This is a genomic window from Streptococcus sp. HMSC076H09, assembly GCF_001811765.1.
Taxonomy (GTDB): Bacteria; Bacillota; Bacilli; order Lactobacillales; family Streptococcaceae; genus Streptococcus; species Streptococcus agalactiae.
Genome location: NZ_KV806614.1, coordinates 443569 through 538808 on the forward strand (window position 1 = coordinate 443569; position 95240 = coordinate 538808).

The window sequence follows — 95240 nt, forward strand, 5'->3', positions numbered from 1 at the left end:
GGCACTAGAGTAGGCGGCATATTATCTATTGTAAAATATCCTAAATCTTCAAATGACTGAATAGCCACTGTCTTTCCTGCCCCACTCATACCTGTTACAATCACAAGTTTGATTTGTTCGTCTGACATTACGATTACCTCTTTCTCTTATGTTTTATGCCATTATACCACAAATGGCTAGCAATTAGGATTTTACTTCAGAGGAAAAGAAACTCATTCTAAATAGTAAAATCTTGTCGGAATGCTCCCAAATTTGGTAAACTAGACCCAAAGGAGTTTATTATGCTTTATGAAGTAACCTCATCAAACACTCAAGGCGTTGATGGAAAAGTTTATCTCTCCAATGGAAAAATTGTGGAGACCAATCACCCTTTAAATCATTTACCAGGATTTAATCCTGAGGAATTAATTGCTTTAGCATGGTCAACATGTTTAAATGCAACTATAAAAGCTATTTTAGAACAAAAAGGATTCAAAGACCTAAAATCTCGCGTTGATGTTACTTGCCAGCTCATGAAGGAAAAGCAAGTAGGTAAGGGATTTTATTTCCAAGTTAACGCTGTTGCTAGTATTGAAAAACTGTCATTATCTGATAGTAAGCTAATCGTTAACAAAGCACACAGCAGATGTCCGATTTCAAAATTAATTTCAAATGCTAAAACAATCAATCTAGACACTGTTAAATGGTCAGTTTGAATCTTTACAAGTTAGTGCTTTCATATTATAATAAAACACGTGCATAATCGAGTATTTCTCGGACTGGTTCGAAAACTTCCCAGAATAAAAAACTAAGTGACTGAAAATATGATTGAATTTAGAAAACTAAATTCATTTTTTCGTGTGATCTTGGTAACTGCCAAGATCTTTTTTATTGCCATGACTATTGTTAATAGTTTCATAAAAGCATAGAACATTCACTAATATTAAAAGAAAGGAGACAAATGAATAAAGAAAAAATTATTATCGATTGCGATCCCGGTATTGATGATACCTTAGCACTGATGTATGCTATTCAGCATCCTAAGTTAGAAGTTGTTGCTATTACTATAACAGCAGGCAATTCGCCTGTTGAGCTAGGACTAAAGAATACCTTTGTAACGCTTGAATTACTAAACCGTCACGACATTCCAGTTTATGTTGGTGATAACTTGCCTTTACAACGTGAATTTGTATCTGCTCAGGATACTCATGGAATGGATGGCCTTGGAGAGAATAACTTTACATTGGCGCAACCAATTATCTTTCAAGAAGAATCAGCAGATTGTTTTTTAGCAAACTATTTTGAACACAAAAATGATACTTCTATTATAGCTCTCGGACCTCTGACCAATATCGCTCGAGCCTTACAAACTAATCCCAAATTAGGCAAACATTGCAAGCGATTTATTAGCATGGGAGGAAGTTTTAAATCACATGGCAATTGTTCTCCAGTTGCTGAATACAACTATTGGTGTGATCCTCATGCTGCACAATATGTATTTGAAAACCTTGACAAAAAAATAGAGATGGTTGGACTAGACATCACACGTCATATTGTATTAACCCCCAATCATTTATCTTATATGGAGCGTATTAATCCAGACGTATCAAGTTTTATCCAAAAAATCACAAAGTTCTACTTCGATTTTCACTGGCAATATGAGCATATTATTGGATGTGTGATAAATGATCCTTTAGCTATTGCTTACTTTGTTAATGAAAATATCGCTACTGGTTTTGATAGCTATACCGATGTTGCTTGTCACGGAATCGCCATGGGACAAACAATTGTAGATCAGTATCATTTTTATAAAAAAGATGCTAACAGTAAGATTTTAACCTCAGTCAATACTAATTTATTTTGGAATGATTTTATGACCGTCCTATTACATGCACAAAATTCAGTCATCATTGAAGACTTAGAAATGTTAGGACTTAACAAATGACAAAATCACCTGCTCGTTTAATTTCATTTATCTCAATCGCTATCGCCATCAACCTTGTTGGGGCTAATTTAGCTCTATTTTTACGCCTACCTATCTATCTAGATACTATAGGTACATTGTTAATAGCAGTTATCCTGGGACCATGGTACGCTGCCAGCACTGCTTTTCTCAGTGCACTCATCAATTGGATGACTACTGATATTTTTTCACTTTATTATTCACCAGTCGCCATCGTGGTTGCTATCATTACGGGTATCTTGATTAAAAGGAATTGTAAACCCTCTAGCCTATTGTGGAAATCACTGATTATTTCTTTACCAGGAACTATTATTGCTTCAGTTATAACAGTTATCCTTTTTAAAGGAATTACCTCTAGTGGCTCAAGTATTATAGCACAATTCTTACATGGAATTGGATTAGACATGACAAGTAGTTTGATACTTGTTCAAGTTGGAACAGATTATATGGATCGACTAATCAGTCTTATCCTTGTCTTTTCGACAATCACATTGTTAAAAAAACATAGTCCCAATTTAATTAACCAACGATTCTAAAGACCATAATAAAAAAGCGCACTAGCTAGCGCTTTTTTATTATGGTTTGATACGATGTAACATACGTGGGAATGGAATAGCTTCGCGAATATGTTTGGTACCAGCAACAAAAGTTACCATACGTTCAATACCTATACCAAAACCGCCATGAGGAACAGAGCCGTATTTACGAAGGTCAAGGTAAAAGTCGTATTCTGATTTATCCATACCTAGTTCATCCATTTTAGCCACAAGAGCATCGTAGTCGTCTTCACGCATTGAGCCGCCAATGATCTCTCCATAACCTTCTGGAGCTAGAAGATCAGCACAAAGAACGCGTTCTGGATTTCCAGGAACTGGTTTCATATAAAATGCTTTAAAGCTTGCTGGGTAATTCACTACAAATGTCGGCACTCCAAAGTAATTAGAAATCCAAGTTTCATGTGGTGAACCAAAGTCATCACCATGCTCTAAATGTTCATAATCTGTATCTTCATCTGCTTCATGCTCTTGAAGAAGTGTAATAGCATCATCATAAGAAACACGCTTGAATGGCTCTGCGATATAACGTTTGAGAGCCTCAACATCACGTTCTAAAATATCAAGTGCTTGAGGCGCACGATCTAGAACGCCTTGGATCAATGCTTTAACATAAGCTTCTTGGAGGTCAAGTGATTCCTCATGTGACAAGAAAGAATACTCAGCATCCATCATCCAAAATTCTGTTAAATGGCGACGTGTTTTAGATTTTTCAGCACGAAAGACTGGACCAAAGTCGAAAACTCGGCCTAGAGCCATTGCTCCAGCTTCAAGGTATAATTGACCAGATTGGCTAAGAAATGCTGGTTTCCCAAAATAGTCTGTTTCAAATAACTCTGTTGAATCTTCTGCTGCATTTTCTGATAAAATTGGGCTATCAAATTTGATAAAACCATTTTGGTCAAAGAATTCATAAGTTGAATAAATAATAGCGTTACGAATTTGCATAACAGCCATTTGTTTACGAGAACGCAACCAAAGATGACGGTTGTCCATCAAGAAGTCTGTCCCATGCTCTTTAGGAGTTATAGGATATTCATGTGACTCTCCAATGACTTCAAGGTCAGTAATATCAAGCTCATAGCCAAATTTTGAACGTTCATCCTCTTTAACAATCCCTGTTACATAAACAGATGTTTCTTGGTTGAGACGTTTAATAACGTCAAATTTTTCAAGACCTGATTCTTCACCATATTTTTCAATGAAGTTTGGTTTAAAAGCGACACCTTGGAAAAAGGCAGAACCATCGCGCAACTGTACAAACGCAATCTTACCTTTACCTGATTTGTTAGCAACCCAAGCACCAATAGTAACTTCTTGACCAACATAATCTTTAACATCAACAATTGAAATAAGTTTTTTTGACATAAGTTTCTCTCTATTTTTATTTAATTAATTTCATTACTTCCCATAAAGACATGCAGTCTACGAACAGCTTCTTTAAGGGTTTCAAGATCTGTAGCATAACTCAGACGAACATTTTCCGGCGCTCCAAAACCAGCACCCGTTACTAAAGCAAGTCCAACTTCTTCAAGAATGGCATCCGTGAATGCTGTAACATCCGTATATCCTTTCATTTCCATTGCTTTTGTAACATTTGGGAAAAGATAAAAAGCACCTTGTGGTTTAACAACCTCAAACCCAGGGACCTGACACAACAATGGATAAATGATATTAAGGCGTTCTTCAAATGCTAGCCTCATTTTTTCAAATGACTCTTGAGAACCATTTAAAGCCTCAATAGTAGCATACTGTGAGACAGCCGTAAGGTTAGAAGTTGTTTGACTGACTACTTTAGACATTGCCGCTATAATATCATGATTACCCACTGCAAAACCAACACGCCAACCTGTCATCGCATAAGTCTTAGAAACTCCATTTATGACTATCGTTTGGTTTCGAATAGACTCTGAAAGGCTTGAAATAGGGGTAAAAATATTGCCATTGTAAACCAATCGACCGTAAATATCATCTGCTAAAATTAGGATATCATGTTCGACTGCCCAATTTCCAATAGCCTCCAACTCCTCAGCTTTATAAATCATACCTGTAGGATTTGATGGACTATTAAGAAGTATGACTTTTGTCTTATCAGTCCTAACAGCTTCTAACTGTTCCACAGTTACTTTGAAGTGATTAACTTCTTTTGCTGTGACAAAAACTGGCTTACCTTCAGCCATCTTAATCTGATCAGCATAAGATACCCAATAAGGAGTCGGAATAATTACTTCATCACCGGGATTCAGTACTGTCATAAAGAAAGTATAAAGGATAAACTTAGCACCAGTTCCCACAACCACCTGATTAGGTTTAAGGGAGTAGCCATAAAAACGTTCAAAATACGCATTAATTGCTGACTTCAACTCCGGCAAACCACTTGATGGTGTGTAAAAACTTGCACGTCCATCTGTTATAGCCTCAATAGCCGCTTGCTGAATGTTTTTAGGAGTAGCAAAGTCAGGCTCCCCTAAAGTTAAACTAAGAATATCTCTTCCTTGTACTCTGAGTTCTCTTGCTTTAGCTCCCGCAGCTAAAGTAACACTCTCTTCCATATTGAGTACACGTTCTGACAAATAGGTCATTACTCCTCCTTTTATCAACGTACTACTATTATTTAATCTTGAGTCGCACTGTCAAAATCTTATTTTTAGACAATGATCTTTACCATTATATCAAAAATTTAGCCATTTCAGTCAAGACCTTGTTAATTTTTTCCTTAGAAATTTCAAAATCTCTACCAAGAGAATGCATGATGGTTTGTCCATAAGATTTAATAACCAATCTGCTATCCAAAATAATTACCGCTGACTTTTGTTCTTCTCTCCTTGTAGTACGTCCCAAGGCCTGTTTTAATTTTAAGACAGTCATTGGTAAAGAATAGTCATAAAAGAAGTTTTTCCCCTCTTTTGTTAAACTCTGCGATAGTTTCTGGATAAAATAGTCTTTGGGATTATCAAAAGGCAATCGCGTGATAACTTCAATAAGACGATCACGATGTACAAAGTCAACACCTTCCCAAAAAGATCCTGTACCTAAAAGAAGATTGCTTTCTCCACGATCAAAACGTTTTTTAACGTTATAAGCTAAGCCATTTTTATCTTGAGTAAGATGTTTTATCTCCCACTTATCCAAATAATCAGATACCATAAACATTGTCTGTTTAGAAGTTAATAAGACTAAGGTAGGCTGCTTTAACGTCATTATATCTTGTAAACGCTTGGCTATTTCGTAAGCATACTGTTCCGGTGATAAATCAAGTATATTAGGCATAGAGGTATCAATCCATACTTTCTGATTGGCATTTTTCTCATGCGCTATCTTTTCTGTACTTATACTTGAAAATCCTCCTAAAAGATCTGACAAGTAGACTTTGGGACTGATTTGTAAAGTCGCTGATATCATATAGGTCTTTTTTGTGGGGGGGAGGAACTTTGAAAATTTAAGAAAATCTTCTCTCGCCCCACGTAAAATGGTTAAACGCTTCTCATTGACTTTGTCAGTTTCAAACCAATAGTTAGTATAAGTAGCTGTGAAAAAAGTTTGTAACTCATCTAATCCTACTACTTCTAAAGCGTTTATACTATTTTTTAGACGTTTCAACCAGGTCTCTGAAAATTCAAAAGAATTATGACGATAAAAAAGTTCTACTGCATGACTTAGCTCATAAGAGATACTTTCCAGAAGGCGCTTTTGTAATAATGGAATAGAACTATCAATTATTTTTTGAATAACCTGCAATTGGTGACTAATATCAAGTTGCCCACGAGAAAAATTTTCCAGTCCCAAAACAAGTTTCTGAGCTTCATCAAAAACTAAAACCTTCCCCTTTGCAAAATCTTTGTCATCCTGAACACGCTCAAGAAAATAAGCATGATTGATAATAACAAGTTGACTTTGTGCAACTTTATCATAACTGCGTTTCCAAAAATCCAGATCATAAAAAAGTGATGATTGAGTCACTTCTCCATCGTGTTTTAGCTGGTCAAAGTAAGATTCTAATCGTTGTTTTTGTTTAATTTCATCCAAATCACCTGTAGTCGTTTCCGTCAACCACACTAGCAGTTGCATTTTAAAACGATTTATCAATCGATTTCGATCCTGCACTTGGAGGCTCTTATAAAACGCATCTAACTTCAAGTAATTTCTCGGTCCTTTGATACTGTGACAGGGAATATGAAAAAGTTCTTGAATGTGCTTTATTTCTTTAGCCATTATTTGATCTTGCAAAATCTTTGTTGGAACAGATACTATTATTTGTTGTTTTTGAGACTGATCCAATAAAGGCAAGAGATAACCATATGTTTTACCAAGTCCTGATTGAGCTTCTAAAAACGTTGTTGTTTGATCATTAAAATGCGCTTTAACCAAGTCAGCAAAAACAACTTGCTTAGGGCGAGCATCCATACCTAACAAAGCCATGTTAACTTGAAAATCACTAGATAATTTCTTAGGCTTTCCAACAGCTTTTTCTTTTTTTAAGACCAATCCTTGCCAGAAATAATATTCTTTAGGATTAACGAAATCAGCTTCTTGATAAGCTTCTTCAATCAATAAATAGGATTCGAACAAAAGATTATCAGCAAATGTTAAAATGGTCTCCAACACTTCTTTAGGTAAACTACTAATTTTAGCTTTTAACTTAATGAATAACTGTGCTGTAGCTCTTGCATCTGCAATAGCAGTGTGCGCATCTGTTAATTCAATATTTAAGCTTTCTGCTAATGCCCCTAAAGAATATTTTTCTAAACAGGGATAAAATACTTGTGATAATTCTACTGTATCTATCCTTGGTGTACGTAACTCGCAGCCTTCTAAAAATAGTTGCTCAGCCAATAAATTTGCATCGAACTTTACATTGTGGGCAACAAAAATACAATCTTCAATCAATTGATAAATGTGATGCGCCACTTGACCAAAATCCGGAGCTTTAGCCAACTGCTTATCCGTAATACCTGTCAAATGAACAATATGCTCATCCAAAGATTCATGAGGATTAACATCTGTTTCATAACTATCAATAATTTTATTTCCTTGGATAATAACAATCCCAACCTGAATAATAGAAGCATTGGGACCTGCTCCAGTAGCCTCCAAGTCAACTACTGCATATTTTCTAAGTTTTTTCTGGGTCATAGTAAGTCTATTATAGCACGCTATATCTATAAAACAAAACATGACTATACCTCAAAGATGCCATCACTCCAATAACCAAGATAAGATAATTTTTTAAGAAATATAAAAAACACTGTGAGTGAAACTCACAGTGTTAGCATTAATCATTTTTAATGGAATACCATACCCCCATCGACAACTATTGTTTGTCCAGTGATATAATTTGAATCATCTCCCGCTAAGAAGCCTACTGCATTAGCAACATCTTCTGGTTCAGACAAGCGTTTCAAAGTGATATCTTTGGCAAACTGCTCCATACCCCATTCATCATCTTTGCCTGCATTCTTACCAACTTCATGGGCAATATCAAACATCATAGGTGTTTTAACAATACCTGGTGCGTAAGCATTGACTGTGATTCCTTCTGATGCTAAATCTTTTGCCAAAGTCTGTGTAATACCACGAACTGCAAATTTTGTACCACCATAAACAGTCAAATTAGGATTCCCTTCACATCCTGCTTGTGAAGTTGCATTTATAATTTTTCCGCCATGACCTAATTCTCTAAAATGTTTCTGAGCTGCTTGGCTTCCCCAAATAGTTCCTCCGACATTGATTGCAAAAGCCTTTTCAAACTGCTCTTCAGTAATAGTGTCAAGAGGAGTTGTTGGGGCAACACCTGCATTGTTAACAACAACATTCAAATCACCAAAAGTATCTACAACTTTTTGGAAAGCATCAAAAACTTGATCACGTTTTGAAACATCTGCTACAACTGCAACAGCATCCTCAGGTGATAGTTTATCAACCGCAGCCTGAGCAGTCTCTTCATTATAGTCTAAAACGCCTATTTTAAAGCCGTCTGCATGAAGACGTTTCGCAATAGCAAATCCAATTCCTTGACCAGCACCAGTAACAATAGCAACTTTTGACATATCTTCCACCTCATATTCTTTAGTCAACCAATTAGGTTGCTCTCAAAAAGTCAGTGTTCTTAAACTAAGTTCAGCTTTAGGCTTGGCTTATTGATTACTTTTATGATACACCTTTATGAAAACGGTGTCAAGAAATTGCTGTGAGATCCCATATTTTCTGAAACTAGTTGCCATTTATTTTCCGCCACTCTTTTTTTAACAAAGTCTTGATTTTTTGGTACACTATCATTATGAAAATCTATAAAACAATAAACCACATTGCTGGTGAAAATACTTATTACCTCGTTAATGATCAAGCTGTTATCCTCATTGATCCAGGGAGCAATGGCCAAGAAATTATTGCTAAAATTAAATCCTTTGAAAAACCTTTAGTGGCTATCCTCTTAACTCATACTCACTATGATCATATTTTTAGTTTAGATTTGGTCAGAGATACTTTTGATAATCCACCTGTTTATGTTTCAGAAAAAGAAGCCGCTTGGCTATCTTCCCCAGATGATAATTTATCTGGGTTAGGCCGTCATGATGATATCATTAATGTTATAGCAAGACCGGCAGAGAACTTTTTTAAATTAAAGCAACCCTATCAACTAAATGGTTTTGAATTCACAGTTTTACCAACACCTGGTCATTCTTGGGGAGGAGTCTCGTTTGTTTTCCACTCAGATGAATTAGTCGTTACTGGCGATGCTCTATTTCGTGAAACTATCGGTCGTACTGACTTACCTACCAGTAACTTTGAGGACCTCATTACTGGTATTCGTCAAGAACTATTCACCTTACCTAGTCATTATAGTGTTCACCCAGGCCATGGCATGAATACAACTATTGGCCACGAAAAAAACTTTAATCCTTTCTTCCAATGAACATAAAACGTCACTCTATTTTTCTTTGGTTAACAACAAGTATCCTTGCTATTTTAATGGCCGTCGGGATGACCATTTACTTCAATACTTACCAAGCCTCCCCATTAGCTAGGAGAATTGCTAAAACCGCTACAAACCATAAGAACTACCTTCTTTTTAGAAGCAAGGGTAAGGTAAAAGCAAATATTATTTTCTATCAAGGGGCTCTTGTGGAAGAAGAAGCTTATTCTCAACTTGCTAGAGATTTAGCTGACAAAGGGTATAATACCTATATTTTGAAGACACCTTTAAATTTGCCAGTTTTATCGCCTCATAAAGCTAAAACAATTATTAATCAGAACCACTTAACTAATGTTTACCTTGCTGGACATTCTTTAGGAGGAGTTGTTGCTAGCCAAAATGCCAAAGTAGCCCCTGTTAGAGGGCTCATATTATTAGCTTCCTACCCTTCACGTAAATCCGACCTATCTCATAAAAAGTTAAGAGTACTCTCCATTACAGCAAGTAATGATCATATTTTAAACTGGGAAAAATATGAGGAAGCTAAAAAACGCCTCCCAAATTCAAGTACTTTTCGAACTATTGTCGGAGGAAACCATAGCCGATTTGGTAACTACGGACATCAAAAAGGGGATGGTAAAGCTACCCTTTCTCACAAATCATCTGAAAAACAATTGGCTACGTTTATTTCGAATTTTATCCACTAACATGATATCTACAATTAATAAAAAGAGATGAAATAGATTTCATCTCTTTTTATTAAATCTTAAGGTAACGTCTCATTGATAGGACAGACCCAAGTGAGCCAATAATAATACCAATAATCACCATACCACCAATAATTGCTGGAACCATAATATCCATAGGATACAATGAAACATGGCTTGTCTCAAATTTTGGATTAAACTTGTTAAACACAAATTGATAACCAAAATAGAAAATCAGCGATGGAACGATAGCCCCTAAAATCCCTACCCAAGCACCTTCAAAAAAGAACGGTCCTCGAATATAAGAATTTTTAGCGCCAACTAATCTCATGATTTCAATATCTGTACGGCGTGACATAATCGACATACGAATAGTATTTGAAATCAAAAAGATAGCAAGGACAATTAATAAGGCAACACCACCAAATCCCCATATACGGATGTTATCTGTGAGATTAGATAGTTTTGTTGAATCAATAGGTTCTTTAGTATAATCAACACCTTCAATGCGTCCAATTGCTTCACTGACACTCTTAGAAACTTTTGCAGAACTTGTCCCAACTACGTAAACATCTAACAAAGCATCTTTATAGGTATCATCAATAACATCTGAACCATACTCTTTTTGAACTTCTTTTAATTGTTCAGCTTTACTTGAATAAGTGACTTTCTCTACACCAGAAATACGTTTAATTTTGTCGTAAACTTTATGATAATCAGGATTATCTTTTAGCTTTCCGTCCTTATCTTTGACTTGTTTTTGAGCATCCGTTGAGTCAACATTTAAAAAGGCACTGATAGTAAAATTACCTGAAACATCAGTTGTTAACTTTTCAACATTCAGTAAAACTGATGAAAACAAGCCTACAAGAAGTAAGGTTATGGTAACTGATGTTACAGAAGCAAAAGTCATCCAAAAGTTACGTTTCAAGTTTTTAAGCGATTCCCAGAAATGTCTAAAGAAATTAATCATGATAACCATATTCTCCCTTCTCTTCATCTCGGATAACGCTACCTGCTTCAATCTCAATGACACGATGACGAAGTGTGTTAACAATTTGACTATTGTGTGTTGCCATCAAAACAGTCGTTCCTTGAAGGTTAATACGTTCCAATAGATGCATGATTTCCCAAGCAATTTCTGGATCCAAATTACCAGTAGGTTCATCTGCAATTAATAATTTTGGATTATTAACAATCGCACGTGCAATTGCCACACGTTGTTGTTCTCCACCAGATAACTGTGTTGGAAAAGAACGCATCTTGTGTTTTAAACCTACTAATTCTAGAACTTCTGGCACGCGTTTTTTAATATGACGGCGCTTAGCTCCAATAACTTGCATCGCAAACGCAACATTCTCATAAACTGTTTTTGTTGGTAGTAATTTATAATCTTGGAAGACAACTCCAATACTACGACGTAAAATAGGAATTTGACGACGTTTGAGTTTATTGAGATTGAATTCCCCTACCTTTAATCTACCTGAACTTAATTTTTCTTCACGGTATAGGAGGCGAATCAAGCTAGATTTACCAGCACCTGACGGACCAACTAAATACACAAACTCACCTTGCTGAATTGATAAATTTAAGTTTCTCAAGGCAGTTATTGAACGGCGATACTTTTTAGTAACACCAGACATTTCTATTAGTGCCATGTTTCTCCTTCATTATTTTTAGTCTTCAATGCGCCACTTAAGGTAGGCATCAATAAAGCCATTGATTTCTCCATCCATAACCTTATCTACCTGAGCAAGCTCAAAGTTAGTACGATGATCCTTCACCATCGTATAAGGGGTGAAAACATAAGAACGAATCTGACTTCCCCAAGTGATTTCTTTTTTATCACCCTTAAGAGCATCTACTTCTTGTGCTTTCTTTTCTTGTTCTAACTGATATAGCTTAGCCTGCAACATCTTCATAGCGCGATCGCGGTTCCCATATTGAGTACGGTCAACGGTAGACGATACCACAATTCCAGTTGGAATATGCGTCAAACGAACACCTGTTGATACTTTATTGACGTTCTGACCACCAGCTCCTCCGGAACGGAAAGTATCCATTTTAATGTCATCATCACGTACTTCTACTTCAATCGTATCATCTAACTCTGGCATCACTTCAACTGAAGCAAATGAGGTATGACGACGTTTAGCCGAATCAAAAGGTGATATACGAACGAGGCGATGAACTCCCATTTCTGATTTCAACAAACCATAAGCATTGGGACCTTCAAAAGAGAGGGTAACCGATTTAATACCAGCTTCATCCCCTGCTTGATAATCCAATACTTCTACTTTAAAACCATTAGCATTGCCAAAACGGGTATACATTCGTAAGAGTAAATCTCCCCAATCTTGCGCTTCAGTTCCTCCTGAACCAGGATGGATTTCTAAGATAGCATTATTGTGGTCATAAGGCTCAGATAAGAGAAGCGTCATTTCATAAGCACCCATTATCTTATCTAGCTGCATTAGATTTTCTTCTAATTCTTCTTTCAAAGAATCATCTTCGTCAAGCATCTCAAGTAAGAGTTCTGTTTCGTCAGATAATTCTTGCATATTATGGAAAGTATCATACTTACCTTTTAACTCATTCAGTTCTTGAGATGTCTTTTGCGCTGCAATATTGTCATTCCAAAAGTCTGGCTCAGTCATTTGATTTTCAAGAAGAGCAATCTCCTCTTCCAAACGATCTAAGTCAAAGAGACCTCCTGAAGCTAGTCAACTTCTCTTTATTTTCTACTATTTTTTGGCGAATTTCAGCCACTTCCATGAGATTTCTCCAATCTTTGTTAATCTGTTTTATTTTATCATAAGGTTCTTAAAAATACCATAAAAGGCTTAAAATTGCCATTTATGACGGATTAATTCCAACTCTTTTCGGCTATCTTCATCTTTTAAGGTTAAATTACTCATAAACTCCAGTATCTCATCGTTTGGTTTTTTGACAATTTCTCCCAATGCCCATATAGCTGTTGCAGTATGAATAGGGTTATTATTTTTATCAATAATCTCTATTAATTTGACCACTGCGGTTTTATCATGAGCATTTGCTAGCGCAATAATAGCATTACGCTGTAAAATATTTTTACCTCGCCAACTTCCAGCAATCATACCAAATTTTTCTTTAAATTGTCCATTTGATAAACTCAAAAATGGTATTAATTCTGGTTGAGCCAACTCAGGATCAATCTCTGTCGCCAATGGATTATTTATACCTTTGTTATAAGGACAGCAAATTTGGCAAATATCACAACCATAGATAACTGTTTTAATCTTTTTTCGAAACTCTATGTCCATCATTCCCTTATCTTGGGTTTGAAATGATAGACAACGCTTGGCATTCATTGAGCCATCACCAATTAAACAAGAAGTTGGACAGGCATCTAGACAACGACGACAGTCACCACAATCATAATCGACAGGCTTGTCTGGCTCGATCTCTAAATTGGTAATTAATTCTCCCAAAAACATATAAGAGCCATATTCTTTAGAAATAACTAGACCATTTTTTCCTATAAAACCAATACCTGCTCTTTGGGCAACTGCAGTATCAACTAAAGCTCCAGTATCGACCATTGCTTTTTGTTGCAAAGGAAAATCTCGACAGAGCTCTTCAATGCCTTTTGATAGTCTGTCTAACTTTTCGCCGACCACATAATGATAATCAAGCCCCCACGAATTAGGTGTAATTTTTCCTCGTTTATAAGGTGTTTTTTGAGGTTGCTGAGGAAGTTTGTGAGGATAAGCAACGCCAATTGAAATAATCGTTTTAGCTGATTCTAAAAGCCTTTCAGGGTAGATACGATCCTCTATGACTTTATGTTCAAATCCTGAATTGCGCCCCTCTTCCACAGAAGCACGCAATGACTTTTCCAAATAATCAAAGTTATCTGCCGTCGTAAAACCAATTTTAGAAATACCAATTTCTTTTGCTAATTTTTGAATTTCTGCCTTTATATCCATAATATTATTTTAAGTCAATTTAATAAAAGAGACAAGGTAAGAAACTGAAAAATTAAATCCTACATATCAATTAGTAAATTACTTAAACACTAGTCATCATATTCCTGAAAATGACGATAAAGGTGATCTAAGTCTTTAATCTCTTTGGTTAACTTTTGTCCAATAGTTGTATCTTTTACAAGAATCCTATCCTTGGCTTCTTCTACTAATCGCTTCGTATCAATGATATAGTTGGTTCCACTTAAAACTTCCTCAATGGATGTAAAAGGAAGGTGTGAAATTAATTGTATCCCATAGCTATTATAAATCAAAGTGTAGCCAGCTAAACCTGTATTTTTCTGATAACCTTTGGCAAAGCCACCATCAATTACTAACATCTTACCATTTGCTTTTATCGGTTGCTCACCATTTTTTTCTTTGACTGGCGTATGACCATTGACAATATGTCCAAACTTAGGCAAATCAAACTCTTGTAAAAGAGTAGTGCAAATATCATCTTTATCTCTCAGTTTAAAGTAGGGATTTTTTCTTTCTTGATGAGTTACTTTGTCGGAAACATAATAGCGCTCAAAAGTAGTCATGGCATTCTTACCAAAAAGAGAAGAATTTTCACCACACCAAAGATACCAAATGATATCTGTCGCCAAATCATCATGTTTCTCTGGTCTAGCATATGCTAGACGTATTTGACTTTCAAATAAATCCAGTAAATCCCTACCACCATAAGTTTTTCCTGCAATTTTAAAGCTTTTAAAATCACCATTACTATGCATTGGTATGCAACCATGGAATAAAAGATTATCATTATAGGTTAAATACATACTTCCTTTCGCAAATAAGAAATCAATATGTTTCTTTAAACTTTCAGAAGTCTGGAAGGCTATCATCAATTGTTGTAAAAGCTCTTCTTCCTCACTTGTTAATCGACTGGGATTTTTCGAATCAATGCATCTACTATTAAAATCTTTAAGTTGATGCACAACTCCCTTAATAGATATACTTAAATCTTTATAATTTACCTGGTTAATAAGTTGCCGATTATGCATTTGAAATTCTGGACGCCTGTCAATCAATTGGGCTTCCAATTTAAACTGTAAAATTGCTGTTGCTTGTTGTATCATATTTAACAAGTCTAGTTCATCTGGATGAGTCATTTCCTCTCCATCTAATATAGGAACGAAAGAAGGTAGAGGTTCATAGTAACGGCGTGAGTAATCAACCAAGCGACGCAAATTGATACCATATCGGTCTTCAATTAAAGTAATATTATTATAACGTGCAGCAATACGGATAACATTTACCATACAAAGGTAGGAACCAGATACTGCTCCCATCCAAGTAACATCATGGTTCCCCCATTGGATATCCAAATTTGGAAAAGCCATTAACCTATTCAAGATACGATCAGGATACCTACCACGATCGTAAATATCCCCTACAACATGTAAATGGTCAATGATTAAAACTTGAATTGTTTGGGATAATACTATAATTAAATCTTCTACTTGGTCTAATTCAAATAATTTTTCAATAATAGTATCAAAATAGCTTTTCTTCTCTGGGTTACGGTCAATCTCAGCTAAAAGTTCTTCGATAATGTAAGCAAACTTACCTGGCAATTGCTTACGTACTTTAGATTTTGTATATTTACTAGAAAAATATTTTAAAACTTGTATTTGTAACGGAATCATTTCCCATAACTTCGTTTTATAAGCACTTGCTGACAAGTTCATTTTATCGAAGGCTAATTTTTCCTTTGGGTAATAAAGCAGTATACAAAAATCATCTAAATCAACAGCAACTATTTTCTGCCAATCAAAGCAGTCTAATAATTTAGCTCTAATAGACCCTGCGCCTGTCCGTAAGAGATAATCAACAGCATCGTATTCCCCGTGTAAATCACTAATAAAATATTCTGTCCCTTTGGGTAATTGACAAATAGCTTCTAAATTGATCATTTCTGTTACGATATCTTCTTTTCGAGGAAATTTTTCTTTCAAGAGCTTATAAAAATTAGACATAAGACCTCCTTAAGGCACCTTAAATATAAAGCTTCTAAACACACTTGTGAAAGCGCATTCTACAATGACATATCTATTATAGAATGACTTTAAAACTATTTCAAAAATTTACTGTTTATCTCTTTGAACTACAATATGGTACAATATCCTTATGACCAAACTTGCTATCATGAGTGATTTACATATTGACCTCAATCATTTTTCTACCTTTGAGACGAAAACGTTAATTAATTTGCTTAAGAAAGAAAAAATTGATCACCTCCATATCGCTGGAGATATATCTAATCATTTTACTAAAGATACACTTCCCTTTATCAATAACTTAAAAAAGCATATTAAACTTAGCTATAATTTAGGAAACCATGATATGCTTGATTTAACAGAAACAGAAATCCAACGCCTTGACTTTCAAACCTATCGATTTGACAAAAAAATGCTACTAGCTTTTCATGGCTGGTATGATTACAGCTTTTCAAATAATAGAGACATCAAGAATGTTGAAAAATTAAAAAAGACTTTTTGGTTTGATAGACGTTTAAAACGTCCAAATAATGATGTAACTATCCAAGCATCAATTTTAAAACGCTTAGACGAAATATTATCAAAAGTCGATTCTTCAAATATCATTATTGCTATGCACTTTGTTCCCCATAAACAGTTCACGATGACTCATCCTAGATTCTCTCCTTTTAATGCTTTTTTGGGGAGTCAGGCTTATCATGATTTATTCCAAAAATATCATATCAAAGATGTTGTTTTTGGTCATGCACACCGCTCATTTGACGACGTTAAAATTGGAGAAACTACTTATCATTCTAGACCACTTGGATATATTAGAGAATGGAATTTAACTATTGACTTTGTCAATCAGAATCCCAATCATAACCCTAATTTAACCTGGAATCTTAGCAAAAGGTATAATGCCGTTAAGCATTTGGATAGTTTTGAAAACTATCGAAAAAAATATTTTGAAGACGAATTACGCAACTCTATGACAATATTTGATTGCTAAAAAACTCACTTAGATATTCTAAGTGAGTTTTTTTATCAGCTAAACTAAATAGCTTTTTCGTCTTGTCCTAATTTACGTTGGATAAATTTAACAATTTCCGTTAACACTACCATCAATAAACTTCCGATAACTACAGTTAACCATTGTGTTGAACTTAAATGAGTTACATGGAAAAGTTTATTAAATCCAGGAACAACAATAGTCACCATCAAAAGAATGAAAGCTACTGGAATAGACCAGTTAAAGGTTCTATTTTTAAAAGCTCCAACTGTAAAGATTGATTGGTAAACTGACTTAACGTTAAATGCATGTACCAATTGGATTAAACCAAGCGTTGCAAAGGCCATCGTAAGGGCATCTGCGTGAATCATGCGATAACCAGCATGTTCTGGATACATCAATGCCCAACCATAGACACCAAGTACTAAGATAGTTTGTAAAATACCTTGATAGATAATAGCTCCCATAACACCACCATCAAAGAAGTTTGACTGGCGACCACGAGGTTTATGTGTCATAACTCCTGGTTCAGCTGGCTCAACTCCAAGAGCGATAGCTGGAAGAGTATCTGTTACCAAGTTAATCCAAAGAAGGTGAACCGGTGCAAGTACATCCCATCCTAATAACGTTGCAAAGAAAATTGTAAATACCTCTGCCATGTTGGCTGAAAGAAGATATTGAATAGATTTTTGGATATTTGAGAAGACTTTACGTCCTTCCTCAACAGCCACAATAATAGTTGCAAAATTATCATCAGCAAGGACCATATCAGAAGCACCTTTGGAAACTTCCGTACCAGTTATTCCCATACCAATACCAATATCTGCTGTTTTTAGCGATGGAGCATCATTAACACCATCACCAGTCATGGCAACGACTTTACCATCGTTTTGCCAAGCTTTCACGATACGCACTTTATGTTCAGGAGAAACACGTGCATAGACAGAATATTGTTTAAATACTTTTTGAAACTCTTCATCACTTAATTCATTAAGTTCAGCACCCGTAAAGACATGATCTTCTGTGTCATTTGCATCAATAATACCTAGACGCTTTGCAATAGCTTCTGCAGTATCTTGATGGTCCCCGGTAATCATAATCGGACGAATTCCTGCTTCTTTAGCAACTCGAACAGCTTCTGCCGCTTCTGGACGCTCAGGGTCAATCATTCCCACTAAACCTGAGAATACTAAATCTGACTCAACAATATCAGTCTCTAAAGTTGGAATTTGTGTTTCATATTTATAAGCCATCATCAAGACACGAAGAGCTTGTTTTGCGAGTTCTTTATTGGTATTTAGGATAGCCTCTTTATCTTCAGCCGTGATATCACGAACCAAGCCATTATCTTCAATTTTAGTAACTCGTTTTAATAATTGATCAGGAGCACCTTTGACTGCGATAAAGTAGCGACCATCTGATTCTTTATGAATCGTAGACATTAACTTACGATCTGAATCAAATGGTAACTCAGCTACACGTGGTTCATTTTTCAAAACTTCACGGACATCAAAATTCTTATCTAAACCAAATTGTACCAGTGCAGTCTCTGTTGGGTCACCAATTAATTTTCCTGAAGGATCAATCTTAGTATCGTTGGAGAAATTCATAATACGTAAAGTGTTATTATCAACTGAAATTTCTTCCGAAGATGATTGGAGAACACCATTAGTATACACTTTTTCGACAGTCATTTGATTCATTGTCAGAGTACCAGTCTTATCTGATGCAATGATTTCTGTAGAACCTAAAGTTTCAACTGCAGGGAGTTTACGAACGATAGAATTACGTTTAGCAAGAGTTTTTGTTCCCATTGATAAGACAATCGTAACAATTGCAGGAAGCCCTTCTGGAATAGCTGCAACTGCTAAAGCAACTGAAGTCATCAATCCTTCAATCCAACCTTCTTTACGGACAAATATCCCCACTAAGAAAGTAATAACCGCAATAATCACGATTAAGTAAGTCAATAATTTAGAAAGTTGAACTAAACTTTGTTTCAATGGTGTTTCAGATTCATCAGCATTTGCCAACATGTCCGCAATTTTACCAACTTCAGTATACATCCCTGTGTTAGTAACAACACCATATCCTCGACCATACGTGACATTTGAATTTTGATACGCCATATTCACACGGTCACCAATACCTGCATCCTCTGCTACTACTTGAGATATGTCTTTCTCAACAGGTACTGACTCACCAGTTAGAGCTGCTTCTTCAATTTTTAGAGACGCGGCTTCTAAAAGTCGTAAATCTGCGGGAACAACATCTCCTGCTTCTAACATAACGAGGTCACCAGGAACTAGTTCTTTAGAATCCACCTCAATAGTATGACCATCACGACGAACACGCGCAATTGGGCTTGACATATCTTTGAGGGCTTCAATAGCTGCTTCGGCTTGCCCCTCTTGATAAACACCAAAAGCTGCATTTAAGATAACAACCGCCAAGATAATCAATGCATCCGTTAAGCCATGCATACCTTCCGTAATAACAGAGAGAGCTGCAGCAACCAGTAAGATAATAATCATTAAATCTTTGAATTGGTCAAAAAACTTAGCTATTAGACTACGTTTTTTCCCTTCTTCAAGCTCATTGCGACCATACATCTCTAAGCGATTTTTCGCTTCTGTCGTTGATAATCCTTCACGAGAAGATTCTAAAGACGTTAGAACCTCTTCTTGACCTTGTGTGTAAAACAAGGATTTTTTCTGTTCTTTTAACAAAACCTTTCCTCCTTTGGTCTCTCCACAAACAAAAAGAGACCTGTTTTTATGAAAACAAGTCTCGCTGTTTAAGACAACGCCGGAAATTTCTTTCGTAATGACGACATTGCCACGGTAAACCGTCTGCTACTCCCTTGATATGTTAATCATTGTAACAGAAAAAAATCCATTTTTCAATTAATTATCCTTGCTATCACTAATAATCTCAAGGGAAAAAACGAAGTTCATCTAGTCGAAATAAACCACACTGCAGTTTATCAAATAAATGGCTCTCATAAAGAGATCCCAGCGTCTTCAGTAAACGAAATTCATAACGACTACTCTTTTGTTAATGGTAGTTATCTTAATACCATTGAATCCTTAATTCATAATTTGCAAAACAGTCTCCTGTCTCCGTTTGCTTAAGGACATAATTGATATGCAACCTTTGCTGTGACAAATCAAACTGATAGTGACTTGTCTCTGTAATCAAATGTTGAACACCAAGTGGAGTGGGGATATTAACCAAAGCAGGCGTTTCACGATGAAAACGCATTACAGACTTAGGATTTGAAAACTTCGTCATAAGCAATTCCTCATGATTTGCCTTAATAACTACCCTCTCGCCCTCAGCATTAATATAATTCAAATAAACGTAACTTCCTTTTTCAATAAATTGACAATCGTGAATCTCATGAATCATTTCGGTTTCGTTGTCAATTTGAATGTTATTGTTAATTTCTAGTTTCATGACTTCTCTCACTTCTTTTATCCTTCTATTCTACCAATTTCTGACTCAAGTTTCAATTTTTGCTATAATATATATATGAATGAAAAAGTATTTCGTGACCCCGTTCACACTTATATCCATGTAAATAATCAAGTCATATATGACTTGATTAACACTAAAGAATTTCAACGTTTACGACGCATTAAACAAACCTCAACGACTTCTTTTACCTTCCATGGTGCAGAGCATAGTCGTTTTTCACATTGTCTCGGAGTTTATGAACTGGCTCGTAAAGTTACAGAAATCTTTGATGAACATTATTCTGATCTTTGGAATAAAAATGAGTCCCTGCTAACGATGGCTGCCGCCCTACTACATGATATCGGACATGGCGCATATTCTCATACATTTGAGCGTCTCTTCAATACTGATCATGAAGCTTACACTCAGGAAATCATCACCAATCCTACCACAGAGATTAATGCTATTTTACGAAAGGTGGCTCCTGATTTTCCTGATAAAGTAGCTAGTGTTATTAATCATAGCTACCCCAATAAACAAGTTGTTCAATTAATTTCTAGTCAAATTGATTGTGATCGAATGGACTATCTTCTCAGAGATTCTTACTACACTGCTGCTAGCTATGGACAATTTGATTTAACACGAATTTTACGCGTTATTAGACCAACCGATTCTGGAATTGCTTTTGCTCGTAACGGGATGCACGCTGTGGAAGATTATATTGTTAGTCGCTTCCAAATGTATATGCAAGTTTATTTCCATCCAGCCAGTCGTGCTATGGAATTACTCTTACAAAATTTACTAAAACGTGCTCGCTTCTTATTTGATACCCATCGCGATTTTTTTGAACAAACTTCTCCAAATCTTATTCCTTTCTTCACGGATCAATATGATTTACAAGATTATTTAGCCCTAGATGATGGGGTAATGAATACTTACTTCCAATCTTGGATGCAAGCTGATGATAACATTTTGGCAGATTTAGCTAATCGTTTTATCAATCGAAAAGTCTTTAAATCAATTACCTTTGAAGAGTCTGATAAAGAAAATCTAGTTAAAATGAAAGAACTAGTCTCACAGGTTGGTTTTGATCCCGATTATTACACTGGTGTCCATGCTAATTTTGACTTACCTTACGATGTTTATCGGCCTGAACATTCAAATCCACGAACAGAAATTCAAATTATCCAAAAGAATGGACAACTTGCTGAATTATCAAGCTTATCACCGATTGTAAAAGCATTAACTGGATCTAATTATGGTGATCAACGTTTTTATTTTCCAAAAGAAATGTTGACATTAGATAGCCTATTTTCAAGTACAAAAGAAGAATTTCAATCTTATATCACAAATGAGCATTTGACACTCACGAAAGATAATAGCCATTCATGACAAACCCTTTATTTTTTAGTAAGATATAAGGTGAGTATTTTAGGATATTGAATAAAGAGTGGGAGATAAAATGACTTCAATTAAACTTGTTGCCGTAGATATTGACGGCACCCTATTAAATAGTAAGCGTGAAATTACACCTGAAGTGGCTAAAGCTGTTCAAGAAGCAAAATCAAAAGGCGTTAAAATTGTTATTGCTACAGGACGTCCAATCATCGGAGTCCAAGATCTTTTAGAAGAATTGAAACTCAATGAAGAGGGAGATTATGTTATCACCTTTAACGGCGGTCTAGTTCAAGACACAGCCACAGGAGATGACATCATCAAAGAAACCTTAACCTATGAAGACTATCTGGATTTCGAACTGTTAGCGCGTAAATTAGGCGTCCACATGCACGCCATTACAAAAGAAGGAATTTACACAGCAAATCGTGATATTGGTAAATATACAATACACGAAGCAACTTTAGTTAATATGCCGCTCTTCTATCGTACTCCTGAAGAAATGGGAGACAAAGAAATCATTAAACTAATGATGATTGATCAACCTGACATCTTAGATGCAGCAATTGCTAAAATTCCAAAAAAAGTTCTCGATAACTACACTATTGTAAAATCAACTCCTTTTTATTTAGAAATTTTACCCAAAAACGTTAATAAAGGCACTGCACTTCTCCATCTTGCAGAGAAAATGGGATTAACTGTAGATCAAACAATGGCTATTGGTGATGAAGAAAATGACCGTGCTATGCTTGAAGTTGTTGGAAATCCTGTTGTTATGCAAAACGGCAATCCTGAACTAAAAAAAATAGCAAAATATATCACCAAATCAAACGAGGAAAGTGGCGTAGCCTACGCACTACGTGAATGGGTAATAAACTGATGTATCATGTTACCGTTGGAATATCCGAAAAAGAATATGATGCCTTTGCTATTGCATCGTCTCAAACCAATCTCCTCCACTCTTCAAAGTGGGCACAAGTAAAATCAAATTGGCAAAATGAACGTTTAGGCTTTTATAAAGATGACCAATTAGTTGCTGTAGCTAGCATCTTAATTAAATCATTACCACTTGGTTTTACAATGCTTTATATTCCACGTGGACCTATTATGGACTACAGCAATAAAGAATTAGTTAACTTTGTGTTAAAAACACTAAAAAACTTTGGACGAAAGAAACGTGCTGTTTTTGCAAAATTCGATCCAGCACTTCTTCTACGTCAATATCACCTTAAAGAAGAGAATGTCGCCGAAGAGATAGATGAAAGTAGACAGGCAATTGATAATCTTAAGTCAGCAGGTGCCCAATGGATAGGTCCAACGAAAGCCATTTCCGAAACCATCCAACCTCGTTTTCAAGCGAATATCTATACCAAAGCAAATATAGAAGAAAACTTTCCAAAACACACTAAACGTCTGATAAAAGATGCAAAGCATCGCGGTGTTCAAATTTATCGTGCCAACATTGATGATTTACCTAAATTCGCCACGGTTGTAGCATTAACCGAGAATCGTAAAGGTGTAGCTTTACGTAATGAAAACTATTTCCATCAACTAATGACAATTTATGGAGAAGATGCCTATCTCTATTTAGCTAAAGTCAATCTTCCTAAAAGATTAGCGCAATTTAAAGAACAACTTCTTCAAATCCAAAAAGATTTATCAGAAACTCCATCCCATCAAAAAAGTCGCCTGACAAGGCTAAATCAACAAGAAGCTTCTGTTAAACAATATATCCTTGAATTTCAGGAGTTTAGCAAGAAATATCCAGATGAGCCTGTCATTGCAGGAATTTTGTCCATTCGTTTTGGCAATGTCCTGGAGATGTTGTATGCTGGTATGGATGATAGCTTCCGTAAATTTTATCCACAGTATCTCTTGAATGCTAGGGTGTTCGAAGATGCTTTCAAAAACGATATTGTATCTGCTAATCTAGGCGGTGTCGAGGGAAGTCTTAACGATGGTTTAACAAAATTTAAAAGTAACTTCAATCCAATGTTTGAAGAATATATTGGCGAGTTTAATCTAGCAATCAATCCATTATTATATAAATTGGCCAACCTAGCCTATACTATTCGAAAAAAACAAAGACACTCTCACTAAGAAAGGAAACTCATGTATAGAGAAATTACCGCTGTCGAACACGATCGCTTTGTGAGCGAATCCAACCAAACAAACCTACTTCAATCTTCTAATTGGCCCAAAGTAAAAGACAACTGGGGTAGTCAATTACTTGGCTTTTTTGACGGTGAAACCCAAATTGCCAGCGCTAGTATTCTCATCAAATCACTTCCTCTTGGCTTCTCCATGCTATATATTCCGCGTGGACCAATCATGGATTACTCCAATCTAGATATTGTAACTAAGGTCCTTAAGGACCTTAAAGCTTTTGGCAAAAAACAAAGAGCTCTCTTTATCAAGTGTGATCCTCTCATCTATTTAAAAATGGTCAATGCCAAAGATTTTGAAAATTCGCCCGATGAAAAAGAAGGGTTAATCGCCATTGATCATTTACAGCGTGCAGGTGCTGATTGGACTGGTCGGACAACAGATTTAGCTCATACTATCCAACCACGTTTTCAGGCAAACCTATATGCTAATCAATTTGGACTTGATAAAATGTCTAAAAAAACTCGTCAAGCTATTCGAACTTCCAAAAATAAGGGAGTAGATATACAATTTGGTAGCCATGAACTACTTGAAGATTTTGCAGAGTTGATGAAAAAAACGGAAGACCGTAAAGGGATAAATCTTAGAGGAATTGACTACTACCAAAAACTCCTTGATACGTATCCTAATAACTCATACATCACAATGGCTTCGCTAGATGTTGCAAAACGATTAGAAAAAATAGAAAAAGAATGTCAGATAGCCCAATCTGAAAGAATAAAATCACTTGAACTTAATCGTGAGAAAAAAGTTAAACAACACCAAGGTACGATTGATCGATTAAATAAAGAAATTGATTTTCTCAAAGAAGCTCAAAAAGCCTATGACCGAGACATTATTCCATTGGCTGCAACCCTCACTCTAGAATTTGGTAATACATCAGAAAATATTTATGCTGGTATGGACGATTACTTTAAATCTTATTCTGCTCCTATTTACACTTGGTTTGAAACAGCTCAAAGGGCTTTTGAACGTGGAAATATTTGGCAAAATATGGGGGGGATTGAGAATGACTTATCTGGTGGTTTATATCATTTTAAGTCTAAGTTCGAACCAATCATTGAGGAATTTATTGGAGAATTTAACATTCCAGTGAACAGATTGCTTTATAAAGCCTCTAATTATGTCTATGCCTTACGCAAAAAACGTAATAGCTAGTTAGGAAAGGATACTTTTATGGCGCTTAAAGAATTAACAGCTAAAGAGTTCGAAAGTTATTCAGGAAATTACGATTTACAATCGTTTATGCAAACCCCTGAGATGGCAAAGCTTCTAAAAAAACGTGGGTATGACATTACCTACATGGGCTACCAAATCGACGGGAAAATGGAAATCATCAGTATTGTTTATACCATCCCAATGACTGGTGGACTTCATATGGAAGTCAATTCTGGTCCAGCCCATTCCAATTCTAAATATCTGAAACATTTTTATAAAGAACTACAGAACTATGCCAAATCTCAGGGCGCTTTAGAATTATTAATTAAACCTTATGATACCTACCAAGAGTTTACTGGTGAAGGTGAGCCTAAAGGTGCACCGAACACCTATCTTATTGATGACCTGACTAGTATAGGTTATCACCACGATGGGCTTCATATTGGTTATCCTGGCGGTGAACCTGATTGGCATTATGTTAAAAATCTAGAAGGTATCACTCCTCAAAATCTTCTTAAATCTTTCTCTAAAAAAGGACGCCCCTTGGTTAAGAAAGCCATGTCTTTTGGTATAAAAATACGTGTCCTCAAGCGGGAAGAACTACATATCTTTAAGGATATTACTTCTTCTACTTCTGATCGCCGGGACTATATGGATAAATCTCTAGATTATTATCAAGATTTTTATGATAGTTTCGGAGATAAGGCGGAATTTGTCATTGCAACTCTAAACTTTAGGGAATATGATCATAACCTACAATTAAATGCAAAGAAATTGGAAGAACAGATTACAGTCCTTGATAATCGCCATCAAAATAATACAGATTCTGCCAAATACCATCGTCAACGTACTGAGCTTGTCAATCAACTAGCTAGTTTAGATAAACGTCGCAAAGAAGTCGAACCTTTTATTCAAAAATTTGGAAATCAAGATGTTGTTTTAGCTGGTAGCCTCTTTATTTATAGCCCTAAAGAAACTGTCTATCTTTTCTCTGGCTCATACACAGAATTTAATAAATTTTATGCGCCTGCAGTTCTTCAAGAATATGTTATGCAAGAGGCTTTAAAGCGTCAATCAACTTTCTATAATTTTTTAGGTATTCAAGGAAATTTTGATGGTTCAGATGGCGTACTTCGCTTTAAACAGAATTTTAATGGTTACATTGTTCGTAAAATGGGTACTTTCCGCTACTACCCAAATCCATTAAAATATAAGAGTATTCAATTACTAAAGAAAATCTTACGCCGAACATAAAAAATAAGCTTACATAAGCTTATTTTTTATGCATTATAGAAAGCATCTTTTATTTCTTTACTATTATTGTTTACACAAACAATAATGTTCGTTATTTATCGAAATTTTATTACCATTATCATTATTTTCTTGCAGCTCTATTAATCAAGTGATAAAATAGTAAAAATTTATCTTCAGGAGGATATTATGGTATCGCTAAAAACGGAAATTGCTGGTTTTAGTTTTGACAATTGTTTGATGAATGCAGCGGGTATTTATTGTATGACTAAGGAAGAGTTATTAGCTATTGAAAATTCTGAAGCTGGTTCCTTTGTTACAAAAACAGGTACCCTTGAAGCTAGAGAGGGAAACCCTCAACCACGTTATGCAGATACTGACTGGGGATCAATTAATTCTATGGGACTCCCTAATAAAGGTATTGACTATTATCTTGATTTCGTGACTGAATTACAAGATCAAGACAATAGCAAAAATCACGTTTTATCATTAGTAGGTTTATCACCAGAAGAGACACATATTATTCTTAAAAAGGTTGAAAACAGTAGTTACAATGGCCTAATAGAGTTAAATTTATCGTGCCCAAATGTTCCTGGAAAACCTCAAATTGCTTATGATTTTGAAATGACTGACCTCATCCTTTCAGAAATCTTTAGCTATTATCAAAAGCCATTGGGCATCAAATTACCACCTTACTTTGATATCGTTCACTTTGATCAAGCAGCTACAATTTTTAACAAATATCCTTTAGCTTTTATTAACTGTGTTAATTCTATCGGAAATGGACTTGTTATTGATGATGAAACTGTCGTTATAAAGCCTAAAAATGGCTTTGGAGGTATCGGTGGGGATTTTATCAAGCCTACCGCCTTAGCTAACGTCCATGCTTTCTACAAACGTTTAAATCCTTCAATTAAAATTATCGGAACAGGTGGTGTTAAAAACGGCCGTGATGCCTTTGAACACATTCTATGTGGAGCTAGTATGGTCCAAATCGGAACCGCTTTACAAAAAGAAGGACCAGAAATTTTTCAGCGTGTAAGCAGAGAATTAAAAGAAATAATGGCTGATAAAGGCTATCAATCATTGGAGGATTTTCGAGGACAACTTAATTACCTTTAAAAATAATAAAAGAGCAAACCTTGTTTGCTCTTTTATATTGATTTTACCAATCTTTATCAAATTCACGTTCTTCACGTTCCTCGGGTGTTAAATCATCCTTTACAGGCTTTGTTATGATGTTTCCTTCATTATCTACTTTAGGTTTTATCGTATTCATATATAACTTTAACAGAGCTATCTTTATAATAGCGATAATAACAAAAGCAATAAGGATAATTAATAGTATAGCTTTTTCTGACATTCTCTTTCGCAACCTCTCTTTTAACTTATCTTTTAGGAATTATAACATCACAGTTAAGATAATTCAAGGGTATGCTCTAACACATTTGAAACTCTAAATTCCTTTAATCTCTCTAGTCATTTATTGAGTATTGGATATAAAAAAGAACCTTGTCGCTATCAATAAACATTGATATGACAAGGTTTTTCTAGACGAATTATTTAACAGCGTCTTTAAGAGCTTTACCAGCTTTAAATGCTGGAACTTTTGATGCTGCAATTTCGATTTCTGCACCAGTTTGTGGGTTACGACCTTTACGAGCTGCACGTTCACGAACTTCAAAGTTACCAAAACCGATTAATTGTACTTTTTCACCTTCAGCAAGGTAATCTGCTACAGCTGCGAAAACTGCATCTACTGCTGCTGCTGAATCTTTTTTAGTTAATTCTGTAGCTTCTGCTACTTTTGCAATTAAATCTTGTTTGTTAGCCATGTTAACAAATCCTCCAAATAAATTCTAAACTTATACAACATAAGTTTTAACAGATTATATGATATCTAAAAAAAGGCTTAAGGTCAAGTATTTAACGTCATTTTAGGGCTTTTTCTTAAAAATATCGAAACTAAAATTATCGTTTACTAAATCAATTGCAGTCGCTTTCAAATAAATACCTTCTTTATTTTTTAAATCTTGCAAATTAATATTAATAACCGATTTTTTAGGTTTTATATCTACAAAGTTTGGCAATTTATAAGATGATTTTATATATTGTAACACATCTTTTTCTGGAAGCGGAAGAGTTCCTACTGAAAATGAGGTCACTTTAAGTTGAACAGCGCCATTTGTTAAACGATAAGGTTCAAAATAGATGTATAAAGGCACTTCATAACCTAATAATTGATAAGAGCCTTCAAATAGTATAGAAGATGAAGCAGCATAAATCTTATAATTCATCTTCTTAGTTTGATATTGTTTTAAATAAAGTGCAATTGTCTTATTCAGTTGCGACTTATTGGTCGTAAAAGTACCTACTTTTACTTTATCTTGTACCCCAGTCGAAATTTTTCCTGTATTAGGCTCACGTACTTGAATTAAGCGACTTGCAATCACTGCTGTGAAGGAAAGGTTAATTGCCAACAATAAGAGAAATGCCCATTTCCAGAAATTTAAATTACGGCCAGTTTTTTTTTGTTTCATTTATTTTCTCCATAACGGCGTTAGACATGATTTGATAGCCAATATTATTGGGATGAAAATGGTCTCCAGTAAAGAGAGCATCATTAGTGATACTTGCCTGACTATTTGATGACTCTGTAATACCCTCTTTACCATTTATTCCCTTATAAAGGCGGTCATTAATTGGGACAAAATAAACATTTTCTGAAGCATCAACTACTTCTTTTGTAGCTTTATTCCAATTATCAATAACGGTTTGCATTTTAGTTAATTGTGGAAAGTTTAGGTAAAAAGGATTATAAATGCCTAAAACATAAATAGGCAATTTAGGATTATCTTGTCTTGCTTTTGCAAGGATTTCTTTCAAACGTTCCTTATATGCTTCTGCTGGTTTCTCAAAGGAATTTAGTGATAAATGACTGAGCTCTTTACGAATAACAGCCAAGACATCATTACCACCAACAGTTAGCGTCAATAAATCAGCTTTCTCTAAATCTTTTTCGATTTGAGGATCCGTCGTCATACGTTTTAAAATTTGTTGACTAGTATTCCCAGACACACCATAATTAACAGAAGTCACTTGGTAAGAGTATCGATTATGGAGTGATTCTGATAGCAGTGGGACAAAACCACCTTGAGAGGTTGTATCGCCCACACCTTCGGTCAGAGAATCTCCAAGAGCAACATAGTTAAGTGGGATAACTTTCTTTGTTAGGAAGTCTTTTTTTGTTAATTTAGGATTTGATTTTGGAATGATCAAGGAAAAAATCCCAAAAGATAAAAGAAGACTTACCAGAAAAAAAGAAAGTCCGGTAAGTATTTTTTTCTTATTCATAACGAACCATAACAGCAAATGCATCCTCACCAGTATGAGTTTGGATGATTGAGCCAGTTTCTAAAACGGATATAGGAGCACCTAGAACAGCTAGTTTTTCTTTAAAGTTATTAGCCATATCAGCTTTACCACAGTAGGAGATGCCAATTTCAGCAATTTTTCGTGTTTGGGCACTTTCAACAAAATTATCTAACCATTTGCTGAAGGTCTTTAGACCGCGACCTTTAACAATCGGTACTAATTCATGGTTTGTTAGCTCCATAATTACTTTTATATTAAGCAATGAACTTAGGAGACCTGTTACACGTCCAATACGACCACCTTTTACTAAATTTTCAAGGGTCGATACGCCAATAAATAATTCTGACTTCTGGCGTACTTCTTCCACACGAGCCAAGATGGTATCTAAATCAGCTCCCTCTTTAGCTAATTTCGCAGCTTCTACAACCTGGAATTTTTGACACTGGTCTGTAAAAGTAGAATCAATAACTGTAACATCTGCACCAGCAATATTAGCTCCCTGGCGTGATGCTTCAATAGTTCCTGATAGTGTATGCGTTAAATGAATTGCAATGATATGTTCCGCACCTTCATTCATTAATTTTTCATAAATTTCTGCAAAAACACCTACAGGTGGTTGACTTGTTTTTGGCAATTCCTTACTTCCACGCATTAGGTTCAAGAATTCCCCTTGTGCTTTTAAGTCATTGTCTGAATACAAGGTACCATCTATCATAACTGACAAGGGAACAACTGTAATGTCAAGCTCTTTAATAAGTTCTGGTTCAATGGTAATGGAAGAATCCGTTACAATTTTGATTTTACTCATATCCTATCCTATTCTATACTTTAATATTTCAATACCCTTATTATAACAAAATTTAAGTGTATCAACATTAATTTCTCCTAACAATGTTAGCTTTTTAAAGACGTTACCAAAGTTAACTACCAAGTAATTCTTTAGCTTGAGTACGTGCAGTGTCTGTTACATTGTTTCCTGCCAACATTTTAGCGATTTCTTCTACACGTTCTTCATAGCTTAAAAGCCTTACCGTTGAAACTGTTGAAGAGTCACTGGAAATTTTTTCAATAAAATATTGGTAATCCGCTATTGCAATAACCTGAGCTAAATGAGAAATTGCTAAAACTTGTCCATGACTACCAATCTTGTGAATTTTTTGAGCGATAGCCTGGGCCACGCGACCAGAAACTCCTGTATCCACCTCATCAAATACAATGGAAGTTTTATCTTCCTTACGTGAAAAAGCAGATTTAATAGCTAACATCAATCGAGATAACTCTCCTCCTGAAGCCACTTTTACCAATGGCTTAAAGCCCTCTCCGGGATTCGTTGAAATATAAAATTCAACGATTTCGTTCCCTTCTTTATTAAATTTTCCTTTTGTAAATTGAACTTGGAAACCAGCTTTCTCCATATAAAGCTCTGTTAATTCTTGTTTGATTTCATTTTCCAATTGTTTAGCTAGCTTATGGCGCTCTAAACTTAATTGATTTGCTGATTCAATCAAATCGTGTTCTAAAATCTTTAATTCTTTTTCTAAAGCATCTGAGGACTCTTCACTACCTGTCAATAGACTATATTCTTTAGTAATGTTATCAAAATAGTCTAAAACATCATTCACATCACCGCCATATTTTCGCGTTATTGTGTTAATAACATCTAGTCTATTTTCAATTTCTTGTAGTAAACCAGCGTCAAAATCTAAATCATCGATAACGTCACCTAAACGTTTAGTAACTTCTTCAATAACGTAGTAAGCTTCTGAAAGATTGGTGGAAAGATCTTTATATTCTCGATCAAATTCTTCTAAAGCCATAAGGTCATTCATTGCAGAACGAACATTCGATAAACTTGAAAACTCTTCGTTATCTAACATAAGATATGCATTTGTCAAAGTATCTGCAATATTCTTATGATTCATTAATTTATCACGTTGCTTGAGTAGCGTTTGGTCTTCATCTGATTTAAGGGCTACAGACTCAATTTCTGCTATTTGAAATTCTAGCATTTCAATACGTGATTTATTCTCTTGTTCATTTTTTTGCTTATCCAATACGCGTTTACGAAGCTGACGATAAGCATCAAAAAGACTTTGATAACGTTCTTTTATGACATTAAATTCTGTATTACCAAATTCATCTAACATCAGAATGTGCATGTTAGGTTTCATTAGTTCCTCTTGGTCATGCTGACCATGAATGTCTACCAAATAATGCCCCACAGCTTTTAGTGTTGACAAATTCACCATTTGCCCATTAATTCGACTAACGCTGCGCCCATTTTGAAAGATTTCTCGGCGAATAATTAATTCATCTGCTAATTCAATGCCATTTTCTTCCAATAATTGGACTAATGATTGATTTTTTTCAACAGAGAAAAATCCTTCAATTTCTGCTTTGTTAGCACCATGGCGAATCACTTCAACGCTAGCACGGGATCCTAACATCATATTCATAGCATCAATAATGATAGATTTCCCTGCACCAGTCTCACCAGTTAAAACAGTCATTCCTGTTTCAAAATTAAGTGAAATTTCTTCGATAATAGCGAAATTCTTAATAGAAATTTCTAAAAGCATAAGGTCCTCTACTAATCTTTTTTCTCCAACATTGCAATCATTGATTGACGAATGTGATCAGCATCTGCTTCTGATTTTGCAATCAAAAGGAGACTATTATCGTCAGCTGTCAAACTAAAAATATGTTCTTGACAATGTGACATTATGAAGGTTTTAATTAATTGACTGTTACCTGGTATGACATTAATATTGATAAATTGCTCTAAACCTAGTAGCTTATCTGATATTGATAAAATACTTGTTTTAATAGGCTTTGCCACAGCAGTTGTAAAGATAGGATCGTTTTCATTTGACAAACCGTAAATATAGCGACCTTTTGCTGATGGCACTTTTATAATGCCAATTTCATTCATATCACGTGAAATAGTTGCTTGAGTTAGAGTTACCCCATAAGCTTCCAATCTGCGTAACAACTCATGTTGTGTTTCAACAGCATGGTTAAGAACAATTTGCTTAATTAAATTTAAACGTTCACTCTTCTTCATTTTTCTTAAATTCCTTATGTGCTTTTTCTATAACATCTTGTATTTGGTCAAGCACAAGATTTTGTGGATCTTGACACTTTTGCAAATGCATTAAAAACTCAATATTTCCATGTCCACCTTGAATGGGCGAAAAATCAAGATGTTTAACCGTATATCCATAATCTTTCGTGAAATTGGTCACTGTTGTCAAAACCTTTTCATGAACCAACTTGTCTTTGACAATACCATTTTTACCAATTTGCTCACGACCTGCTTCAAATTGTGGTTTAATTAATGCCACTACTTGTCCACCATCCACTAAAATTTCTTTTAGAGCTGGTAAAATCAAATTAAGAGAGATAAATGAGACATCTATCGATGCAAATTCAGGCAGTCCCTCCTTGAAATCTTCTTTTTGGGCATACCTAAAATTATATTGTTCCATAGAACGAACACGATGATCCTGACGTAACTTCCAAACTAATTGATTTGTTCCTACATCTACTGCGTAAACTAAACGCGCTCCTGATTGTAGCATAACATCAGTAAAACCACCCGTAGAGGCGCCAATATCTATAGTTAGCTTATCTGCAACTGAAATTTCAAAAACTTGTAAAGCTTTTTCTAATTTCAATCCACCTCTACTAACATATTTTAGTTTTTCACCTTTTAGTTTTAATTCAGTATCGTCTGCAACCTTTTCACCTGGTTTATCATAACGTTCTCCATTGATAACGTTAATCACCATTCCTGCCATAACACCACGTTTCGCTTGCTCTCGTGTATCAAAAAGTCCCTGTTTATAGGCAAGAACATCTACCCTCTCTTTAGCCATTCAACCGTAATCCCTCTATTATATCTATTATTTTTCTAGCATTAAAGTTAGCTTTTTTCTCTAGATTTTGAAAAATTGCCTGAGCTTTTTTCAAAGTATCATCAAGTATTTCCTGTGACTTATCCAAACCCAATAAATTTGGATAAGTTGTCTTTTCTGCTACAATGTCTTTATTTGGTGTCTTCCCCAATTCTTCAAAACTAGCAGTCACATCTAAAATATCATCACGTACTTGAAAAGCATGACCGATTAAAAGGCCAGCTTGATGCAGTTTTCCTTTTACTTCTTCCGACTTCTCAGCTAAAATACCTGCTGCAACAAAGGGATAAGCTAACAGGCGTCCCGTTTTATTAATATGAATCAAGCTTAAATCGTCAATAGATAAAACTTTGTTTTCTCCCTTCATATCTAACATTTGTCCACCAACCATGCCAAAACTACCCGCAGACATAGACAATAACTCTATTAACCTAACAGTAACATCAGCTTTAAAACCAGCTTTTACAACTAAATCAAATGGGTCTAAAAAAAGGGAATCTCCAGCTAAAACCGCTGTAGCTTCATCAAACTTTTTATGGTTTGTTAAGCGGCCACGACGAAAATCATCATTATCCATCGCCGGTAAATCATCATGGATTAAAGAGCCGGTGTGAATCATCTCCAAAGCAGCAGCCACATCATAATGACCATCTATTAGTTCAACTCCAAATCCCTCTAAAATTTCTAAAAGGATGCGTGGACGAATACGTTTCCCACCTCCATCAACTGAGTAGAGGATAGCCTTAATCAAATCAGGAGAAACGACACTATGTGTCTGTTTGTAATAACGATGAATAGCTTCATCAATTTTTTCAATAGTAACCATCAAGTATCCATTTCTACTTCCGTTCCGTCAGCTTGCATCACTTTTACAAGCGTCTCTTCAGCTTCTTTTAAAGTTCTTTGTAACTCTTTTGAAATAAGCATTCCTTTTTGAAATTCAGCAATGGCATCTTCTAAGGCAACATCACCTGTTTCTAAACGTGAGACAATTGTCTCTAATTCCTGTAAATTTTCTTCAAATGTTTTCTTGTCTGACATCCTTCACCTCAACTTCTAAAAGACCATCTTGCATCTTAACTTGCAAATGATCTCCTTCATTTATTCCATTAGTAGTAGATACTAAAGTATGGTTTTTTTCGATAATAGCGTAACCACGCGCTACAATTCTAGAACTATCCAATGATATAAGCGCATCTTGAGCCTTTTCAAAACGTGCTAGCTTGCTGTCATACTGACTAGTCATTGTACTTGATAATAGTCGTCTACTTTGCACAACACGCTCTTGGTAAATATGAATACGCTGTTTTAAATCTATGCCTTGCAGTTTTTGATGAAGCAAACCTTGCTTTTGTCTTACTGTTTGTAGTTTATCACGCATAGAATATGTTAACTGCTGATTTAGGTTATCTAATTTTTGAAGGAAACCATCATATAGACGCTCTGGTTGCCTAAAAATAACTGATTGCTTTGATTTTTGCAACCTCTCCTCTTTTGTCCTGATAAGACGAAGGCTAGACTGATACATTCTATTTTCACGTTCAGTAATCCAAGACAAGATATCAATTTTAGTAACCGGTGTAGCAAGCTCAGCTGCTGCAGTTGGAGTTGCTGCTCTGCGATCGGCTACAAAATCTGCTAAAGTTGTATCAGTTTCATGTCCGACACTAGAAATAACGGGAAGACGAGATTCAAAAATAGCTTCTACAACACATTCTTCATTAAATGCCCATAAGTCCTCAATAGAACCTCCCCCACGGCCAACAATTAATAGATCCAAATCCTTTTTCTCGTTAGCTAAAGCAATAGTTTGTGCTATCTCCTGAGCTGCGCCCTCTCCTTGAACTTTTGTGGGGAAAAGTAATATTTCCACTCCTGGGAATCGACGAGATACTGTTGTAATAATATCCCGAATAACAGCTCCACTTGGACTAGTCACAACTCCTATTTTTCTAACAAATTGAGGAATTAATTGCTTATGACGATCATCAAAGTAACCTGATTGAGAGAGTTTCTTCTTTAGTTGTTCAAATTGGATAGCAAGAGCTCCTATACCATCCGGTTCTGCTTTTTCAACAATAATAGAGTAGGAGCCGCTTGGTTCATAAAGTTGAACACGGCCAACTACATTAACCTTCATCCCTTCCTCTAATTCAAAACCCAGTTTTTTGAATTGACCTGACCACATTGTCGCCTGAATGACTGATTTATCATCTTTTAAAGAGAAGTATTGATGGTTTGGGCGACGACGAAAATTAGACACTTGCCCAGTTAAATAAACCCTCTCTAAATAAGGGTCTTTGTCAAATTTTAATTTTAAATACTTAGTCAGTGTCGACACGGATAAATAGTCTGACATAGCACCTCCTCATGAGAGTTTTATTAACTTCATTATACCAAAAAAACTTAAAAAATACCTATTTGCTCTACAAATAGCTCGATAAAGCAAAAGAAGTGTCATGCTAACACCTCTCTACTTATTTTTTATTTAGATAGTCTAGCCATTTCTTTTGGAATCTCATCACTAATCGTTGTCGGTAGAACAACGTAGGCTTCTTTAGATAATTCTTGAGCAATTGCCGAATGTAGATAAACTCCCACTGATACCTTATCTAGAGGAGAGGCTTCTTTAAATTGCGCTAACATACCTGCAATCATACCACACAAAGTATCCCCCATCCCTCCAGTCGCCTGGTAAGGACCTCCTACTATAATTTCTTTTTCGTCTAAATCTTGAAAAATACGCGTATGCGAACTCTTAGCGACTAAGATCGTTCCTTTGGGAAAAGACTTAAGAGCGGTTTGGGTATTTTCTTTTGTCTGTTGCGATACAGCAATACCTGACAATCGCTCCCATTCTTTTTGATGAGGTGTCAACACTAAATTTTTAGCCTTTGTTTGCGGAAACGCACCTTCTGATAACAGAGTCAAGGCTGATCCATCAATGATGACACTTTGATGTGATTGAATCTTCTCCATGGTCTGGTTCAAGATTTTTCGAGATGATTCTGATACTCCTAATCCAGGACCAATTACAATAACATCACTTTGAACAATTGATTTTTCCAACCATTTGTAATCATCACTATCAAACGCCATTACCTCTGGCAGTTGACTATGCAAAGAGGGGATATTGCAACTTTGGGTTGCTACAGTAACTAATCCTGCACCAGTTTTGACACAGGCCAAAGCTGCCATTATAATAGCACCTCCATAGGGATAAAAACCTCCTATCAGAAGAACACTACCATAATCACCTTTATGGCTTGATTTAGGGCGTGGCTTAATTAACGCCCTCGCTTCTTGTTCACCAACAATCATAGACTCACACTTCTAAGAGCTGCTTGATAAGTTTGTTCCAAAAGCATTGTAATCGTCATAGGTCCTACGCCCCCAGGAACAGGTGTTATCATACTAGCAACTTCTGCCACTTGTTCAAATACAACGTCTCCAATCAATTTACCATTTTCATCGCGATTCATACCAACATCAATCACCACAGCACCTTCTTTAACGAAGTCTTTTGTAACAAAGTGCCCCTGACCAATCGCAACAATAAGGATATCAGCCTCCTTTGTTACCTCAGAAAGGTTTCGAGTTCTTGAATGTGTCAAAGTAACTGTTGCGTTTTTATCAAGGAGAAGTTGTGCCATTGGCTTACCAACAATATTGGACCTTCCGATGATAACAGCATGTTTTCCCTCTAAATCCACATGGTACTCTCTAAACATCTCCATAATACCAGCTGGCGTACAAGGTACCATCATCGGTCGTCCTGACCAAAGATGACCCGTATTCATTGGGTGGAAACCATCAACATCTTTCTTAGGATCTATTGCTAAAATAATTTTTTTATCGTTAATATGTTGTGGTAACGGAAGTTGAACTAAAATACCATGGATACTTTTATCTTCATTGTATTGATGGATAATATCAATTAGTTCTTCTTGAGAAATGGATTCAGATAATCGTAAAGTCTCACTTTTAAAACCAGCTTCTAATGCAGAGCGTTCTTTATTTCGAACGTACACTTGGCTAGCTGGATTATCCCCAACAAGGATTACAGCTAAACCAGGTATGATACCATGCTGTTCCTTTAACCTTTCAACTTTTCGCCCTAACTCAGCCTGCATTTTTTGTGATAAGGCTTTACCATCTATTAATTCAGTCATTGATACTCCTTCTTCATCCGTTTTTTCTATATTATATCAAAAAATAGCGATTATGCTATTTTATATCGCTATTCATTTTGTATCAATTTTAATCAATAGAAAAGGCAATGAATCCCTCATCGCCTTTTTACATATGACTTATTTAGTACTATTCATTTTAGCACGACAAGCCGACTCAATTGCATTAAGTTTCGATAAACTATCTGCTTCTGTACAACCAATCGTATAAAGGTAACATTTTATCTTAGGTTCCGTCCCTGACGGCCTTAAAGCATACCATGAACCCTCATTAAAATAATATTTTAAACAATTTTGCTTTGGAAAATCCTTATAACCATCCTTGAAATCAATAGAATTCTCCAATCTCATCTCACCTACTTGTAATATTGGGTCCTGTCTAAAATCCTCCATAATACGACTAATACGTTCTTGCCCCTCAGCACCCTCTAACTCAAGAGAAAATTGGCGCTCGTTGTAATAGCCAAATTCATCGTAAATGGTTTGCAAAACGTCTAAAAGTGTTTGCCCTCGTTCTTTATAATAGGCAGTCATTTCTACTACCATCATTGAAGCACTCACAGCATCTTTATCACGTACAAAAGTGCCATAGCAAAAACCAATACTTTCTTCATAGCCAAAGAGATAAGTTTTATCCTTTGAGATATCATATTCATTAGCTTTTCCACAAATATTTTTAAATCCGGTTAAAGTTTCAACAGTTTCAATATTATATTTATCTGCAATAACTTTTGATAGATCACCAGTTACAATGGATTTTACCAATACAGGATGATGTGGCAAATTCCCTAAGGCACATCGTTGTGAAAAAATATAATAGGAAAGAAGTGCCCCTATCTTATTACCATTTAAGAAAATATATTCTCCCTTACTATCTTTGACTTCCAATGCTACTCGGTCACAATCTGGATCTGTGGCAAGTAAGATATCTGCATCAACTGACTTTCCTAGAGATTCTGAATAGGCAAATGCTTTAGGAACTTCAGGGTTTGGATAGCCAACCGTTGTAAAATCAGGATCGGGCATTTCCTGCTCAGGTACCACATAAACATTTTCAAAACCACGGCGTCTTAAAACTTCGCGCACAGGTAAATTTCCTACGCCATTTAAAGGAGTATAAACTACTCGGACTGACTTATCAATGTTAGTATCATTAATGGTTAAACCAAGCACTTCTTTTTTATATGCTTCTTCAATACTCTCATCAATATAACTTGCCAAACCACTTGCCAGAGCCTCTTCAAAGGGTATTTGCCTAATTTGCTGATAATCGGTTATAGCATCCATATGATTGGCAATTTGATCAGCAATATCATCTAAAATCTGAGATCCTTCTTTCCAATATGCCTTATAACCATTATAAGCTTGAGGATTATGACTAGCAGTAACCATCACACCCGAAACACATCCTAGAGCACGAATAGCATATGAGCACATTGGTGTTGGGCGAATCCCTTTATAAATATAAGACTTAATACCATTTGCTGCCATAATGGAACAAGTTAATTCTGCAAATTCCTTAGATTGATAACGGACATCATAACTAACTGCAATTCCACGTGCAATAGCTTCAGGGCCATGATCAATAATCGTATTAGCTAATGCTTGTGCTGCTTTCCCCACCATATAAGTATTCATACGATTGGTTCCTGCTCCAAGTTTACCTCTCAATCCCGCCGTTCCAAATTCTAATGTTTTGTAAAAACGATCCTGAATTTCAGATTCATCGCCTTTAATAGCTTCTAAATCTGACTTAATATCTTTACCGAGTGAGTCGTTTTCTAACCACTCTTGATAAATCTCTTTATAATTCATATGAGACATCCTATTCTAAGACCAAAATGGTAAAAATCAGCTCCATGATAAGAGATTTTAGTTCTTCAGGAGCTAACTGAATAGTATCAAATTAACCTTATAAAGTCAACTTATTTTATAAATTAACCAAACTTAATATATTTAAAACATCTAAATTTTTTTCATCATCTTATCACTCTTAATCTACATTATATATAGACTTACCAACTTCCAAACAATACAGTAACAATTTACTCATAACAATGGAATAATAAAAGTCTAAAACAAGTTGTTTTAGACAATGAAATTATAATACTTTACTTAAGAAATCTCTTGTGCGGATTTCTTTTGTCTGCTCAAATACTTCCTTAGGGGTCCCTTGCTCAACAATAATGCCTGCATCCATAAAAATGACACGATCCGCTACTTCACGTGCAAAACCCATTTCATGAGTGACAATAACCATCGTCATACCAGATTTAGCTAAATCTTGCATAACAGTCAAGACTTCACCTACCATTTCAGGATCAAGAGCTGAAGTAGGTTCATCAAAAAGAAGGACATCAGGATTCATTGCAAGACCTCTTGCAATAGCAATTCGTTGTTGTTGCCCTCCAGATAAGCTAGCTGGATAAGCATTAGCCTTCTCTTTGAGTCCAACTTTTTCAAGTAGCTCGTATGCTTTTGTCTGAGCATCAAGCTTAGAAAGTCCCTTTGTCTTAATAGGTGATAAAGTAATATTTTCTAGTACAGTCATATTGGGAAATAGATTGAACTGTTGAAAAACCATGCCCATTTTTTCGCGCATTTTAAAAATATCATTCTTTTTGTCTGTTATATCAATCCCTTCAAAAGTCACTGTTCCCTTTGTTGGTACTTCCAAGAGATTCATTGTTCTTAAAAATGTTGACTTACCAGAGCCAGAAGGGCCAATAATAACCACCACTTCTCCTTGATGAATATCCAAGTCAATGCCTTTTAAAACCTCATTTTTCCCAAAACTTTTATGAAGTCCTTGTATTGAAATAATTGGCTCAACCATCTATTTTTACCCCTTTCCCAAGATATTTCTCCATTTGTTTTAACAAAGCTGAGAGAATCGTTGTCAACATTAAATAGTAAAATGCTGCAAATAATAACGGTGCAACTGGTGAGTAAGTAGCCGTTACAACTGATTGTGCTCCGTTCCATAATTCCATGACACCAATAGTTTGAAGGAGAGCACTATCTTTAATAATTGTAATAAATTCATTCCCTAGAGCAGGTAAAATATTTTTAAAAGCTTGGGGTAAGATAACATAGCGAAGTGTATTTTTAGGTCGAATCCCCAACGAGTAAGCTGCTTCTATTTGTCCAGATGGTACAGCCTCAATCCCTGCACGTACAATTTCCGAAATATAGGCACCACTATTTAAGGAAATGATAATGATACCAGGTAAAAGTCGTGTAAAATCTAAATCTAAAACACCAAAGCTAATCGTTGGTAAATTGTTAAAATGCATCCATGCGAAAGCAATCATAATTTGAACTACCATCGGTGTCCCACGAAATACCCATACATAGAAATTAGCTAATATTGTGAGAAAATGTAAATTAGTACGCTTTACTAAAGCAATTAACACACCTATAATAGTTCCAAAAAAAACAACACATGTTGAAATCATAATGGTTACCATCACACCATAATTAAAATAGGACCAATATTGTGGTAAAAATGAAAAATTCATTGACATCTCCTAAAAAAGTAATTGCCAATAGTCTATCACACAAAGAATAAAAATACAAGTTTAAATAAATATTTTTGTTTTTATTCTATTTTACTGTATATTTAGATATAAAAAAAGACCTTCAAGGTCTTTTATAATTATCAGTATAATAAATCGTAAATTTCCATTGCGATAAGGTCAATGCTGTCAAATGAATATGATTCACGCGCTTCTACATCACGTAATGTGAAAACAGGACCGTTTTCAGGGTCATTACTAAAAGATACTTCTGCTACAACAACACCTTCACGTTCAAAATTACGTTTTAAATTACCACCATCAGTCGCCATTAATTCGAGGCGATTGATGATTCTCACTAAATGTGATTCCATCTTACTTACTCCTATATATTTTCTAGTCTTTTCTATTTTAACACAAAAGTGACCAAAGCAACATGAAAAGCAACATTTTTACTAACTTTTTAACGATTTTATTGTCTAAAATCCGCAAATAACGATTTTTCTCAGTAGTCATCTATTTTTCAATTTAGCACTCTAATATATTCAGTGCTAAAAACAGAACTTTTTTCTTGATTTCTAGGCTTTAGGTGCTATAATAAAAGCATAAAGTTTGACTATATTTGACTATATACACATCAATAGTTAAATGTCATAAGAAAGGGGTAGCCTATGCTCTGTCAAAACTGCAAACTTAACGAATCAACTATTCATTTGTATACAAATGTTAATGGAAAACAAAAGCAAGTTGATCTTTGTCAAAATTGCTACCAAATTATTAAAACTGACCCTAATAATCCACTTTTTTCAGGTTTAAATCATGTTTCACATGCGCCTGGTGGCATCAATCCTTTCTTTGATGATTTCTTTGGAGATTTAAATAATTTCAGAGCCTTTAATGGCCAAGATTTACCAAACACTCCTCCTACACAATCAGGAGGAAACCGAGGTGGAGGAAACGGTAATGGACGAAATAATAATCGCAACCAAACTGCAACTCCTCCTCAAGCCAAAGGGATTCTAGAAGAATTTGGTATCAATGTCACTGAAATAGCCCGCCATGGTGATATTGACCCTGTTATTGGACGTGACTCAGAAATTATTCGTGTTATCGAAATCCTTAATCGTCGTACAAAAAATAATCCTGTACTTATTGGTGAACCCGGCGTAGGGAAAACTGCTGTTGTTGAAGGACTTGCTCAGAAAATTGTTGATGGTAATGTGCCTCATAAACTTCAAGGCAAACAAGTTATTCGTTTGGATGTTGTGAGTCTAGTACAAGGAACGGGCATTCGTGGTCAATTTGAAGAACGCATGCAAAAGTTGATGGAAGAAATTCGTCAACGTCAAGATGTTATTCTATTCATAGATGAAATTCACGAAATAGTTGGAGCTGGTACAGCTGGCGAAGGTAGTATGGATGCAGGTAATATTTTAAAACCTGCCCTTGCACGTGGAGAATTACAACTAGTAGGTGCTACTACTCTCAATGAATATCGTATTATCGAAAAGGACGCTGCCTTAGAACGCCGCATGCAACCTGTAAAAGTCGATGAGCCTTCTGTTGAAGAAACCATTACTATTTTGAAAGGTATCCAAAAAAAATACGAAGATTATCATCACGTAAAATATAATAATGATGCCATAGAAGCAGCTGCAGTACTATCTAATCGTTATATCCAAGACCGCTTTTTACCTGATAAAGCAATAGACTTATTAGATGAAGCTGGTTCTAAAATGAACCTAACACTAAATTTTGTTGATCCAAAAGAAATTGATCAACGTCTCATTGAAGCAGAAAATTTAAAAGCGCAAGCGACTCGTGAAGAAGATTACGAACGTGCAGCTTACTTCCGTGACCAGATTGCAAAATATAAAGAAATGCAACAACAAAAGGTCGACGATCAAGATACACCTATTATTACCGAAAAAACAATTGAGCACATCATTGAAGAAAAAACGAATATCCCTGTTGGTGATTTAAAAGAAAAAGAACAATCTCAATTAATTAATCTCGCAGATGACTTGAAACAACATGTGATCGGCCAGGATGACGCTGTCGTTAAGATTGCAAAAGCTATTCGTCGTAATCGAGTTGGTCTTGGTATCCCAAACCGTCCTATTGGTTCCTTTTTATTTGTAGGACCAACCGGTGTTGGTAAAACTGAACTTTCTAAACAACTAGCAATTGAGCTCTTTGGTTCAGCTGATAGTATGATTCGTTTTGACATGTCAGAGTACATGGAAAAGCATGCCGTTGCTAAATTAGTCGGAGCGCCTCCAGGATACGTGGGATACGAGGAAGCTGGACAATTAACTGAAAAGGTTCGTCGAAATCCTTACTCGCTCATCCTTCTAGATGAAATTGAAAAAGCTCATCCTGATGTCATGCATATGTTCTTGCAGGTCCTTGATGACGGTCGATTAACAGATGGACAAGGAAGAACTGTTAGTTTTAAAGATACCATTATCATCATGACCTCAAATGCTGGTTCTGGTAAAACTGAAGCAAGCGTTGGCTTTGGTGCCTCACGAGAAGGTAGGACGAATTCCGTACTAGGTCAACTAGGTAACTTCTTCAGCCCTGAATTTATGAACCGCTTTGACGGTATTATTGAATTCAAGGCTTTAGACAAAGAGAATCTCCTCAATATCGTTGATATTATGTTATCTGACGTTAATGCACGTCTCGCCATCAATGGTATTCATCTAGATGTCACTGATAAAGTGAAAGAAAAATTGGTTGATTTAGGTTACGATCCAAAAATGGGAGCACGTCCATTACGTCGTACCATTCAAGAACATATTGAAGATGCTATCACAGATTACTATCTTGAGAATCCAAGCGAAAAAGAACTTCGTGCTATTATGACTAGCAATGGAAATATCATAATAAAATCTTCTAAAAAAACTGAAGAAAGTACAAAAGGTTGAGTAAGAAACTCAACCTTTTTTCACACTCTTCTCAAAAAATAATAGCCTCTATAAAGCTGTTTCTCTCCTACCTCGTCTTTAAATTTTAATACAATTATTAAGGAAATATTCCAAAAATTTTAGTATAATAAATAAAAAATAATTAAAGCTTTTAAAATCATAAAACACAATCAGGAGAGAGAACTATGACTAATCCTACTTTCGGTGAAAAAATAGATAATGTAGACTATAGGTCACGATTTGGTGTCTATGCTATTATTCCAAATCCAACTCATGATAAAATTATTTTAGTACAGGCACCTAATGGTGCTTGGTTTCTTCCAGGTGGGGAAATTGAAGAAAATGAAAATCACCTAGAAGCTTTAACTCGTGAGTTAATTGAAGAATTAGGTTATTCTGCAACAATTGGCCATTACTATGGTCAAGCTGATGAATATTTTTACTCTAGACACCGTGATACTTACTACTATAATCCCGCCTATATTTATGAAGTTACTGCCTATCATAAGGAGCAAGCGCCACTAGAAGATTTCAACCATCTAGCCTGGTTTCCTATCCAAGAAGCTAAAGAAAAGCTAAAACGAGGAAGCCATAGATGGGGTGTCCAAGCTTGGGAAAAAAATCACCATTCTAGGAAATAATTCATACCTTTCTTCCTAAATAGTGTTATAATAAACCTAATAAGAATCAGGGGGAAAATAGTTATGAGACTAATTAATACAACCAGTAGTCATCCTGAACTAGTTCGAAATCAACTCCAAAATACAGATGCAAAATTAGTGGAAGTCTATTCAGCTGGCAACACCGATGTCGTTTTTACAAAAGCACCTAAACATTATGAATTATTAATTTCAAACAAATATCGTGCTATCAAAGATGAAGAATTAGAAGCTATTCGTGAGTTCTTCTTAAAGCGTAAAATAGATCAATCTATTATTATTCAAGAGCAGATGAAATCACTCCATACTGCCAAGTTAATTGAAATTTCATATCCAACAACAGCATAATTAAAAGAAGCCTAATCAAGGCTTCTTTTTTGATGACTACTAAACAAATGTCTTACCAATCTCTTCCATTAAAACTGGCAAGATATTTGTCAAAATATAGCGTTAAATAATTTTTATTAAGCTTCAAAACCTTGAGCTACTGCTTCAGGATAATATTGCTCAATAATTGCTGCACTAGCATCACAAACAGCTACACCATACGAACGCATCCTTGTGGTTGGATCAATACGGCGTGAGCGTTCGCAGACTTCACCTTCAGCGTGTTCAACAGTAAATGCAACACCTTCAAATGATACTGAGTCAGCTGGTTTATCTGCTTCATCAGCAATTGTTAATTGTGAGACAATCATCAAGAGTGCAATATCGCTATTTAACGCTGTTAATAACGTTTTCACTTCTTGACTAGCATAAATTGTTAAATGTGCTTCTAGAGATTTACCAATGACTTTAGCGTTACGTGCTTCTTCGAGAGCTTTTTGAGCTTGTGTTCGTAACGTCATGAATGCTGACCACTCTTCAAGAATTTCTTCTTGACCAGAGAATGTCTGTGCAACAGGCATTTCTGCTAATTGAACAAATTCCTCCTCCTCATGTTCAAGGTATGACCAAATTTCTTCAGCAGTATGTGGTAGAATCGGAGTCAAAAGTTTTGTAAGTTTAACTAAAATATCGTAGAAAACAGTTTGCATACGACGTCGTTCTGGACTGTTAGCCGCTTCAATGTAAACCACATCTTTTGCAAAATCAAGGTAAAATGCTGATAGATCAACTGTTACGAAGTTAACGACAGCTTTATAAATTGCCATAAAATCATAAGCAGCATAAGCTTTGTTGATTGTATCCACAACTTGATTAAATTTAATAGTCATATAACGATCAACGGCACCTAAATTTTCATAGGCTACTGCATCTTGTTTAGGATTAAAATCGGAAGTATTTGCAATCAAGAAACGCAATGTATTTCTGATCTTACGATAAGTTTCTGATGTTTGTTTTAAGATATCCATTGAAATACGAACATCATTACTTGAATCAACAGAAGTTACCCACAGACGCAAGATTTCCGCACCAAATTGTTTTTCAACATCACTCGGAAGAATTGTATTTCCTAGAGATTTAGACATTTTCTCACCTTTACCATCAAGTACAAAACCTTGAGATAAGACTGCTTTGTATGGAGCGTGACCATTAACAGCAACTGATGTAATTAGTGATGAGTTGAACCAACCACGGTATTGATCAGAACCTTCAAGATAAAGATCTGCTGGATAGGAAAGGTTTTCACGAGCATTCATTACTCCATTCCATGATGAACCAGAATCAAACCAAACATCCATGATGTCTGTTTCTTTCTCAAAGAGACCATTAGGTGAACCTGGATGAGTATAACCTGCTGGTAGAAGGTCCTTAGCATCACGTTGCCACCAAACGATTGAGCCGTATTCAGCAAATAAATCTGCAACGTGATCAGTCACTTCTTTTGTCATGATAGCTGTACCATCTTCTGCATAAAAAATTGGAAGTGGAACACCCCAAGCACGTTGACGTGAGATTACCCAGTCGCCACGGTCACGGATCATGTTATAAAGACGTTTTTTACCCCACTCAGGTTGGAAATTTGTCTTTTCAATTTCATCGAGGATTTCTTGACGGAATTTCGAAACAGAGGCAAACCATTGTGGAACCGCACGCCAAATGATTGGCTTTTTCGTACGCCAGTCAAATGGATATGAGTGGTTGATAACTTCGCTGGCTAAAAGAAGATCTCCCAATTTTTCTTTTACAAGTGGTGTCACTTTGTCATAGAATTGACCTTCAAAATCAGGACCAGCATTTTCCATCATCAAACCACGACTATCTACGGTAACTACAACATCAAGTCCATTAGCAATACCAACGTTATAGTCATCTTCACCAAAACCAGGAGCCGTGTGGACAATACCTGTACCAGAATCTGTTGTAACATGGTCTCCAAGGATAACCAACTCTTCTACTTCTGTATCCCATGGATGTTCTGTAACAATGTGATTAAGTTCTTTACCAGTGTGATGAGTCACAATTTCAAAGTTTTCCCAGCCAAACTTAGCAGCGAGACTATCTACAAGAACCTCTGCAAGAAGGTATTTACGCTCACTACCTACTGGTGCAACTACAACATACTCCATATCTGGTCCTACTGTTAAACCGCGTGAAGCTGTTACAGTAAATGGTGTTGTCGTCCAAACGACGATATAGGTATCTGTATCAAGAATTCCCTTACCATCTTTAACTTTATTGGCATAGTAGAGTGATGTCGAATCAATATCATGATATTCGATTTCAGCCTCAGCAAGGGCAGACTCTGATGACCATGACCAATACACTGGTTTAGCACCACGATAGATATATCCTTTATCTGCCATAGCACCGAAAACACGTACTTGATCTGCTTCATAATCTGGTGTCAGTGTAATATAAGGATTTTCCCAATCAGCAGAAACGCCCAGACGTTTAAAATCATCACGTTGTTTGTCAACTTGGCTGAGAGCATAATCACGACACATTTCAAGGTATTCAGCCAGGTCCATTTCTTTACGTTTAACCCCTTTTTTAGCTAATACTTGCTCAATTGGGAGTCCATGAGTATCCCAACCAGGCACATAAGGAGCTCGAAAACCTGACATTGATTTTGAACGTACAATAATGTCTTTAGAAATTTTATTTAGTGCATGTCCTACATGAATATTCCCATTAGCATAGGGAGGTCCGTCATGAAGGTGAAAGGCTGGTTTTCCTTCATTCAATGCTTGACGTTTTTTATAAATATCAGCTTGATCCCATGCTTCTTGCCATTGAGGTTCCTTATTTGGAAGCCCTGCACGCATTGGAAAAGCTGTTTGTCCTAAATTCAAGGTTTCTTTTAATTTCATACTAACTCCTTATCTCATAGTAATAGTTATCACAATTTTTTAAATTGCTAAATAAAAAAGCTTTCATCACATAAAGGACGAAAGCTCGTGGTACCACCTTAATTCAGAGCAGAAAATAGCTATTTCTTACTCCCTCAACAACCCGTAAGGTGGGTTAAGCCTTCTACCTTACTTAAATAATAGTTCAGGTAGAATGATTGAAAATGATAATTTCAATATTAGGGATTGTAGGGCTCTCACCATCTCCTACTCGCTGATAATATAATATTAAAACCTTGTTTTTCTTAATCTTCAATATTTAATTTAAAAGTTTGAGTTTCACCTAAATTGATCGGTTCTTCCATTTGGAAATTATTAGTATCTAATAAACCTGACTCTTCAAGTTGTTTGTTACTTTCTTCAACACGACGCTGTAATTCTTCCATTTCATCTGGTGAGAATTGACGAGTAGCATCAAATGACTCAGTGTCATCCACCACTGGTAAAGCATCATCTTCATCAAGAACTTTTTCAACAACTTCTTTGAAAGAAGCATCAGAATTTTGAAGATAAATAGCTGTTGGTTTCAACAATTCTTCCCAAGCAGATGAGTTAGCTAATTTTAACTGACCTTCTAATTCAGAAAGTAAGCGTTGGTGGAAAACACGTGATTGACGTTTCAAATCTTCTGTTTCTATAGCGACACGCTTAGCATCATCTGTCGCATCACGAAGGATTTGATTTGCTTTTAATTTAGCCTCATCAATTAAATGTTGAGCATCAAATGTAGCTTTCCCCATTAGGTTAGATGCTTCATCCTGTGCTGAAATTTTCACACGTTCAGCAGTTTCTTGAGCTAAAATAACTGATTGACTTAACGATTCCTTCATTTCGTTGAAGTAAGCGATTTTCTCTTCTAAATCTTTAATGTATTGCTCTTGCTCACGATTACGTCTAATCAAGTCTTCGTAATCGTCAACAACAATCTCTAAAAATTCATTAACTTCTTCTTCGCTATAACCGCGAAATTTTGATGAAAATGTTTTATCTTTAATTTCAAGTGCTGTAAGTGGCATGTTTTCTCCTTAGTTATGTATCATTTTGTCTACTTCTAACTTATATTTTTGATTTTTAGTTAACCCTAGGTTATGGTTCAACGTAAATCGACCATATCCTCTAACACTAATCAAATCCCCCTCTACTAATTGTTCAGAAACTCGATTGACGATTGCATAATTGACCTTGACTTTATCTGCCTCAATCAATTTCGTCGACTGTGTTCGTGAAATCTTTAAAATCGTTGCTAAAATTTTATCAAGACGTAAACTGGAAGCAATAACAGTTAGTTTTTGAATATCTTGTTTGGGAGTTAGAAGTTTGGACAAGGGAACTTCAGCTAATTGTACACTAGCAGTTCCAATTTTTGTAACTGAATGAACAAGGTGATTTGTCATTTGACTATCGACCAAAACCTGAGCACAGCCTTCTTCAACTAGGATATCCCCTAAAATTGATCGTTTTACACCTAAGTAATTCAGTAAAGTTCCCATAATTTTAGCATGGGTAAGGTGATTAAATTTAGCATTATACTTTATTTCAATTAGGCTAAGGTTAAAATCAACCATATCTAACTGATAGTATTCCGGTGCTATTATTACTTTAACATATTCTGTTTGAAAATACTGACCAGAAGTGTAATAATGACTACCTCGCCTCTCTAGAACACTTTCGAGTATTTTAAATTCCCTAGGATTTAGAAATTCAGTGGTAATAAACGAATAGGTGTTTTCGACATATTGAGCTAAATGGTCTATTTTATTGATAAACGCATACTCTTCTGGTCGAAAATGCTGATAAATATCATCTAACGTCATCTTATGTAAAAAGCAAGATTAAAAATCTACTCAACATATTTAGTAAAAAGAATGCTACTATTACTGTAAAATCTAGACCTAAAAATTGTAGATTAAATCTTCTGAGTGGGCGAATAATCGGATCAACAATCTGTACCACTAGTCTACCAATCCATGAATCGTATGCTCCCGGAAACCAAGATAACAAGGCATAGACTAGTAAGATATAAGAATAGACCCTAATTGTTTTTAATAATATTAATAGTACTAATATCATATTTATCGTCTCTTCATATCAAAATCAAAACTCGTCTCTTGACCAGTCTTTGGAATATTCATCTCCTCAATATCGACCATAACATTGGCTGGTGTTAATAGAAACATTGAACTCCCAACCTTTTGTAATGAACCATATAATACTCTACTTGCACCATCAATATAATCCAAGCAACGTCGTGCTTGCGCATCAAGCATATATTGAAAATCAATCAAGACACATTCATTAACGATAAGTAAATCAACAATTTCTTGTGCATCCTCATACTTACGGGGATACTTCAGAGCAATTGTTACTTGTTCTCTCTGTTGTCGAACTGAGTCTTTATTTTGAATCCTAGGAGTAGCTTGCTGATAAGCATTGTCTCTCTGTACCCTTTGTCTCTCCTGACGATTAGGATTATAGGTAGAAGTTCTCGGACGACTACCAATCATCTCTTCCTCTGCGGAGTTAGTCATATGACTACGCTGAGAAGCTTCCTGTGCTGTAGCTGCTCTGGAATCTCTTTGCACTGAAGTTCTCTCTTGTACTTCGTGTACTTCATTTTCACTTACATCGTCAGTGTCAAAATAAGAAATAATTTTGTCAAATCTATCTTTTAATGCCATATTCCCCTCCATTATTTAAAGAATGAAGTTCCTATCCTTACAAATGTTGATCCATTTTGAATAGCAATATCATAATCTCTACTCATGCCCATGCTTAATTCTGTAAACGGCATTCGTTCTATGTTCCTAGCTTGAAGCCTTTTCCTAAGACTCTCAGTCTCTTCAAAAATTGATGATATTTCCTCTTTAGTTGCTTTTAAGGGAGCCATAGTCATGATGCCGATAAGTTCAATTTTATCGTACCGAGAAATTAAGTTCAGTGCATCATCTATTTGCTCAATAGTAAAACCATGCTTACTGTCTTCTCGTGATATATTAACTTGTAGAAAACATTTAACTGGTTTTTGAGCACGTTTTTGAATCTCAGCTGCTAACTTAACAGAATCTAAAGCATGAAAATAATCAACATAATTAATGACATCTTTAACTTTTCGACGTTGTAAACTACCAATGAGATGCCATGTAAGCTTTTCATCTTTTAATGCTTGATATTTTTCAAGAAATTTATCAACACGATTTTCACCGATATGATTAACACCTGTTCTAATAAGCGCTTCTGTTGTTTGACAGTTAACATATTTTGTTACAGCTACGATATGAACTGATTCAGGAGCGCGACCTGCTTTTAGTGCTAATTTACTAACATTGTCAAAAATCGCTGTTTTATTTTCTTGTAAATTCATCATTTTAATTAACGGTTTTTAAAGAATGGAGGTGTTTCAAGTTCATCATCCATATCATCATTTTCTGAAAACGTTGACATAGACAACTTGCTATCAAGTTCACCTTCTGTCGGACGTGAAATATTATCACGACGAAGGTCCCAATTACCAAAAGCAGAACTTTGTTGCTGATTTTGTGCATGAGGCTGATTTTGTTGAGTTGGCATTTCGCGAGACTCTGTCATATCAAAGTTGCCACGACGATCAAAGTTTGAATTTGAAGTACTTTGACGTTCTGAAGGTGCTTGATTAGTTGGAGCTGATGTTGTAAAACCAGATACTTGATTAGTTTTATCTTTACGCACACCTGTTGCAACAACTGTTACGCGGATTTCGTCTTTCATATCCATGTCAATTGAAGTGCCTAACCAAATATTGACACCTTTACCTGCTGCTTGGCTAACAATCTCTGATGCTTCCTCTGCTTCAGTAAGTGTCATATCCATACCGCCGGTAACATTGACAATAACGTCTTCTGCTCCATCAATCGTTGTTTCAAGAAGTGGTGAATAAATTGCTTTTCGAGCAGCTTCAGTAATACGTTCCTCACCAGAACCGATACCAATTCCCATCAGTGCATTACCTTTATTTGCCATAACTGTTTTAACATCTGCAAAGTCAAGGTTAATTAAACCTGGGTTAGTAATCAAATCTGTAATACCTTGAACACCTTGACGTAAAACATTATCTGCTTCACTAAGAGCTTCAAGCAATGGTGTCTTCTTATCTACAATTTCAAGAAGATTATTATTTGAAATGATAAGCAGTGTATCAACTTGTTCTCTTAATTCTTGAATACCTTCGATAGCGAAGTTAGAACGTTTATTACCCTCAAAGCCAAAAGGACGTGTGATAACCGCTACTGTAAGTGCTCCTAAACTCTTTGCAATACGTGCAATAACTGGAGCCGCACCTGTACCAGATCCGCCCCCCATACCTGCTGTGATAAATACCATATCAGCGCCAGTAAGTGCTTCTGTTAAAACTTCTTCACTTTCTTCAGCTGCTTTACGACCAACTTCAGGTTGTCCTCCTGCACCAAGTCCGCGAGTTAATTTTGGACCAAGTTGAATGACAGTTTCAGCTTTTGAGCTACTTAAGGCTTGAATATCAGTATTTGCTGCAATAAACTCAACGCCAGCGACACCTTCGTCAATCATGCGGTTAATAGCGTTACCGCCACCGCCTCCAACACCAATAACTTTAATAACTGCACCTTGTACTGATGCTGTATCAAATGAAAATACCATTTTTATTCCTCACTTATTGTTTTAGTCAAACATACTTCCAAAAATTCCTCTGATGCGCTCACCAATATTAGCTTTAGGCTCAGTAGGCTCTTGAGCGTTTTCTCTTGCTCGGATTGGTTCTAAATTAGAATCTTCCATAGAAGAGGCTAACGGCTCAGAATAAGGCATTGTCGACATTGTATTTGTTTTTTCTTTATAATCAAAGTCGACTGGTTTATGTCTTAGCATTTCGTCGCCAGTTACAGCATGTTGTGCGATAATGTCAACTTCTGACATCATTCCTACATAATCAACGATACTAATAACATTAGCGAACATTGGATTGCGAATACCTACTTGGTTTGGAACGTGCAATTTAACTCTAGTTCCAAAAATTTGTTGAGCAACCTCGACAACTCCTGGCATAATTGCACCACCTCCAACAAGAATAATACCACCAGGTAAATCAAGTAAACGACCTCTACCCAAGTCTTGTTTGACATGTTCTAAAATTTGACGAATACGTCCTGAAATAATTTGCGAAAGATAGCTTTCTGTAATTTCAACAGGTTCCTCGTTACCAACAACATTAACTTGAACTGTATCAGAAGTACTTGCTTCTTCAACATTAGCTTGTCCAAAGTTGAATTTCAATGCTTCGGCGATTTCTACTGTTGTACGTAACACTTTAGAAATATCTTTGGTGACATAATCGCTACCTTCAGAATAAATATTAGTATATTGCAATTCTTGATTACGCATAGAAGCGACTGTTGTTTGTCCGCCTCCCATATCAATCACAGTTGCACCAAACTCACGTTCACCTTCGTTTAGAACTGATTTTGCTAAGGCTAGAGGGGCAATCACAACATGCTCTACTTTTATACCTGCTCGTTCAACAGTTTTACGAAGATTATGAAGGATAGTTGTTGGTCCAGTATAGATAAGACCACGCATCTCAAGGCGAATCCCCATCATCCCTCTAGGGTCTCTAATCCCTTGGAAACCATCTACAATGAATTCAAGCGGAATCAATGAAATAACTTCTCTTTCAGGAGTAATGCTTTTAGTCAATGCTGATTTAACAACACTTTCGACATCTTCATCCTTAATTTCTTTTGATTCATTGGGAACAGGAATCATTCCTTGAGTTGGTTCAATTTGGAGAAGATTTGCTGGTAATCCAACATTGATTTTGTCAATGGTGATGCCTGCTTTCTCCTCAGCTTGTTTTACCGCCTCTTTGATTGCAGTTGCTGCTGCCTCAATATCAATAATTATACCATCTTTTACACCGGAACTAGGGACGTTGCTAACCCCAATTACATTCATTTCATTTGCAATAAATTCTGCAACTAAAACTTTAATCGAGCTTGTTCCTATATCCAAACCAGTAAAAAAGCCATTTCTAGCCATTCACTCGACCTCGCTATCTTTCCATTCTTTTCTATTCTACATCTGCCAAAAACAGAATTATTCAGAAAATATTATACCATAAAAAAAGCAGAATTGTTACCAAATTACGTTTTTTTATTAAGCAACATCAAATTGAAATATTTCTAACTTATTTAAACCATTCGCAACTTATAACAAACTTAAATTTTTTTCAAGAAATCAATTTTTACTAGCAATCTATGACTGACTTGATATGTATAAAAAAGACTGATAAATCCAGTCTTTTTTTATCGCTAATTAACATTTTGAGGGTTGGGTGCCTGCTCTGTTGCTATCTGTTGTCCTTGTTGATTAGTATTTGAGTTATTTGTTTGTCCTTGACTATTTTCCGCAACCTGACCATTTTGTGTTTGTGTTTTATCAGTTGATTTATTTTTTGTATCTTCCGCTTTCACAGGGGTTGATTCAATAGTACTTGTTGTTGTGTAAACTCCCACTTCCATATCAACAATAGAAGGTTCCTTAAGGTTCTTCTTAATTTGTTTGTAAAAAGGAAGTCTTTCTTTAAATTTAGATAATGGTATTCTAATACTATTTCCATCATGCATATCTAACAGCAGGAGGTCAGGTGTCGTTTTAGAATCAGCTAAACTTATCACCTGAATCTCACTTATTAAATCAGGGTCTAAAGCCTTTAAATCTTTAATTAATAGCTTAATACTATCTTCCTTATCAAGGTTAATTGTTAAGAAGTGCTTTGGTAGCTCTGAACTATTTACAGGATCAGCCTTTTTTCCAGTTTCCAAGACAGGCTGATATCCTTGCTTTGTATGTGCATATGCAATAATCTTATTTTCTTGAACTTGAATATGAAACTTATTGGGAAATTGATAAGTCATCTGAGCTGTTTTTACCCATACATCTTCTGCAGCTAAACGTTGTTCAATAGCTTTATGTTTAAAAATTAAAGAAAAGAAATAATCGTTTTTTTGAATATTCGTTTTTTCTATCAAAATATCATCAGGTGTATGCTGATTTCCACTAACTGTTATTGTTTTTTGCTTACTAAAAGGAGTTAGTAGGAAAACGGAAACTAAAATGACTAGGAATGCTACTACAAATATAGGTGCAGTTCTAATGCGATTAGTTTTGGCTAAGCTGTTGACTATTTTTTCTTTTTTCTGTTTCTTTTCAATCTTAGGTTTTGAAATCTTTGGAAAATGAAGCTTCTTAATTTTAGTAGTATTTTGAGGTTCTTCAGGAGAAGAAATATTTAATTTACTTCTTTTATCTAAGCGTAATTTTTCGTTAATACGTTTTTGTTCTTCTTCATCTTCTTTGCGTTTTTTTAAAAATTCAAGGTTACGCTTTTGCCATTCCGTTAAGACAACTTCTTCTTTTTCTGGGGTATCTGATTTCTTCTTAGGCATGTTTTATCCTTTTGTTACTTTTGCCATATCATCAATTAATAATTGATAAAATTCATCTTGAGATTTTATTTCAGATGATTGTGACATGTTTTTTTCGTAACTCTCACTGTTAGAAATTAATAAATTTATCTGTTTCTCAAGTGTATTTATGTTTAATTCAGATTCTGGTAACTGCAATGCGTAGCCCTTTTCTTCAAAATAAGCAGCATTCTCTAATTGGTCACCTCGGCTCGCTTCACGTCCAAGAGGGATAATAAGATGAAGTTTTTTCATAGCTACTAATTCAAAAATAGTATTAGAGCCACCTCGTGTAACAACCACATCTGCTAAATTCATTAAAGGCTGATAAAGGTCTGTAACATAATCCACGCGATAAAGGTTCTTCTTCAATCGATTGAGAGAAGAATCGCCTGAAATATTGATAACATTATATTTTTCTTCCAGCTCAGGTGTTTGAGTAATAAAATCATTGAATACTTTTGCACCTGCTGATCCTCCAATAAATAGTAAGGTCTTTAGGTTTGGATCGAAGGCTTCTTTTATACTAGTTAAGTCAGTATTTTCAAACGACTTTTTACAATCCATGACTTTTGTTACAGCACCAATATGCTTAGTTTTGATTAAATCTTTAGATTGTTCAAAAGTCGTATACATAATAGTCGCAAATTTATAAGCAATCTTATTTGCTAACCCCATTGATAAATCTGATTCATGAACAAAAACAGGAACTTTTAATAGGCGTGCAGCTACTACAGGAGGTACTGAAACAAATCCCCCTTTTGAAAATAAGGCTTGGGGTCTAAGTTTAGCAATAATAGCAATCGATTGAAGAACGCCAACCCCTACTTTAAAGACATCTAACATATTTTGCCATGAAAAATAGCGACGTAGTTTCCCAGTAGCTATAGAGTGAAATGTGATATCAAGTCCAGACTGATTAATTTGTTCATGTTCTATGCCATTTTTATCACCAATATAATGTACTTCCCAACCATCTTTGATAAATTTGGGGATTAATATTAGGTTTAGTGTTACATGACCTACCGTACCACCACCTGTAAAAACAATTTTTTTCCCCATAGTTACTCTCCTCTAAGACTTTCGAAAGTATCAATGAATTCATCACCACGGACTTCGAAATTCTTATACATGTCCCATGATGCATTTGCAGGACTTAGCAAGATAACATCGCCCTGTTGTGCCACCTCATAAGCTTTATGTACCGCATCTCTAACATCTAAAGCATCGCTATAAGTTACTCCTGCTTTTTGTGCAGCACGTTTTACTCGAGATGCCGATTCCCCTAAAACAACCATATGTTTAAGTCCAGTGATATCTGGTATCAATTCATCAAACTCATTACCGCGATCAAGACCTCCTGCAATTAGGATAACTTTAGTATTATCAAAGCCAGATAATGCTTTTTGAGTTGCCAATATATTAGTTGACTTGCTGTCGTTATAGAAACTAATACCATGAACCTTACCGAGTGATTGCAAGCGGTGTTTAACACCTCCAAAATTGCTTAAAGTTTCTCTAATAACTTGATTACTGATACCAGCTAGTTTAGCAACCGCAATAGTTGCTAGAGCATTCTCTACGTTATGGCTTCCTGGGACACCAATGTCATCTACTAACATAATATTCTCCCCTTTATAGAAAAGTTGCTTGTCTTGTACGTAAGCACCATCAACTTTTTCCGTAGTAGAGAAAGGAACGATTGTTGCTTTAGTAGTTTTAGCTAACTCTTTAGAAATACCTTGATTAAAATTAAGTACCAAAAAATCAGATGAAGACATTTGATTTTGGATATTCCATTTTGCAGCAACATAATCTTCAAAAGACCCATGATAATCTAAATGAGTTGGCATTAAATTAGTAATTACTGCAATATGAGGACGAAATTCCTTAACTCCCATTAGCTGAAAACTTGATAATTCCATAACTAGAATATCTTTATCATCCGCAGCCTGAACAACTTCACTAGCAGGAAAGCCGATATTCCCAGCTAACAAACCTCTCTGACCTCCAGCATTTAAGACTTCTGCAATCATCGTTGTCGTTGTCGTTTTCCCGTTAGAGCCTGTAATACCTATTAGCTGAGATTCTGAAACTAAGTATGCTAATTCCACTTCAGTCAAAACAGGGATTTGTTTTTCTAATGCTTTTTTGACCATAGGATTGTTATAAGGTATTCCTGGATTTTTAATCATGTAACAAAAATCCTCATCTAACAATTCTAAAGGATGACTACCACAAACCACTTTAATACCCTCTTCCAACAAAGACTGTGCTGTTGGATTTTCATCAAATGGTTTGCCATCATTAACTGTCACTATTGCTCCTAACTTAGCTAACAAACGTGCAGCGGCTTCTCCAGATCGTGCTAAACCAAGGACTAAAACTTTTTTATTTTCAAATGTTGTTATTGTTTTCATTACTCGTCCCATTCTATCATTATTATCCCTATTATTTTACCTTTAATCAGTGGCTTTTTCAAGGTAAAGGATATGTCTCTAATTTCTCAAAACAAAAGAACTTAGGAGACAAAATCCTAAGTTCATAAGCTATTTCTTCTTTTCTGACAAATTCAATGTTTCTTTAAATGCTGTATATCCTAGAGGAATCATTATAAGCCCAATATACAATTCACCTGGCAATTGAAGGATTTTAATAAAACTCATAACTGCCAAGACAAGTAATAAGGCTACCAAACCTACTAAACCAATAGCGTTCAAAGTATTACGTACTGTTTTTGGTGCCATAAAAAAGTAATATAAGGCAATCAAAAGGGCAACAATTAAGTAAAACATAGAACTCCTTTCTTATTAATCATAAATAAGAAATACTTTGGATATTATTCAGCTGATTTTTTCTTTTTATTAGCTTTGTCACGTGCTGCTTTATTTAAAATTTGTTTACGAAGACGAATAGACTCAGGAGTTACTTCCATGTACTCATCATCTGCTAAAAATTCAAGTGACTCTTCTAAAGTAAGGATACGAGGCGTCTTGATGACTGCAGTTTGATCTTTAGTTGCTGAACGGACATTTGTCATTTGTTTAGCAGTTGTAATATTGACTCCGAGATCATTATCACGAGAATTCTCACCAACAATCATTCCTTCATAAACTTCTGTACCTGGATTTACAAAGATAGTCCCACGTTCTTCAATACGCATAATTGAATATGTAGTTGCTTTACCATTTTCAATAGAAACCAAGACACCACGATGACGACCACCAATTTCTCCTTGAACAACCGGTAGATACTGGTCAAAAGTATGATTCATGATACCATATCCACGTGTCATTGAAAGAAACTCTGTTGAATAACCAATCAAACCACGTGCAGGAATCAAGAAAATCAAACGCGTTTGACCATTACCAACCATCTGCATATCAAGCATATCACCTTTACGCTCTGACAAACTTTGGATAATAGCACCCTGATATTCTTCTGGAGTATCAATTTGAACACGCTCAAACGGCTCGCATTGAACACCATCAATTTCTTTGATGATAACTTCTGGACGTGATACTTGAAGTTCATATCCCTCACGACGCATTGTTTCAATGAGGATAGATAAATGTAATTCTCCACGCCCTGAAACCGTCCATTTATCTGGCGAATCTGTTGGGTCAACACGCAAAGAAACGTCTGTTTGTAATTCTGCTAAAAGACGTTCTTCAACCTTACGTGACGTAATCCATTTACCTTCGCGACCTGCAAATGGTGAATTATTCACCAAGAAAGTCATTTGAAGTGTTGGCTCGTCAATACGTAAAACTGGTAGTGGTTCAATATCATCTGTCGGAGTTACTGTCTCACCAACGAAGATATCTTCCATACCAGAAACAGCGATTAAATCACCCGCTTTAGCCTCTTGGATTTCTTTACGTTCAAGTCCAAAGAAACCAAAAAGTTTTGTTACGCGGAAGTTTTTAGTTGTACCATCAAGTTTTGAAAGAGTAACTTGATCTCCAACTTTGACAGTCCCGCGGAAAACACGTCCAATACCAATACGTCCTACAAAATCATTGTAATCAAGAAGAGAAACTTGGAATTGAAGTGGTTCTTCCGAGTTGTCAACTGGGGCTGGAATGTGATCAATGATAGTATCAAAAATCGGTGCCATTGTTTTTTCTTGAACTGAAGGATCATCTGACATTGAAGATGTTCCATTGATGGCTGAAGCATAAACAACAGGGAAATCTAGTTGGTCATCATCAGCACCGAGCTCAATGAAGAGTTCAAGAACTTCATCAACAACCTCTGATGGACGAGCTGATGGCTTATCAATTTTATTTACAACAACGATTGGAATTAAGTTTTGTTCAAGAGCTTTCTTCAAAACAAAACGTGTTTGTGGCATTGTTCCTTCGTAAGCATCAACGACTAAAACAACACCATCAACCATTTTCATAATACGCTCAACTTCACCACCAAAGTCCGCGTGACCAGGTGTGTCCATAATATTGATACGAACATCGTTGTATGCTACGGCTGTATTTTTTGCAAGAATGGTGATACCACGTTCTTTCTCGATATCATTTGAATCCATTGCACGTTCTTCAAGCTCTTTACGCTCATCAAGAGTATGTGATTGTTTTAATAATTCATCAACGAGAGTTGTTTTACCGTGGTCAACGTGGGCAATGATCGCAACGTTACGGATATCTGTTCTTAAATTTGTCATGTTTTCCTCTATTTTATAATGTAATTCTGTTAACTTATGAATTATAACACAATTTTTCTTAAAAAACAGAATTTACACAAGTGTAAATGTTTTCATATTAACTGCCTATTTGTGATAGGAAAACTTTTCATCATTTCATTATTTATGTCATTTATTTTCTACTTTTTTCAATTTAATTCATTTCTACAAAAAGAGAAGAGAGTTATTAATAGTAACTCTCTCCTTAGTATATTACTTAACTCTACCCGTCCAGTAATTGAAACCGTCCTTTAACACGTAAAGTTGATTAAAACCTTCTTTTCTGAGTAACAAAACAATCCTTGGAATAGACTGACCACGGCTTGCGTCATATAAGAGGACAGGTTTATCTTTGCGTAAAGCCGATAAGGCAACTTTAAATTGACTTGCTGGAATGTTACGTGCTCCGAGAATATGCTTTCTATGAAAAGCACCAGCTTCTCGGATATCAATTAACTGTCCTCGTGACATTTCTTTTTGAAAAGACTCGTTATCTAAAAATTTAGCTGCCCTACGAACCCTCCAATAATTCCAAGATGCCCAAGCAACAAAAGCCAGAAGAATAACGATAATTAAAATAACAGACATATCCATATCTTATCTCCTTAACTTGCTTGTTGATTGGCTAAGCTTGCTGCACCAATAATACCAGCATCATTACCTAGTTCAGCAATCTTAATTTTAGTTGACTTTTTAACTTGTGGGAAAGCAAATGTGACAAAGTATTTCTCAACGCGACTACGTAAAAATTCACCTGCTGCTGAGACACCGCCACCAATAACCACAGAATCAGGGTTTAAAATATTTGAAATATTAGCTGCTGCCAGTCCAAGGTAACGTGATACACGTTCAACAACAGAATTAGCAAATTTATCCCCATCTTCTGCTGCTATAAAAATATCTTTACTTGTAACAGTATCACCGTTGTCAATCGCTGCTTTAATGGCAGACGAACCTTCATATTGTTCTGCGAGTTGACGTGCTACTCTAACAACACCTGTCGCTGATGCAACTGTCTCAAGACAGCCTTTGTTACCACATGTGCACGTAAATCCATTTTCTGGATCAACAATCATATGCCCAATTTCTCCACCTGCTCCTGCAACACCATGGATGAGGTTACCATCTGCGATAACACCTCCACCTACTCCTGTTCCGAGGGTTACGAAAACAACATCGGGATTATTGGCACCAGCACCTACCCAGCGTTCACCAAGTGCTGCAACATTAGCATCGTTATCAATAAAAAATGGAATTCCAACTTCTTTTTCAATAACCGAACCTACTTCTTGAGTATCAGCCCAATTTAGATTAAAAGCACCTGTTACTGTTTTACTAGTTCTATCAACAGCTCCTGGAGAACCCATACCGATACCGAGAAAGTCATCTTTTGTTAATCCATAGAGGCTCAAACGATGTTTGAGAGATTCAACGATATCAGAAACGATATGTCTTCCGTTTTCTAAAGTATTGGTCTCAATTGCCCATTTTTCTTGTACTTCTCCCTCAAGCGTCAAGATACCAAATTTAATGGTCGTTCCTCCGAGGTCAATTCCCAATAATTTCTTACTCATTTTTTATTTTCCTTCTCCAATTCTAGTCTGTGCTCTCTTCTTAAAATCAGTTCTGCTTTTAAATAGTCATCTCTACTTATCAGACCATTATCGTAGAGACGTTGCAATTCAATCTTCATAACTTCGATATCATAAAGACGTTTACCAATATAAACATAAATACCAAATTTTTTCAAAAGATTCTGCACATCGAATAAAACTTTCATATATGAATTTTAACAGAAAACCATTCAATTTTCAAGAAAATCCGCAACCGCTTGCTAATTGTTATTATGACGTTAGGCTGACTATCTATAATAGAAATCATAATCTCTTTTCTACCATTTTTCGAATATAAATATAAACTATAAAAAGGATTTTATGATTATGTCTACCATCTATTTTATTTCTTTATGCATGAGTTTTATCTTAAGTTATTATGATATAAAATACCAAGAGTATCCTATTTTTCTATGGATATTATTCACCATTTCAACGATAATTCTCACACCGATTACAAAAGTTTCTATTGTTTTATGTTTATTTGGGATTTTAGCTGAAGTGGTTGATATTAATATCGGAAGTGGAGATTTCCTTTATTTAGCCACAATTGGCTTATCTTTACCTCTTCATCAAATGCTTTTTATTATTCAAATAGGTGCTTGGTTAGGAATTATTTATTGTTTAGTTATGAGAAAAATGAAAAAAACGATAGCTTTTCTACCGTTTTTAAGTATCGCTTATATAATCGTCACCAGTTACTCTCTTTTATTCTAATCACTTTAAATTATCAGGAAAGTGATAAAGTTGTGGGTACTGGTCGCATTTTGGATTTTTAGGATGACAAATTGCACGACCAAAATAAATCATGGATTGATGAGCAGCTAGCCACTCTTCTGGCGGTAAAACCTCCATGACTCGTTTCTCAATTTCTAGTGGAGAAGCCGACTGTTTGCAAATCTGGTGGTGTTTACAAATCCGAGTGACATGAGTATCTACGGCAAAAGCCGGAATACCAAATCCAACACTCATGACCACATTAGCCGTTTTCCTTCCAACGCCAGACAAACTTTCTAGCTCTTGACGAGTTTGGGGGACTTTCCCATCAAAATGCTCTATCAATTGTTTAGCGCATTGATTTAAGAATCGAGCTTTATTACGGTAAAGCCCAATTTTAGAAATATAGGGTTCAATCTCTTTGGGATCAGCTTGTGCCAAAACTAAAGGATTTGGAAAGCGTTCAAAAAGGGCGGGAGTGACTTTATTAACAGCTGCATCAGTTGTTTGAGCTGATAGCATTACAGCTACCAAAAGCTCAAAGACATTAGTAAAGTCTAAGCTAGGTTTAGCATCTGGAAATAACTTAATAATCTCACGGATAATATATCGTGATTTTACTTTTGATAACATTTTATTCCTTATCTTTCTTTTTTATCATTATATCACGATATCTTTCAAAATAAAGAATATCAGAACTGAGGTTTGCAATCCATTAACCCTATTTTATTTTTTTAGTAAAAACTCATGCTAATTGTCTTTTGAGTTGTTGATAATCAATTTTTCCAGATGGCATCAAAGGAATTTTAGATACAATATGATAATGCTTAAACCCATACTTCTTTTCAAAATGTTCCGATAACCACTTCAAACACTCTTGTTGCATCTGATTTTCAATTAAAACAATACAGCAATGTGACTCTTGTCCATGACTTTGACTCTCTTTTGTAAATGCTACTGCATCCTTGATATAAGGGCATGTTTTTATTTTTTCAATTAATCTAGGTAAATAGAGCTTAATGCCCGATTGATTGCACCAATCGTCACCACGACCAAATAGATATAATTTGCCATCTATCAGTTCACCATAATCACCAGCACAATATTCACTTGAAAGGCCACAGATACTATACGGTGTTTTTACAAAAATTCTTCCCTCTTTAATCCTAACAGCTACATTTGGAACGATTTCTCCAACATACTGTGGCTTATCTCGGATATCACGACCATCGTACCATGACACATAATTGAGTTCACTAGCACCATAGAAGATTTTCACTGACACTTTAGGATGCTTTATATATAAACCTTCCAGTAATGAGTCAGAGACATATTGCGAAGAGGTAATAATAGTTTTATTGTCTAACGCAGTCTCCTTGCTATATTGTTCCACTAACTTGAGATAACTAGGGAGCAGATATAGATGCGTTACACCAGTTTTTTCCCATAAAGTCTGCCAGTATTTTACAGAATTTTTCTGTGTGACAACAAGCGTTCCCCCCAGTAATAAAAGGGATAGCGCTAAATTTAAGTTACCAGTAAATGAAAAATCACCTTGAATAAACAGTCTGCTATTGGAAGTGACCGAAAAATAAGCATTCTGAATGCTAAAAAAATCAGACCACGAAGCGAAGCTCCTCCACAATAGTTTAGCATCAGCTGTAGTCCCAGAAGAAAGAACACCAAAATCAGCTAGTTGAGGAGCATACTGCACTTCTTTTTCTAATCGACTTATTTCATTATGAGTAAGGTTAGGTTTACAAATAATAGGAAGAGCTTTTTGACATAACTTTGAAACAAATCTTACTAATTGGTTAAGCAGAGAGTGTGTGCTAATCACATGTTTCCTATTGTCTTGTGACGCCATATCTTGTCTGACTAAGTTATAAAATTCTCCATAACTGACCTGTAAATCACCATCAAATAACTTTTTATCGCTATTGGTTTTAACTATTGTTTTCAATGATTCAAGCATTCTTAACTCCTAAGTACTCTATTGATATGGCCATTCCGACTCCTCCTGCCCCTGCAATGGCAGTTAGACCCATAGGTTTATTTTTATATTTTAATGCCTGCATAAGATGAAGGATATTAATAATTCCTGAGCAGGCATAAGGGTGTCCGTAAGCTAATGCCCCTCCAAAAATATTGAATTTTTCTCTCTCTTCAGGATAATAATGATTAAATAAAGCATCAATCGCTGCAAATGGTTCATTCCATTCAATTGCATCATAATCCGATATTTTAGTATGAGTTTCTGTTAATAGTTTTTCCGTAGCCGTGTGAACCAATTCTGGACTAAGCTTGGGATCTCCTGCTACTTCTACAATGTGAACAATCCGGAATTCTGTTTTCTGACTCTGAAGCGTTAGAAATGCAGCAGCATCGTGCATTAAACAAACATTTCCAATAGTGAGCAAAGGTGAATTTTCCATCAATCTTGGTAATTTTTGAAAAAATGCTTCTTTTAGTTTTCTAACGCCTTGATCTCGCATCCCTTCCATTGGTAAGATTACCTCTTCTAAATAGCCACCTTGTTTAGCTGTTAAGGCGCGTTTATGGCTCAAGAATGCCAATTTATCTAACATTTCTCTTCTAAAACCATATTTTTGACAGACTCTTTGTGCCCCTTCTAACATTACAGTTTCAGCATAAGAGTCAGGAGAAAACTGAGCAACGGTATATTCTCCGTTACGATTATCTTCTTTAGCGTAACGTCTCATAGGTTGAAGAGAACTACTTTCAATCCCCCCAACAAGAACTTTTTCATTAATACCGGCACTGATTTTTAGATAACCAAAAAACAAGGCAGAACTTGATGAAGCACACTGCATATCAATCGTTTGTACTGGAATATAGGATTCATAATCAGAAAAAAGAGTCATCAAACGACCAATATTGCCCCCAGTACCAACTGTGTTCCCACAAATAATACTATCAATATTAGATTCTGATTCTATTTTTTTTATTTGATTTAAGAGGTGTGCTCCTAAAAGTTCTGGACGGTAATGTTTAAATTGCTTCCCTTTTATACCGATAGGTGTTCGTAGCCCAAAACCAATATAAACATCTCTATTCTTCATATGTCCCCCTCACACATAATATTTGATGCTGAAAAATAATCACTGTGTTATCCACTACTTGCACTGAGAATTCTTGATTCACCCTTACTGGAGATAAAAAAGTCAAATGAATCTCCTTTATTTTTCCATTTCTAACTTCCATTATTTTTTCCAATAATAGAGCCGCAGGCACAATAGCTGCTTCCCCTTGGTGAAAAGGATTTTTATCTCGCACTAAGCTAGTGAATTTTTGACATTCTTCTATTGAAATAAGACTAGCCTTCTCTTCCCTTGCAGGACAGTCACTGGATGCTAGTGACATTGGCTTAAGTTTTGGTAAATTAAGCATCCTCAAATGGTAAATCCATTGCTGATCAGTTACCGTTACCTCAAGGATTCGCTTAGAAATCCATTTAATATTATCAGATGAGCCATCCTCTCTTTGATACAAACTAAGTTCAACAATTACAAAATTAAGCGGCAAATCTCGGCACATAGCTATCGCTTTTTTAAATAGTTTTTTCATCTTATCTCCCGTCAAAATATAAGACCAGTATATCATAATTTTTTATATTGTTAACTTATTATATCGACTAAGTTTACAATACAGTTTTTTTATGCTATTATTAATTTCGTTAAAGGAGGCTATCATGTCATTTCAAACAAATTATATCCATTTGGCTGACGAAATATTATCTGGAAAGACTAGCATTTCTTATGAACAAGCGCTGGAAATTCTAAATAGCGATGAGAACTGGTGGGAAATCTACGCTGCTGCCTTATACCTTAAAAATCAAGTTAGCCGAAATAATATTCGCCTTAACGTTTTATTAAGTGCTAAGCAAGGACTTTGTGCAGAAAATTGTGGTTACTGTTCTCAATCTAAAGAAAGCACTGCTGACATTGATAAATTTGGTCTGCTTCCTCAAAATGTCATTCTAAAACAGGCTATTGTCGCTCATCAAAATGGTGCTAGCGTCTTTTGTATTGCGATGAGTGGAACTAAGCCTAGCAAGAGAGAAATTGAGCAGTTATGTCAAGTCATCCCTGAAATCAAAAAAAGCCTTCCTCTAGAAATATGCCTTACCGCTGGTTTTTTGGATAGAGAACAACTTCATCAGCTAAAACAAGCAGGAATTGACCGTATCAATCATAACCTCAACACCCCCGAAGAAAACTACCCCAACATTGCAACGACGCATAGCTTCAAAGATCGTTGTGATACTTTAGAAAGAATTCACAATGAAGACATTGATGTTTGTTCTGGATTCATTTGTGGTATGGGAGAGAGCGATGAGGGGCTCATCACATTAGCTTTCAGACTAAAAGAACTGAACCCCTATTCTATCCCTGTCAATTTTTTACTTGCTGTTGAAGGAACACCTCTTGGAAAATATAACTATTTGACTCCCATTAAATGCTTAAAAATTATGGCCATGTTGCGTTTTGTTTTTCCTTTCAAGGAATTAAGATTAAGTGCTGGACGGGAGGTCCATTTTGAGAATTTTGAATCATTAGTCACCTTACTTGTTGACTCAACTTTTTTGGGAAATTACCTAACAGAGGGGGGTCGCAATCAACATACCGATATTGAATTCTTGGAAAAATTACAACTAAATCATACTAAAAAGGAATTAATTTAAATGAAAACAAGAACAACTACCTATATTGCACTCATGGTTGCACTACTCATTGTTTTAGGTTTTATCCCAGGGATCCCATTAGGTTTCATTCCAGTCCCAATTGTCTTACAAAATCTTGGTGTTATGCTGGCAGGTGCTCTGCTTGGTAGTAGGAAAGGTTTCCTAGCTGTGGCTATTTTCTTGCTCTTAGTTGCTATTGGTGCACCATTTTTACCAGGAGGGCGGTCAGGTCTCGTAACGCTGTTTGGGCCAACAGCAGGCTATCTGCTGACTTATCCATTTGCAGCTTTTTTTATCGGCCTAGGGCTTGAGAAAGTGAAAACAACAAAACTCTGGGTTCAATTCCTTATTATTTGGATATTTGGCGTACTATTGATTGATATTTGTGGTAGCATCGTTCTTTCCTTTCAAACTTCTCTCCCCTTAACTAAATCACTATTTTCTAACCTTATTTTTATTCCTGGGGATACCTTAAAAGCATCCATTTGCTTGATTATTTATCGTAAATTTGCAGACAGATTAACTCATCTATACAACTAAATAAAAGACAGTGCCCTTAGGTACTGTCTTTTATTTATAGAGAGTCATTATCCTACACTAACACATTTTAGTCATTAATTAACGTCAAAAAGTTTTCAATCATTTTCATTCCATCAATACTCCCGATTGACTCAGGATGAAACTGCATCGCATATACCTTTAAGCTGGGGCAATGGAATGCCATGATTTCATTATCCTCATTTGATCGTGCAATAATAGCAATATTCTCTGGTAAATCAGTCACTACCAATGAGTGATAACGCATAACTTGGGTTGGACTATCAATTCCCTTAAACAAACTAGTATGGTCGTTTATTGTTACCCAACTTTGTTTACCATGCATAACGTGATTTGCTAAATTTAATCGCCCACCCAAGCACTCAGCAAGCGCTTGATGCCCCAAACAGATACCTAGAATAGGTTTCTGTCCTATAAACTGATTGATTAATTCTAATATTTTCCCAGCATCCTTTGGGTGTCCTGGTCCAGGTGATAAGACGATAGCTTCTGCGCTCTCAGCTAATAAAAAAAGGTTAGGATCATCATTTTTTATGACGAATATTTCTTTATAGACACTTAAATATTGCTTTAAATTATAGGTAAAAGAATCATAATTATCTACCAATAGTAACATTTTATAGACCTTTCCTTGTACTTTGACCTCATTATACACTAATTGTAAAATATAAAAAAGGCTCAGAGGAATAACTATTCCAACCTCTAAGCCTCACAGATTATGCCTTTTGAATAGCCTAAATTTTCTAGACCTCCATCATGCCGGCTTGTAATTGGTACATACGATAATAAGTCCCTTTTTGGTCTAATAAAGACTCGTGATTCCCACTTTCAATTATCTTTCCTCTATCAAGAACATAGATACAATTAGCATCTTGAATGGTTGATAAGCGGTGAGCAATGGCAATTGTTGTTCGACCTTGACGCATTTTTGCTAACGAATCTTGTACAATCTGCTCTGTTTCCGAATCAATATTTGCTGTCGCCTCATCTAAGATTAAAATTTTAGGTTTACTAGCCACAGTTCTGGCAAACGCTAATAGTTGGCGTTGTCCAGTTGAAAAACTTGACCCACGTTCTGAAACAGCTGAATCGTACTTATCTGGCAACTTCTGAATAAATTGATCAGCATCAACAAACTCTGCTGCGTCCTGTACCTCTTGATCGGTGATGTCTTGGTACATTTTGATATTAGATTTAATAGTGCCATGATATAAAAAGGGGTCTTGTAAGACGAGTCCAATATTCTTTCGCAATTGTTCTTGTGAGTAATCCCTAATATCCTTCCCATCTAATAAAACTTGTCCAGATTGAAATTCGTAAAACCTCATAAAGACATTAATAATAGATGATTTTCCAGAACCTGTCGCTCCTACAAAAGCAATAGTTTCACCTTTTTTAACACTAAAAGAAACATTATCAAGGATTTGTTTTTTTCCATCATATGAGAATGATACATTTTTAAATTCGATATTTCCTTCTCTCACAAAAGCTTCTGTATTTTTTTGGCTTGGTTCAAAACCTGTTTCATCAATCAGATCAAACACACGCCCTGCTGATACCATTGATGTTTGTAAGGTTGAAAAATTTTGCGTTACTTCAATTAAAGGGTCAAATAGACGATTAACGTACTGAATAAAAGCATACATTAATCCTGCCGTAAGACCTCCTTTAACTCCTGTAAATCCAAAATAAGACATAAGAACAGCATATGCTAGGAGTTTTAAAAGAGACATCGCCGGTCTTAAGAAGAGACTATCAAGAGCCATAGAACGATTGGCATACACAACATGCTCTTTGTTAATTTCCTCAAATTCAGTCTTCAAGCGCTCTTCTTGACCAAAAGCCTGTACAATGCGAATTCCTTCAATACTTTCTGATAATTTACTGTTGATATCACTAAGTAAACTTCTCGTTTTAGCAATGACAGTGACTGATTTTTTCCGATAGACATTCACTAATATAAAGATAACAGGTAACAAAAGAGCGACGAGTCCTGTTAGTTTAATGTCTAGCATCAACATAGTGTACAGAGTAACTGTAAAAATAAATATCGCCGAGATAAAACTTGATAAAATACCCGAAAACATATCAGATATTGCTTCAGTATCATTAGTAATACGTGACACAATAGATCCTGCCGGTGTCCTATCAAAATAAGACATGCCTAGCCTTTCCATATTAGCAAAAGCATCTCTACGAATATCTCTAACAATACTATAAGAAACACGCGCAAAAAAGAGATTCCCAAAATATTGAATTAAGGTCTGCAAGACATACATTGAATAATATCCCACTAAAATAAGAACTGCTGTTTGATTAACATTTGTCAGATAGTGATCAATAAAATGTGAAGCAATTAAAGGAATAATATTTTTAACAACAGTCGTCAACAATAAGAGAGATAGAGCTAATACTGTAAACCATTTATAAGGGCGTAAATAGGAGATTAATCTCTTAAAGACTTGCCATTGATTAGACTTCATCAAATGCTTCCTCCATTTCTAATTGCTGTGAGGCATACGTTTCAGCATACCAACCACCTTTATTTAGCAACTCTTGATGTTGACCTCGCTCAATGACTCTGCCGTCTCGCATAACTAAGATAAGGTCTGCGTGCACAACAGCTGATAAACGATGTGCTGAAATAATAGTCGATTTCCCTTGACGATTCGTTTTAAGATTCTCAACAATAGCATGTTCCGTTTTAGCGTCCACTGCTGATAGAGAATCATCCAAAATAAGAATATCTGGATCTAAAATCATGGCACGACTCATCGCAATCCTTTGTTTTTGTCCACCAGATAATGAGACTCCTTTTTCTCCAATTAGAGTCTCAAATCCTGCTGGCATCTGTTCAATGTCATCGTAAACATGTGCCAATTTAGTTGCTTCTTTGACAGCATTGATAGATAGAGTTGGATTTCCAAAGCGAACATTTTCTAAAATACTGGTAGCAAATAAAAACTGATCTTGAGGAATATAACCGATTAGTTGACGTAACTCAGACAATCGATAATCACGTATATCATGTTTATTTAAAGTAATTTTCCCCTGAGTCACATCATGTTCACGTAGCAATAACTTAATAAGACTTGTCTTCCCTGATCCCGTTTGACCTACCAAACCTAAGGTTTGACCTTTTTCTAAGGTGAAATGAATATCGGCTAAGGTTTCCTCATTGTCGTATCTAAAGAAATCAATATCATATCTTAATGTTCCATTGACAACAGGTTTGATAGGATTTAAAGGATCAGTTATATCCGATTCTTGCTCAAGTAGACTATTAATACGGTTATAAGAAACACTACCACGCTGTACCATATTGAACAAGAAACCAATCGCCATCAAGGGCCATACCAACATATCTAAATATGTCACAAATGTTACCAAGTCACCAACAGTAACTTGACCTTTTGAAATCATAAAAGCTCCCATAGCCAATGTTAATACGTAGGAGGCACCTATAAAAAGAAGAACTAAAGGATCAAACATGACATCATAAGTCATGGTCCGCATGTTCTTCACGAAAGTCATCTGATTAATCTCTTGAAAAGAAGCAATTTCTTGTTCTTGATAACCAAATGATTTAGTCACTTTGACGCCAGAGACACTTTCTTGCACTTTATTATTTAATTCTGAAAAGGCTGCCTGAGATTCTTTGAAGGTTTCATGGGTTTTTCGCCCCAATTTACTAGTTGCTAAGGCCATTAAGGGCAAAGGGATAACCGCAATTAATGTCATTTGCCACGAAATAGTAAAGAACATGGTGATAAGCGTTACTAATGCTGTGATAGAGGCATCCACTGCTGACATAACTCCTCCTCCTGCAAGACGTGTTAGAGAATTGATGTCGTTGGTCGCGTGCGCCATTAAATCACCTGTACGATATTTCTGATAAAAAGAAGGAGACATTTTTGTAAAATGTTCAAATAAACGGTATCTGACAACTTGGCCTAATTTGTAAGAAGTCCCTAAAATATACATACGCCAAATATAACGCAGCCCATACATAGCTAAAGCTGACAAAACCAAACCTAATAAATTCCATAGTAATTGTGGTCTTGTTAATTTTCCAGTTGTAATAGCATCAATAACTGATCCCATGATTTTAGGAGGGATAAGATTTAACACTGCAACCAAACTTAATGACAAAATCCCAATAAGATAGCGCTTCTTTTCTTCCTTAAAAAACCACCACAAATTTTTTATAATAGACATATTTTTCCTTTCTCAAAGGTTGAAAAACATCATAATTAAGTCAGAAGACCAAATCAATCAGAAGACATAAAAAGTGTTTTAAAATTCTCATTTAACAACTCTCTATTATGCCTCTATAAGCTTACTTTCGTCAACTAAAGTGATCCTTTTTAAATAGTAAAAGGCTTGAACAATATCATAGCCTTTACATTATTTTCATTTTCTAATAGTTAGAAGCCAACCTTTTATGTTTCGATAACTCCATAGGGCGAAAGGACCGCCTAAGGTATTTGTCCATAGATCGTCGATTTCAAAAACCCGATTAGCATCTATTAAAATATCTAAAACAACTTGAGTACACTCTATGAAAAGAGACATCAAGAAAGCAAGTAATATAACGCTTTTATATTTCCGTAAACTTGGCTTTAGGGATAGTAACCCTATAATGAGAGGAAACAGCAGTAAAATATTCACTACATTTTGACCAATAACCCAAAAAATCTCTTTAAAGCTAGTTAGCTGATCTAAACTACGAAAAGAATTAAATGGTACTAAAAGAGCTACAATTCTTCCGAAGCGCTGAACATTCGGAGTTGATACCCCCTCAATCATAATTTGAGGCCCAAAACACATCCTGACAATAATAAGACAATAGATAACCACTAACATCCAAACGAAACGACGACTAATCTTTGTCAATTCCCCATCTTCAGTAAGTAATCTTTTAAGCATTACCGCCCTACCTTCGCTTTTTGACGATCGCGTTTCATTGTGTTTGAACGTAATTGTCCGCAAGCTGCATCAATGTCCGTACCATGTTCTTGACGAACAACACAATTAACTCCATTTTTCTTCAAAACGTCATAGAAAGCTTCCACACGCTCTTTAGGACTACGACTATACTGGTCATGTTCTGAGACAGGATTGTAAGGAATTAAATTGACATAAGATAATTTGCGAATCTTTTTCGTTAAATCTGCTAACTCTTGAGCATTTTCTGGGGTATCGTTGACACCATTTAACATAATATACTCAAATGTTACACGACGGTTAGTCGTCTCAATATAATATTCAATAGCCGCAAACAACTTTTCAAGAGGGAAAGAACGATTAATACGCATGATACTTGATCGTAATTCATTATTTGGAGCATGAAGAGATACTGCTAAGTTAACTTGTACACCTTCATTTGCAAATTCACGAATTTTATGTGCTAAACCTGAAGTAGACACTGTAATGTGACGTGCACCAATAGCTAATCCATTATCATCATTAACTGTACGCAAGAATTTTAATACATTGGTATAGTTATCAAAGGGTTCACCTATTCCCATGACCACAATGTGACTAACGCGCTCACCTTGTCCACGTTCATCAAAATATTTTTGAACAAGCATAATTTGAGCAGTGATTTCGCCATTGTTAAGATCACGTTGTTTCTTTATTAAACCACTTGCACAGAAAGTGCAACCAATGTTACAACCAACTTGAGTCGTTACACATACTGATAAACCATAATATTGACGCATCAAAACCGTCTCAATCAGCATGCCATCAGGTAATTCAAAAAGGTATTTAACAGTTCCATCAGCAGATTCTTGAACAATACGTTGTTTTAGAGGATTGACAACAAAATTCTCATTCAAAAGTGCAATAAAATCTTTGGAAATGTTAGTCATTTCATCGAAGCTTTGCACACGCTTTTTATAGAGCCAGTCCCAGATTTGTGAAGCACGGAATTTCTTTTCTCCATGTTCAATAGCCCAAGCTATTAGTTCATCGCGAGTTAAGCTATAAATAGAGGGTTTATAGTCGGGTGTATCAGTTTTTTTAGACATAATATTTTCTTTCTTCATGGTGGAATAAACGATTACAGTTTATCCTTTTCTTATTTTTTCTTACGAATAACAAAATGCTGCTTTGCAGAGGTCATTTCCTTATCTTGCTCTTCTTTAATATGACGTTCTTGACGGCGTTTTGTGTCTTTACGCTTTTTACTTGTAAAATGAGCATTGGCATTTGACTGGGAACGATTATTTCTAGTTTGTGACTTTGATGATTGTGATTTGGATCTTGACTTACGACGCTTATGAGGTCTTTCATCATCAAATTTAATATCTCTAGGATTTGGATTCTCCAACACAAAATAAGCACAACCAAAGTTACAATACTCTTTAATATAATCTTCTAAACGTGAAATCCGGCTATTTTTTCTAATCGTACTAGCATCTTTGTAAAAGCCTCTTAGCCTCAACTGCTCGTTACCCCAATCGCCAACGATAAAATCATATTTTAATAAAATCTCAGAAAAACGTTGTCCAAAGACAGTCACATCAAAAGCTGATTTTTCATTAATAACAAGTTGAAATTCAATATCATCACTTTTAACGATATTTTCAAAGTGAATAAACTGTGGGCCAGGATACTTATTATAGTTAAGCATCTCTGGTGTCACTTCTTTTCGCATAATACTCCTTTCTCTAAAATCATTGAGAGAAACGACTAGCTTCTACTCTTTATTTATCTATTTTTCATTTATAGTGTCATATTTATTAAATAATCTGCTACCACATCTCTGAGTAATTCAGGAAAAAGCAAGTCTACTTTTTTTGTTTTTAAACACTCAAAATACGATGCAAAATAATACTGATCAACGATTACAAGAATCACTTCTTCTTTGGCATCAATATCTTTCTCATTATACACTATTTTTCCATTTTTGTAATCAAATCCCGAATGTAAAACTTCTCCAAAGTACTTGCCACGAAAGCCCATACCATGAATCTTTTGTTGCGCTAAAAATTGACCTTGTTGATAAATAGTTTCATAAATCTCTAAAAGTTCTTGACTACTCACTGTCAATTTAGCGAGACGCATTTGATGAGGTAATGATTCATGCAGATTTTTCCTCGAAAAGTCTTTTTCAAATGGCTGAACAATTAAGCCAGAATTGATAATAGCAACATCTGCACCTGCGTAAAACAGCATCGCATCCATGACTAGTTGACACGATTCTTCTAATGATAATGGTGCTGGAAAGGATATTAAACTTTCTTTTCTAAGCTGTTCTTTACCTTCTGACTCAATCTCCTTAGCCCAGTCACTGTCCGAAGGATAACCAGTTAGTTGTTTTGTATCATATGTTGAGATTAAAATATCTTTTAGTGTATGATTATCAAAAGTTATATCAATACTCCCAACAAAGCGACCATATTTACCAGCTGCTGCAAGATATGTACCGGTAATTAGCTCCCCTTCCTCAAATAAATGGTGTGTATGTGCACCTATAATAAGGTCAATTTCTGAAAATTCTTGAGCAATCCTTGTATCAAAACGAATACCTAAATGACTCATCAAAATACGACAATTTGCCTCTTTTATCTCATTTATTTGTAAATGGCATTTAAGACAGTCAATTGGATCTTCTATCGTCCACCCATTAGGTTCATAGGTTTTATAATAAGGAAAAGTATAAGCTAAAAAAGCAAGCTTAGTTCCTTGCTGTGTCTCATAAATAATGTAAGGTTTTGCCCAACTCGGTTCGATTATGTTATCTTTTAGATTACCAACAATAACCGTAAAATCTGAATCTTTGTAGACTTGGTCCAAGTCTTTTTTGGATAAACCAACTCCTTCATTATTACCAATAGTAGCAAGCTCAATACCCAGTTCATTCATCAATTGGACATTAGCCTTGCCCGAGCTTGCTTCTGTCAAAGGATGGCTTTTATCAATATTATCCCCCAAGTCAAGTGAAATCGTCTCTATTGGCTGCGCTTGATTGTCATGAAAAAATCGTTTTACCTTAGGAAAATTCTCAAAATGAGAGTGCAGATCATTTAAATGTAGTATTCTTATAAGCTCTGTCATACTATCATTTTAGCACTTTGATAGTTAAATGTCGCAAAACAAAAAAGCCGAGCAGACGCCCGAACTCTTTGAGTTTATTTTGTTTTTTTCAAATAATCAATAGCTTGCTGAACATTTTGAACTGGTACAATTTTCATCTTCGTACCTAATCGCTTAGCTGCTGCTTTTGCCTCTTGATAATTCGTCTGAACCTTTGTTTTGCCTTTTTTAGCATTTTTATCGATCGGATTATTAGGAACAAAGAAAATATCCATTCCTTTTTTAGCCGCTGAAACAACTTTCAAACCTGCTCCACCAATATCGCCAACATGCCCATTTTGCTCAATAGTACCAGTACCTGCAATCTTACGTCCTTTACGTAAATCTTCTTTAACCAATTGGTCGTAAATCGCTAAAGTAAACATTAAACCTGCACTTGGTCCTCCAACACCTTCAGTATTAAAGTCCACAGGAACATCAGATGATACTTCTGTATGGTCTGTCAAACCGATACCAATACCATTTTTACCGTTTGATAGTTTAATAACTTTACCAACCGATTCTTTCTTTTTACCTTGACTTGTGTATTGTACCTTTACTTTATCACCTAGATGAAGAGCTGCAACATATTTGATAAGTTGAGAAGAATTTTTGAAACTTTTGCCATTAACTCCTGTGACTGTATCAGCTAAATGTAATCTATCTTTAAATGTCGAATTTTTAGCTAAGTTAAGCACATAAACTCCTTTATAAGTAAGAGATACTTGCTTATTAGCTAACTTTAAAGCTTGATAGACGGACTCATTTTGAGAAGTCTCCATGTAGAATTGATTAATTCTGAGATAATCGTCATTACTAAAGCCACCTGTTGTCTCCTCTTTACTAGATAATTCTGTAAAAGGAGTTAACCAAGCATAAAGAACCTGAGCTGGCGTTGCTTGACTGACAGAAACCGCTACAAAATTGTACGAACCCTTAGCTTTATCAGCCTTTTTATTCACTTTCAATACCGAACGGATATCATAAGCTCCACCTGGCATTTCCAAATAATAAGGTAGCCTCACCACAAGGCTTGCTAATACTAACAATAAAAAAGCAAAACCTATAATCCACCATTTAAGCAGACCTAGTAAACTTTTATGTTTTCTTTTTGGATCTTTATTCTTCACTCATTTTCTCCACTTCTCTAACAACACTCTTTGGAACAAAAGGCTTCACAGAAGCCTTAAAATGTATCAATTCACGGATGCGACTAGATGATATCGGACTCAAAGATGGCGACGTTGATAAATAAACTGTCTCAATATCATCTGCCAACTGTTTATTAAAAAACTCCAAATTGGCTTCATAATCAAAATCCTGGCTATTACGCAGACCTCGAACAAAATATTTTGCTCCCACTTCCCTTGCTAAGTCAACAGCTAGTCTATCTTGCGCCACTAAAACTGAAACATTCTTAAACTGACGGATAGCTTCTTCTAACATTTTTTTACGGCACTCAATCGAAAAGTAACCTTGCTTCTCAAGGTTATAAAATAACCCAATGTAAACATGATCAAATAGATAGCTGGCGCGCTCAATAATATCTAAATGTCCATTAGTAACAGGATCAAATGAACCTGTAAATAAAGCTTTCTTTGTCATTCGTCGTCATCTCCACAATAATACAACCATAAAAAGACTACCACAGGAATCAGGCGAACAATGTCTATTGCCTCAAAACCGTTAGCTATCCAATTGATAAGATTTGGCAAAAAAGTAATCATTGCCATTAATAGATACAATGGATTTTTTGTTCTTGATAATGAACAAACTCCTTCATCATTTTTGAAGTGATAATGTTTTAGCAACTCTTCTAAATAGTGAAGGCGCAACAACAAATAAATCAATATGACTAAGATGAGAATAATCATCACTAACTTGTAATCCATACCAAAGCCTCCTAACGAACGTAGACCGTTACTTTAGAAATGCCATAAATTTTCTGTTTCCATATCCCAAAAGAAGCAATTTCTTCAGGTAAATCAACTGATTTGTCCGTTTCACAAACAATCATGATATCATCGCCTAATAAACCCTTGCTATCCATGATTTGGATTTGCTTTACAATTTCTTCCTTAGCATATGGCGGGTCCAACAAGACCAAATCAAATTGTCCCGTTAATTGTTCTAAAGCACGGTTGGCTTCCATTTTTAATAATTGAAATTGCTCCGGACTCTTAGTCATTGCAATATTTTCTTGAATAACGACCTGCGCACGCCTGTCTTTTTCAACTAGGACAGCTTGGTCCATTCCCCTTGAGATCGCCTCAATAGCTAAGCTACCACTGCCAGAAAAAAGGTCTAAAACACGACCACCTTCAAAAAAAGGACCAATCATATTAAAAATAGCGCCTTTAACCTTGTCAGTTGTTGGACGAGTTGTTTTTCCATCAAGCGTTTTTAAAGGACGCCCTCCAAATGTTCCTGCTACTACTCTCATAACCACTATTATAACAAAAAATAAGGTAGAGTTATCAAAAAAATTGCTTATAACAAACAGAGAAGATAGTACCTCTTTTCCTTCTTTTTTGATATGATAAGCTAGCAGTAAGAGAAACGAGGTTCCCATAATGATTAAAAAATTATTATTAAGTTTAATAGCCATATTATGCCTTACAACGCTAAAATCAAACTTAAGTAGCGCTGACACCATGACTATTTCTCAACAACAATACCAACACATGATAACAAATAGTGACTTAATCGCCATCACAGATAAGGCGTTAGTAAGCAAAAGTCAACAATCTGAAGCGACTATTTTTATAGGACGTCAAACTTGCCAATATTGTAGAGCTTTCTTACCAAAATTATTAAAATCTAAAGCCACACTTCATTCAAAAATTTACTACCTTGATAGTCAAAAATACAAAGGGAAACGATTGAAGAGTTTTTTCAAAAAGCATCATATTACCACTGTTCCAAATTTAGCACATTATCAACGAGGAAAAATGACTAAATATCTTGTTCAAGGAAGCCAAGCTACACCTCAACAAATCCAAACTTTCTTAAGCCAAAAATAAACTTATTGTTAAAATCAGCCAAACAAAACTGCTTGGCTGATTTTTTATAATATATTTTCAAAGGTGTCTCTGACTTCTTTTGGCCAGACACTTGACTGTACTTCTCCAATATGTTTTTTACGAAGCAAGAACATAGCTAATCGTGATTGACCAATTCCCCCACCAATAGTCAAAGGGAAGAAACCACGTAATAGCATCTTATGCCACTCAAACTCTAAACGACCTTCATCACCGGTGAGAACAACTTGACGTTTAAGAGCATCTTCATCAACTCGAATTCCCATTGATGATAGTTCAAAGGCAGTTCCAAGCTGTTCGTTCCATACTAAAATATCACCATTGAGACCTTTAAAACCATTTTCTGATGGTGTTGTCCAGTCATCATAGTCCGGTGCACGACCATCATGTGGTTTACCATCTGCTAACTCTCCACCAATACCAATCAAAAAGACTGCGCCATACTCCTTAGCGATGGCATTTTCACGCTCTTTAGGGCTTAAGTCTGGATATTTTTCTACCAATTCTTCTGTATGAATAAAGGTAATACGCTTTGGTAAAATGGATTCAATATCAAAACGAGCTTCCACGGCAAGCTCTGTTAGGCGGATAGCTTTGTAGATTTTTTCCACAGTTTCTTTTAGGTAGTCCAAATTACGTCTACCATCAGGAATGACCTTCTCCCAGTCCCACTGATCTACGTAAACTGAGTGTGTTGGATCAAGAGAATCTTCATCTGGACGAAGAGCTTTCATATGAACGAAAAGACCTTCTCCCTCATTAAACCCAAATCTTGCCAAAGTATGACGTTTCCATTTAGCCAATGAGTGAACGACTTCAAATTCAGCTTCAGGTATATTAAGGACTTTCACCGATACAGGATGTTCAATACCAGATAAATTATCTTGCATACCATCCCCGACCTGACTAAGAATAGGTCCTTGCACTTCGACGATTTCTAACTTATCAATCAAATATTGTGTAAAAGTATTTTTGACAAAAGAAATCTCCTGTTGCTGATGAATAAAGCTTTTCTTCATATGTTCCTCCTTAAATTATAAAATGTTAGAGCTATTATACTCCTTCAAGTAACAAAATGGAAGAGGAATTGTAGAATTATTCTGACTTTTTTACAAGTTTTTTTCTGAAAGTCATTACTCTAGAATTGTTTTTGCCATGACTTGTCGCAATTCCTTGGTCATTCGCCGTGGTCCTCTCACAGTCTTAACGCCGTGTTCTGCTAAAAATGCCACAGGATAGGTAGAATCTTCAAATTGCCTTATCAGTTTGAGTCGCATATAAGCTTTGACATCTCTTGCTCCTAAGTAAGTACTTGTTTTAAGGTCACGTTCTATTACTTGACAGACATAGCGCAAAGCACGAATAGGTGCTGTAATATAAATAAACACATAATCTCCCACCGCAATCTTTCCTTTTTGAGTCCAATCAATCAATTGATGCTCTGCAAACTCCTTATCAATATCGTAAAATTTAGGATTAGCAGGAATAATCCAAAACTCTGGCTCAGAATTTGATTTTTTATTGGGAGAAACAAGCTTACGACTATCTGATACCAATTTAAAAATTTCTATATCAGACAAAGTATTGTCTAAAACGATAGATACCCAAGTCTTTTTAGACATATGATAAGAAGGATAAATACCTTCTTTTTGTAAGAGTATTTCCATATCTTGAGGATTGACTTTAATATTCAAAACTTCAACCTCATCTTCTGACAGTTGAGCTGGAACATTTTCTAGTTTCCCCATCTTCAATGGAAAAAGCAGAGCATACCATTTACCTGATACACGATAGGAAGCATATTGTGGGTGCTTCGCAAATGGATAATCAACTGAATCTTCAAAAGTTTTAGCTATCTTCTCCGCTAAACGATTACTTTGATCTTTGGTAAATAATAAGTCCTTACAACAAGAATCTGAAATATCACCTAATATAGCCATATAAGCCGATCGTACTTCGCCAACAAACGAACCATTATAATTTGCTGCTCGAAGCGGTAAATATTCTTCTTCAAGTGCCGAATCAATAACCTTACCAGCTATCTTTCCATCCAATGAAATCGTGATAATAGCTTTAAAGTCATTATCCATAAATGTTTGACAATAGATATACTCTTGGTCAGATTTGATAAATCCAAACTCCTCAAGCGATGAAAAAATAAAACGTTTTTTCCGGAAAAAATCTGATTCTATTGACATAGTAACCTCTCTATTCACTGTACATTATCCTCTATTATGTCGTTTTAAGAGTTAGAAAGCAAGCTCAAAGTCAAAGATGAATTCTAGTTTCTTTGTACAAAAAAAGCATGTTGCCATGCTTAAAACTAAACTAATTGATATCACCCTCTTATTAATTCTCTATTTATGTTTGGGATGATTATCCTCTTTATGGACATAAATGTACATAACAATAGAGAGCATAATAGTAATGATAGTCGTAATTAAATTAATCAATACCCAGACAGCATCAACACTGTCAAAAGGCAACTTAACATTCATTCCATAAAAGCTGGTAACCATAGCAATAATGGAAATACCAATGGAAATAATTGTTAAGGTAGTTACATTGTCGTTAAGGTTATTGCTGAGGACATTATTATAAGAAGAAGAAAGTTCTTGGAAAACCTGTGAATTTAAGGAACACATGTTAGATAATTGTCTTGCTTCAATAATAGCATCTTGAAGTTGTATCTTTTCATTTCTAGTATTCTCTTTATCTTGCTCAATGTTTTGTAAATCGGTCAGCATTTCAAAATTTTGCTTAGTTCCCATCATCAAGTGTACAGTTCCACTTTGTAAATTTGCCAGCCTTGCCAAGTTCGATTTGTTTGGTCTTTTACGCAAATCATTGATTAGTTTATCTCTTTCTTCAGAAATAGTATCTAAAACATCAAAATATTGCTTTGAGAAAACAGTCACTAATGATAATAAGAGGTGTTTCGGCGAATCTACCTTTTCAACGCGATTAAGTGCTTTTTTTACAAGGTTAATATTTTTATGATTAGCTAATACAAACAAGCCATCTTCTTTCAAAAATAGAGTCACTGGTATCACTCTCGGCACATGACGAACATCATCAACGTGACCTTGCGTATCCAAAAGCTGGTAAACAAGTGTCAAATGCTCCTCAATATCACGTACGAAAGAAGACTCATTTTCATCACGTGCATAAGCCAGCAATTCTGAAGGTAAAAATCTCTCCTCTTGCAAGGATAGTTCGTCAACATTAATTATCTCAAATCCAAAATCGCTCGAAACCATAGAAGCACCTCACTCTAAACTTGTCTACATTATGAAACAAAAATCGAGAAAAAACAAGTAGAAAACCCTTTTAAATCTAATTAACCTTATGAGAGCAAAACAAAAAAGGACTACTAAAATAACATCTAGTACTCCTTATTAATATGCTAGATAGCCAGCATCATTTCCCCCATGAACGGTATAAGTCTTCTATAATCTTAACACCTGACAGCGTCAACTGAGGCGTCATGATATGACTTACCCTTTGCCCTTCTAAAATCATTTGACTAACATGATAAGCTTCTTTCTCAAAATCACTAACCATGTCAACTTGAATCGTTTGCGCACTAGTATCATTTCTCACCAATTTTGCATGAGTAGTTTTCCAAAAATGTGGAATGATTAGACGACCTTCAGTTCCATAAATAATCATTTCATGCGGTAAATTTAAACGTGTTGTCAAGAAGATATCTACGAGGACCCCATTTGATAATTGCAAGAGTAGTTTGGATTGACTATCGCTTTGACCTTTTGGAAAAGTCGCAGTCCCACTAGCATGAGTTATAGTCGCATCAAATAGATATTGTAAATAAGACAGGGCATAGGGCGCCATAAAATGCACTGTTCCTCCACCTAACTCAAGTTCTCTAAACCATGTTACATGGTCAATGTTTGGGTAGGCTGTTGTAGATGAGATGGAGATCACTTCTCCTATTTCACCAGAGGCAAGTAATTTTTTAATCACTTGTGTCATCGGAATAAATACCGAATAGCATCATACTCCATGTATTCATCGTTAACCGATTTTATCTCCCCTGGCACTTTAAAAACATAACTAGAAAGTGTGTTAACAATATCACAATCAGACTGTGTTTTAAAGGTAATGACTCCATTTTCCATCACAGTCTTTGTAAAGTATGATTTCAATGGTGTCTTTTTGTCTTTCGGATAGGCAAAGGAATGGAACATGATTCCCAAGTCGATATTGACACCATTATAATACGACACAGCAGCCTCATACTCTTCTTGGCTAATATCATCTACAAGACCTACACTCTCTCTTGTACCCAAAAACACATCACGACGTCCACCTTTACGAATAGAACGCTCCATAATGGCTTCATGTTTAGCTGGAAGTCTGTCTGAGTTCAAATCTTTTCTATCTTCATTCCAAATAAAATGAAATTTGATTAGATAAACAACATCACTCAAATAGGATACATAACTTAAATCTGCACTATAATCATGTAACAGAGCCCTGACACCCTGTAATTCGGTTTGAATCTGGTTAATAACCTTAACCTCTGTGACAATATTAGTAAAGGTCGGCTTATAATAGATGGCATCAACTATACCATTCAGCGCCTGTCTAGTTGGAACCGAATAGGATGCACGTTCCAATCCCCTTTTGTGGCTGGATTTGTAAAAAGGGCTCGCTGACCACTTACTCTCACGTAGAAGTCTCTAGATCTGTACAAGATATTTTCCTCCTTTTGTTTTTTTATAATCTAATTTTATTAAATAGTCTAAATTGATAATAATTATTAATGATGATTGGCAGGTTAACAAGATCCTCTACCGACTTTTTGTTAATCTGCTTTCGTTTTGAGTTAGAAGTAAAAGCTAGCTGAATCGTATTTAACTCCTCTTTCCGTGTCATAATACTCCGACGTCAAAACCAGAATCTGACCATTTAGATAAGATTTTGTTGCCTCAAGGAGAGGATCGTTCTCGCGGACATTAACCGTAAAAGGTTGTAACTCTTTTAGTAATGATTTTATCGTTTGATAATCTTCTGCTGATAAAAAATGTGACGTACCTAATTCTTCTAAATAAGCCAATTTTTTCTCAGCATCGCCATAAGGTACGAGAATTCCTATCATATCATTATTGATGAGGTTCATTTTGGCTCCTGCTGTTTTAAAAGCTTGTTTTAACTTACCTTTGAACTTTTTATTTGCCGTCTGATAAGTATTAAGGCTTAAATAGTCGTAGATTGATATGTTGTCTTCCAAAGGATAATCCATCAGCCCTTGATTATTGGCATAATAATACTCAAAAAAGTCACGGTTTAAAGTTGAGATATTGATTGGAGACCCAATCTTATAAAGAATAGATTCTGTGGCTTCTTTTTTAGCTTTTATTTCTGTCAGCCTAGAAATATTTTCCTCTTCATTGGTCAGATTGACAAGAGTGACCTGACCTTTATCTCGTTTGCCTTCTCGATTACATCGTCCAGCAGCCTGAACAATAGAATCAATCCCTGAATAGGAACGAATGACACAATGAAAGTCAACATCTACACCTGCTTCTATTAATTGTGTGCTAATACAAATAATAGGGGTATTATTTTGTAACTCCGTTTTGATCTTAGCGACCAAGTCAAGCCTATGCTGCGCACACATATTCGTCGAAAGCTGATAGATCGGTCTATCAGTCATGTCTTTGAGCATAGTATAGCAGTTATGAACCGTTTTTTTCGTGTTAAAAATAGCAAGAACTGAGTTTTCCTCTCCTAAAATAAGATTAATAACATCAGTCAAGTAAACTTTCTGATCACTATCATCAAATTTTCTAAGCTCTGTCCTTGAAAAAATCTGTTTTTCTTCAATCGTTAACTCAACTATTTCAGCTAATTCTCCCAAATTCCCTCCATAACAGATACGATGGTCAATCTCTGAAGAATCATAAGCAGGTTGTGTTGCTGTACAAAGAACGATGGTTGTATCCATAACTTTATTAAAAAAATTCATCGTTAAATTAAACAAAGTGGTGACTTCAATAGGCAGTGACTGAACTTCATCTAGAATCACAACACTATTAATCAAACTTGAAAAACGTCTCAAATTAGCCGATTTTGTTTTAAAAAGCGTTTGGAAAAATTTAACCATAGAAGTCAAGACTACTTGACTGTCCCAGCTATCAATAAGATAAGCTGACAATAAACTGTCCTTGTCATCATCTTCATTAGCCTGTTTAACCATATTGGAATGGTGTTCTAAAACGCCAAGGTCACCCGTAACTTTTCTAATTTCGGAAGCATTTTGCTCAAGAACCGAAAGAAAGGGCGTTATGTAAAAAAATCTTGATTTGTCTTGATGAACTAATTGGTGAAACGCATAGCGCATACTAAGATTAGTCTTGCCAGATCCTGTCGGTAAATCTAAGCGATAGATCCCTTTGGAATCCCGTTTACCTCTTTCTTTAACACGCTCAGCAATTTCTGTCCGAATAGTATTCAACTGATTGTTTGGTCGTCCAAAGCTAGCATATTTTTGTTCAATGGCTGCTAAATAAGAATGTTTTAGAGAGGATCGCTCTGTTTTATCCATAGGACTTATTTTAAGACCATAGGCATTTACTGTGTCCAAAATATCAGCGTTTTTTAAGAGCGACAAGTAAAGTCTCACCATACAAGACTGATAATAATCCCACTCACTATTATCTTGCCAGTTTAAGGAAGACATAGCTTGTTGGTAATTATCAAAAGCTTTATCAATAAGCTCCCCTAAATCTTTGTAGCCGTAATCACACAATTTTTCTTCTAATTTTATAGCATACCCTTTAATATCTTCGTGATAGTGATAATCATCTAAGTCTCTGCTGATACGTTTTTTAAATTTATTAAAGCTATAATATTCAGCATCGTCAGAACAGTAGCAAAAATCATACATCCCATGATGAGCCGAGATAACATAACCCACCATTTCATTTAATGTCATTCTCTCATCTTTATTAACCCCTCAGCTTTTTAGATGAGGCCCAATAATAGAGCATAAGTATTTTGCCCCTGCATAAGAATGATCAACATGTCGATTTGGATTATTTAATAATTTATTTTGAAAGGCTCGATCAGCTTTGCCTAGATAGTGGTATAGATCAATTAAAAAAGCACATCTCCTTGACCAATTATAGATGCTTCCTGTCGACTAAAACAGGCCACATGCCATAAGTGCTCATCTAAAGACTGCTTTTTTTCAGATTCTTGTTCTATTTTCTTTTGATAATGTGCCAACGTTTCCTTAGTCATCATCAACCTCTCTCTCTCATCCATAACTCATATCCCTCAATGATATACTAACATTTTTGAAAGGAATTGTAAACGGATACAATTCTTTGTAGTTTCAAAAAATAAGTTTAAGTATTTACTATTTTGGGATAAGATTTTGGCAATTATCAAGAACTAAGGCGTCACGTAAATAGAGAACACTTTCATGAAATGGCTGATTATCAATAGTGAAACTAGATTCTCTTAGATACTTATTTAGAAAAAACGTTACTGTCCTGGTATTTCCTTCATGGAAGGGATGGATTTGCCAAATACTAAAAATAAAACTTTGGATGTGAGAAATCATTTCTTCTTTAGCCAAGCCTTGATAAGAGAATTGCTTCTCTGGTTGAAAATCATAGTCAAGTGTTGTTTGAATCATGGTATAGTCTGAATAGATAACGGTAGCTCCAAAAAGAACTGGCTCATCTTTGGTAATATTCGTTTTTCTAAATTTCCCAACCGGAATCAATTGGTCAAAAACACCCGTAAATAGTTCTTTGTGAGTGGACAATATGGTTGCCGGACTGAATGAAAAACCAGTACGTGATAATAGGTTGACTATTCGTAAGGCAACCAAATCAGCTTCTTTAGTTGAGGCACCTACCGTCTCATGGTAATGAGTGATTTCTTCTAAAACTTCCATATAAGAATAGTCCCCACATTTCTGTTTCTCTGCCAAAGCAACCACATAGAATGAGGGAACTAATCCATCAACTTTTTGCAGATCAAAACCAGTCTGCCAAAGGTCTCTTTTCGTTTCATATGGTAGATTGGGACTATCAATGTTGTAAGTTGTTTGCATAGAATCCCCCTAAAAGAGACATTGTTACGATAATTGTTGGGAACAATAGAGTTAGCAAGTAGAAATAACAATGATTGATTTTTACCATAAGTCAACAAAAATCGCTCTAATATTATGACTTTAAAGTTAATTCAGTCAAAATCTTTTCAATACGAGAAAGAGCCCTGTCGCTTAGACTGACGTTCTAGCGGTAGGGCCCTATGGAAGTAGTGAATGATTTTTATTATTTCACCAACTTCTTCATTTCTTCAATACGTGCTATGGTTGCGTCGTATTTAGTTTGGTAGTCGGTCTGTTTATCTTTTTCTTTTTGGACGACTTCAGGTTTGGCGTTGGCTACGAAGCGTTCGTTGCTGAGTTTTTTGCCTACCATGTCCAGTTCTTTCTGCCATTTGGCTAGTTCTTTTTCAAGTCGTGCTAACTCTTCTTCTACGTTGAGGAGGTCAGCAAGTGGGAGGAAGATTTCAGCTCCTGTGATGACTGATGACATGGCAAGTTCTGGTGTGGCAATAGCTGAGCTGATTTCAAGTGTTTCTGGGTTTGTGAAACGTTTGATGTAGTTACTATTGTCTTTGAAGAAGCTTTCGAGTTCGCTGTCACTTGTCTTAACCAAGATAGTGATTGGTTTAGATGGAGCAACATTGACCTCTGCTCGGCTATTACGCACGGAACGAATAAAGTCCTTCAAGCTTTCAACTCCCTTGTGGGCAGCAGCATTTTCAAAGGCTGGGTTAACCGTAGGGTAAGCAGCTGTTACGATTGAGCTATCTGCATACTGACCAAAGATTTCTTCTGTCACGAATGGCATGATTGGGTGGAGAAGGCGCAAAATCTTGTCCAAAGTGTAAAGAAGAACAGAACGTGTAACAACTTTCTCATCTTCATTGTCACTATAAAGAACCTCTTTTGTTAACTCAACGTACCAATTAGCAAATTCTTCCCAGATAAAGTTGTAAAGGATGTGACCAGCAACACCAAATTCAAACTTGTCAAAGCTTTCAGTAACTTTATCCACAGTCTCATTTAAATTGTGGAGAATCCAACGGTCTGTTACATTTCCAACTTGACTATTAACAACTTTTTCCACATTTTCTCTGGCTTGATCCAACGTTAAACCTTCGTTATTCATAAGGATATAGCGTGAAATGTTCCAAATCTTATTAATGAAATTCCACGAAGCATCCATTTTTTCGTATGAAAAACGTACATCTTGACCAGGGGCTGAACCATTTGAGAGGAACCAACGAAGGGCATCCGCACCATATTTCTCAATGACATCCATCGGATCAATCCCATTGCCAAGTGATTTAGACATTTTACGTCCTTCTTCATCACGGATGAGTCCATGAATAAGAACATTTGAGAATGGTTGGCGTCCTGTAAATTCAAGAGATTGGAAAATCATGCGCGATACCCAGAAGAAGATGATATCGTATCCAGTTACCAAGGTTGACGTTGGGAAGTAGCGTTTGAAGTCAGCTGCTTCGGTGTCTGGCCATCCCATTGTTGAAAACGGCCATAAAGCAGAACTAAACCATGTGTCTAGAACGTCTTCATCCTGTGTCCATCCGTCACCCTCTGGAGCTTCTTCTCCAACATACATCTCACCATTGACGTTGTACCATGCAGGAATTTGGTGTCCCCACCATAATTGACGAGAGATAACCCAGTCATGGACATTTTCCATCCAGCTCATAAAAGTATCGTTAAATCGTGGTGGATAAAACTCTACCTTGTCTTCTGTATCTTGGTTGGCAATGGCATTCTTAGCCAATTGATCCATCTTGACGAACCATTGAGTAGATAAACGTGGTTCAACCACAACGCCTGTTCGTTCTGAATGACCAACAGAATGAGTCATTTTTTCAATTTTTACTAAGTTTCCTAACGATTCTAATTTAGCGACTACTGCCTTACGAGCTTCGAAACGATCCATACCATTAAATTCATCCGCAAGTTCATTCATAGTCCCATCATCGTTCATAACGTTAACTTGTGGTAAGTTGTGGCGTTGACCTACAGCAAAGTCATTAGGGTCGTGAGCCGGCGTAATCTTAACCACACCTGTTCCAAATTCTGGATCAGCGTGTTCATCAGCGATGATTGGAATAGGTTTATTGATGATAGGAAGGATAACATTTTGACCAATCAAATCTTTGTAACGTGGATCTTCTGGATTTACCGCTACAGCCACATCTCCAAACATAGTCTCAGGACGAGTTGTTGCTACTTCTAGGGCGCGTGAGCCATCTTCCAGCAGATAATTCATATGATAGAAAGCACCCTCAACATCCTTGTGAATAACTTCAATATCTGAAAGGGCTGTGCGAGCTGCTGGATCCCAGTTAATGATGAACTCCCCACGATAGATCCAACCTTTATTGTACAAATCAACAAAGACTTTTCTTACCGCTTTTGAAAGTCCCTCATCAAGGGTAAAACGCTCACGGCTATAATCAACCGAAAGACCCATTTTTCCCCACTGAGATTTAATAGTTGCTGCATACTCGTCTTTCCATTCCCAAACTTTATCTAGGAATTTTTCACGACCAAGATCATAACGTGAAATGCCTTGCTCACGAAGGCGCTCCTCAACCTTAGCTTGAGTGGCTATACCAGCGTGGTCCATACCTGGAAGCCATAGTGTATCAAAGCCCTGCATACGCTTTTGACGAATAATGATATCTTGTAGAGTTGTATCCCAAGCGTGACCCAAGTGCAATTTACCCGTAACGTTTGGTGGTGGAATCACGATAGAATAAGGCTTAGCCTCAGTATCCCCTGATGGCTTGAAAACATCTTGGTCAAGCCAAGTTTGATAACGGCCTGCCTCAACCTCGGCAGGATTGTATTTTGGTGACAGTTCTTTTGACATATAGTGTCCTTTCTAATTCTCTTATTTAATCAAGGTTGGCTCATAAGTTACTGATTTCAGATTTATTCCCCTTACTAAAAAATTATCATAACCGAATTCAAATTTTTGTTCATAAGTTCTGCCTGATGAATCACAAAATTTAATTTTAAACTCTATACAATGATTCTGATTCTCTGTCTGTTCTAGTGCAGTTGTACTCAAAAATATAGAATCATTTGGAATAGCAAAAGTCTCACTAAAATAATCATATATAGCATGTGTCTGTTTAGTAGGTATTGTTCTAAAATACATTGGATTTCCATCTTGGTCGGAGTCAATAGGATTGGTCATAATCTTTGTAGCTGTGCCTCTCCCTACATTTGTCAGACATATTCTAGCAATCAATTTTCCTCCTTCAACGTAAGTACTTGATTTAGTTTTGCTAAATTCAAAATAGGGTTTGAAATTTTCTTGACTTTCAAAATTAAACTGCAATTCACTCACTTTTTGTTGATACTCTGCAAACTTTTTTTGAAAACTCTGAAATTCTTTTAACTCATCTTGAGCTAGTCTGTTAAATTCATCCTGTTCAGCTTGTCGAATATCATCTTGTTTGTTTCTTTTTAATTGGGCTAACCATGAAAAAAATCCAAACACTAAAGTTAGACAAAGTGATACAAAAGCAACTTTATCATCATTATATAGTGTAATTAACCAATTAAAAAAATCATTCATTTTCTCCCCTCCCACTCACTCCTCAGCAAACCATATATCAAATTGACACAGCGATTGCCTTGATTATCCTTACGATCACGGATGGTTGCTTCAAGGGTGAAGCCTAGTTTTTCTGCCACGCGCCGGCTTTGCTTATTGTAATCATAGCAGCGGATTTCGATTTTGTGGAGATTGAGGAGGGTAAAACCGACTTCAATCAAAGCGGCGACAGCTTCTGTCATGTAGCCATGACCCCAGTAGTCAGGATGAAGCAGATAGCAAATCTCGAAAACATCGTCTTCATGGCGATGGTTAAAGGCGCAAGATCCGATAATCCGATCACTTCCTTTAACGGTAATACCATAACCAGATGGTAATTTTGCCTTTTCCAGATTTTGATAGTAGCGATTTTCAAAATAATCGTACTCATCTTCTAAAGAAGCTATTGGGCTGAGTCCTGCTGGATAGGCAACCTCTTCCAAGCAAACGTAATCAAACATGGCTGGGACATCCCCCACCGTTCGCTGACGCAAGATAAGCCGATCCGTTTCTAGTTTTGGTAATGCTTTGCCATCGAAATCTTCTAGAATCTGCATATACTTCAATCTCCTCACTCCTAAATACAAAAAATCCCTGTCAATTCTGACAGGGACGAATTTCGTATTACGATTTCCGCGGTACCACCCAAATTCGGATAATAACATCCGCAACTCGTTTTGTTTCAATTATTGGACTTAGCAACAAGCTTTGACATTTGTGCGGATTTCTCAGTATGACCGCTTCCTGTGACAAATGGGATTTCAAAACACCTCTAAGTTAATTTTATTCTAGCAAAATAAGACTACTTTCGCAAGGTGAATCAAATCATTTTGCAAAAACAGCACCATTATCAACTAACTGTTTAATAGCTGCTGGACCAATACCTTTTAGTGCTAAAACATCTGCTTCACTTACTTTCGCAAACGCTTCAAGGCTGACAAGGCCAGCTTCTTTTAAAACATCTTGTTTATTAGCAGTTAAACCTTCTAAAAGATCGACTACCTTTGGCGCTTCAGGAGCCTTTTTTTTCGGTGATACGACTTCTTGTAAAGTTTGAGATAGTCGAACATCCTTCCAATTGATCCCTTTAGCTTTCAAAAGCTCTCTTTTTTTATTCGGTTTAATACGCTTTGCCATTGTATAATGCTTTCTCCTCATTTATGAAATCTATCATAGTATCTAAAAACTACTATAACAATGTATCATAGAAATGCCTATTTGACAAGCTTTCTAGCGATAAACCTTTTAATAATGACGTTGTCCAAAAAGACCATCAGGCAAATCATGGAAAGATTTTTGGTTATGATAGTTATTAAATTTCCCTTGCAAAAAGCGATAAGCGTCTAACTTACTCTCATAACGAATATACGCATCTGCTGCTCGCTCATCCTTATCTTCCTCTAAAACTTTCTTTGCACTGTCCATTGCCATTTGGTTGATACTTATTTGCGATTGTAACCACTCTTCAAAGTCTTTTAAAAATTCTTGTTCGTATGACATGATATTCCTCTTTTTTAGTTTTTTTCATTATAACATATAAATTAAATACTCAAAAAATCATTATATCAAAAATAAATTATGATTTTTCTGACAGATATAAAAACAACTAGTTTTATCTAAGGAAGACCTTTTGAGATGTATGGTTCTCTATGCCATTCTAGTTTTGGCATCACACCCCTAGTTAAAAGAAAACGCTCTCTAAAATTCATCACTTATACCATTCAATCACTATTACTCCTTGTTATCTTAGCATCTATGTGTTATAATTAAGAAAAAATGATATTACTATTAAAAGAAAGAGGTGATCTTATTGTCACATAAAGAAATTGGACATCAATTCTTAGCACGACTAGGAAAAAACGCTTAAGACCAGGAGGTGTCCAAGCAACGAATTGGCTTATCAAAAAAGGACACTTTAGTGCTGACAGTCGTGTTCTAGAAGTAGCTTGTAATCAATGTACCAGTGCCATCGATATCGCTAAAGCATTTTCCTGTCACATTACAGCGCTTGATCTAGATAGTAAAGTAATAGAAAAGGCCAAAGAAAATGTCAAAAAGGCCCAATTAGAAGAATTTATTGAAGTTATTCAGGGAAATGCACTCAGACTGCCCTTTCCTGATAATAGTTTATCGTTATCAACGAAGCAATGTTAACGATGCTTAACAATTCAGCTAAGGAGAAAGCCATAAAAGAGTACTTACGTGTCCTAAAACCTGGTGGACGTTTACTCACACATGATGTTTCTTATCAAGATGAAGACACTGCCAAGCTGATCGATCAACTTAGACATACTATGAATGTTAACGTTGCTCCTCTAAAAATAGATGATTGGCAAAATTTATTCTTACAAAATGGTTTTTAAAGTTCAGAATATCAATTTGGAAAAATAAGTCTTATGTCCCCGTTAGGAATGATTAAAGATGAAGGTTTATTCAATACCATTAAAATCATCAGCCGGGGACTGAAAAATGAACGATGCCCTCATCCAAAATTAATAAATGTTTTGGAAAGAAAACTTGAAATTATCCTTGGTGATCAGAAACATATCCTTGAAAAAGATAGCCTTATTAGCCTCTCTCCACAAGAAACACACCATTTAAGAGCTATTGAAAATAGTAAATTTCTCCAAATAGAATTAGACTAAAAAAACGACTATTTTTCTAAGTAAAGAAATACTTGATTTCGTCAAAATCTTATAGTATCATAGAAAAGTAGCCGCTATAGTTAAATGGTATAATAGAGCAATGGTAATGCTCAGTTCCGAGTTCAATTCTCGGTGGTGGCAGAAAATATATGAGTGAAACCTTATTATAATAGGGTTTCTTTTATTTTTGTTCTTAATTTGTTCTTGATAGTCATTTTAAAAACTACCTTTATTATTAAGAATTTTTAAAAGCTGATCATTTTCCTTTTCTTCCACTTACAGAAGCAAATGACCATATGTTTCTATTAATTGTTTGATATCTTTATGCCCCATTAATTTTGCAACTGCCCAAATATCTACTCCGTTAGCCAACAAATAACTTCTATAAGTATGTCTAGCACCTGTTGATGACATCTTAGATTCTATTTCTAATTTTCCAATGAGCTTGCCAAGAATTTGTTAACAGCATTATTTGATATCATACCAAACCTATAGTCATAAAAAATCAATTGATCTGTATTTTTTATATGCAAAGCTTTCAGCATTCTTTCTTGTTGAAATTTTAGTTCAAGCAATAACTCTTTTAAATCATGACTTACTGGAACTCTCCTTATTGAAGTCCTTGTTTTAGGCTTTGTAAAGTCCTTTTTTATTGAAGACTATCTTCGATATGTATAAATACTATTTCTTTCAAAATCAATATCATCCCAAGTTATTGCCATTGCTTCACCAAACCTAAAACCAGTTTGTAACATTGTGAAAAGAAAAAAGGGATTATTGAGTCTGAATAATTAGCTATTCTTTTTAAATATGCTAATAATTTTTGATAATCTTCAATACTTTTTAAATACTTATCTTCTGGCGACTTCTTATATGGTTTTTCAAAAATTTTAACTCCTTCTGTAAAATCTTCAATTAAAACCCCGTCCCTTTTTAAAAAAATTATAACCTTTAATTACTTGAAAAGACAAACAGTCATTTTAGAAAATTTTGCATCTAACCTTACATTTGATTACACCTAAAAATTTTAAATCATCAAAAGAGATCCTAGGATTAAAATCTTAGGCTCTAATGATACACTTCATTTACAAATTTCAACTAAATAATATCATTTCTTCAGTTTTATAGTAAGCGTCCAATAACAAGGTATATTGGACGCTTACACAAAATCAAAAGCCTATCGAAATTAATAATCTCGATAGGCTTTTTTCAAGAATTAATCTCGAAAAATTGAAACACTTTAATTAATTTTGTTGGAGAGAGATGCATAACTTTATTAATGTGTTCACACCAATAAATGGTGAAAAATTTAGTGACATTTTAGGTCAAAAGATTAATCCTCTTTTTTCTTAGAAACAGATAATAAACCAACTGATGATATAATTGTCAAAGCTGCAACATTAAAGAATGGAGTTGCATTCTCACCTGTTGCTGGTAGTTTATTTCCTTTACCGTTGACTTGCTGAGCTTTACCTGTTGGATCATATCTATCCTTATCTGGTGTTGGTGTCACATGGATAGTTACTGTTACAGTATCTTTTGTTCCATCTGGATAAGTTACATCAACCGTTA

Annotated in this window: 90 protein-coding genes, 1 tRNA gene, 6 pseudogenes and 1 riboswitch (1 of these 98 running past the window's edge); of the genes and pseudogenes, 22 read left to right on the forward strand and 75 right to left on the reverse strand. The window is 35.6% G+C overall.

The features are described 5' to 3' along the window. Positions 1 to 128, reverse strand: the beginning of a protein-coding gene (gene rapZ / locus HMPREF2818_RS09160; RefSeq protein ID WP_001278846.1) for an RNase adapter RapZ. 763 nt of this gene lie to the left of the window's left edge; only the first 128 of its 891 coding nucleotides appear in the window; the start codon lies at positions 126 to 128; its stop codon lies beyond the left edge, outside the window. A gap of 153 nt (positions 129 to 281) precedes the next feature. Here rapZ and HMPREF2818_RS09165 point away from each other — a divergent pair, with 153 nt between their 5' ends. From HMPREF2818_RS09165 to HMPREF2818_RS09175, 3 genes are all read left to right on the forward strand, one after another. After that, a complete protein-coding gene (locus tag HMPREF2818_RS09165; protein WP_000965180.1) occupies positions 282 to 695 on the forward strand; it encodes an OsmC family protein in 414 nt (137 codons plus the stop codon). A gap of 57 nt (positions 696 to 752) precedes the next feature. Further along, a riboswitch (PreQ1 riboswitch) is annotated at positions 753 to 797 on the forward strand. A gap of 143 nt (positions 798 to 940) precedes the next feature. Further along, positions 941 to 1924, forward strand: coding sequence for a nucleoside hydrolase (locus tag HMPREF2818_RS09170; protein ID WP_001031097.1), 984 nt, complete (start codon positions 941 to 943; stop codon positions 1922 to 1924). Continuing rightward, on the forward strand, positions 1921 to 2478 hold the full coding sequence (locus HMPREF2818_RS09175; RefSeq protein ID WP_000167491.1) for an ECF transporter S component: 558 nt from the start codon (positions 1921 to 1923) through the stop codon (positions 2476 to 2478). The genes HMPREF2818_RS09170 and HMPREF2818_RS09175 overlap by 4 nt, the downstream gene beginning before the upstream one ends. A gap of 39 nt (positions 2479 to 2517) precedes the next feature. Here HMPREF2818_RS09175 and asnS read toward each other — a convergent pair whose 3' ends face one another. The 4 genes from asnS to HMPREF2818_RS09195 form a co-directional block, all read right to left on the reverse strand. After that, entirely contained in the window at positions 2518 to 3864 is a 1347-nt protein-coding gene (gene asnS, locus HMPREF2818_RS09180; RefSeq protein WP_000038470.1) for an asparagine--tRNA ligase, read from the reverse strand. A gap of 20 nt (positions 3865 to 3884) precedes the next feature. Beyond that, a complete protein-coding gene (locus tag HMPREF2818_RS09185) occupies positions 3885 to 5078 on the reverse strand; it encodes a pyridoxal phosphate-dependent aminotransferase (RefSeq protein WP_000221826.1) in 1194 nt (397 codons plus the stop codon). An 85-nt stretch (positions 5079 to 5163) separates the two neighbouring features. Then, positions 5164 to 7629 carry a bifunctional DnaQ family exonuclease/ATP-dependent helicase gene (locus HMPREF2818_RS09190; protein WP_000192263.1) on the reverse strand — a complete coding sequence of 822 codons (2466 nt, stop codon included), beginning with the start codon at positions 7627 to 7629 and terminating at the stop codon, positions 5164 to 5166. 149 nt (positions 7630 to 7778) lie between these two features. After that, positions 7779 to 8543 carry a (S)-acetoin forming diacetyl reductase gene (locus HMPREF2818_RS09195; RefSeq protein WP_000048144.1) on the reverse strand — a complete coding sequence of 255 codons (765 nt, stop codon included), beginning with the start codon at positions 8541 to 8543 and terminating at the stop codon, positions 7779 to 7781. Positions 8544 to 8773: 230 nt separating this feature from the next. Between HMPREF2818_RS09195 and HMPREF2818_RS09200 the strand changes: the two genes are divergently transcribed. Both HMPREF2818_RS09200 and HMPREF2818_RS09205 read left to right on the forward strand, forming a co-directional pair. Further along, complete coding sequence (locus HMPREF2818_RS09200; protein ID WP_000708402.1) at positions 8774 to 9409, forward strand: MBL fold metallo-hydrolase; 636 nt, start codon at positions 8774 to 8776, stop codon at positions 9407 to 9409. Then, positions 9406 to 10116 (forward strand): alpha/beta hydrolase, encoded by a 711-nt coding sequence (locus HMPREF2818_RS09205; RefSeq protein ID WP_001022575.1) that lies wholly within the window; start codon positions 9406 to 9408, stop codon positions 10114 to 10116. Before HMPREF2818_RS09200 ends, HMPREF2818_RS09205 begins: the two co-directional genes overlap by 4 nt. Before the next feature lie 52 nt (positions 10117 to 10168). Here the strand turns inward: HMPREF2818_RS09205 and ftsX are convergent, their stop codons facing one another. From ftsX to HMPREF2818_RS09230, 5 genes are all read right to left on the reverse strand, one after another. Continuing rightward, the gene (gene ftsX / locus HMPREF2818_RS09210) at positions 10169 to 11098 is read right to left on the reverse strand and encodes a permease-like cell division protein FtsX (protein ID WP_000236202.1); all 930 of its coding nucleotides are present in this window, start codon (positions 11096 to 11098) and stop codon (positions 10169 to 10171) included. After that, on the reverse strand, positions 11082 to 11774 hold the full coding sequence (ftsE, locus tag HMPREF2818_RS09215) for a cell division ATP-binding protein FtsE (protein ID WP_001173882.1): 693 nt from the start codon (positions 11772 to 11774) through the stop codon (positions 11082 to 11084). Before ftsE ends, ftsX begins: the two co-directional genes overlap by 17 nt. 18 nt (positions 11775 to 11792) lie before the next feature. Continuing rightward, positions 11793 to 12891 (reverse strand): peptide chain release factor 2 gene (gene prfB, locus HMPREF2818_RS09220; RefSeq protein ID WP_011324939.1). Its coding sequence is split into 2 segments (ribosomal slippage): positions 11793 to 12818 and positions 12820 to 12891, totalling 1098 coding nucleotides; the frame shifts between segments, so codons are not numbered across the junction. Between the two features lie 68 nt (positions 12892 to 12959). Then, the gene (gene queG, locus HMPREF2818_RS09225; protein ID WP_000351633.1) at positions 12960 to 14084 is read right to left on the reverse strand and encodes a tRNA epoxyqueuosine(34) reductase QueG; all 1125 of its coding nucleotides are present in this window, start codon (positions 14082 to 14084) and stop codon (positions 12960 to 12962) included. Positions 14085 to 14173: 89 nt separating this feature from the next. Continuing rightward, positions 14174 to 16105 (reverse strand): fructose-bisphosphatase class III, encoded by a 1932-nt coding sequence (locus tag HMPREF2818_RS09230; RefSeq protein ID WP_000064633.1) that lies wholly within the window; start codon positions 16103 to 16105, stop codon positions 14174 to 14176. 151 nt (positions 16106 to 16256) lie between these two features. On the opposite strand from HMPREF2818_RS09230, the gene HMPREF2818_RS09235 reads away from it, so the two are divergent. Further along, positions 16257 to 17117, forward strand: a complete 861-nt coding sequence (locus tag HMPREF2818_RS09235; RefSeq protein WP_000163485.1) for a metallophosphoesterase — start codon at positions 16257 to 16259, stop codon at positions 17115 to 17117. Positions 17118 to 17161: 44 nt separating this feature from the next. Here the strand turns inward: HMPREF2818_RS09235 and HMPREF2818_RS09240 are convergent, their stop codons facing one another. Further along, a complete protein-coding gene (locus HMPREF2818_RS09240; RefSeq protein ID WP_000910750.1) occupies positions 17162 to 19846 on the reverse strand; it encodes a calcium-translocating P-type ATPase, PMCA-type in 2685 nt (894 codons plus the stop codon). A gap of 343 nt (positions 19847 to 20189) precedes the next feature. Next, positions 20190 to 20576: a YwiB family protein gene (locus tag HMPREF2818_RS09245; RefSeq protein WP_001867193.1), complete on the reverse strand. Its 387-nt coding sequence runs from the start codon at positions 20574 to 20576 to the stop codon at positions 20190 to 20192. 75 nt (positions 20577 to 20651) lie between these two features. On the opposite strand from HMPREF2818_RS09245, the gene HMPREF2818_RS09250 reads away from it, so the two are divergent. The 6 genes from HMPREF2818_RS09250 (at position 20652) to HMPREF2818_RS09275 (ending at position 27668) form a co-directional block, all read left to right on the forward strand. Beyond that, positions 20652 to 21968 (forward strand): HD domain-containing protein, encoded by a 1317-nt coding sequence (locus HMPREF2818_RS09250; protein WP_001003543.1) that lies wholly within the window; start codon positions 20652 to 20654, stop codon positions 21966 to 21968. Positions 21969 to 22038: 70 nt separating this feature from the next. After that, positions 22039 to 22851 (forward strand): sugar-phosphatase, encoded by an 813-nt coding sequence (gene yidA, locus HMPREF2818_RS09255; RefSeq protein WP_000200666.1) that lies wholly within the window; start codon positions 22039 to 22041, stop codon positions 22849 to 22851. After that, positions 22851 to 24071 (forward strand): aminoacyltransferase, encoded by a 1221-nt coding sequence (locus HMPREF2818_RS09260; protein ID WP_001865557.1) that lies wholly within the window; start codon positions 22851 to 22853, stop codon positions 24069 to 24071. Before yidA ends, HMPREF2818_RS09260 begins: the two co-directional genes overlap by 1 nt. 12 nt (positions 24072 to 24083) lie before the next feature. Continuing rightward, entirely contained in the window at positions 24084 to 25295 is a 1212-nt protein-coding gene (locus tag HMPREF2818_RS09265; RefSeq protein WP_000285514.1) for an aminoacyltransferase, read from the forward strand. Between the two features lie 18 nt (positions 25296 to 25313). Continuing rightward, positions 25314 to 26549 carry an aminoacyltransferase gene (locus tag HMPREF2818_RS09270; RefSeq protein ID WP_001185382.1) on the forward strand — a complete coding sequence of 412 codons (1236 nt, stop codon included), beginning with the start codon at positions 25314 to 25316 and terminating at the stop codon, positions 26547 to 26549. Positions 26550 to 26735: 186 nt separating this feature from the next. Beyond that, a complete protein-coding gene (locus HMPREF2818_RS09275) occupies positions 26736 to 27668 on the forward strand; it encodes a dihydroorotate oxidase (RefSeq protein WP_000254063.1) in 933 nt (310 codons plus the stop codon). A gap of 43 nt (positions 27669 to 27711) precedes the next feature. Here HMPREF2818_RS09275 and HMPREF2818_RS09280 read toward each other — a convergent pair whose 3' ends face one another. The 17 genes from HMPREF2818_RS09280 to HMPREF2818_RS09360 form a co-directional block, all read right to left on the reverse strand. Next, complete coding sequence (locus HMPREF2818_RS09280; protein WP_001290370.1) at positions 27712 to 27909, reverse strand: hypothetical protein; 198 nt, start codon at positions 27907 to 27909, stop codon at positions 27712 to 27714. A gap of 196 nt (positions 27910 to 28105) precedes the next feature. After that, positions 28106 to 28381: an HU family DNA-binding protein gene (locus HMPREF2818_RS09285; RefSeq protein WP_001284634.1), complete on the reverse strand. Its 276-nt coding sequence runs from the start codon at positions 28379 to 28381 to the stop codon at positions 28106 to 28108. A 102-nt stretch (positions 28382 to 28483) separates the two neighbouring features. Continuing rightward, complete coding sequence (locus tag HMPREF2818_RS09290) at positions 28484 to 29086, reverse strand: YpmS family protein (RefSeq protein WP_000810625.1); 603 nt, start codon at positions 29084 to 29086, stop codon at positions 28484 to 28486. Then, positions 29061 to 29900, reverse strand: coding sequence for an SGNH/GDSL hydrolase family protein (locus HMPREF2818_RS09295; protein ID WP_001035225.1), 840 nt, complete (start codon positions 29898 to 29900; stop codon positions 29061 to 29063). The genes HMPREF2818_RS09290 and HMPREF2818_RS09295 overlap by 26 nt, the downstream gene beginning before the upstream one ends. Then, positions 29893 to 30729, reverse strand: coding sequence for a DegV family protein (locus tag HMPREF2818_RS09300; RefSeq protein ID WP_000034835.1), 837 nt, complete (start codon positions 30727 to 30729; stop codon positions 29893 to 29895). The genes HMPREF2818_RS09295 and HMPREF2818_RS09300 overlap by 8 nt, the downstream gene beginning before the upstream one ends. Before the next feature lie 112 nt (positions 30730 to 30841). Next, a complete protein-coding gene (gene recN / locus HMPREF2818_RS09305) occupies positions 30842 to 32500 on the reverse strand; it encodes a DNA repair protein RecN (protein WP_070508736.1) in 1659 nt (552 codons plus the stop codon). Positions 32501 to 32511: 11 nt separating this feature from the next. After that, entirely contained in the window at positions 32512 to 32985 is a 474-nt protein-coding gene (locus HMPREF2818_RS09310; protein WP_000747940.1) for an arginine repressor, read from the reverse strand. Beyond that, positions 32972 to 33799 (reverse strand): TlyA family rRNA (cytidine-2'-O)-methyltransferase, encoded by an 828-nt coding sequence (locus tag HMPREF2818_RS09315; protein ID WP_001041040.1) that lies wholly within the window; start codon positions 33797 to 33799, stop codon positions 32972 to 32974. Before HMPREF2818_RS09315 ends, HMPREF2818_RS09310 begins: the two co-directional genes overlap by 14 nt. Continuing rightward, the gene (locus HMPREF2818_RS09320; RefSeq protein WP_000256279.1) at positions 33792 to 34664 is read right to left on the reverse strand and encodes a polyprenyl synthetase family protein; all 873 of its coding nucleotides are present in this window, start codon (positions 34662 to 34664) and stop codon (positions 33792 to 33794) included. The genes HMPREF2818_RS09315 and HMPREF2818_RS09320 overlap by 8 nt, the downstream gene beginning before the upstream one ends. Beyond that, positions 34664 to 34879: an exodeoxyribonuclease VII small subunit gene (locus HMPREF2818_RS09325; RefSeq protein ID WP_001280900.1), complete on the reverse strand. Its 216-nt coding sequence runs from the start codon at positions 34877 to 34879 to the stop codon at positions 34664 to 34666. Before HMPREF2818_RS09325 ends, HMPREF2818_RS09320 begins: the two co-directional genes overlap by 1 nt. Beyond that, the gene (gene xseA, locus HMPREF2818_RS09330; RefSeq protein WP_001286947.1) at positions 34857 to 36197 is read right to left on the reverse strand and encodes an exodeoxyribonuclease VII large subunit; all 1341 of its coding nucleotides are present in this window, start codon (positions 36195 to 36197) and stop codon (positions 34857 to 34859) included. Before xseA ends, HMPREF2818_RS09325 begins: the two co-directional genes overlap by 23 nt. 125 nt (positions 36198 to 36322) lie before the next feature. Beyond that, the gene (locus HMPREF2818_RS09335) at positions 36323 to 37159 is read right to left on the reverse strand and encodes an NAD(P)H-hydrate dehydratase (protein WP_000634978.1); all 837 of its coding nucleotides are present in this window, start codon (positions 37157 to 37159) and stop codon (positions 36323 to 36325) included. After that, entirely contained in the window at positions 37156 to 38010 is an 855-nt protein-coding gene (locus HMPREF2818_RS09340) for a bifunctional methylenetetrahydrofolate dehydrogenase/methenyltetrahydrofolate cyclohydrolase (RefSeq protein ID WP_000137498.1), read from the reverse strand. Before HMPREF2818_RS09340 ends, HMPREF2818_RS09335 begins: the two co-directional genes overlap by 4 nt. A gap of 138 nt (positions 38011 to 38148) precedes the next feature. Further along, the gene (locus tag HMPREF2818_RS09345; RefSeq protein WP_001106854.1) at positions 38149 to 39843 is read right to left on the reverse strand and encodes a phospho-sugar mutase; all 1695 of its coding nucleotides are present in this window, start codon (positions 39841 to 39843) and stop codon (positions 38149 to 38151) included. 286 nt (positions 39844 to 40129) lie between these two features. Next, positions 40130 to 40864 carry an amino acid ABC transporter ATP-binding protein gene (locus HMPREF2818_RS09350; protein ID WP_000230128.1) on the reverse strand — a complete coding sequence of 245 codons (735 nt, stop codon included), beginning with the start codon at positions 40862 to 40864 and terminating at the stop codon, positions 40130 to 40132. Then, positions 40857 to 41549, reverse strand: coding sequence for an amino acid ABC transporter permease (locus HMPREF2818_RS09355; protein ID WP_001011647.1), 693 nt, complete (start codon positions 41547 to 41549; stop codon positions 40857 to 40859). Before HMPREF2818_RS09355 ends, HMPREF2818_RS09350 begins: the two co-directional genes overlap by 8 nt. Before the next feature lie 140 nt (positions 41550 to 41689). Next, complete coding sequence (locus HMPREF2818_RS09360; protein ID WP_000443582.1) at positions 41690 to 41920, reverse strand: DUF1797 family protein; 231 nt, start codon at positions 41918 to 41920, stop codon at positions 41690 to 41692. Between the two features lie 297 nt (positions 41921 to 42217). Between HMPREF2818_RS09360 and HMPREF2818_RS09365 the strand changes: the two genes are divergently transcribed. The 3 genes from HMPREF2818_RS09365 (at position 42218) to HMPREF2818_RS09375 (ending at position 45486) form a co-directional block, all read left to right on the forward strand. Then, entirely contained in the window at positions 42218 to 44479 is a 2262-nt protein-coding gene (locus HMPREF2818_RS09365) for an ATP-dependent Clp protease ATP-binding subunit (RefSeq protein WP_000882546.1), read from the forward strand. 185 nt (positions 44480 to 44664) lie between these two features. Continuing rightward, positions 44665 to 45120 carry an NUDIX hydrolase gene (locus HMPREF2818_RS09370; RefSeq protein ID WP_000184290.1) on the forward strand — a complete coding sequence of 152 codons (456 nt, stop codon included), beginning with the start codon at positions 44665 to 44667 and terminating at the stop codon, positions 45118 to 45120. Between the two features lie 63 nt (positions 45121 to 45183). After that, positions 45184 to 45486, forward strand: a complete 303-nt coding sequence (locus tag HMPREF2818_RS09375) for a DUF1827 family protein (RefSeq protein WP_001237035.1) — start codon at positions 45184 to 45186, stop codon at positions 45484 to 45486. 116 nt (positions 45487 to 45602) lie between these two features. On the opposite strand, the gene ileS is transcribed toward HMPREF2818_RS09375, so the two are convergent. The 17 genes and pseudogenes from ileS to HMPREF2818_RS09455 form a co-directional block, all read right to left on the reverse strand. Next, positions 45603 to 48395 carry an isoleucine--tRNA ligase gene (ileS, locus tag HMPREF2818_RS09380; protein ID WP_000768156.1) on the reverse strand — a complete coding sequence of 931 codons (2793 nt, stop codon included), beginning with the start codon at positions 48393 to 48395 and terminating at the stop codon, positions 45603 to 45605. Between the two features lie 284 nt (positions 48396 to 48679). Then, complete coding sequence (locus tag HMPREF2818_RS09385; protein WP_001131467.1) at positions 48680 to 49450, reverse strand: DivIVA domain-containing protein; 771 nt, start codon at positions 49448 to 49450, stop codon at positions 48680 to 48682. Between the two features lie 9 nt (positions 49451 to 49459). Continuing rightward, a complete protein-coding gene (locus HMPREF2818_RS09390) occupies positions 49460 to 50248 on the reverse strand; it encodes a YlmH family RNA-binding protein (protein ID WP_000171115.1) in 789 nt (262 codons plus the stop codon). 1 nt (position 50249) lies between these two features. After that, complete coding sequence (locus HMPREF2818_RS09395) at positions 50250 to 50504, reverse strand: YggT family protein (RefSeq protein WP_000604719.1); 255 nt, start codon at positions 50502 to 50504, stop codon at positions 50250 to 50252. Positions 50505 to 50506: 2 nt separating this feature from the next. After that, positions 50507 to 51112, reverse strand: coding sequence for a cell division protein SepF (locus HMPREF2818_RS09400; protein WP_001185362.1), 606 nt, complete (start codon positions 51110 to 51112; stop codon positions 50507 to 50509). Between the two features lie 11 nt (positions 51113 to 51123). After that, entirely contained in the window at positions 51124 to 51798 is a 675-nt protein-coding gene (locus HMPREF2818_RS09405) for a YggS family pyridoxal phosphate-dependent enzyme (RefSeq protein ID WP_000981488.1), read from the reverse strand. Between the two features lie 5 nt (positions 51799 to 51803). Further along, entirely contained in the window at positions 51804 to 53084 is a 1281-nt protein-coding gene (gene ftsZ / locus HMPREF2818_RS09410) for a cell division protein FtsZ (RefSeq protein ID WP_000232007.1), read from the reverse strand. A 21-nt stretch (positions 53085 to 53105) separates the two neighbouring features. Continuing rightward, entirely contained in the window at positions 53106 to 53312 is a 207-nt protein-coding gene (locus tag HMPREF2818_RS10480; protein ID WP_370738808.1) for a cell division protein FtsA C-terminal domain-containing protein, read from the reverse strand. Further along, positions 53286 to 54479: pseudogene (gene ftsA / locus HMPREF2818_RS09415) on the reverse strand (cell division protein FtsA); the annotation flags it as partial. The pseudogene ftsA and the gene HMPREF2818_RS10480, both read right to left, overlap by 27 nt. A gap of 272 nt (positions 54480 to 54751) precedes the next feature. Then, entirely contained in the window at positions 54752 to 55888 is a 1137-nt protein-coding gene (locus tag HMPREF2818_RS09420; RefSeq protein WP_001124855.1) for a cell division protein FtsQ/DivIB, read from the reverse strand. 3 nt (positions 55889 to 55891) lie between these two features. Then, the gene (locus HMPREF2818_RS09425) at positions 55892 to 56968 is read right to left on the reverse strand and encodes a UDP-N-acetylglucosamine--N-acetylmuramyl-(pentapeptide) pyrophosphoryl-undecaprenol N-acetylglucosamine transferase (RefSeq protein WP_000516700.1); all 1077 of its coding nucleotides are present in this window, start codon (positions 56966 to 56968) and stop codon (positions 55892 to 55894) included. A gap of 2 nt (positions 56969 to 56970) precedes the next feature. Further along, positions 56971 to 58326, reverse strand: coding sequence for a UDP-N-acetylmuramoyl-L-alanine--D-glutamate ligase (gene murD / locus HMPREF2818_RS09430; protein WP_000849675.1), 1356 nt, complete (start codon positions 58324 to 58326; stop codon positions 56971 to 56973). Positions 58327 to 58455: 129 nt separating this feature from the next. After that, a complete protein-coding gene (locus tag HMPREF2818_RS09435) occupies positions 58456 to 58701 on the reverse strand; it encodes a DUF3165 family protein (protein ID WP_000499533.1) in 246 nt (81 codons plus the stop codon). Positions 58702 to 58745: 44 nt separating this feature from the next. After that, a complete protein-coding gene (gene typA / locus HMPREF2818_RS09440; protein ID WP_070508738.1) occupies positions 58746 to 60587 on the reverse strand; it encodes a translational GTPase TypA in 1842 nt (613 codons plus the stop codon). 231 nt (positions 60588 to 60818) lie between these two features. Beyond that, entirely contained in the window at positions 60819 to 61199 is a 381-nt protein-coding gene (locus HMPREF2818_RS09445; RefSeq protein WP_000367664.1) for a rhodanese-like domain-containing protein, read from the reverse strand. An 11-nt stretch (positions 61200 to 61210) separates the two neighbouring features. After that, the gene (locus HMPREF2818_RS09450) at positions 61211 to 62179 is read right to left on the reverse strand and encodes an ROK family glucokinase (RefSeq protein ID WP_000038547.1); all 969 of its coding nucleotides are present in this window, start codon (positions 62177 to 62179) and stop codon (positions 61211 to 61213) included. Further along, positions 62176 to 62385, reverse strand: a complete 210-nt coding sequence (locus tag HMPREF2818_RS09455; RefSeq protein WP_000865866.1) for a YqgQ family protein — start codon at positions 62383 to 62385, stop codon at positions 62176 to 62178. The genes HMPREF2818_RS09450 and HMPREF2818_RS09455 overlap by 4 nt, the downstream gene beginning before the upstream one ends. Positions 62386 to 62539: 154 nt before the next feature. Here HMPREF2818_RS09455 and HMPREF2818_RS09460 point away from each other — a divergent pair, with 154 nt between their 5' ends. Next, positions 62540 to 62935 carry an A24 family peptidase gene (locus HMPREF2818_RS09460; protein WP_000606045.1) on the forward strand — a complete coding sequence of 132 codons (396 nt, stop codon included), beginning with the start codon at positions 62540 to 62542 and terminating at the stop codon, positions 62933 to 62935. Here the strand turns inward: HMPREF2818_RS09460 and nth are convergent, their stop codons facing one another. From nth to HMPREF2818_RS09480, 4 genes are all read right to left on the reverse strand, one after another. Then, positions 62936 to 63568 (reverse strand): endonuclease III, encoded by a 633-nt coding sequence (gene nth, locus HMPREF2818_RS09465; protein ID WP_070508741.1) that lies wholly within the window; start codon positions 63566 to 63568, stop codon positions 62936 to 62938. Positions 63569 to 63680: 112 nt separating this feature from the next. Further along, positions 63681 to 64910, reverse strand: a complete 1230-nt coding sequence (locus HMPREF2818_RS09470) for an AMP-binding protein (RefSeq protein ID WP_000894041.1) — start codon at positions 64908 to 64910, stop codon at positions 63681 to 63683. Further along, entirely contained in the window at positions 64903 to 66018 is a 1116-nt protein-coding gene (locus HMPREF2818_RS09475) for a thiolase family protein (protein ID WP_000796102.1), read from the reverse strand. Before HMPREF2818_RS09475 ends, HMPREF2818_RS09470 begins: the two co-directional genes overlap by 8 nt. Continuing rightward, positions 66008 to 66523, reverse strand: coding sequence for a hypothetical protein (locus tag HMPREF2818_RS09480; protein ID WP_000732603.1), 516 nt, complete (start codon positions 66521 to 66523; stop codon positions 66008 to 66010). The genes HMPREF2818_RS09475 and HMPREF2818_RS09480 overlap by 11 nt, the downstream gene beginning before the upstream one ends. Positions 66524 to 66647: 124 nt before the next feature. On the opposite strand from HMPREF2818_RS09480, the gene bioB reads away from it, so the two are divergent. Together bioB and HMPREF2818_RS09490 are read left to right on the forward strand one after the other, a co-directional pair. Beyond that, complete coding sequence (gene bioB / locus HMPREF2818_RS09485; RefSeq protein WP_000009965.1) at positions 66648 to 67640, forward strand: biotin synthase BioB; 993 nt, start codon at positions 66648 to 66650, stop codon at positions 67638 to 67640. Further along, positions 67641 to 68180 carry a biotin transporter BioY gene (locus tag HMPREF2818_RS09490; protein ID WP_000857893.1) on the forward strand — a complete coding sequence of 180 codons (540 nt, stop codon included), beginning with the start codon at positions 67641 to 67643 and terminating at the stop codon, positions 68178 to 68180. It begins immediately after the preceding gene. A 67-nt stretch (positions 68181 to 68247) separates the two neighbouring features. On the opposite strand, the gene HMPREF2818_RS09495 is transcribed toward HMPREF2818_RS09490, so the two are convergent. The 11 genes from HMPREF2818_RS09495 to rsmD form a co-directional block, all read right to left on the reverse strand. Then, positions 68248 to 68814, reverse strand: a complete 567-nt coding sequence (locus HMPREF2818_RS09495; RefSeq protein ID WP_000925630.1) for an aminodeoxychorismate/anthranilate synthase component II — start codon at positions 68812 to 68814, stop codon at positions 68248 to 68250. Between the two features lie 127 nt (positions 68815 to 68941). After that, positions 68942 to 70681, reverse strand: coding sequence for an ABC transporter ATP-binding protein (locus HMPREF2818_RS09500; protein WP_000841526.1), 1740 nt, complete (start codon positions 70679 to 70681; stop codon positions 68942 to 68944). Beyond that, a complete protein-coding gene (locus tag HMPREF2818_RS09505) occupies positions 70671 to 72416 on the reverse strand; it encodes an ABC transporter ATP-binding protein (protein ID WP_000022468.1) in 1746 nt (581 codons plus the stop codon). Before HMPREF2818_RS09505 ends, HMPREF2818_RS09500 begins: the two co-directional genes overlap by 11 nt. A gap of 195 nt (positions 72417 to 72611) precedes the next feature. Continuing rightward, on the reverse strand, positions 72612 to 73127 hold the full coding sequence (locus HMPREF2818_RS09510) for a VanZ family protein (RefSeq protein WP_000919807.1): 516 nt from the start codon (positions 73125 to 73127) through the stop codon (positions 72612 to 72614). Beyond that, entirely contained in the window at positions 73127 to 74233 is a 1107-nt protein-coding gene (gene rlmN, locus HMPREF2818_RS09515) for a dual-specificity RNA methyltransferase RlmN (protein WP_000039435.1), read from the reverse strand. The genes HMPREF2818_RS09510 and rlmN overlap by 1 nt, the downstream gene beginning before the upstream one ends. A 50-nt stretch (positions 74234 to 74283) precedes the next feature. Next, positions 74284 to 74862 carry a YutD family protein gene (locus HMPREF2818_RS09520; protein ID WP_001224500.1) on the reverse strand — a complete coding sequence of 193 codons (579 nt, stop codon included), beginning with the start codon at positions 74860 to 74862 and terminating at the stop codon, positions 74284 to 74286. Between the two features lie 68 nt (positions 74863 to 74930). Beyond that, positions 74931 to 76265, reverse strand: coding sequence for a bifunctional metallophosphatase/5'-nucleotidase (locus HMPREF2818_RS09525; protein ID WP_000137519.1), 1335 nt, complete (start codon positions 76263 to 76265; stop codon positions 74931 to 74933). A 74-nt stretch (positions 76266 to 76339) separates the two neighbouring features. Then, positions 76340 to 77413: a SepM family pheromone-processing serine protease gene (locus tag HMPREF2818_RS09530; protein ID WP_000790651.1), complete on the reverse strand. Its 1074-nt coding sequence runs from the start codon at positions 77411 to 77413 to the stop codon at positions 76340 to 76342. Continuing rightward, positions 77403 to 77888: a pantetheine-phosphate adenylyltransferase gene (gene coaD, locus HMPREF2818_RS09535; RefSeq protein ID WP_000161892.1), complete on the reverse strand. Its 486-nt coding sequence runs from the start codon at positions 77886 to 77888 to the stop codon at positions 77403 to 77405. The genes HMPREF2818_RS09530 and coaD overlap by 11 nt, the downstream gene beginning before the upstream one ends. Then, positions 77885 to 78175, reverse strand: coding sequence for a hypothetical protein (locus HMPREF2818_RS09540; RefSeq protein ID WP_000384889.1), 291 nt, complete (start codon positions 78173 to 78175; stop codon positions 77885 to 77887). Before HMPREF2818_RS09540 ends, coaD begins: the two co-directional genes overlap by 4 nt. 11 nt (positions 78176 to 78186) lie before the next feature. Beyond that, entirely contained in the window at positions 78187 to 78726 is a 540-nt protein-coding gene (gene rsmD / locus HMPREF2818_RS09545) for a 16S rRNA (guanine(966)-N(2))-methyltransferase RsmD (protein ID WP_001266830.1), read from the reverse strand. Positions 78727 to 78856: 130 nt separating this feature from the next. Here rsmD and HMPREF2818_RS09550 point away from each other — a divergent pair, with 130 nt between their 5' ends. Continuing rightward, the gene (locus HMPREF2818_RS09550) at positions 78857 to 79306 is read left to right on the forward strand and encodes a DUF6568 family protein (RefSeq protein WP_000592261.1); all 450 of its coding nucleotides are present in this window, start codon (positions 78857 to 78859) and stop codon (positions 79304 to 79306) included. Positions 79307 to 79350: 44 nt separating this feature from the next. On the opposite strand, the gene asnA is transcribed toward HMPREF2818_RS09550, so the two are convergent. From asnA to HMPREF2818_RS09610, 12 genes and pseudogenes are all read right to left on the reverse strand, one after another. Next, positions 79351 to 80343 carry an aspartate--ammonia ligase gene (gene asnA / locus HMPREF2818_RS09555; protein WP_000748014.1) on the reverse strand — a complete coding sequence of 331 codons (993 nt, stop codon included), beginning with the start codon at positions 80341 to 80343 and terminating at the stop codon, positions 79351 to 79353. A 114-nt stretch (positions 80344 to 80457) separates the two neighbouring features. Continuing rightward, positions 80458 to 81522, reverse strand: a complete 1065-nt coding sequence (locus HMPREF2818_RS09560) for an MmcQ/YjbR family DNA-binding protein (RefSeq protein ID WP_000021305.1) — start codon at positions 81520 to 81522, stop codon at positions 80458 to 80460. Positions 81523 to 81681: 159 nt separating this feature from the next. After that, complete coding sequence (locus HMPREF2818_RS09565; protein WP_000254758.1) at positions 81682 to 82584, reverse strand: magnesium transporter CorA family protein; 903 nt, start codon at positions 82582 to 82584, stop codon at positions 81682 to 81684. Between the two features lie 160 nt (positions 82585 to 82744). Continuing rightward, positions 82745 to 83332: pseudogene (locus HMPREF2818_RS09570) on the reverse strand (Gfo/Idh/MocA family oxidoreductase); the annotation flags it as partial. Then, positions 83314 to 84041 (reverse strand): annotated as a pseudogene (gene cas5c / locus HMPREF2818_RS09575) (type I-C CRISPR-associated protein Cas5c). The pseudogenes HMPREF2818_RS09570 and cas5c, both read right to left, overlap by 19 nt. Positions 84042 to 84173: 132 nt before the next feature. Then, a pseudogene (gene cas3 / locus HMPREF2818_RS09580) lies at positions 84174 to 86596 on the reverse strand (CRISPR-associated helicase Cas3'). A 33-nt stretch (positions 86597 to 86629) separates the two neighbouring features. Next, positions 86630 to 87416: pseudogene (locus HMPREF2818_RS09585) on the reverse strand (Fic family protein). Between the two features lie 223 nt (positions 87417 to 87639). Next, complete coding sequence (locus HMPREF2818_RS09590) at positions 87640 to 90291, reverse strand: valine--tRNA ligase (protein WP_000032196.1); 2652 nt, start codon at positions 90289 to 90291, stop codon at positions 87640 to 87642. A gap of 21 nt (positions 90292 to 90312) precedes the next feature. Beyond that, complete coding sequence (locus HMPREF2818_RS09595) at positions 90313 to 91005, reverse strand: hypothetical protein (protein ID WP_000997620.1); 693 nt, start codon at positions 91003 to 91005, stop codon at positions 90313 to 90315. Continuing rightward, a complete protein-coding gene (locus HMPREF2818_RS09600) occupies positions 91002 to 91580 on the reverse strand; it encodes a GNAT family N-acetyltransferase (RefSeq protein WP_001166197.1) in 579 nt (192 codons plus the stop codon). The genes HMPREF2818_RS09595 and HMPREF2818_RS09600 overlap by 4 nt, the downstream gene beginning before the upstream one ends. A 268-nt stretch (positions 91581 to 91848) precedes the next feature. Beyond that, complete coding sequence (locus HMPREF2818_RS09605; protein WP_001119105.1) at positions 91849 to 92160, reverse strand: helix-hairpin-helix domain-containing protein; 312 nt, start codon at positions 92158 to 92160, stop codon at positions 91849 to 91851. A gap of 108 nt (positions 92161 to 92268) precedes the next feature. Then, positions 92269 to 92523 (reverse strand): DUF1912 family protein, encoded by a 255-nt coding sequence (locus HMPREF2818_RS09610; protein ID WP_000119699.1) that lies wholly within the window; start codon positions 92521 to 92523, stop codon positions 92269 to 92271. Between the two features lie 310 nt (positions 92524 to 92833). Between HMPREF2818_RS09610 and HMPREF2818_RS10440 the strand changes: the two are divergent. The 3 genes and pseudogenes from HMPREF2818_RS10440 to HMPREF2818_RS09620 form a co-directional block, all read left to right on the forward strand. Further along, positions 92834 to 93497, forward strand: a pseudogene (locus tag HMPREF2818_RS10440) (class I SAM-dependent methyltransferase); the annotation flags it as partial. Continuing rightward, positions 93474 to 93668 carry a cupin domain-containing protein gene (locus HMPREF2818_RS10415; protein ID WP_223876857.1) on the forward strand — a complete coding sequence of 65 codons (195 nt, stop codon included), beginning with the start codon at positions 93474 to 93476 and terminating at the stop codon, positions 93666 to 93668. The pseudogene HMPREF2818_RS10440 and the gene HMPREF2818_RS10415, both read left to right, overlap by 24 nt. A gap of 70 nt (positions 93669 to 93738) precedes the next feature. Next, positions 93739 to 93809, forward strand: a tRNA-Thr gene (locus HMPREF2818_RS09620). Positions 93810 to 93944: 135 nt separating this feature from the next. Here the strand turns inward: HMPREF2818_RS09620 and HMPREF2818_RS10445 are convergent. Beyond that, positions 93945 to 94082: a tyrosine-type recombinase/integrase gene (locus tag HMPREF2818_RS10445; RefSeq protein ID WP_001867531.1), complete on the reverse strand. Its 138-nt coding sequence runs from the start codon at positions 94080 to 94082 to the stop codon at positions 93945 to 93947. Positions 94083 to 95001: 919 nt separating this feature from the next. After that, the coding region (locus tag HMPREF2818_RS09630) for an LPXTG cell wall anchor domain-containing protein (RefSeq protein ID WP_025197246.1) at positions 95002 to 95240 on the reverse strand (239 nt) is incomplete at its 5' end.

Excerpts from the sequence above, each read along its gene's own strand:
- HMPREF2818_RS09235 (WP_000163485.1), top strand. The coding sequence starts at position 16,257 with ATGACCAAACTTGCTATCATGAGTGATTTACATATTGACCTCAATCAT.
- HMPREF2818_RS09290 (WP_000810625.1), bottom strand. The coding sequence starts at position 29,086 with ATGAAACAAAAAAAAACTGGCCGTAATTTAAATTTCTGGAAATGGGCA.
- HMPREF2818_RS09350 (WP_000230128.1), bottom strand. The coding sequence starts at position 40,864 with ATGGTTGAGCCAATTATTTCAATACAAGGACTTCATAAAAGTTTTGGG.
- rlmN (WP_000039435.1), bottom strand. The coding sequence starts at position 74,233 with ATGTCTAAAAAAACTGATACACCCGACTATAAACCCTCTATTTATAGC.
- bioB (WP_000009965.1), top strand. The coding sequence starts at position 66,648 with ATGTCATTTCAAACAAATTATATCCATTTGGCTGACGAAATATTATCT.
- HMPREF2818_RS09560 (WP_000021305.1), bottom strand. The coding sequence starts at position 81,522 with ATGTCAATAGAATCAGATTTTTTCCGGAAAAAACGTTTTATTTTTTCA.
- HMPREF2818_RS09610 (WP_000119699.1), bottom strand. The coding sequence starts at position 92,523 with ATGTCATACGAACAAGAATTTTTAAAAGACTTTGAAGAGTGGTTACAA.
- ftsX (WP_000236202.1), bottom strand. The coding sequence starts at position 11,098 with ATGGTTATCATGATTAATTTCTTTAGACATTTCTGGGAATCGCTTAAA.
- HMPREF2818_RS09340 (WP_000137498.1), bottom strand. The coding sequence starts at position 38,010 with ATGACTGAATTAATAGATGGTAAAGCCTTATCACAAAAAATGCAGGCT.
- HMPREF2818_RS09265 (WP_000285514.1), top strand. The coding sequence starts at position 24,084 with ATGTATAGAGAAATTACCGCTGTCGAACACGATCGCTTTGTGAGCGAA.
- rsmD (WP_001266830.1), bottom strand. The coding sequence starts at position 78,726 with ATGAGAGTAGTAGCAGGAACATTTGGAGGGCGTCCTTTAAAAACGCTT.
- xseA (WP_001286947.1), bottom strand. The coding sequence starts at position 36,197 with ATGTCAGACTATTTATCCGTGTCGACACTGACTAAGTATTTAAAATTA.
- ftsZ (WP_000232007.1), bottom strand. The coding sequence starts at position 53,084 with ATGGTATTTTCATTTGATACAGCATCAGTACAAGGTGCAGTTATTAAA.
- HMPREF2818_RS09490 (WP_000857893.1), top strand. The coding sequence starts at position 67,641 with ATGAAAACAAGAACAACTACCTATATTGCACTCATGGTTGCACTACTC.
- HMPREF2818_RS09300 (WP_000034835.1), bottom strand. The coding sequence starts at position 30,729 with ATGAGTAAAATCAAAATTGTAACGGATTCTTCCATTACCATTGAACCA.
- yidA (WP_000200666.1), top strand. The coding sequence starts at position 22,039 with ATGACTTCAATTAAACTTGTTGCCGTAGATATTGACGGCACCCTATTA.
- HMPREF2818_RS09250 (WP_001003543.1), top strand. The coding sequence starts at position 20,652 with ATGAATGAAAAAGTATTTCGTGACCCCGTTCACACTTATATCCATGTA.
- HMPREF2818_RS09425 (WP_000516700.1), bottom strand. The coding sequence starts at position 56,968 with ATGGGGAAAAAAATTGTTTTTACAGGTGGTGGTACGGTAGGTCATGTA.
- HMPREF2818_RS09365 (WP_000882546.1), top strand. The coding sequence starts at position 42,218 with ATGCTCTGTCAAAACTGCAAACTTAACGAATCAACTATTCATTTGTAT.
- HMPREF2818_RS09405 (WP_000981488.1), bottom strand. The coding sequence starts at position 51,798 with ATGATGAATTTACAAGAAAATAAAACAGCGATTTTTGACAATGTTAGT.
- HMPREF2818_RS09550 (WP_000592261.1), top strand. The coding sequence starts at position 78,857 with ATGATTAAAAAATTATTATTAAGTTTAATAGCCATATTATGCCTTACA.
- HMPREF2818_RS09500 (WP_000841526.1), bottom strand. The coding sequence starts at position 70,681 with ATGAAGTCTAATCAATGGCAAGTCTTTAAGAGATTAATCTCCTATTTA.
- HMPREF2818_RS09205 (WP_001022575.1), top strand. The coding sequence starts at position 9,406 with ATGAACATAAAACGTCACTCTATTTTTCTTTGGTTAACAACAAGTATC.
- HMPREF2818_RS09520 (WP_001224500.1), bottom strand. The coding sequence starts at position 74,862 with ATGCGAAAAGAAGTGACACCAGAGATGCTTAACTATAATAAGTATCCT.
- HMPREF2818_RS10445 (WP_001867531.1), bottom strand. The coding sequence starts at position 94,082 with ATGTCATCAACAGGTGCTAGACATACTTATAGAAGTTATTTGTTGGCT.
- HMPREF2818_RS09325 (WP_001280900.1), bottom strand. The coding sequence starts at position 34,879 with ATGTCAGACAAGAAAACATTTGAAGAAAATTTACAGGAATTAGAGACA.
- coaD (WP_000161892.1), bottom strand. The coding sequence starts at position 77,888 with ATGACAAAGAAAGCTTTATTTACAGGTTCATTTGATCCTGTTACTAAT.
- recN (WP_070508736.1), bottom strand. The coding sequence starts at position 32,500 with ATGCTTTTAGAAATTTCTATTAAGAATTTCGCTATTATCGAAGAAATT.
- HMPREF2818_RS09195 (WP_000048144.1), bottom strand. The coding sequence starts at position 8,543 with ATGTCAAAAGTTGCTATTGTTACTGGTGCTGGTCAAGGAATTGGATTT.
- HMPREF2818_RS09400 (WP_001185362.1), bottom strand. The coding sequence starts at position 51,112 with ATGGCATTAAAAGATAGATTTGACAAAATTATTTCTTATTTTGACACT.
- HMPREF2818_RS09335 (WP_000634978.1), bottom strand. The coding sequence starts at position 37,159 with ATGATTGTTGGTGAACAAGAAGCGAGGGCGTTAATTAAGCCACGCCCT.
- HMPREF2818_RS09270 (WP_001185382.1), top strand. The coding sequence starts at position 25,314 with ATGGCGCTTAAAGAATTAACAGCTAAAGAGTTCGAAAGTTATTCAGGA.
- HMPREF2818_RS09495 (WP_000925630.1), bottom strand. The coding sequence starts at position 68,814 with ATGTTACTATTGGTAGATAATTATGATTCTTTTACCTATAATTTAAAG.
- murD (WP_000849675.1), bottom strand. The coding sequence starts at position 58,326 with ATGAAAACAATAACAACATTTGAAAATAAAAAAGTTTTAGTCCTTGGT.
- asnA (WP_000748014.1), bottom strand. The coding sequence starts at position 80,343 with ATGAAGAAAAGCTTTATTCATCAGCAACAGGAGATTTCTTTTGTCAAA.
- HMPREF2818_RS09320 (WP_000256279.1), bottom strand. The coding sequence starts at position 34,664 with ATGGTTACTATTGAAAAAATTGATGAAGCTATTCATCGTTATTACAAA.
- HMPREF2818_RS09190 (WP_000192263.1), bottom strand. The coding sequence starts at position 7,629 with ATGACCCAGAAAAAACTTAGAAAATATGCAGTAGTTGACTTGGAGGCT.
- HMPREF2818_RS09420 (WP_001124855.1), bottom strand. The coding sequence starts at position 55,888 with ATGCCTAAGAAGAAATCAGATACCCCAGAAAAAGAAGAAGTTGTCTTA.
- HMPREF2818_RS09505 (WP_000022468.1), bottom strand. The coding sequence starts at position 72,416 with ATGTCTATTATAAAAAATTTGTGGTGGTTTTTTAAGGAAGAAAAGAAG.
- HMPREF2818_RS09595 (WP_000997620.1), bottom strand. The coding sequence starts at position 91,005 with ATGAATGATTTTTTTAATTGGTTAATTACACTATATAATGATGATAAA.
- HMPREF2818_RS09360 (WP_000443582.1), bottom strand. The coding sequence starts at position 41,920 with ATGGAATCACATTTAGTGAGAATCATCAATCGCCTCGAATTAATGGCG.
- HMPREF2818_RS09385 (WP_001131467.1), bottom strand. The coding sequence starts at position 49,450 with ATGCCACTTACAGCACTTGAAATTAAAGATAAAACATTTTCATCAAAA.
- HMPREF2818_RS09390 (WP_000171115.1), bottom strand. The coding sequence starts at position 50,248 with ATGACGTTAGATGATATTTATCAGCATTTTCGACCAGAAGAGTATGCG.
- HMPREF2818_RS09355 (WP_001011647.1), bottom strand. The coding sequence starts at position 41,549 with ATGAATTTTTCATTTTTACCACAATATTGGTCCTATTTTAATTATGGT.
- HMPREF2818_RS09245 (WP_001867193.1), bottom strand. The coding sequence starts at position 20,576 with ATGAAACTAGAAATTAACAATAACATTCAAATTGACAACGAAACCGAA.
- HMPREF2818_RS09165 (WP_000965180.1), top strand. The coding sequence starts at position 282 with ATGCTTTATGAAGTAACCTCATCAAACACTCAAGGCGTTGATGGAAAA.
- HMPREF2818_RS09185 (WP_000221826.1), bottom strand. The coding sequence starts at position 5,078 with ATGACCTATTTGTCAGAACGTGTACTCAATATGGAAGAGAGTGTTACT.
- queG (WP_000351633.1), bottom strand. The coding sequence starts at position 14,084 with ATGGATATAAAGGCAGAAATTCAAAAATTAGCAAAAGAAATTGGTATT.
- HMPREF2818_RS09600 (WP_001166197.1), bottom strand. The coding sequence starts at position 91,580 with ATGCAGATTCTAGAAGATTTCGATGGCAAAGCATTACCAAAACTAGAA.
- HMPREF2818_RS10480 (WP_370738808.1), bottom strand. The coding sequence starts at position 53,312 with ATGCTAAGACATAAACCAGTCGACTTTGATTATAAAGAAAAAACAAAT.
- HMPREF2818_RS09275 (WP_000254063.1), top strand. The coding sequence starts at position 26,736 with ATGGTATCGCTAAAAACGGAAATTGCTGGTTTTAGTTTTGACAATTGT.
- HMPREF2818_RS09370 (WP_000184290.1), top strand. The coding sequence starts at position 44,665 with ATGACTAATCCTACTTTCGGTGAAAAAATAGATAATGTAGACTATAGG.
- HMPREF2818_RS09315 (WP_001041040.1), bottom strand. The coding sequence starts at position 33,799 with ATGGCTAAAGAGAGGGTAGATGTTCTTGCCTATAAACAGGGACTTTTT.
- HMPREF2818_RS09395 (WP_000604719.1), bottom strand. The coding sequence starts at position 50,504 with ATGATATTAGTACTATTAATATTATTAAAAACAATTAGGGTCTATTCT.
- HMPREF2818_RS09565 (WP_000254758.1), bottom strand. The coding sequence starts at position 82,584 with ATGGTTTCGAGCGATTTTGGATTTGAGATAATTAATGTTGACGAACTA.
- ftsE (WP_001173882.1), bottom strand. The coding sequence starts at position 11,774 with ATGGCACTAATAGAAATGTCTGGTGTTACTAAAAAGTATCGCCGTTCA.
- HMPREF2818_RS09200 (WP_000708402.1), top strand. The coding sequence starts at position 8,774 with ATGAAAATCTATAAAACAATAAACCACATTGCTGGTGAAAATACTTAT.
- HMPREF2818_RS09480 (WP_000732603.1), bottom strand. The coding sequence starts at position 66,523 with ATGAAAAAACTATTTAAAAAAGCGATAGCTATGTGCCGAGATTTGCCG.
- typA (WP_070508738.1), bottom strand. The coding sequence starts at position 60,587 with ATGACAAATTTAAGAACAGATATCCGTAACGTTGCGATCATTGCCCAC.
- HMPREF2818_RS09260 (WP_001865557.1), top strand. The coding sequence starts at position 22,851 with ATGTATCATGTTACCGTTGGAATATCCGAAAAAGAATATGATGCCTTT.
- HMPREF2818_RS09450 (WP_000038547.1), bottom strand. The coding sequence starts at position 62,179 with ATGAGTAAGAAATTATTGGGAATTGACCTCGGAGGAACGACCATTAAA.
- HMPREF2818_RS09345 (WP_001106854.1), bottom strand. The coding sequence starts at position 39,843 with ATGAATTATAAAGAGATTTATCAAGAGTGGTTAGAAAACGACTCACTC.
- HMPREF2818_RS09510 (WP_000919807.1), bottom strand. The coding sequence starts at position 73,127 with ATGCTTAAAAGATTACTTACTGAAGATGGGGAATTGACAAAGATTAGT.
- HMPREF2818_RS09295 (WP_001035225.1), bottom strand. The coding sequence starts at position 29,900 with ATGAATAAGAAAAAAATACTTACCGGACTTTCTTTTTTTCTGGTAAGT.
- HMPREF2818_RS09475 (WP_000796102.1), bottom strand. The coding sequence starts at position 66,018 with ATGAAGAATAGAGATGTTTATATTGGTTTTGGGCTACGAACACCTATC.
- HMPREF2818_RS09590 (WP_000032196.1), bottom strand. The coding sequence starts at position 90,291 with ATGTCAAAAGAACTGTCACCAAAATACAATCCTGCCGAGGTTGAGGCA.
- HMPREF2818_RS09455 (WP_000865866.1), bottom strand. The coding sequence starts at position 62,385 with ATGAAAGTTTTATTCGATGTGCAGAATCTTTTGAAAAAATTTGGTATT.
- HMPREF2818_RS09310 (WP_000747940.1), bottom strand. The coding sequence starts at position 32,985 with ATGAAGAAGAGTGAACGTTTAAATTTAATTAAGCAAATTGTTCTTAAC.
- HMPREF2818_RS09285 (WP_001284634.1), bottom strand. The coding sequence starts at position 28,381 with ATGGCTAACAAACAAGATTTAATTGCAAAAGTAGCAGAAGCTACAGAA.
- ileS (WP_000768156.1), bottom strand. The coding sequence starts at position 48,395 with ATGAAATTAAAAGAAACCTTGAATTTAGGACAAACAGCTTTTCCAATG.
- HMPREF2818_RS09605 (WP_001119105.1), bottom strand. The coding sequence starts at position 92,160 with ATGGCAAAGCGTATTAAACCGAATAAAAAAAGAGAGCTTTTGAAAGCT.
- HMPREF2818_RS09540 (WP_000384889.1), bottom strand. The coding sequence starts at position 78,175 with ATGGATTACAAGTTAGTGATGATTATTCTCATCTTAGTCATATTGATT.
- HMPREF2818_RS09460 (WP_000606045.1), top strand. The coding sequence starts at position 62,540 with ATGATTATGTCTACCATCTATTTTATTTCTTTATGCATGAGTTTTATC.
- HMPREF2818_RS09230 (WP_000064633.1), bottom strand. The coding sequence starts at position 16,105 with ATGTCTAATTTTTATAAGCTCTTGAAAGAAAAATTTCCTCGAAAAGAA.
- nth (WP_070508741.1), bottom strand. The coding sequence starts at position 63,568 with ATGTTATCAAAAGTAAAATCACGATATATTATCCGTGAGATTATTAAG.
- HMPREF2818_RS09175 (WP_000167491.1), top strand. The coding sequence starts at position 1,921 with ATGACAAAATCACCTGCTCGTTTAATTTCATTTATCTCAATCGCTATC.
- HMPREF2818_RS09280 (WP_001290370.1), bottom strand. The coding sequence starts at position 27,909 with ATGTCAGAAAAAGCTATACTATTAATTATCCTTATTGCTTTTGTTATT.
- HMPREF2818_RS09375 (WP_001237035.1), top strand. The coding sequence starts at position 45,184 with ATGAGACTAATTAATACAACCAGTAGTCATCCTGAACTAGTTCGAAAT.
- HMPREF2818_RS09445 (WP_000367664.1), bottom strand. The coding sequence starts at position 61,199 with ATGGATATGTCTGTTATTTTAATTATCGTTATTCTTCTGGCTTTTGTT.
- asnS (WP_000038470.1), bottom strand. The coding sequence starts at position 3,864 with ATGTCAAAAAAACTTATTTCAATTGTTGATGTTAAAGATTATGTTGGT.
- HMPREF2818_RS09435 (WP_000499533.1), bottom strand. The coding sequence starts at position 58,701 with ATGTTTTACTTAATTGTTGCCCTTTTGATTGCCTTATATTACTTTTTT.
- HMPREF2818_RS09470 (WP_000894041.1), bottom strand. The coding sequence starts at position 64,910 with ATGCTTGAATCATTGAAAACAATAGTTAAAACCAATAGCGATAAAAAG.
- HMPREF2818_RS09170 (WP_001031097.1), top strand. The coding sequence starts at position 941 with ATGAATAAAGAAAAAATTATTATCGATTGCGATCCCGGTATTGATGAT.
- HMPREF2818_RS09525 (WP_000137519.1), bottom strand. The coding sequence starts at position 76,265 with ATGACAGAGCTTATAAGAATACTACATTTAAATGATCTGCACTCTCAT.